Consider the following 115,343-nt stretch of genomic DNA (forward strand, 5'->3'; position numbering starts at 1 on the left):
TATTCGCCAGTGTTGTTAATTTCGAGCTTGGTTTATGACTTTTGCAAGAGGTCTACTATATTTGAATTTAAATAATTCCGATACGAGGAAGCCGAGTGCAAGCTATACATTAGTATGGTTATCGAGGCTGACGATGTAGCTGATTTATATGAACTTGACTATACTTAAACTTAAAGAATCACCATTCACTACAAGCCACTATTTTACCTAGCTTGTTAATGCAGACAGACGTACCATCACTTTTCTCTTCTATCTGCGCTGTACCATTATTAAAATTGAAATACATTGCACCAAAAGAAGTAACGCTCATCCTCTGTACTTTATCGTCCGAGAACTTGAAAGGAATGACAGTTCTATTGGCACCATCTATGAAGCCCCAACGATTACCTTTACGCACGCCAGCGAGCTGCTCACTAAAAGGTCTTATTTCATCATAAATGAAAGGGACAGCAACAGCTCCCGTCTTGGTAACAAACCCCCATTTATCATCTTTAATTACACCGAGCAGACCTTCATGAAAACCATAGTGTCCACCCAAATGACCATCCAGACCGTCGTATTGCGGGGCAACAACTTCTTTACCGTTAGTGTCTATAAGACCCCATAACTCCGTATTAAAGTCATAAACAGGAGCCCTGTCATTGCTAAAAAAATCCATCATGGCGTAGTTATTTTCAAAACTGAGAATAACTTTATTGTTAGTATCGATGACACCATATGCACCATCTTTTACAACGACAATTTTACCTTGATAAACAGGGTTTGCCCAAACCTCATTATATTTATTATTAGGATCTATTAAGTTGTCGTAAATAGTAGGTACGACCAGTTTACCTTGTTCGTTGATATAGCCGACTTGATCGTTTTTTAAAACAGGAAAAAATCCATCGCTGTACAACCACGCCTCAACTTTATCAAAATCTTTGAGACTAGCTGTTACTTTACCTTTTATATTGAGTAACGCTTGTGGACGATAATCGTCATCATAAGCAACAAATAGATGCTTATTATCAGTACATTGAATATTTCTATAGTGACTCGTCGGCGGCATACAGTCCTCAACAGCTAAAGCAGGAAAACTACTTATTGAAGCAATAATTGGGACTAATAAAGCTTTAACTATTTGCTTATACAGAACCTAATACCTCGAAATATTATTACTGTGAATTCGATAAAACACTACCACCACACTGGATCATCACTCTCTTCTCTCACTTGTTTAGAAGTTTCTACCGTCACCTCATCAGCAGACAGCTCTGCGATGAAGCGTGATGGTTTGTCAAAATACCCTGAATAACTGGCAAAGTAATCAGGCGCCGTTAGATACAGCCTGCTCTTAGCGCGACTACAAGCAACATAGAATAATTTCCGTTCCTCTTCTAGCTCCTCAAAGTCATCCAAAGAGCGATAGTGCGGCGTGATACCATCGACCAATGAGTTAACAAACACCACTGGCCACTCCAGCCCTTTGGCACTGTGAATGGTCGAAATCGTCACTTTATCTGTGTCATTATCCTCTGGTTTATCCATGGCTGCGACCGAATCATTAGGCGGATCGAGTGCCAAATTTTCTAAGAAGTTATCAAGGCTACTGTGTTCTATTGCCAAATTTTTGAGCACACGAAAGTCCTCGTTGCGCTCTCGCCAATTTTCTTCAATCGTTTTTAGGATAGGAATATAAAACGCTAAAACACACTCAATGACCGTCTCGACGGATTCAGCTTGATTTGCTTTAGTGAGCGTATTGTATAAAGGTTCAAGCTGTGTACTTTTTTTAGCAAACTTCGCCGTAAGTAATGGCTCAAAGGAGTTGTTATCGGCATTAATCGCTTGGGTCAAACGCGTCGCGGTGACTGTTCCCACGCCTTGGAATAAGGTTAAAATACGATGCCATGCAATCGTATCATTCGGGTTATAGAGGACTTTAACAAAGGCCAAAACGTCTTTGATATGTCGCCTTTCAATGAACTTGATACCGCCCACCACAATGAATGGAATATGACGCTCCATAAACTCTAATTGGACATAGTTAGACTGAAACGAGGTGCGGCACAGTACTGCAAAACCATCGTAATCATGATCCGACTTTAGCTCGATGATTTTATCGGCGATATATTTGGCTTCTTTTGTCTCATTGCTTAGGCGTCTAAACACTGGCTTATGCCCACTTATCGATGCGCCAGAGTACAATTTTTTTTGATAGCCTAGCGTGATTTGCGCTGACAGAGCATTGATATAATCCAAAACAGCAGGCGTACTGCGATAGTTTTGTTCGAGCTTAATCAGCTTGGCATCGGGATAGGTCTCACCGAATAACAGAATGTTTTCGTAATTGGCACCGCGAAAAGCATAAATACTTTGATTGTCATCACCAACCACCATCAGCGATACCGACTCAGATGCACCAATCAAATCTATCAGCTGCTTTTGCGGAATATTGGTATCTTGATATTCATCAACCATGATGTAGCGATATTGGTTTTGTAGCATTTGGCGAAAGGTATCATTCGTCTTTAAATGGCGCACGACCTGACTGATAATATCGTCAAAATCGTAGAGATGATTGGCACGCTTATACTCATGAAAATCGACTGCCAATTGCTCAATAATCGGAATATGTACGGCGATATCAGGATAACTGCTTTCGATTAAATCACGGATATGAATACGTCTATTCCGAGAGCTAGAAATGATATTTTGCAGTGTCTTTTTGCGCGGGAATGCTTGGCTCTTATTTTGCGCGGGATACTTTTTTTCTTTGTGAATTAAGTCGATGGCATCTTCGCTATCGCCCGTGTCTAAAATCGTAAATCGTGGATTTATACCGAGTAGCCCTGAATATTGGCGCAATAGCATATTGCAGAATGAGTGAAAAGTACCACTGGTGATATCGTTGAGCCGTTTATCAGTTGGCAGCTTATCCTTTACCAAGTCTTCATCAGACTGTTTATCAAATAAGGTATTCGCAAGTAAGGTTTTGGCGCGACCTTTGATTTCATTCGCTGCTTTACGCGTAAAAGTCAGTAGCAAGATGCTTTTGGGCGTGACCCCACTCTCTAATAAATAACTGGTACGGTACGTGAGCGTTTTAGTCTTGCCAGAGCCTGCACCAGCAATGACTAGCACCTTGCCGTCGATAGTTGTGGCTGCTAATAACTGGTCAGGATTTAGTTCACGGGCATAGTCTACTTTTAATCCTAATTCACTATTCAGCCTGTCACTTAACAGCTCAATATTTGCAGCATTATTAGCATCGATTAAATTTGCCTCTAGCTTTTTAATTGCCTGCTCAAGTCGTGCCAGCTTGGACTTAATTTCGATGAAGTTCTGTGGATAGTTATAGCTGTGCGTGTCAAAAATCGTGGTAGTCATTATAGGGTTTTGCCTTTCATTTTATTTTAGCGGCCTTTATCGATACGGCGCATTTATCATTTATACCTAGGGCATGTCATCAATTAGCACATTAATACAGTTAGCGTTAATAATGAGGTCTGCTCGTACAGTGTAACGAGTCGTAGGCGCTTACCTGTTATACGCCGACAAGCCAAACTATCGTTTTATAGCACAGCTTACCATAATCGATAAAACAGCAAAATTGCCAGTCATGACCGAACGCAAAATCTCAGTATACAACACAACAACCTCACCCCTATTCAGGTAAATTTGCTACAATGTGCCCAATTTTGATTTATCATTTAACCAATCTTTATACCAACTGATTTTATTATTATATTGAGAGAATGTTATGGGTTTTAATTGCGGCATCGTCGGCCTACCAAACGTGGGTAAATCCACCTTGTTTAATGCGTTGACCAAAGCGGGTATCGCCGCTGAAAACTTTCCATTTTGCACCAAAGATCCCAACACGGGTATCGTACCAGTACCTGACCCACGCCTAAAGAAATTGGCTGATATCGTTAAGCCTGAGCGTGTATTACCAACGACGATGGAGTTTGTGGATATCGCAGGTCTAGTCGCTGGTGCTTCAAAAGGCGAAGGCATGGGCAACCAGTTCCTAGCCAACATTCGTGAGACTGATGCGATTGCGCACGTCGTACGCTGTTTTGATGATGACAACGTCGTCCACGTTGATGGTCGCGTCAGCCCGATTGATGATATCGAAACCATTAATACTGAATTGGCATTGGCAGATTTAGAGGCCGTTGAGCGTGCCATTCACAACCAAACCAAGAAGGCTAAAGGTGGCGACAAAGACGCGCAAGCATTACTTGATATCTTCAAAAAAGTTGAGCCATTATTAGCAGAAGGTCAGGCAGCACGCGCCGCCAATCTGGATGCAGATGAGAAAAAACTCATCAGAAGCTATGGTTTAATCACCCTAAAACCAACCATGTATATCGCTAACGTCAGTGAAGATGGCTTTGAAAATAACCCTTACCTTGATGCGGTACGCAACTATGCGACTGGCGAAGATTCTATCGTTATCGCTCTATGCAACCAAATCGAATCTGAAATCGCTCAGCTTGATGAAGACGACAAAAAAGACTTCCTAGCTGAGATGGATATGGAAGAAGCTGGTCTTGATCAAGTCATTCGCGGTGGTTATGACTTGCTAGATATGCAGACTTACTTTACTGCTGGTGTTAAAGAAGTGCGCGCTTGGACGGTTGCAGTTGGCGCAACGGCTCCGCAAGCTGCTGGCGTGATTCATACCGATTTTGAGCGCGGCTTCATTCGTGCCGAAGTCATTGCGTATGATGATTTTATCGAATACAACGGTGAAAAAGGCGCAGCTGCCGCTGGCAAATCACGCTTAGAAGGCAAAACCTATATCGTACAAGATGGCGATATCATGCACTTTAGATTTAACGTGTAACGTTAAGCGGTACATCCTGACTGATAGTTAATAAGCCGATGTTGGAAATTCTCCATCATCGGCTTTATTTTATCTTAACATTGTTATATTATAACATATCTTTATTTTACTATTTGAGGACTTATACTGTGACTGACTATTTCTCTTTTTCTAGATTTGCCAGTGTTGCGCTTGTAGGAAGTATCATGACAGGCTCTCTATTGGGCTGTCAGCCTAATACAGAAAGTGATACGGTAGTATCTGAAGAAGTAACGCCCGTAGACGATCACGCTGAACATGCTCATGAAGAGCACGATGCTATGGAAAAAGGTCATGAAGGACACAATCATGAAAGTCATAGCCACGAAGAAAGCGCGCACGCAGGCCACGATCATGCAGAACATGCCAGCAACAGCACACCATTCTCTTGTGAGCCTACTGCTACTATCGGCGTGTCCTACCATGATGATGCTCCATTGCAGACAGTGCACCTACTCATCGATGGTATCGAATACGATTTGACCGCTACTTCTGATAGCGACGCCAGTACTGAAAAAACCATCTATACTAGTGATATCGGATTAGATAATACCCATGGCATTATATGGCAAGTAAATGGTGACAAGGCAACGTTGCGAAATAAAACATTGGGCAGCAATGTAGCTATCGAAGAGGAAGAGGTGCTTTTTAACTGCCAGAAATCTTAGTAGCTGTACCAAGGGCGCTATTTTGCTATGCTAGAGGCTCCCTTGGTTTCGGATGTTTCAATATGCTAACTACTCCAACCTCTTTGCCGTCTCCTACCACACAATGGTCTCATCTCCTCAACTCGCAGCGTCTTGGTGCTGCCAAAAAGTTTAACACCAATACGAGTACTCGCTCTCAGTTTCACAAAGACTACGACAGACTGGTATTTTCTCACTCCTTTCGGCAGTTGAATCAAAAAACCCAAGTCCATCCATTAACCAATCAGCTCGGTATCCATACACGTCTGACTCATTCGCTTGAGGTCTCCTCTATTGGACGCTCTCTAGCAATGATGGCAGCAGAAAAGCTCCATGATAAATTGGCCAGCGGTCTACCAGCAGGCGTATCGCCAGCCGATGTCGGTGTCATTGTACAAGCAGCGTGCCTCGCTCACGATATTGGCAACCCGCCTTTTGGTCATGCGGGAGAGTATGCCATTCGAGATTGGTTTAGGCAGCCTGACCCTCAAGCGATATTACAAAAGTTAAGTAGCAACGAGCGCTTGGACTTGCTGGCCTACGAAGGTAATGCACAAGGGTTTCGACTGTTGGCGCGTAATGAGCACCATCCCGATAAAGGTGGTATGCGTCTCACTTGTGCGACCTTAGGCGCTTTTATGAAGTATCCGTGGCTTGCCTCTCACAGCAACGATGACAATGATAAATACCATCAAAATGTACAAAAATTTGGCTGTTTTTATAGCGAGTCAGCACAATTAGAAGAGTTGGCAGCCTGTTTGCATTTACCGCGCTCAACACAGCACGATGGTTTTGCACGTCATCCGCTGGCTTATTTACTAGAAGCGGCAGATGATATTTGCTATGCCTTGATCGATTTAGAAGATGGTATCAATCTCAATATGCTGACCTATAGTGAGGTTGCCGCCATATTTTATGAGCTGATTGGTAAGCGCCCTAACAGTATCAATCTGCCCGTACACATGTCTGTCAGGCAGAGCTTAGCGTCATTGCGAGCCCGTGCGATGATGCGCTTGGTCAATACCGTGACCGATGCTTTTGTCGCCAACAGTGATGCATTGCTGGCTGGTACACTACAAGGCAGTTTATTTACCCATTGTGATGCAAATGTGCAAAATGGCATCTTGCAGGCCAAGCAATTGGCACGCGAAAAAATATTCAATCACCCAAGTAAAGTACGTATGGAATTGATGGCCAATCAATGCTTGCACCGATTATTAGACGCCTTTATACCACTGGCTTGGGCAAACGCAAAAGCTACCCCCACCTCCTTTGAGCAGCAGCGCCTACTAATGTTGTTACAGCCACATCTGGATGAGCATCGGCGGGTATTATCAGATAATGTCTATCATAATATCTTAAATATATTGGACTTTATCACTGGGATGAATGATCATGAGGCGTATCGATTGGCACAAGAGTTACAAGGCCATTGGGGTACAATGGTTTAAAAGACCCGTGCAGGTCTAGTAAATTAACACAAGTTGCGTATTTCAGTCGTATTTTTACGCTGAAATGAGTATGATAAACCCTTATTGGACAATTTTGAAATATTATGAGCAGTCGCGAACAAAAGAAACTTCAAACTCGGCACGCCTTTTTTAATGCCGTGCTTGATTTATGTATGACAGGGCAGTCTTTTAGCTCTATCAGCCTCCGGCAAGTAACGCGTGAGGTTGGCGTGGTGCCGACCGCATTTTATCGGCATTTCGATGACATGGAATCGCTTGGTCGAGCATTGGTGGTAGAAGAGCTAGGCGGTACGCTGGCGATCCTAAGCGATAGCTTGCAAATTGGGCGTAAACGTAGCTTTGATCGCCAAATTGCTAAGAGCATTCAGCTGTTCTTGTATATGGTTAGTGATCAGCCTTATTACTGGCAATTTTTAGTCAGTGAGCGCTACGGTGGCTCAGAAGCTGTACGCAAAGCTATTAATGAACTTGTCAAAAAACATGCTCAAAGCTTGGCTGATGATTTAGCGCTACAGCCTGCTTTTACTCATATCAATGCCTATGACCGTCGCCTACTGGCTGAAGCTGGGGTAAATATGTTCTTTTCTTGGATTATCGATTGGTTGGAGCTGACTTATACTGAAGACCATGATGATGAAATCGATCTGAACGAGATTGAAGAAAATAAACAGCTGATGCTCCATAATTGCACTCGCCAAGCACAGATGTTGTTTTATGGTGCTTATAACTGGAAATCTACGGAAGAGACGCACTTAGGAGATTAGGTGGCGTCAGATATACTACCTCGGCACTGATTGAGACTCTTTTTAGGTGACTCAACGTTAGAAACTGGGTCTAAATGCCCATAAACGCTGTGTCACCACTTTAATTTCTTTGGCTTTTTTATTATTGCCATTCTCATTATTATTGTTAGGCGTGCTGTTATTCGCATTACTCCCTACTGCCGCGCCAGTATCAGTCGCAATTTTACTAATCAATACGGTTGCAAACCGTTGTCTTTGTTGACCAAGACTTGCACTATCCGTTGCGGTAATAAGCGCCATAAAGGCTTGGCTATCGACTGCGAGCAGTGGTTTTAATGCCTTTCGCTGATCATCATTTAAGCTGCTCAACATCGGCAATTTCCACACATCATCGATAGAGGCTAACGCCTGCTTTGCCCGCATATCGACCAATCCCTGCATCTGTTGGCTGGTTGCGCCATCTATCAGTGCAGCCAGCAAAACTGGACTGGCCGTATTGACATTAATAGGCACATAATATGGAACCGCCGTAATATAAGGACGTAGTGCCGCTAATACTTCAGCATTTACCCCTCGAATCTCTTGCAATTGATCGACACTGACCAATGCTTGATTGGGCAAAGTCTTACTCGCTGAGCCACTTGATTGCTGAGAATAAACCACACTCTCATCACCACCATCTTGATAAACGTCGCTATCCGTATCTTGATAATCAAGAACAGCAATAGCAATATCAGGTTCCAGATTTAATTGTGTCAACAGTCTTTGAAATATGGCTAAGGCGGCACTATCAACCGCGCCATTCTGATATAAGTTATTAATATTAAAACGACTGGCTTCATCGCGCAATTCGATACTGATGCTATGATTGGCTAAAGAATAAGGCGGCAATGGCTGCGCCCAAATGTCTTGCTCGCTATCTGTGTCATTCAGCTTATCGTCAGCACGAATCATCGTGATGGCTAATTGCTGACCAGCATTGATATCTTGTGACAGCTGATTTTGATCAAACAATAAGCCGCTGCGCCTAATAGCAATCTTTTGACTGGCAAGCATCGCTCCCGCTACCACGGTAATACTGACCACCAATAGTAAGATAGTGAGCAGCGCTACTCCGCGCTGAGAGTGCGCTATCATTGACTTAAGCCGCCTTTATTATTGACCCAGTGGTACATTTTAAATATTACTTCCTGCATTGTTATTTACATTGCTATTCGGGTCGTCATTATTAGTCTTATCACTACTATCGTTATTGCTACCATTGCCATTATTAGCAGCATTGTTATTGCTTTTGTTGGTATTGTTAATTGGCATTGGTTGAGGAGCAAGCGCCCACTGCCAAGTGATGGGCATATCCTGATAAGTAAAATTGACAGCAATGCCTTTGGGCAATAAAACCACTGCTGGCTTGGCGCTTACAGCATTGGTCGTCTGCCCAGAGGTTTGATTTGTACTGCTATTGCCGTTATTACTGCTGTCTTTATTGGGAAATTTGGTGCTCAGTTCAGGTAAATATGCTTGCCAACGCCCTGCGGTGACGCCTTCGAGTAATACACTGTCTAGGCTGATGCTATCGCGCCCACCATCGATGCTGGTATATTGACGGCGAATTAAACGCTCATCGGCAAAAATGTATTCGATATGTTGGACACTCATGCTACTTTGATAACGTGGATCAGGGTCGGCAAAACGAACAAAGCTGACATGCTCACCATCCAAGCTCACAAAAGGCTCAGGCACTGTTTCATTGGCTTGGGCGCTATTGTTTGTGCTATCACTGGCGTTTGTACTGTTATTTGTCACACTGATATTTTGAGTATTTGGTATTTGATAAGGGATAATTTGACCCATGTCTTGCTGTAGCTGCAAATAGGCATATTGCAAAACAGCTAAGTTATCAGCATGAAATTGTGCACGTTCGCGAGCGCGGTTGACGCTATCAAACACTTGCCAGCCAGCCACCGCCAGCATCGCAAATATTGCCATGGCAACCATCAATTCAAGTAGCGTAAATCCACGCTGCGACTTCACGGATTGCCTCCAGACTGCCCTGCAATATCAGCACCCAAACTGCTTAAGTCCAAACTGCCAACGTCTTGCTCCACATTGCTCAATATTACGTTGATATCAGTCACGGCGGTACGCGTCTGTCCATCTATAATGGGTGCGACAGCGATATTCACCTCTTTTAAAGCGGGCGTAATGGCATCACTAACCGTCATCACTACTTGCCAATCACGCCCTTGAGCATGGATTGTTTGTGTGCGATTGGCCGTCAGCCATGTCTCTTGGATACGCAAATCAGCGGCCGCATTCTGTGCGACAAAATGTGCCAATGTACGTGTGCGTAAGACATCCACTGAGCTGAGATAAGCACTACTGGCACGGCTAGCAGCCACAGCAACAACTGCTAAAATCGCTAACGCCACCATTACCTCAATCAGAGTAAAGCCGCTTTCATGCTTTGATAGCATTGGCTTTTTGTTTATATCAGCAGATATAATGCCATCCTTATCTATCATCAGCTACAGTCCTTGTCCGATCGTCATACTACCATCAGGCATAATGGTAATGACCTCGCCCACCAGACGCGAATTATGCAGCACCTCAATGGTGACAGGCGTTGCTTGCCCTGTACCAAACCATAATATCTGTGGGACTGCTTGATCGGCAAACCAAGGCTGCAATGTTTGCCCCTGTTCAGGCATTGATAGATTGCCAGCCTCCAAGCTTTGCACCCTTAAACTAACCCCAGCAGGTAACTCTGGCAAACTGACTTCTGGCTCAATCTCCCAGCTAGGCACTGGCTGTTGCTTTCCCATCGCCCCCGACCTACTTGTCAGGTCAGCAGACAATTCCATCGAATTTTTAGGCGTGCTGTCCATGCTATTTGACGGGGTATCATTGGTCTGATAGGCAATATAAGGATTTGATAAAGTCACAATCACAGGAGCTACTTGACCTTGTTTATCTGCTTGTAAACTTAAACCCATCGGCTGCATACGCTCAGCAGACAACAACCGTACATAGCTCAGTGAATCCGTTAAATGCTCATAAAACGCACGGTTTTTACGCGATTCACTACTGCCCACCGACAAGCTCATCATGCCGGCAAAGATAGATAGAATAACGACCACCACTACAATTTCGACAAGGGTGAAACCCTGTTGTGCCTGAGCAAGGCTTGAGGATTTATAAGGGGAAACGTAAGCGTTGTGTACTGGAAAGGATTTATGCTGATAAACCAGAGGTAAGAGATATCTATCCGTGTTTTTATACTGCAAATATTGATGACTTAAGTGTGAATAGCAAGTGACCGCTGAGCTGGACGGAATCTTGGCAGTGACCGGCATATTGCACCTATAAACCTATGAGTAGGTTGTGGCATGAAGAATAAAACTATAATTGGGCGCTAAAGCTGGTAAGCATATATCTATTTTTAGCATGGATGCACCGTGCTGCGATAATGAATATAGCAACACGAATTTAAAAAACTTGCGTTAAAAGACCATAAGTTGAATAAAGATATTAATAACTGGTATTACGGTGCTCTTCTGACTCAGTATCGATTTGCTCGACCAACTCCTGCATATCTTCATCCATCACCTCATCGTCAGCCGCAGGATAATGGCTCGGCAACTCAAGCATTTGCTGAACGAAGGCATAACGTAGGGTATCACGGCGACCCAAATACCGCTGGTAAAAGCTTGAATTTAATAGTCCAGCACCGCCCTGACCCATCGCCCAAATCGAGGACAAATAGTCGCGCGTGCTCAAACTACTGTGCTGCTCTTGTAAATACGCGCTGATAATGTCAATCAAGCGTTTCATACGCTGACGGCGAATATCATATAGCTCACCAAACAAGCGATTGAGACCCGTCACTGATGCCGCCAAACGCTCTTCGATTTGATTGAGCAACATGGCTTTTTGTGGGTTAAACAACTGCTGAAAGATCATACGAGCAACGCCTGCTGATGGACAATCATCAATACGATTAATCTCGAACAGTTGTTCTTCATAGCGGATAATAATACGCAAATAGAGTTCATCTTTACTGGAGAAATGCTTATACAGTGTACCTTTAGCCAGATCCAGCTGGTCTGCCAAACTGTCTAAAGTAATATCACCATCGCCCGACTCAAGTAGCAATTGCTCTGCCATCGCTAAGATATTCTCTTCTCGTGCCTTGAACTGATGCTGACGACTCATAATCTCTCCTAAAACCTGACAAGATTAAGCATATGACCATCGTGTGGATGAATGCATCGGCGACAAGCGTATAACGTCATACAAAGTCTGCTCGAAAACCACCAAAGGAAATATGCTTATGTTTGCTAAATAGTCATTGATAATCATAGGCTTACGCTCCACATCATAAGTACAAATAACGTAAAGCAACAGGACTGTATCATAAATGACTGAGTGGTCATAGCATAACCATTTTAGTGATACTGTGCCAGTAAATTCTCAAAGTTTTTTGCAGTTAATACCCCAACATCATCGCTACTACAGCCATACATCTCTGCCAGACAACTGGCGACATACGGTACGTAGGCAGGCTCATTCGGTCTACCACGCTTGGGCACCGGTGCTAGATAAGGACTGTCAGTTTCGATAAGCAGTCTGTCTCTAGGCATGTTTTTTGCTGCATCTTGAATCATTTGAGCATTTTTAAAACTAACAATGCCCGAAAATGAGATATAAAACCCTAAGTCAAGTGCACGCTTGGCCGTCTCCCAATCTTCGGTAAAACAATGAATAATACCGTGTTCAGCGCCTTCTGATTTTAGGATATCAATCGTATCTTCTTTGGCATCACGCATATGAATGACGAGTGGTTTCTTCAGGCTTTGACTGGCATGAATATGGCGAGCAAGACTGGCTTGCTGCTCTTTTTTGTTTTCCGTTGACCAGTAATAATCTAATCCTGTCTCCCCAATCGCCCATACATGGTCAGCATCAGCCGTTTCGATCAAACGCTCAACTGTCGCTGATTGCAAGACACTAATATCTTCACAAGGATGAATACCGACGCTCATGCCAAGATTTAGCGCCTCATCACCGTAGGTGCTGACAATATGAGCAATCTCATCATATTCAGCAAAATCACACATAATTGCCATTGCCCGAGTGACATTAGCAGTTTTCATCGCGTCAATCGCGCCAGATAATTGACCATCATACTTGGTTAAATCTAAGCGATTAAGATGGCAATGGCTATCAGTAAACATAAATAATCTCGTTATTAAAAAATAAATAAAATTTGTTAGAACAATAACTTACAACATAAAATTAGTAGTCGTAAGAGCATTAATTGCTCTGATAAGTGCGCTTTTCAAGTCATGATTAGCAAACTTATTTTTAGTACAAAGGCAGCTTTTAATGAAGCGGCACCACTCGCATTACTTCTTCTATGGTCGTCAGCCCTTCACTAATACGCTTTGCACCCGATAAGCGCAATGGCTGCACACCTTCGCGGTACGCTTGCTGCTTAAGCACATCTAAATTGGCATCGGCGGCGACCAGTTTTTTTAGCTCATTTGACAACGGCATGATCTCGTACAGACCAACGCGACCTTGATAGCCCGTATGGCGACAATGCTCACAGCCTTGCGCCGTATAAATTTGCGCTGGAGCGGGCGCACGCCAAGGCTGAACCAGTTCCTGCCACTGAACAGCAATTTCACTGTCTGGGACTACGTCTAGGGCTTTTTTGCAATGCGGACATAACGTGCGTAGCAAACGCTGCGCCATGACGCCTAATATCGTCGCTGAGGTTAAAAACGGCTGAATGCCCAAATCATGCAAGCGAGTAAGTGAGCTTGGTGCATCATTGGTATGCAACGTCGAGAGTACCAAATGTCCAGTGAGTGATGCTTGTACTGCCATATTGGCGGTTTCGGCATCGCGAATCTCACCAACCATAATGATATCTGGGTCTTGGCGCATCAAAGAGCGAATACCATCGGCAAAGTGCAAATCAACCCCTGGATTGACCTGCATTTGGTTGAAAGCAGGCTCAATCATCTCGATGGGATCTTCAATCGTACAGACGTTAACTTGCTCGGTGGCGAGCTGCTTAAGCGTACTGTACAACGTCGTAGTCTTACCTGAACCAGTCGGACCCGTAACCAAGATAATGCCATTTGGATGCGCGGTCAGCTCATGCCAAGTATCGAGCTGCTTACCTGACAAACCAAGCTGAGCAAACGAGCGCACCAGCACTTCAGGATCAAATACCCGCATCACCAGCTTTTCGCCAAAGGCAGTCGGCATCGTCGATAGGCGCAGCTCAGTTTCCAGACCCTTTGGCGTACGGGTTTTCAACCTGCCATCTTGTGGTTTGCGTTTTTCTGCCACATTCAGTCGTCCTAATATTTTAATCCGCGCCGTCACCGCGACAATGATTGCCAAAGGCATCTCATAGACGGTATGCAACACGCCATCAATACGAAAACGGACTTTACCCGTCTCACGGCGAGGCTCTAAATGGATATCACTGGCTCGCTGCTCAAAAGCATATTGCAACAACCAATCGACAACTCTGACAATATGTTGATCGTTGGCATCGGGGTTGGTATTGTCGCCCAGTTGCAGTAATGCCTCAACATTGGTGACATCAGCCGCCGCCCGCTTATGTACACTATTTGCTCCTGCAATCGCTTGGGTGACTTGGTAAAACTCTTGACGGTAGCGATTGATTTGCTCAGGATTGATATAAACCGTACGATAGCTTTTAGACTTGATTAATTTTTCGATACTTGTCTGCCACTCAGTACAAAACGGCTGGTCTGTACCGATGACGACTTCATCATTCGTCACTTCAATGGGCAAAATATGCTGTGAGCGGGCATATTCAAAGGACATCAGTTGGGTCACGGCTGGGACATCGACTTTTAATGGATCAATACGGACAAGTGCCATGCCTGCTTTGGCAGCCAACCATTGATTCAACCATACCAAAGTCAATTTATGCTCAACATTTTTATCCAGTGCATGACCGTTTGGCAGACCAAATTCACTGATGGTCAGGAGTGGATGCTGCGCTTTATCACGGCGGCTCGTCATCACTAAATTGTAACCACGCTGATCAATCACCTTATCTGCCAATAGTTCATCTAAGCACCAACGTAAATCAATCACGATTGAGTATTTCTGAGCAGACATATTTTTTTCTTCTTTTATTATTGAGGAGTGATTTATGGATAATTCATGCGGCAGTAATGGCGTCACTGGACATTATAAGCTCACTTTGACAACAGCCATTATCTGCAATTGCCCTGATTCTATCAACTGGAAGCTCACATCGACAGACTTATAACGCATGACAAACGGCGTATTTATCTCCGCGCGACGATAAGCTGGACGCGGGTCTTGTGCAATTAACGCTTTAATAGTCTCGATATCGGAAATAAGCAATTGCTCTTGCATTTGTTGAATAAGCGTCGCTACACTATTATTTTTTGCATGAATAGCTTTCTTATTATTTTTATTCTCAGTCTCAGTCCCATTGTCATTGTCATTGTCATTTTTATCGCATCGTCCAGCATCAACCAACGTCATAAATTGCTCGTAAGCAGACTCCGTGATAATTATCTCTAATAAATCTGGCGCAGTTGGCGCAAACCCGCTTTTTGCATTGCTGAGCGCATCGCTATAAGCGACATAGGGCTTAATATCGATAATCGGCGTACCATCTATCATATCTGCACCGCTAATAATAAGTAACACGCGCCCTTCTACAACCTCGATACTTTCAAGCTTGACGACAGATAACCCAAGCGCTGAAGGTCGATACATACTGCGACTGGCAAACACCCCTATTTTTTGATTGCCACCGAGCCTTGGTGGGCGGACTTGCGCACGAAAGCCAGTGCCGCTTTTGCCAATGTGAGTGTCTTTATTGGTATAGTTATGATGAAACTGCCAACTGATCCAGATATGGCTGAACGCGTCTAAACCGGCAAATGCTGCTGGCGAGTCATAAGGCGCTATCATCTCAATGATACTGGTGAGCGCAACCAAATTCGGCTGGCGTGGCGCACCAAATTTCTGTGACAACGGGGCACGATGGTAGCCAATCATTGGCGCATGGTGGTAACCCGCCAAAGAGATATTATCATCGGACATCATGTTTCTCCAAAAAACCGTTCAATAGTAAGCATCTGCTTTTATGAGAGCGTTTAGCGCATATTATCCAGTGATACAAAATTACTCACTAACGATATTCCATTTTATCATGCCGCATCGTCGCTGCCAGACGGATTTTTATTTTAAATTTTGGTATTATGAGCCATAAATTCGATGAGAGCCTTTATTTTTCAACCCTTATAAGCCATCTACAGCAACAGCCATTGCCGTGGTTTTACAGGAGACAGATTAAATCATATCTACCCTTAGACTTTATCAGTCCCTCTCCTGATTTTAAATGCTTAATAAGGTGTTAGAATATCGCCCCATGACGTTGGTTAAAACATCGGCTATGCTACTTACTTTGCGTGACAGAGGTTTTAAACGATTAGCTGTTCCAATAGTGATTGAAAATTTACTACTCTTCTATACCTTTTTTCATTGAAAATTTTAATTTAACACTCATTTAAACTTAATAAAACCGATAGCAACTTATTAACGAGGACTTTATGTCAAAACTTCGCACCGAAACGGTCACAGAGGTTCATCACTGGAATGACGCTTTATTTAGCATCAAGACAACTCGCGACGATGGCCTGCGCTTTCGTAATGGCGAATTTGCGATGATCGGAATCGTTGTCGATGGCAGACCGCTATTGCGCGCTTATTCGATTGCTAGCCCGAACTACGAAGATCACTTGGAATTCTTTTCTATCAAGGTTCAAGATGGCCCATTAACCTCGCGCTTGCAGCATATCAAAGTCGGTGACGAGCTGTTGGTCAGCAAAAAACCAACGGGCACTTTGGTACTAGATGATTTACTGCCTGGCAAAAACCTTTATATGCTCTCTACAGGCACTGGACTGGCGCCATTTTTATCGTTGGCACGTGATCCTGAAGTCTATGAACGCTTTGAAAAAATCATCTTGGTACATGGTGTGCGCCATATCGATGATTTGGCGTATCGTGATATGTTTGAAAACGAATTACCTAACGACGAGATCTTTGGTGAATGGTACCGTGAAAAATTCATCTACTACCCAACAGTGACTCGTGAGGATTTCAAAAATCAAGGTCGCGTGACTGACTTAATGACCTCAGGAAAACTCTTTGAAGACATTGGCTTACCACCGATGAATAAAGAAGACGACCGTGTCATGATCTGCGGTAGCATGCCATTTAATGCTGAAGTTTCAGCGATTTTGGACGATTTTGGTTTGACCGTTTCACCACGTATGGGTGTCCAAGCAGATTACGCCGTTGAACGTGCTTTTGTAGGCTAAACCATTTTTTTTGATTTAATTGAAAATTATATCAAATAATTCTTGACGGATAAAAATAGGCTGCTATAATATGCAGCCTATACAGAGTTAACCCTGTAGCCCAATTCGATAATCTCTATCTAATAGACCTTATCTTCTAACATGCCAGTGTGATGGAATTGGTAGACATGACGGATTCAAAATCCGTTGCCTAATAAGCGTGTCGGTTCGAGTCCGACCACTGGTACCAATATTAATAACAAATCAGCCTCCTCATTAGGAGGTTTTTTTGTGCCGGTAATATTATTGCTATACTTACTTCTCTATTTCAGATTGCAGCACCGCAATTATCTTAATGGGCACGGCAAACTCCCACGGCATGCCAGCATTGCAATAAAAATGTCCGTCACGAAATGACACGATATAAGCCGTAAAATCATTACCACAATGATCCATCATTGCTTGCTCATCACTATCATCACAAACCGCACACCATACTTTTTTATCGCCGCGTGCTAGCATCGCCCTTGTTAAATTGCTCCCTTTTAGTTCATTATTCATCATCAGCTCCTTAGTCATTCTAAACTCTCTAACATCAAGCTCTTAAAGAGTTAATTTTACCAAAACTCCATTTTCGATCTTGGCATGAGCGATAAGCAATGTCTTTTTTAAATGGTCATAGAGGCGCACAAGGCATTACTTATTGTTTTACAGTCATCCATTAGCGCGGATACTATATTGTAAAACACCAGAATCAAAACTGTAACATCTAAATATGAGATTTATGACAAACGGTGAGGTGGATACGACAGATGGTGCAAGAGTACAAATGAGTTTGATTTACAGTAGACCTAGATCATTCAAGAGCAAAAATATGTTTGCTAAATACGATTTTTTTGAATTAACATCACTGTTTATCATTAACTAACTCTATGATATATAAGATTTATGACATATAAAATTATTCATATATCATTGCTAGCATCCTGCTAACCTAGCAAAGCTGTCTATCGATAAATCCAAATTTTGATACTCAATCAAAGCGCTTGAATCAGGTAAAATAGTGAGTATGACAACTTCTATAAATGCTAGCCCTCGTAAAATCATTCATATAGACATGGATGCTTTTTATGCCAGTGTGGAGCAGCGTGACTTTCCTGAACTGCGCGGTAAGCCATTGGTGGTTGGTGGCGATCCAAGTGGTCGCGGTGTGGTCGCGGCAGCCAGCTATGAGGTACGTAAATTTGGTGTACGCTCTGCCATGTCTTGTTATGAGGCGCGTAAACGTTGCCCAGAAGTCATTTTTGTAAGGCCACGTTTTGAGGTTTATCGCGCAGTTAGTAGCGATATTCGTCAGATTATGTACCGCTTAACGCCACACGTTGAACCATTGTCTTTAGATGAGGCGTATCTCGATGTTACAGGGCTCCAAGTCCATAAAGGCTCAGCGACCTTGATGGCGAACTGGCTAAGGGCACAAATACTAGCGCATACTGGATTAACGGCCTCAGCAGGTGTGTCGTTTAACAAGATGCTGGCTAAAATTGCTTCTGATATCAATAAGCCCAATGGTACGGCCATTATCACGCCGGCGGACGCTGATGTTTTTATCAGTACGCTACCTATCGAGCGCTTTCATGGTATTGGTAAAGCCACTGCCAAGCGCTTACATGCAATGGGTATAAGTACTGGCGCGGATCTCAAGCGAATGCAAGCGGCTGTATTGGTGCAAGAGTTCGGCAAGCGTGGGCAGTTTTATCACGATATTGCCCATGGGCGTGATGAGCGTGCTGTCAAATCTGAGCGCGCGCATAAATCTGTGGGTTCTGAGACCACATTCAAAGACAATCTAAGTAATAACCATGAATTACGTATACAAATTTACGAACAAAATGCTGATGCCTTTCATCAACTGCAACAAAAACAGCTGGTCGCCTATACCATTACTCTAAAAGTTAAATACGCAGACTTCACTCAAATCACCCGCTCACACACGCTATCGACTGCCTTTAACAGTGCTGATTCTGCCCATTATTGGTTGGACAAACTGTTTTTAGACATTCCTCGTGAGCTACCTATCCGCTTAGTCGGTGTTACTTTCTCTTCATTAGCACCTGCCGCCCAATTGTTGCCGCAGTTAAATTTGTTTGAATAACATACTGACGCTCATCGCTTTTATTAATTATTTATTCTAACAATTAATGCTTAGGCTATTTAATATACAAACCCTTTTGTGCGCATAAGTCCTTACTAAACTGCCCTTTCATGACATGGTTTCTGCTACAATTACGCCAAAATTTACATTCATTTAAAGATTAATTATGAACGATTTTCACACTATAGACTCTACTACTGCCGCCTCAATTGATGCCGAAAAAAACAACAATGATTTGAATTATTTGAGCGTTGATGATTATGATTATGAGCTGCCAGACAGCCTGATTGCACGCTATCCTCTCTCACAGCGTTCTGCCTCAAAACTTTTGTATTTGCCCGCCAATAATCAAAAAGACTCTACGCTTGTAGAAGATCGCTTATTCACTGAGTTACCTGAGTTATTAAATGAAGGTGATTTGATTGTATTTAATGATACAAAAGTGATGAAAGCACGCCTCTTCGGACAAAAGGATACTGGCGGTAAGCTTGAAGTATTGATTGAACGTTTGGTTGATATCTCAGATTTAGAGACAGCGACTTTATATGTAGAGGCTGAAAAATCTGTAGAAGCTGCAAATGACAAACCCGTGAATCAAGAACATATTGCACTTTGCCATGTTAAAGCCAGTAAAGCGCTCAAACTTGGACAACACTTGCAGCTTGCTGACGGTCATATGAAGGCGGTGATGATTGGTCGTCAAGACAACTTATTTATTTTAGCGTTTGATGCGCCGATCTTGCCGCATTTAGAGCTTTATGGCGAACTACCTATTCCCCCCTACTTTGAACGCCATGCGGATGAGACAGACAATACTCGTTATCAAACGGTTTTTCATGATCCAACCAAGCTTGCGAGTGTGGCTGCACCGACTGCAAGCTTACACTTTGATGAATCGGTACTGAGCAAACTTGCGGCAAAAGGTATTCGTACGGCTTTTGTGACTTTACACGTTGGCGCTGGTACATTTGCGCCAGTAAAAACGGACAACCTGCTCAATCACACCATGCATAGTGAGTATGCACATTTACCACAAGCAACCGCTGAGCTCATCAATCAAACCCATGCGAATGGTAAACAAGTCATCGCTATTGGCACCACGGTCACACGCGTGCTCGAAACGGCGTATCAAAAAACAGCCGTTAACGGGCAGCCTCTCTCCAGCTGGTCTGGTGATACCGATATATTCATTTACCCAGGGTTTAAGTTTGGTGTAATAGATCGACTGTTGACCAATTTCCATTTACCCAAATCAACGTTGTTAATGCTGGTGTCGGCATTTTCGGATAAAGATGCCATTGAGCATGCTTATCAACATGCGATTAAAGAACACTATCGCTTCTTTAGTTATGGTGATGCAATGCTGCTCGATAGAAAGCGAGATTAAACAATACTCAAACATTTTTTGTATTGTCCACAACAGTTGTGAAATAAACTGGTAAACTAAATGGTATTTTGTTATAACAGCACAGATAACTTATATCTTAAAGGTCTGCACATGTCTTGTCATTTATCTCATCGGTTGACTACGGTACATCGCGCGGTCTCGATGGCACTACTTTGTTCCGTAGGCTATGCGGCTCTCGTATCGAGTGCACAAGCTGCAACGATTGGTAAGACTGTTGTCACCTCTGCCCAACATGAGCCGCTAGCTGCGAGCATTGTGGTCAGTGATATTCGAGCCGCTGACTTTTCAGCAAGTTTGGCAAACTCTACTATTTATCAGCAAATGGGCTTGGCCCAAACTGATTCGATGACCGTACGTTTTAAACCTACCTCAGCGACCAGCGGTGAAGTATTTATTACTACTTCACAACCTGTATCCACACCTTTTGCTGATGTGGTTTTAAACATAAATGATAAGGGTCAACGCAACGTCATTCCCAAGACATTGTTGATGCCGCTCAATAGCCGTCTGCCCATTGACACGCCTAAAAATATCGTTACTGGCGCAAAAAAACCGAATCTACCCAGTGTGTCCTCTAATACGGCTAAACCGTTGACCGTTAGAGAAGGTGCACCGCCGCCATTAACATTATCGCCCATGCTAGCGACTACTCACTCGTCAACGAGCGAGTTGGTGGCGTCTAAATTGCCAGCACCTAATATCCAAGCACCTACAACGACTCCTACCTCGCAAGGCAACAATCTTGCTTATGCGCCTAGCCGGCTAGATAATGGTCGTTTAAACAACGTTAACAATACTCTTAACGCTAACGACAATGATCGTAATCCAACCAGTCGATTAGACAATGGTCGCTTGAGTGCAAATGGCAACGTTACCACAATAGGTAACAGCAATATCAACCTCAATTCTGCTAAGAATGTAGCGAATGATACAGCCCTAGTCAATAACAAGACCATGCCAATAGATAATAGTCTATCAGCGACAGCTGTCACTGATAAACAGCTCGATATTTTGAATATCCAAGTCACTCGCCAGATACAGCCGAGTAGCAAATCAGAAGCTGGCATGATGGCCGCTTCTCCTATTATGCCAACGCCGAGTGAAAACAAAGCGAGTACACCAAATGCCAGTCTTGATACCAGCAATACAGCTGTCGCCACTGTCCCATCTAGTGTCACCAACAACGCCTCTATCAGTACGGCAGCCAGCACTACTACTGCGTCCCAATATCAAGTACAGCGCAACGACAGTCTATGGGTTATTGCACAGCAAATTGCGCAAGAAAATGACTTAGACATTCAAACAGTAATGAAGCAGATTCAGACACAAAACCCTGATGCCTTTATTAATAAAGACGCGGGTCAACTCAAAGCGGATGCCAAGCTTAGCTTACCCAGTTACGATGTTGTACCATCACAACAAAAACTAGAAGCGGCTATTAAAGCGCAAAGACAATATAGCCGCAGAGCAAACTCACCTGTGGTAAAAAAGGCTGCAAAAGCACCCTCTAAAAAACCGTCTGAAACAAATCAAGTCGCTAAACAGCGTAAAAAACCCATGATTACTAAAACACAAACGCTGCCAAAAGCACAATTTTCAGTGCTCGCACCTGGTCGTAATGGCAACGCAGATGGCACCCAAGCAACATCAGCAGCGGCAACAGGTAATGGTCTCAGCACAGATATATTAGCTACGCTCAAGGCCTCAAGACAAAGTACGGCAGCTCAAGCTCAGCAACTGTCAAAAACCAGCAATGCACTTGATAGCTATACAAGAAAAATTCAATTACAAAACCAAAAACTGGCTGAGCTCCAAGCTCGTCTCAAAAAACTACGCAATCAATAATTGCCTAACTGATCAACGCAGTGTGCTGTGATCATAGGCGTGGGAGTAACTATGGACAATATGCTATATATCATCGCCGGATTGGTACTTATTCTAATAGTAGCCGGTTTACTATTGTACAAAAAGAAAGCGCAAAAGCCCTCAGCGCAGCCGGGAATGAGTACCACTACGCCAGCTCCGATGCCAAAAACGGATCACAAAACTCCTGCCCAAAGCCACAAAGATGATGACAATAAATTTGATCATATTACGATTGCCCAGCGCTTCATGGATCAGCAGCGTTATGACAAAGCCATTGAAACCCTCAGTCGCGGCCTAAGCGAAAAACCGAATGATGGTCAATTGTCTGTTAAATTACTCAGTATATACGCGACTATTAATCAGCCAGAGAACTTTAACAAAGTTTATGATGCCATCAAGACGCAAAGCGAACCAAAAAGTCTTGCGCTAGCTGATGAGTTAAAAACTTTATTTTCAGAAGAGCAGAATCAAGTCGCAGCAAAAGAGGCACCCGTAGAAGATAATAGCCATTTTGAAAGCATAGATTTTGACTTACCGATTAATCAAATCGATAGTAAGAACGCGCTATCTGATCAGCCAGTAACCTCTGAAGACAACCGTAGTACGCTGATAGATGACAGCATGTCTAATTCGGCAGTAACAAACACATCTTATGAGTCCAGTCTTACTAGCGACAATGTAGAAGATAACTTTGATCTTACGCTGAGTGATTTAGAGAGTAATATTAGCGCATCTGAGGCGACTGATACGGCGCCAGTCACTTCATCATTAGAGATGACAGATGATGAAAGCCTGAACACTGCCAATATCGACAGAACTGATAATGATGTCGCGGTGTCCGCAGAAGATAATGATCTTAGTGATCTTAGTGATTTTGACTTCAGCTTTGATTCATCTGAAGAAACTGATGCGCAGGCAACGGATTCTGTCATTCCAGACCGCCCTGATAGTATCAACGATGAAATGACGCTAGAAGATGACGCGTTCATTTTAGACTTTGATGATCTAGCAACTGATGTCGATAAAGGTGTTGACGAAACTGCTGAAGCATTGTCTATCAACACTGTCCAGAATGACGAAGAAAATGATTTCACTTTGTCTTTAGACAGTCTCGATGCGCCAAACAACATAGAAACATTAACAGAAAGCGAAGCGCCTGTACTTGAAGAGAATAGTGATACTGATAACTTCATTATTGAAGAAGATCGTTTCGAAACTGAGAGCTTTGAGACTGAAAGCTTTGAAAATATTAATCTCGAAGCACAAGCGCTTGATAATAATGATTCAGAATATACTCTTGCTGAAGAATCTAGTGTAACACCGACAGCCCCGTTGCTATTCGATGATAACTCTTTATTAGACAATGAATTCGATACTCACTCTTCAACAGCACTCAGCCCAGTTGCTCCAATTGAGGACGAGTCTACCCTTACCGCCGAAGATGCTGCTGAAACAGCAGAAGACTTTTCCTCGCGCTTTGCAGCCGACTTTGACTTTGTCAAATCATTAGATAGCACCCAAGTTACGCTAGATTTGGCAGGCCAATATTTACAATTGGGTGAATACGACAGTGCCAAACGCTTATTGAATGAGGTATTAATTCAGGGCACTAGTGAGCAACAGAACCAAGCAAAAGTATTACTAGATCGTACTGCGTAAAAGCCCCATCGTTCTTTGGTCAGCAAGTATTCTATAACACTAAGAATACTTGCTGATTTTTTTTGCATTTAACCTTTATACTATTTATTATTACTGAGCGCTATTAGCATCCAACCTTAAACTCTCTTTTTTATCACATACTTCTTTATTACGGCTCATACTATGCCATTTTCTGCTATGACAAATACATTATCCAATCCTGTCAAAATCATTTATGCTGGCGGTACTTTTGGTAGCTATGGACGACCCTTAGCACCGTTATCAGCAGAAGCATTCTTACCGACTTTACAAAAGCTATTGACTGACCAAGATAACGCTAACCACTTGCCTCAAATCTCATGGCTGGATAACACCTTAATTAAAGACAGTAGCCAACTTACCCCTAACGACTTTGTACATTTTTATCAGCTTTTGCTAGCAGCCTATGCACAAGGCGACAGGCGTTTTGTGCTCATCACTGGTACAGATACTTTGAGTTATTTGGGTGCGTTTTTAGCAGAAGCGTTTGCTGGCAGTGATATTTGTATAGTCGTCACTGGTAGTATGCGCCCACTGTTAGACAGCGAGGTGATACATTCCTATGATATCGATGACCATAGCGACGCATGGGATAACCTCAGCGATTCACTAAAACTGGCTGCTGCTGGTGAGTCGGGTGTGAAGATTGCTTTTGGCGGTGAGTCTTGGCCTGCGCAAACGGTACAAAAAATTCATAGCCATGATTTGATGGCATTTGCGGGTCACTCCAGAGCCTCCTATCCTGCCAATAGTTATATCAAAAAATTACCGGATACCCGTCGCCAGCATTGGCTCGATGATCAGCAAGCAATGATTAACCATATCGAATCTCGAGCTGAGCAAGCACGCATTCATGCTTTATATTGCTTGCCAAACGACACTGAGGTAATGACTAGCCAGCTACAGGCGTTATTATCACAGCCGCCATGTGGCATTATTCTATTAGGATTTGGCGCAGGTAATGTTCCTTATTCACAAGCGCTAGCAGAGGCACTAGAGCTTGCTTATAAAAATGGCCACATGGTGATATGCGCTAGCCAGTCTCCATTTGGCGGTGTCAGTGACAGCTATGCGGCTGGTAGTTGGCAATATGAGTATCATGTGATTGCTGGCGGACGCTTAACGATTCCTGCTATCTATGCACGATTATTATGGCTATTGCTGCGTTATGACAATCCCACTCGGCGCAGACAGCGTTGGTTGAACAATGTCAATCAGGCGGGCACCACTATTAAGAAACGTTAGACTATCGTTAAATATATTTACTTTATAAGCGCCAATACGAAAATATTCAATACCAATCATGTCCGAGATTAACATGTCCGAGATTAACAGCAGCAACGCTGAAACGCCCACAACCTATACATTAGCCATTGCAATTGAGTTCTTGGGCACGCGCTATCATGGCTGGCAGCGACAACGAGAAGTATTAGGCGTACAAGAAGCGTTAGAAACCGCTATCGGTAAAGTCGCAAATGAGGCGGTAGAAGTCGTCGCGGCTGGTCGTACCGATGCAAGCGTCCATGCCAGTAATATGATTGCCCACTTTACGACACGTGCCTATCGTCCTACTCATAACTGGCTGCGCGGAGTAAACAGTCTATTGCCTGATGATATCGCCCTGCGCTGGATTCAACCAATGCCTGACGACTTTCATGCGCGTTTTGGTGCCATTGCCCGTCGCTATCGCTACATCACGCTGAATCAAGCACAGCGCCCTGCTATTTTGAATCACCAAGTCACTCACATCTATGAACCGCTCGATTTAGCAGCGATGCAACTGGCGGCGGCTGAGATCGTCGGTACTCACGATTTTAGTAGCTACCGCGCCGCTGCTTGCCAGTCTAATCAACCGGTACGCTCAGTCAGTCACGCAAGACTCTTTGCCCATGGTCAGTTTATCGTTTTTGATATTCAAGCAGATGGATTTTTGCATCATATGGTTCGTAACTTAATGGGCACCTTGTATGCCATCGGTCGCCACGAGTTGCAGCCGGAAGCCTTTTTAGATATTTTAGCCAAAAAAGATCGTACTATCGCACCGCCTACTGCCTCTGGTGATGGTCTATATTTTATCAATGCTTACTATCCTGAGCATTTTCAACAACGACTGCCAAATGCTCCTTTAACCCCCATTTGGCTAAATTTACCTGACTAAATAAATAGGAGTTGGCATACATAACGATTACAGGCTGTCAAGTAAAAACCTAGTGCTGTATTGCTTTAATCCGCTAACTTACGTATAATATGGGCTTATTTTTAATTGATTGATACCAACTATGGCAAAAGACGATATTATTGAATTTGAAGGCGAAGTCATTGACACCCTTCCGAATACCCTGTTTAGAGTTCGTTTAGAAAACGGACACGAAATCATTGCTCACATCTCAGGTAAGATGCGTAAGCATTATATCCGTATCTTGACAGGTGATAAAGTTAAGGTCGAAATGACACCTTATGACCTATCAAAAGGTCGTATTACTTATCGTGGCAAAAACTAATTTCTTATAAACTAAAATGGTTATAAAAGCATTTATATAAATACAGCTGGTTGCTAAATGGCTTCTTTTCGCTGATAGCTGATATAGACGCTTGGGTGGTTTAACTGATAATAATAATGAAAATGCTAACCTGCTCATTATTGCCTATCAATATTTTAGTGATTCAGTCTTAGTTATTTGTTTTTATCATAAAAAATACCGCTAAATTTCAGCGGTATTTTTTTGTCTAAATTTTATGAGTTGACTTACTTTCAAATTTTTAAATCATGATTAATAAGTAGCATGATTAAGAAATAGTGAGGCATTATTTAAACTCGACAGTCGCACCGTTTTGGATCACCCCTAGCAAAGCAAGTGCATCCCAATTTGTCAGGCGTATACAACCCGCTGAAGCTTGACGGCTGATACGATCAGGATCTGGTGAGCCATGAATACCATAAGAAGGCTTACTAAGCCCGATCCATACCGAGCCCACTGGATTATTAGGGCCAGGTGGAAGAATAGACTTGCTACCGTCTTTAGCAGTATAAGTATAATTAGGCTCATGTACCTTCACCTCTACCGTATGCGTCCCTGTTGGTGACGGTGTTGCCGTACTACCTACTGTGGTCGGATAGCTGGCAACTAAGTTGTCTTTATCATCATAGGCATATAGCGTTTCAGTGGCTTTATCAGCAACGACTCGACTGACAGGCTTGGTATTTGGATTGCCAGGATTATAAACTGTGATGGTTTCACCCGCCGTAAAGCTAGCCTTAGGGTTTAACGCTTTGAGATAGCTTTCACTAATATGGAATTTTTCTGCTAGCCCTTCCGTGATGCTCTCGTAATACAATCCCTCAAGTTTGGATTTGGCTTCAGCACCAGCTGGTATTTCTGTCATTTTAATATTAACATCCGCATCAGTTATCTGATAGCTGACCAACACTGGCTGCACCGTGAGTTTTTCATTCTTTGTCAGCGCTTGCCATGTTTCGTTGTTTAGCGTGTCAGTGACTGCCAAACCATTTGCTTGTTGAAACGCTTGCATGGCCTTGCGAGTATTTTTGCCCCAATAACCATCAACAGGGCCTACACCATTGTGATGCCAATTTAATAAGGCTTGCAATTTAGTACCGATGACACGGTCGATACTCATCCCCTCTTTCCAAGTGGCCTTATTCACCTTTTGCGCAGCAACTGATAAATTGTCTGTCGTATACTTAATAGTAGGTAAAAATTTGTTCGAAGCATTTGCGGTTTTGCTATCACGTGCTAGCTTTTGGCTAACGCCATTGGTCACAGGGCTGACCTCTTCAGCAGCATTCGCCTTATTAGCATTATTTTTGCTAATACTGGCTTCATCGTTATTGGTCGGTGCTTGGTTGTCAGAGTTATTGGTCGTTGCTTGATTGTTAGCATTTACACTATCCAGTGGTGCTGCAACGCTTTGCCCCATGAAAACTGCCGTAGAAAAACCAATCATCGCTACTGCCGTGCTGATTTTTTTTAATTGATACACCTCATGCTCCTAATTTTTTATAAAAATAATAAGTTTTATTTTGTTATGTTGTCATCAAGGCTTGTTATTTTGAGTTTTAACGCCTTACTACCCAACTTTACTCAAACACTTTTTCATCAGCTCTCTTCTAACGTGAAAGTCTGATAACGTGAAAGTCTAAGATTCTAGTGGTTTGTAAGCTGTTAATAGTGCCATATTACCTTGTGAGCATATAACAGCTTTATGTTAATAAAGCCCTTGTCCTGCGGTGTCTCTGTTAAAACAAGTACTTTTTTACAACTATCTGGTTTAGTGTGTTACCGCTAGAAAGCGATCAATAATGAACATAAAAAAAACCCATAATTTGCTGAGCAAACTATGGGTTTAGAACGACGATAAATGATAAAGGTTAGAATTTTTCCCTATCGAAATAAAACAGGGGAAAATTTAATCTATATCACTATAGTGGGACTAGAGTAATTTAGCCAATACTGCTTGACCCATCTCTTGGCACCCTACTTGCTTCAATCCAGCTTCACTACTGTCCAAGATATCCAGCGTACGCAAACCGTCATCAAGCACATCACTCACTGCTTGCTCAATCGCTTGTGCCGCTGCTTCTTGCTTAAAGGTATAACGCAGCATCATCGCAACCGATAAAATAGTCGCCAATGGGTTGGCTTTGTCCTGCCCAGCAATATCAGGTGCTGAACCATGACACGGCTCATACATGCCTTTGCCTGCTTCATCAAGACTGGCTGATGGCAACATACCGATAGATCCAGTGAGCATAGCAGCTTCATCAGACAAGATATCACCGAACATATTGCCTGTCACCATGACATCAAACTGCTTAGGATTCTTGATCAATTGCATACAAGCATTGTCAGCATACATGTGCGATAACGCCACGTCGCTATAATCTGCTTGCTGCATTTGGGTCATCGTTTGCTTCCACAGCTCGGTGACTTCTAATACGTTTGCTTTGTCCACTGAGCAGACTTTCGCTGCTGTGCCTGCTGCTTGCGCACGCGTTTTTGCCAATTCAAAAGCAACTTTGCCGATACGCTGAATCTCGCTTGTGCTATAGACCATGGTGTTGTAGCCTTGCTGTTCACCATTCTCTAGTGTGCGGATTCCACGTGGCTCACCAAAATAGATACCACCCGTTAACTCACGAACGATAAGCAAATCCAAGCCTGAAATAATTTCAGGTTTGATACTAGACGCATTGACCAACTGCGGGTAAAGCTTTGCCACACGTAGATTAGCGAACAAACCAAGCTCACCACGTATTTTAAGTAAACCACGTTCAGGGCGCTTGCTGCGTTCAATACCATCCCATTTAGGACCACCGACCGCTCCTAACAATACCGCATCTGCTGCACGGGCACGGTCTAGCGTCTCATCTGGCAAGGGCTCGCCCGTTGCGTCAATGGCCACACCGCCAATCAATCCAGATTCAAGTGTCAAATCTAACGCAAATTTCTTATTGACCGCATTCAGTACGTCAATAGCTTGAGTCATGATTTCGGGACCGATACCATCGCCCGCTAATGTTAAAATCGTTGCCATGCTAATCCTTGTGGGTAGGTAGTTTTTTATTTATGTTAGGGCATGCCCTCATTTTAAAAATGGTGATAAAAATGAGATAAATTACCGTCAAACAAGGAAAGTAGCGCAAATAATATCGAGATATTGATAAGCTATTTAACGATGTTTGGCAAAATTTAGCCATTTTCAACTCATTTAGAGGATAATCAATTGAATTGAGGACTCGCCCTAATACTACAAATTTACGATATTTTCCTAAAAACGATTTTTAGTGCCTTCAATAGCACAAAAAACCGTGGTCTAGTTGCTATTTTCGAAAATCAAATAGGCTTTAAGCTTTGGCTTTTACTTTCGATGATGCAGGCAATGCTTTCACGATACGAGTTTCTACAAACTCTCCTTGATGCTCAGCAGACAGCTCTTTACAAAAGCGGCGCTGTACAGTGTTGCCTTGATACAGATCAACACATAGCGGCTGTGGTGAAGCGGTGTCTAATAAACTGCCAGAATTATCGTTAGACTTTTTCTGATAAGCCCGTAATTGATAAGTATCAGCGTCAATAAAATCGTGAATTAAAGTAAAACGCTCAACATAGCCCAGATTGTTTTCTGGATAGAAATTCACCTGTACTTCGCGTTTTGCAGGTTTTACTCGCGCATAATAATTGGTTAGACCCGGCATGCCTGAAGCAGACAATGGTACAATTTTAATCTCATTTTTATGAGCGAGTGGTGTCATATCTAAGTTTGCGTGCATTGATGTTTGTGCATGCTTATTGCTGGTATGACTGCTGGTATGACTTCTGCCATTTGCACTCATATCTTTCATCGCGACCAGCATGGCAGGATTGATAGGCTCATGCGTATCAGCCCCTATCACTCGTGTCTTATCTATCCGTGCAATTTCACAATGATAGGTTCCTATACAGGCAATATTGACTTCACCCGCAATCGGTTGAATCTTACCTGCCCATGCTTTAGCGTTTTCTGCCTCATCTATTTTCTGATACCCAGTCAATAGCTGACAGCCTGACAACAATAAGCTTGCGGCAACAACCGTACTTGTCCATAAAGCATAACGTTTTTTATTCATAATGGCGGCTACTATTTATGAGAGAAATAATAAAATATCGTAAAAAAACTACCCTTCATTTTAGCCAGTTCACCGCCATAACTCAACGTTACATTATTACTGTTCAGCAGTTTTATAAGTAATGGCTTGCAGATTCATTATTTATGCTCGTACATCGTTAAATATCCATGGTGTTTTTTGCATTATATTATGCTCATAATCTTTAATGGCATCGCTTTGCTGCAAGGTTAAACCAATATCATCAAGGCCATTTAACAAGCAATGTTTGCGAAAAGCATCCACGTCAAATGCATATTCTTTACCTGTTGAGGTGATGACGACTTGGCGTTCAAGATCTGCGGTTAGCTCATAGCCTTCATTAGCAAGCGTGTCTTTCATTAATGTATCTACAATTGCCTCGTCCAAGACAATTGGTAGCATGCCATTTTTAAAGCAATTGTTATAAAAAATATCGGCAAAGCTTGGTGCAATCACCGTACGAAAACCATATTCAGACAACGCCCATGGCGCATGCTCACGACTAGAACCACAACCAAAGTTGCGGCGTGCCAGCAAAATCGTCGCGCCTTGATAACGTGGCTTATTTAGCACAAATTCTGGATTGATAACGCGTGTGCTATTGTCTTGACCAGGATACCCTTCGTCAAGATAACGCCAATCATCAAACAAATTGACGCCAAAACCTGTGCGTTTAATAGACTTTAAAAACTGTTTTGCAATAATTTGATCGGTATCGACGTTTGCGCGATCTAATGGGCAAACGATACCCGTTTGAGTGTTATAAGCTTGCATGAGTTTTCCTTAAAATATCGATTACTAACGTAAATTTTTTTGACGGTCTAATGAATCTTAAAAGAGCGTGCCATTTGTTTAACAATACTTGTCATTTTAGTTTTTTCACTTTCAGGATAATTCAGATGTAATACTGCTTCCTGACCATCCTTAACTTTAATAACATGATAAAAAACTTGACCGTCTTTTCTATAGCCGCTTGCTGTATAGGTTTTATCTTTTAACAGCTCGTAAGTAACTGTCATGCCTGTTTTATATCGATGCTGCTTCTCTTTTAGATAATCACTATCTGTATAAAAGAAAACAGTTGGTGTATTACTCCCAAAGACCAAAATAGTGGCATTAGAATTGGGTAACTTAAAATGACGACCATCACCATTATCTGCCTCAGGCAACCATGCCAATTGATTTGGCACATCGACACAATAGGCAAATCTTCCATTACAGTAATCACGAGCCATTGCTAGCTGAGAGCTACCCAATAAGCAAAATAAAACAAACAGCATTTTCATTTTTATGCTCTATAGAAATGCAAAGTTAAAACGTCCGCACATCGACAAAGTGACCCGCCAATGCGGCGGCAGCGGCCATTGCTGGGCTTACCAAATGGGTACGACCACCATTGCCCTGACGACCTTCAAAGTTACGGTTAGACGTTGAAGCGCAGTGTTCTTGTGGCTCAAGCTTATCCGCATTCATGGCAAGACACATCGAACAACCCGGCTCACGCCACTCAAAACCCGCCGCAGTAAACAAGGCATCTAAGCCTTCTGCTTCAGCCTGCAACTTCACTTGCCCAGAACCTGCCACAACGATGGCTTCTTTGATATTGTCCGCGACTTTACGACCTTTAATGACTGCGGCGGCATCACGCAAATCTTCGATACGCGAATTGGTACATGAACCAATAAAAATGCGATCAAGCTGGATATCGGTAATCTTTTGCCCAGCGTCTAAACCCATATAGGTATAAGCACGTAACCAGCCTTCTTCTTGTGCTTCATCTGCCGCTTGATCAGGTGTTGGTACAGATTGAGTGATATCGACAACCATTTCAGGAGAGGTTCCCCAAGAGACTTGTGGCGCTATTTGGCTACCATCCAACTCAACCACGGTATCAAATACCGCGTCATCATCTGAATACAAGGTACGCCAGTAAGCTTCCGCTTGTGCCCATTGCTCAGAGGTTGGCGCATAAGGACGACCTTTGACATACTCGATGGTTGTGTCATCGACCGCAACCATACCCACGCGAGCACCCGCTTCGATTGCCATGTTACAGACGGTCATGCGACCTTCCAAGCTCATCTCTTCAAATACTTGCCCAGCAAATTCGATAGCATGACCTGTCCCGCCAGCCGTGCCAATTTTGGCAATGATAGCCAATACCACGTCTTTTGAGGTCACGCCAGCACCAAGCTTACCAGTGACACGAATTTGCATATTTTTTGATTTCTTTTGAATCAAGCACTGCGTTGCCAATACATGCTCAACCTCTGATGTGCCGATACCGTGCGCTAAGCAGCCCAGCGCGCCATGAGTAGCGGTATGAGAATCACCACAAACAACCGTCATACCCGGTAACACCAAACCCTGCTCAGGGCCAACGACGTGTAAAATACCTTGACGAGCATCATTAATCGTAAACTCAGCGATATCGAATTTGGCGCAATTTTCATCCAATGTCACTACCTGCAAGCGTGATACCTTGTCCTTGATACCAGACACGCCTTCTAAACGCTCTTTAGTGACTGTGGGTACGTTATGGTCAGGACTGGCGATATTAGCCGACAGGCGCCACGGTGCTCTATTGGTTAACTCCAAACCTTCAAATGCTTGCGGACTGGTCACTTCATGCAACAGATGGCGGTCGATATAAATCAGGCTCGAACCATCGTCACGCTTGGTGACTTCGTGAGCATTCCAAAGTTTGTCATATAACGTTTGACCTGCCATGTTGCTATCCTTTATTGGTTGCTAATTACTGGTTTTTTTACTTGCTTATAGTCATTCCACTATAAAATTATTACAGCGTTAACCTCGCTTGAAGTATTTAATATACATCTACACTCGGTTGCCTTGTACTACTTTTAAATTGACTCGACTATAGCCTATGGTAAAAATTTTATACGTCGCGATACTTTATCATCAGCGGCATCGTCAGCAGCGCTTGTATCAAAATCGATATTTTTATATTGGCGATTTTACATTGATGACTATTATCAGCACTTAAGACGTGCGATAAGCTGCAAATAGTCAATTTAATAGAATAAATATGTCACAATACGTCTTGATGTCTTGTGATTATAGCAGGCTAATCCTATAATAATAATTGATGATTTTTGCCCAGACGCAAACTTTTATTTCTAATACATTGTGATTGGGTCAGCCAACTTTTATTTATAGCTCGCAAAGTAGCTAAGGACATCCGTTTGAACACCACAAACTTGACGACATTCGTTACCGTTATGCACACTGGCAGCATCTCAGGTGCCGCAGAAAAACTGTTTATCACACAGCCTGCCGTCAGTAAACGTATCAAAAATTTGGAAGATGAATTCAACATTACTTTGTTTGATACGGTGGGACGCGGCATTGTACCAACCCAAGCAGCCAATGAAATGCTGCCGCACGCCAAGCGTTGGCTAGAAGATTATGAGAATTTTAAGATTAATCTGCAACACTCCCAGCATATCGTATCTGGCAAATTAGTGATCGGTACCAGTCATCATATTGGCTTGCACCATTTAGCGCCTGTACTTAAGCATTTTATCCAAGCTTATCCTGCCGTACAACTAGAAGTACATTTCGTCGATTCAGAAAAAGCGCACAAAGCCGTACTCGATGGCGATTTATCATTAGCATTTTTAACACTGCCGCCCGTTTATGATAAGCGTTTGACCTATCATACGCTATGGTCAGACCCTCTTTACTTTATGACAGGTACGCTATCGCCTTTAGCGACCAAATCTAATGTGACACTAGAGCAATTGGCACGCTATCCTGCTATTTTACCGTCTGCCAACACCTTTACCAGTCAAATTACCTTGGCTGAATTTGCTAAGCACAATCTGAAACCCTATGCCACGATGAGCACCAATCCTCTTGAGTCTATTCGCATGCTGGTTTCTGTTGGTCTGGGATGGTCTGTATTACCGCAAACCATGATTAGTCAAGATTTAGAACGTATCGATATGGCAGACAATATAGAGTTACAACGCTATTTGGGTGTGGTTATCAATCCGAAATTGACGCAATCTAGCAGCGTTACAGCTTTGTTAGACTTGTTAGCGCCTATTGAATAAGACTCCCGCTAAACGATGATTAGAGCGTGCTATGGAATCTAAAAAGCACGCTATTCGCATTTATGACCCTCATGCGTTATAATACGCTTGACGTTGTTTTTATAACAAAAATTTACTATAAGAACACTGATAGTCATATATTGAACACTTCGAGTAATATATGATGGTTGATAGTAGGTTTAATGGTTTTAAATGATTGGTTATATAGGTGGCCGATACTGATAACTGAGTCGCAAATACGAGCAATCGATATGATGTAATATGACATTCTTATTGATCTCTAAGCACTGCGAATTCGTATTAGCCCTAGAACAGCATCAATCATATAAAACTAACAGCAGATATTGAATAAAAGCCATTATGTCCTACTTAATGGCTTTTTTCGTCTTTAGATATTGTTTGGGACATCGTCTTATAACACTTAATCTTTATAGTTAAAATAATTACCGCCAACCATGTTGGTTAAGGACAATTTATATGAACGGAGTTTCTAGTGGCGTGCTGGTATCACTTGGCGCCTATTTTTTAGTGATGATTGGTATTGGCATTTACGCTTACTTTAAGCAAGCCAATGATACTGAAGGCTATATGTTAGGAGGACGCAGTTTAGGTCCAGCAGTCACTGCACTATCGGCAGGTGCATCAGATATGTCAGGTTGGTTACTACTTGGCTTGCCCGGCTATATGTATGCTGACGGTGTCGTGAGTATATGGATCGCACTTGGTTTGACACTTGGTGCATTTTTAAACTACCTTATCGTGGCACCGCGCCTTCGCGTTTATACCGAAGTGGCTGACAATGCCATCACTCTACCCGATTATTTCGCCAACCGCTTTGAAGATAAGTCGCATATGCTGCGTGTTATCTCAGCCGTGGTTATCATTTTATTCTTCACGGTTTATACTGCTGCAAGCCTAGTAGGCGGTGGTAAACTCTTCGAAAGCTCGCTCAATCTTTCTTATAGCACTGGTCTATGGGTCACCGCTGGCGTTGTCGTTGCTTATACGTTATTCGGTGGTTTCTTAGCTGTTTCGATGACTGACTTTGTACAGGGTATCATCATGCTGTTTGCGATGGTCATTGTTCCTGTCGTCGCTTTCACTGATCTGGGTGGTATTTCAGCCACTACTCAAGCGGTTAGAAATATCGATCCAAGCTTGCTTAACATTACTAATGGTATGAGTATCCTTGGTATTGTGTCATTAATGGCATGGGGTTTAGGCTATTTTGGTCAGCCACACATCATTGTACGTTTTATGGCCATTCGCTCAGTCAAAGATGTCCCTACTGCCCGTAATATCGGTATGAGCTGGATGATTGTCAGCCTTATCGGGGCACTGATGACAGGTTTTGCTGGTCGTGCGTATGTGCAAAAGACAGCGATGACTTTAGATGATCCTGAAACCATCTTTTTAGTATTTACGCAGTTTTTATTCCATCCATTGGTTTCAGGCTTCTTATTAGCTGCAATTTTAGCTGCGATTATGAGTACCATCTCATCACAGCTATTGGTGGTATCAAGCTCATTGACTAAAGATGTCTATAAGTTGTTTTTTGATCAAGATGCACCTGAGGCGCGTCAAGTATTGGTCGGCCGCATTTCCGTAATCATTGTCGCCGTTGTTGCCATTTTACTGGCTTCTAATCCAGAAAGCTCAGTATTGAATTTGGTTTCTAACGCTTGGGCAGGGTTTGGTGCCGCATTTGGACCGTTGGTTATTTTCAGCCTAATCTGGCGCGGTATGAACCGTAACGGTGCAGTTGCTGGTATGGTCGTCGGTGCATTGACGGTTATCCTATGGATTTACGGTCCTTTCCAGATGAATGGCATGGCACTCAATAGCTGGTTATATGCTATCGTTCCGGGCTTTATCTTAAGTACAATCGCCATTTTTGCGGTAAGTATCATGACAGGCGGTCCAAAAGCCTCTGTTACTGCGAAATTTAAAGAAATGGAACTTAATTTAAATAAATAAGCTTATCGATATAATTATCACTATAAAAAAACCTCGCCATTATTGGCGAGGTTTTTTATTGATGACTATTAAATATAATACCTAGGACATTGGTACATAAGTAAGCTATGGTTATTTCTATTAGAGATCTCATACTTAGCTAATAGCGCTATAACATTTCATAATTCAGGTGTTAACTTTTCACTCAATCATCACGCTTGTAGCCACTTATGCTATGTCATTAATCATCTAACTTGTTAGTGTAAGATATACTACTGAATAAATTTATAATGCACCTCAAATATCAAAGATAAATGGATAAGCAGAACTACCTCAGCGAGGCTAAAAAGTTAGAGATATGGCAGTTATGATATCTATTAGCGCTGAGAGGTCAATGAGTCTTGGATTTAAGTGTGTTTCAAGAAGCGTATATTTCAGCTGAAATATACTTATGATCGTCATAACTCAATGATGTTGTGGCTTATGTTTGAGGCAAATATCGTTTCATTGCAGGCAAGAAACCAATCACCGCCTTCTTAGACATCGCCTAAAAAAGGCTGTCAAATAAATTTATTATTTTGCTAAAAACCTTTATGCACACTTTAAAGTCGTTGATTTAATGTTCTTTTATATCAATTTCTATTTCGAACACCGATAAAAAAGCGACCCATCACGGATCGCTTTTTTTATGTATTGATACTGCTAAATATACGTATTATTTAGTGTCTTGGTAAGACAATTTTACACCGAATATGTATCCATCATTGTCTTGAAAATCACCAACAATTTTGTCACTTGGCAACACACCTTGGGCATCGCCAAACCATAGGTATTTGCCACCTGCTGATACTGCCCAGTTTTCTGTCACGTTATACTTTGCACCCAAACCAGCGCTGTAATAGCCTTCGATAGGACCTAACGACGTGACAGGGTTACCAGCACCACTATCCCAACCAACGGTACCACTAATTGCAAGTGCTGGCGCAACACGCTTGGCTAGACCAAGCTCTACTTGCCATTGATCCTCTTCGTACTCAACCAAGTTCAAACCATCAGGTCCATAAGATCTTTTACTAACCTCATTATATAGTGGCGGCGTAATCTTAAAGTCACCCCAAGGTACCCAGCGCACTTTTGCAGTTGCTAACGTCGTTGGGTTAATACCGGTTTGAAAATCAAAGTTTACGGATTTAGGAGTAGTAATTTCCATATTACTGGTGCGATTGGCTGCAGCTGGATCACCAGCTAAAGCACCTGCAATCGGGTAATTTTCAGCAATCTTCATGTTGTGGTCGATTTCAGAGCGATAGGTCAGCGCTGCTTTTAAGGCAATTTCAGGTTTGCTATAGGCAATACCAGCTATATAACCATAATCCATATCAGGGCTGTTACGTGAGGTATAGCCAGTAGCAGGACCATAAGCCAAACCTCGTAATTTCACTTCAGACTCAATACGCTGAGCGACTGGACCACCGTATACTTGAAACTCTTTATTGGCACCAAATTTTGCCCCAAGAATAGCTGTCAGGCTGTTACTACGTACTTCAACATTAGTACCTTCCCCTGCATTAGCTGCTTCAGCATTTGCGATACCTACTGCTCCACGCAAACCATCTAACTGCGCTTGCTGTTCATCTGTCAAGACTCCAGCCGTTTCTCCTGGCGTGAGCGCACCTATTCCAGCCAAAGCTGCGGCATAAGTGGGAGCTTGATTGTTAGTAATGGCAGCGACAGAAGCATCAAGATCGCCTTTCGACACAAAATTGTTGTCGCCAGTGTATTGCGCTGCTGCGCCAAAGGGCTCATCATATAAGATACCAACACTAAAGGTTTCATTGATATCTGTTTTTACACCATAACGAAAAAAGTCATAATACTCAGCGATATCGCCAGTCTTATCACCTCTAACATAGGTATTGTTGCTAGGAACGTTATTGGCACTATCATAACCACTAACGTCAGCATCGATATAGGTGTAAACAGCTTCAGCATAGGTGCCATCTTGGAGGAAGGCTGTGACATCCTGACCTGAACGGTCAAGACCAGCAGCATTGGTTACGCTAGCTACAGAAAAAGCGGCAATCGCTACTGCAAGAGTTTTTAAATGAAAAGTATTGCGCATTGTGTATCTCCAAACGTCCTTGTTGTTTTACTACTTAAATAATCAATATGTAGCATTGCTGCGCATAACTTTATGATTATAAAAGTCGTGTCCTGAGATGAATACTAATGCCTTTTTGACACTAAAACAACAATTAAAGTGCTTTATTTCCCGAATATGACTGGACAGTACAAATAAGATACACGTACAAAACTAATATCTAGTTTTTCATTCTGATATTTTTTAAATTGCTCTCAGTATTTTTTAGAGATAGCAGGCAGATACTTATCTGTTATAATTTAATAATTCTAAAACACTCTAATCCTTTATTAAACTTAAACACGCTGGCATAAAAAAGCGACCCAATCAGGATCGCTTTTTATTATCTAGGCTATAGATTTATAATTTAGCAAATTACATTAGTTTGCTTGGTAAGAAAGCTTCATGCCGAGTGCAAAACCATCGTTGTCTTCAAAATCACTCACAATATTTTTGTTCGGTATTTGTCCTTCAGCATCACCGAACCATAAGTATTTACCACCAGCTGATACTGCCCAGTTTTCTGTCACATTATACTTGGCACCCAAACCAGCGCTGTAATAGCCTTCAATAGGACCTAGTGAGGTTACAGGATTACCAGCACCACTATCCCAACCAACAGTACCTGTCACTGCTAATGCTGGCGTCATGCGCTTAGCGAGACCTAGTTCAACTTGCCATTGATCTTCATCATAGCTTACTAGTGATAGGTTACTCGCTTCATTATAAAGAGGCGGAACAATAGCAAAATCACTCCATGGTACCCAACGGACTTTAGCAGTCGCAAGCATCGTCGGATTGATACCCGTTTGGAAATCAAAGTTTACAGATTCAGGTGTAGTAATATCAATTTTACCAGCTCTATTTGGATTTTTTTGTTGGAAAGCCAGTGCTGGGAAGCTTTCTGAAATAGGTAAAGTATGGTCAATTTCTGAACGATACGTCAGCGCAGCTTGTAAAGCAATTTCAGGCTTGCTGTAAGCAACACCGGCTAACCAACCATAATCTTGGTCAGCACTAATATGCGTAGTGTAACCGTCTGCTAAACCGTAAGCTTTGCCACGCAACTTTACATCTGCTTTTACACGTTGGGCTACTGGACCACCGTACACTTGAAACTCTTTATTCATACCAAGCTTTGCACCCAGGATACCAGTAATGCTCTCAGTACGTACTTCTACGTTAGTTTCTTCACCGTTTGGTTGTATGAGCCCACCAAAATTAGGATTCGGTTCATGAGATACAAAGTCATTTTTACCGCTATAATCCGCAGCCGCGCCAAATGGCTCGTCATATAAGATACCAATACTAAAGGTTTCATTGATATCTGCTTTTACACCATAACGGAAAAAGTCATAGTCTTCTGCGATGTCATCAATTTTGTTGCCTGATTCGTCTTCACCAGTCACATCAGCATCGATATACGTATAGACAGCTTCAGCATAAGTACCATCTTGTAAGAATGCAGTGATATCTTGACCTGAACGATCAAGACCAGCAGCACTAGCAACGCTAGCAATAGAAAGAGCAGCGACAGCTACTGTGAGAGTTTTCAAATGAAAATTTGCGCGCATTATGTATCTCCAAACGTCCGCATTGTTTTACTACTTTACTTAATTTTAATAAGCAAGCAGCATCCGAGGTGGAGGATAGTAATGATTTTCGAACATTAAAACAACTGCAAAAACACATTATTTCCTGATTATGACTGAACAGTATCCGTATTTCACAATGCGAATATAATAGTCATAAATTTTCAACCATTCAGTTTTTGCAGATATTAATTTTGCAGATATTAATAATGAGGGGGTCTTTCTGCCATTACATCAAAAGGTGCAATGCCGCCTTCAGGATCCTGACTTTCCACTTGTTTATAAATCAGCTGCAACTGTCGTTGTAATGTCTGAATATCTTTATCTTGCCGCGCAACTACCTCATCGAGTCGCTCTACTGTCATTTCTAGATGCGCCATACTCATCTGTAAATCAATGACTTGTTGCGTTTGTAGGTCCGTGTGCACAGATAAAGCCTCGTTCTGAGCTTTATCTTTAGGATTAAATTGATTCATATTTTTCTCTGAATTATCATAAACATAAGACTGGTAGAATTCATTAATAAAATGGCTCAATGACCGATAAAAAGTAGCAATTAGACGACGATGCTCTTTATAAAATAGCAGCCTTGAACAAAAGTCATAAATAGTGCGGATAAAATCATTTACGCTCACTACAGTCACGTGATGGCATGTTATACTGCTCGCAATTTTGCAGCAACCCCTACCTCACTATTATATAAGCTTAAGATATTCTATGGCTCTGATACATTTAAAAGATATCCACCTTGCTTTTGGCGTCGCTCCTGTTCTTGATGGCATTGATTTTGCTATTGAAGCAGGTGAACGTGTCTGTTTAATTGGCCGTAATGGCGAAGGCAAATCCACCTTATTTAAGCTAATTAACGGTACCTTACAACCTGATAGCGGCGAAGTCATTATCAATAGCAGCGTGCGCGTTGCGATGCTAGAACAAGACGTTCCCGAGACAAGCGGACGTATCCTAGACATCGTTATGGGTGGTAGCAGCCGCACGGCTGAGCTGCTTATCAACTACAATGCCCAAACTGACTTATGTGCCAACGGCGACATGGATGCTTGTGAGCGTATGGCCGATTTACAGCATGATATCGATGCGGTACACGGTTGGGATTTAGAACGAGAAGCCACCCGCCTGATCAAAACCATGGGGCTGGATCCAGATGATGATTTATCTTCATTATCAGGTGGTCGTAAGCGCCGTGTACTCCTAGCACGCTCATTGGTCACCAAACCTGATGTACTGCTGCTCGATGAACCAACCAACCATTTAGACGTTGATAGTATTGAGTGGCTAGAGCGCTTCTTATTGGATTGGCAAGGTCTAACATTGTTGTTTGTCACCCATGATAGAGCATTTGTCAATAAACTATCGACGCGCATCATTGAGCTAGATCGTGGTCAATTGACCAGCTATGACGTCACTCAAGGCGAAGGTGGCTATGCACGCTATCAAGAGCTAAAAGAGCTACAGTTACTCGCTGAAGAAAAAAATAACGCCAACTTTGATAAAAAACTGGCGCAAGAAGAAGTTTGGATTCGCCAAGGTATCAAAGCCCGCCGTACTCGTAATGAAGGCCGTGTCCGTGAGCTAAAAGCACTGCGTGAAGAGCGTAGCGATCGCCGTGAGCAAGTCGGTAACGTTAATATCACCATGGGTCAAGGCGAGAAAAGCGGTAAGCTGGTCTGTAAAGTCAAAAACTTACATCTTGAGTATGATGGCAACGTATTGGTTGATAACTTTACGACCACTATCATGCGCGGCGATAAAATCGGTATTGTCGGACCCAACGGTGCGGGCAAAACCACACTGATTAAAGCCTTACTCGATATGTCTGATGATGAAGTCACCAAAACTGGTAGTGTTGAATTAGGCACTAACTTAAAAATTGCCTTCTTTGACCAGTTGCGCGATCAGTTAGACCTTGAAGCCAGTGTGGCGCAAAACGTCTCTGAAGGTTCAGATTTCGTCGAAGTGGGTGGTCGCAAGACACACATCATGAGCTATCTACAAGACTTCTTATTTGCCCCAGAACGTGCGCGTACCCCTGTCAAAGCACTATCAGGTGGTGAGCGTAACCGCGTACTACTTGCCAAGCAGCTATTGAAGCCTGCCAACATTTTGGTACTCGATGAGCCAACCAATGACTTGGATATGGCGACACTTGAGCTACTAGAAGAGTCCGTCGCCAGCTTTGGCGGTACGATTTTACTCATCAGCCATGACCGCTCATTTATGGACAATGTCGTTACCTCTACTTGGGTATTTGACCAAGATGAAGACGGCAAAGGTATCGTCAAAGAGTATGTCGGTGGTTATCAAGAATACTTGGTACAGAAAAACCGTGAGCAAGCCGCACACGCGGCTAGAACACCAGCCAATAATACAAATACTGCCAGTAAAGTTACCAATAAGACAACCGCAGCAAAACCTAACAAAGCTGCCAAAAAGCTCAATTTCAATGAACAGCGTGAACTGGACAATTTACCAAAAGAAATCGCTGCATTAGAAGCTGAACAAGCGCAATTGCAAGAGAAACTAGCAGATGGCTCATGGTTCACCACTGATGTTAATGCAGCGACTGCCGCCAGTGAGCGCCTACTGACGATTGAAGATGAGATGATGAGTAAGCTTGAGCGTTGGAGTGAGCTTGAGAGCTAACGTTAGCGACTGAAGCGATGTTTTATAAAACTTGAAGTTTGATAAGACATAAAAAGTAATGAAATAATCACCGTTTTGTTCTTATAAAGCGGTGATTATTGGTTTACGACTACTTACATAGTGGTTAGGTACTGAAAGTTAGTGAACATTACCTTAATTTCGAGTATCATTCGCTATTGCAAAATATCCTTATTAATTATAAGGTCATCACGCTTATAATCCTTGCCAAAAAATCTATGTGAGACATTGATAATGCAGCTATTTTGCATCAATTCTCCTATTCAACCTTAGAGTATGTCCTATCAAGGTTGCTTTATTTTTAACGCAATAATTTATTTTATCACCGAAATAGCTTAGAATAGCAACAATTAGCAAAATTAGGCACAGCCAAAGTGGCTTGATATTGTACATTTTCTAAGCCACAAACCCAGTGTGGGATAATCCCATTTCATTCACCTGGAGGAAGTATTAATGAGCCAAGCCGAAGGCGTTAACGTACAACGCCGTAGAGTTCTTATTGCCTCGACTGCCGCGATTGGTGCAGCTGGGGTAGCTGCTGTGGCAACACCTTTTGTCCGTTCTTGGTACCCAAGCGCTAAAGCTGAGGCTGCAGGGGCTGCAGTGACCCAAGATATTGGTTCTATCGAAGCAGGACAGATGATCGTTGTCAAATATCGCGGTAAACCCATTTTTGTGGTCAAACGCACAGAAGACATGCTAGCGACTTTAGCGTCAGTAAAACCTTTACTGTCTGACCCTGAATCTGATGCATCATTACAACCTGAATACTGTAAAAATCCAGAACGCTCTATCTCACCAGAAGTATTGGTAGTAGAAGGCGTCTGTACGCATTTAGGTTGTGCACCAAACTACCGTCCTGATGTTGGCGCGGCTGACTTGGGTGGTAATGATTGGTATGGCGGATTTTTCTGCCCATGCCACGGGTCTAAATATGACTTGGCGGGTCGCGTTTATAGTGGCGTTCCTGCACCGCTTAACTTACCTGTCCCAGATTACAACATGGATGGTACCATCTTGACGATTGGGGAGGCTTAATATGAGCATGGGTAAAAAGTTAATGCATTGGGTGGACGCACGCTTTCCAGCGACCGAAACCTATGAATACCATATGTCAAAGTACTATGCACCAAAAAACTTTAACTTTTGGTACTTTTTTGGCGTGTTATCAATGGTGGTATTGGTTAACCAATTGGTAACAGGTATTTGGCTGACCATGATGTATAACCCAAGTGCCGAAGGGGCATTTGCGTCTGTTGAATACATCATGCGCGATGTCAAAGGTGGTTGGCTCATCCGTTATATGCACTCAACTGGCGCATCTGCGTTCTTTGTGGTCGTATATCTGCATATGTTCAGAGCACTGCTATATGGTTCATACCAGAAACCACGTGAGCTTATTTGGCTCATCGGTATGGGTATTTACTTAGCATTGATGGCAGAAGGTTTCTTCGGTTACCTACTTCCTTGGGGCAATATGTCATTTTGGGGTGCACAGGTTATCTTGAACCTTCCTGCTGCTCTACCTGTGATTGGTGATGGGCTTGCAGAATGGGTACGTGGTGATTATATTATCTCAGGTATCACTCTAAACCGCTTCTTTGCTCTACATGTGGTTGCTATCCCGCTCGTACTTGTGGGCTTAGTATTCATGCATATTGTAGCGCTACACCATGTGGGTTCGAACAACCCTGATGGTATTGATATCAAGAAGCTAAAAGATAAAAATGGCGTGCCGTTAGATGGTATTGAATTCCATCCGTACTATACAGTGCATGATATGATTGGTATCGTGGTCTTCTTTATCTTGTTCTTTGCAGTGGTATTCTTCTTCCCAGAAGGCGGCGGATTCTTCCTTGAGCCACCAAACTTTGAGACAGCGAATTCATTGAAGACACCAGCACACATTGCACCAGTATGGTATTACACGCCATTCTATGCCATTTTACGTGCGGTTCCTGACAAGTTAGGTGGTGTGATTGCGATGGGTGGTGCGATTGCCGTACTATTCTTGATACCATGGCTAGACAGATCGCCTGTACGCTCTATACGTTATAAAGGCATTTTATCTAAAATTGCTTTAACCGTGTTTGCGATTAGTTTCTTAGTTTTAGGTTACTTAGGCGCGACGCCAACGACACCAACAGCAACATTGATGGCTCGTATCTTCACTGTCTTGTATTTCTTGTTTTTCTTACTGATGCCAATTTATACCTCTATTGAGAAGTGTAAACAGCCACCAGAACGCGTTACCGGAGGTCACTGATGAACACGCTAATTAAATCCCTAGCGGGTCTAGGCTTAGGCGCGGCATTAACCTTGACGGCTGGTACTGCACTGGCAGCTGGTGGCGGTGGATGTGGCACATTCACCAATGCTGAGGGTGTTGAAGAACACTTAGCTTGTAGTACTGCTCCTATTGATTTTACCAATAAGGGCTCGCTACAAAACGGTGCGAAAATCTTTATGAACTACTGTGCTGGTTGTCACTCTGCACAGTATGTTCGTCACTCGCGCATTGCTAAAGATTTAGAGATACCACCTGAGTTGGTTGAAAAGTATTTGATGGTCACTACCGATCAAATCGGTGATCATATTAATGCTGAAATTGATCCTGAAGTACAAGCATCATGGTTTGGCGCAGCGCCTCCTGATCTATCACTTGAGACCAGACTACGTGGCGATGACTGGGTATATACTTACCTGTTATCCTTCTATGAAGACCCAAGCCGTCCTTGGGGTGCCAATAACTTAGTACTTGCCAATGCGGCGATGCCTCATGTCTTGCATAATATGCAAGAAGAGCTGAGTGCTGAAGAGTTTGAATCTGAAGTGGGTGATTTGGTTAACTTTATGGCGTGGATGGCAGAGCCTAACCGTCATGACCGTCAAGTGATTGGCTTCTTTGTGATTTTATTCTTATTAGTATTACTCATTCCAGTTTACTTATTGAACAAAGAATTCTGGAAAGATGTAAAATAATTAAGTATTAAAAAATATATTTTTATCGAAAAAAAAGGCACTACTCTGGTAGTGCCTTTTTTTGTCTCTTAAAAGACCATAAAACACTGAACCATTATTTAAAACAAGGCTCACCCGCAATGTTTACGTACCTTGCCTTGATAATCAGGGCAACTTTGTTTACGATGATAGGCTTTACTATTAACATTAGGCTTTCATGATTGATGCGAACGACATTCCAAGTAGTCAGCTGATTTTATACGCTGATGACGGCTACGACAGTCATGTAGTGCGCCTATTACTTGAGGAAAAAAAGCTTGCCTATTATCTATCACGCTTGCACTCTGAACGGCCTGAAGATTTAACTGAGCTGAATCCCTATCACACCTTACCTGTTCTGCAACAACGTGAAATCGCACTGTATGAGATCAACGTTATCTTTGAGTATCTTGAAGAACGTTACCATACAAACAAGCTACTGCCAGATACCCCGCAAGAGCGTGCCCAATTTCGCCAATTGGCTTGGCGTATTCAGCATGATTGGCTGGTACTCGGTAAGCGTCTACTCATGCACCCTAATAGCTTTAATAAAGCACAAGCTGCTATTGCGAAAAAACAGTTAAGCGATTCTTTGATTACGTTGTCACCACTGTTTGCTCATAAACCTTACTTTATGGCAGACGATTTTGGCTGGTGTGATGTATTGTTAGCACCTTTGTTATGGCGACTTGAAGAAATGGGAATTGAGCTGCCACGCGCAATTAGTCGCCCCTTATTTGATTATCAACAGCGGGTCTTTGAGCGTACTAGCTTTCAAAAAAGTGTGCGTTAATTAGGGTGTATCCTAAATCTTATCATTAAACCTTAAATGGGCCAAGAATGACTAAATCTTTGTCAAACTGTGTCAAATAGCTTGCTTATATTTCGATATTATCAGTACTATTTTTCTTGTTTGGCTGCAATTTTTATTACCATTTGCAAGAGCAGGACACACCCTAGACAATGCTTAACCGCTGTCTTAAAATAGAAAACAACAAAACATCTTTAGATTATTATCTTCAAATTATCAGTATAGGAAACCCTTAGATGAGCGAAACCACCTCTATTACCCCAACACGTCCTTATATGGTGCGCGCGCTTTATCAGTGGATAGAAGACAATCAACTAACGCCTTACCTGATGGTTGATGCCACTGCCGAAAATGTACAGATTCCAAGGGAACACGTGCAAGATGGTCGTATCGTATTGAATATCGCCAGCCGTGCGACTGGTAATATGAGTATGGAAAATGATTATATTCATTTTAGTGCGCGTTTTGGCGGCGTGTCACAAGATATTTGGGTACCAATGACGTCGGTATTAGGTATTTATGCGAAAGAAAACTCGCAAGGGATGTTTTTTGACCCCAATGAATATGACAACTATCAACCTGAAGATGATGCGATAGTAAGCTCACAGAAGAGCCCTACTGCGACACCTAAAGCCAAACGTGATAATAAAGCTGGTTTAAAAGTGTTGAAATAGTCAATTTTTCGGTATAAAAAAGGCTGGTCGTATTATATACGGTCAGCCTTTTTGTGATTAATCTAAAAGATTTATCGTTGTGCACTTTCAGTTAGCATATAAAATTACTAGGTTCTTGGCAATGTCACGCCGCGTTGACCTTGATACTTACCGCCGCGATCTTTATAGCTGGTTTCACATACGTCATCAGCATCGCTTTGGAAAAATAGCATTTGTGCCACTCCTTCGCCTGCATAAATACGCGCTGGTAGATTGGTGGTGTTGCTAAATTCCAAAGTGACATGCCCTTCCCATTCAGGCTCCAGCGGCGTCACATTGACGATAATTCCGCAACGGGCATACGTTGATTTACCAAGACAGATCGTCAACACATCACGTGGAATACGGAAATATTCCATGGTGCGTGCTAGCGCAAACGAGTTTGGCGGAATAATGCACTCGTCACCGATAACATCAATAAAGCTTTTTTCATCAAAGTTTTTTGGATCTACAATCACTGAATGAACATTGGTAAAAACTTTAAATTCAGGCGCGCAGCGTACATCATAACCATAGCTTGACGTACCGTAGCTAACCAAACGCTCGCCTGCATCATTAAAACGTACTTGGCCCGCTTCAAACGGCTCAATCATGCCGTGTTCTTCAGCCATTTTACGAATCCAGCGGTCAGACTTGATAGACATTGTTGTTCCTTAGCAGCTATAAAATAAAATTTACGATATGAACGGTATTTTGATAGCGACGATTATACGGAATTGAGCGCTTAATTTATAGGCTTGCCTGCGTTTAATATAAATCTACAATCAACCGCCTACCATTTTGCGAAATGATCTTCAGCTAAGCCCATTATCTTATCAACTTTAATCACGTCATCTTTTAGACGAATCTCACCACTATAAAAGCCAAGCCATTGCTCAAATATACTGGCAAGCACACCAAAGTTATCCGTCTTTTTATAAACGGTTATCGGCGTGAAGGTTAAGTCAATATCAACATTGCTCCAGCCTAGGTTTTGATGATAGATGCGCCAAGGCTGTCGCGTATAATCTATAGTTTTAGCAGTATCATCCTGCTCATTAGCTGGTAAATTTAAACCATCACGGACAAACATCACAGGCGGTAAATAATAAATCTGCCCATCCAGCCAGCACGCATTTTCGCTAACCCCCGTTTCATTGACGCCCATCGCTAGATTTAGGGCAAAATGACGACCGTCTGGCAAATAGCTATTGATACAACTCCAAAACCAATTGGTCTCGTGGCGCATATAACCAAGCGTCCAATCGAAATTGGCGATAGTTGTTTCGGAAAAGTGGATTTGTTTGGCTTGAGCATCAGTGTTAAATTTTGAATAGGCTTTAATAAGTAAATGACCAGATATACCCGTCAACGGTTCTTTTTGAGTAAAGGTCCAGCCACGCCTGCCCGTTGGTGTGCAGACTGCTAATGGCGCTGCTTGCCGCTGTAGCGTCGCATCAAGCGTAATGTGTTTACTATCCAATGCTACTTCGATTTGTGAAGGCGTAAAATCCAATGTTAATGTGAGACTACTATGGGTAAATGCCATTTGCCCTTGATAGCAATCGCCTTCTAACTGTGTTTGATGCGTCAAAGGTTGCAATGCTTCACAAACCTCTAACTGCTCAGCCTCATCGTTATAAAGATAAACAAAGGCACTGGTTGCCAACTTAATCGTTGCCAATGCCAGACAAATCCGATAAGGCGGCTGGATAATTTGAATAAAGCAGAATTGATTGGCTTTTAACTCTTTGCGCCAGTTTGGCAGCGCCTTTTGCGAAATAAGATGACTGTGATAGTCCAAATAATTGATATTTTTAACGTGAGCAAAGATGCCAAAAGTAGGCTGACCATTTTTAATCAGCTCATCGAGCACAACTGGCTTAATGCTGGTAGATAATTGTTGCTGATTTTGGTTATTAAAGTTTTTATTCATAGTCATGGCATCCTAGCCAAATATCATTGTGAGATTAGCTGTCCTTGGTAGCTGACGGTGGTACTTACGACTCTTCTTTTTGTCTTTGCGGACGCCACCCAATTTGCTTCTCTAATCACTTTTATTTCTATCATCTCCAATCCATCTGCCAATTCTTCAGAGACATTGACTACTGCAAAAGCACTTATTCCAAACGGATGCTTAGGAAATTTAAGTAGTAAATTGGCTAGCGCTTGTACCGCTTTAAAAAAATCAGCAATCACCATGCGGCGATTACTAAAGTCATCATTAACTTGATGCCGTTTGCTACTCCCATCTTTATAGTAGCAAACGGCAATGACTTGATTGTTTGAGAGATCAATCACATATAACGGCGGGCGGAATAATCTTAGGAGATTATACTGTTTGGGAATATTATCTAAATGTCGTTGATAAATCGATAAGCTCACAATATTCCCTTTTTAAAACCCAAATCCTTGCAATTTTTTATACTTAGGCTATTTAGCTATCGCTAAAAATCATCGAGAACCGTTATAAAACTATTAAAAAATACGCTTATCATTGACAGGCTTGGCGAATTTATTAATATTGGCTTCGATATTTTTGGCAATGCTAAGATAGTACGGCGCAAACTCATCATCGGCTAATACGCTCGGCTCACCTTTATCCACTTGTGCACGAATACCGCTCGCCAATGGCAACTGACCTAACAGCGGCACCTGATATTGCTCAGCGATTTTTTCACCGCCGCCTGTACCAAAGATAGCTTCAGTATGATTACAGTTACTACAGGTATGCAGTGCCATGTTTTCGACCACACCGAGTACTGGGATATTGGTTTTGTTAAACATCTCAATGCCTTTTTGCGCATCAAGTAAGGCAATATGCTGCGGCGTCGTGACAATCACGGCACCCGTTACGGGAATACGCTGCGCTAGTGTCAACTGAATATCGCCCGTACCCGGTGGCATATCAATCACTAAGTAATCTAGCTGCGGCCAGTTGGTTTGATTATACAGCTGCATCAGCGCACCAGTGGCTTTTGGTCCGCGCCATGCGACAGGAGTATTGTCACCATCGAGCAAGCTACCAATCGATAGCATTGCCATGCCGTGCGCATTGATAGGAACAAACTGCTCGTTTTCCAGCTCAGGTTTGACATTATCGACGCCCAGCATCGTTGGCATACTAGGACCATAAATATCGGCATCCAGTACGCCAACACGGTTGCCTAGCTTTTGTAATGCCAAAGCAATGTTGACCGTAGTAGTGGATTTACCAACACCGCCTTTACCCGACGCCACGACGATAATATGACGAATACGCGGATGCGCGGCGAGTGACGCTTGTGTCGGCGCGGCTTTGGTAATTGGTGGTTCAACAGTAGTATTGCTATCAGCATTTGCCGCTGGTTTATGTTGATTGTCCATGGCATTAGTGGTTTTTGGCATTGCTTTTGGCAGACTTGACCCCGAGCCTTTCGTCGGTGCGGGCAGACGAACATTCATATGAATAGTCTTGATCCCGTGCGGATGTAACAGTTGCCCAAGTTCTTGTTGGATAATTTCAGGATTACTATTTACGGGTAGACGCAAGTCTAAGGTGAGCTGGTCACCATCACGCTCAAGCCCCGTTACCATGGTGGCAATACTGACAGTACCTACCTCATAACCAAGCAGCACCTTGTCCACGGCACTATCGCGCTCTGCTCGCTGCTCTGGTGTTTCTGATTTTTTGGTGGAGGTTTTCTTCATAAAGTTAAACATAGCGACTATTACTGCCTATACAAGTGAGTGGGCATGGCAAAAACTCAGTGAATACTGTCGTGAACAATACCGCTCGTGAGCGTGTTAGCCAGACCTTTTATAGTGACAGTGTAGCTGAATTAACACTATAAAAAAACCACAACGCTAGTGGGACTAGGCTTTATAGCAGCGTTAACCGATAGACAAAAACTGTGAAGCAATAAACAAATAAATAAGTACCCCCGAGGCATCACAGACAGAGGTAATCAAAGGCGCGCTGGCAGTGGCAGGGTCAAAACCTAATTTATTAAGCACAAAAGGTAAGCTCATACCAATCACACAACCAATCATCACCACCGACATCATACTCAGTGCCAGCACTAACGACACCACTGCATCACCACGTACATAACCGATGATTGAGATAGCCACCGCCATCGTCGCCCCAAGCATCAACGCAACCACCGCCTCTCGACCCAATAACGAAAACCAGTCACGCATGACCACATCGCCAGTCGCCAAAGCTCGCACCATCAAGGTCGCTGACTGCGAGCCAGCGTTACCGCCACTGTCGACCAATAAAGGTAAAAAGAACACCAATACCAAATTGGCGGCAATCACATCTTCAAATTTTGCAATACTAAAGCCTGAGAGCAAGTTACCAAATACTAAGAACACTAACCAAAAGACCCGCTTACGGTATAACACCCGAACGCTGACGTCTTTTAATTTGCCAACCATGGTCGAGACACCTCCCGACTTATGGAAATCATCGGTTGCCTCATCACTCACCACATCCATCGCATCATCGTGGGTAACAATACCGACCAAAGCACCACTATCATCGGTAATAGGCAGCGCAATTAAATCATAGCGAGCCACGACTTTCGCAACGTCTTCTTGATCATCATTGACATTACAAGACACTACTGTACTCATCATAATGTCATTAATCAGCTGTTCAGGAGCCGCTAAAATAAGTACTCGTAAAGAGACAACGCCTAATAATTTACGCTCATCATCAATCACATAAGCATGATAAATAGTTTCGGCATCAGGTGCTTCTAGGCGCAGTGCTGCCAATGCTTCAGAGACAGTCATATGAGCAGCTAAAGTCGCATAATCAGACGTCATCAACGCACCAGCAGTGCGCTCCTCATAGGCAGATAACTTACGAATATCTTCACGTTGTGCCTGTGCCAATGCGGGCAACAAGGCATCACGTTGATCTTGACTGAGGCGCTTATATAAATCTGCGCGCTCATCCGCAGGCATCTCGCCTATTATCTTTGCTAATATAGCCCGAGGAAATACATAGGCAAGTGCAACCTGAATATCCGTTTCTAAATAGGAGAACACGGTAGAACGATTGGGCAGATGCTCAAGTAGCTGCCACGCAAGATTTGGCTCCATGAGTGCCAGAACATCGGCAATATCAATCGGGCGCAAATTTTGAAGTTGATTGATTGATTGCTCAAACTGCTGTTGCTCGATAGCACGGCTTAATTTTGCTGCAAGCGTTTTTGCAAAATCCTTATCATTCATTATACTTACTCCGTGCGACCCGAAACGGTATTCAAGCGCTCATAAAAAAGAGCCAATCTAATTGGCTCAAATTAATATAAAACTAGATGCTAATGGATTGGTCTTTTATTAGCAAGCCAATGATTCTTAAACCAATCAAACAACCCGCGAACCCATTAATTCACCACGCTGTTAATTCATAAACCAACCGTGACTGGCAACGATAGACTGACCTGTAAATACATTGCTTGGGAAGGCTGCTAAAAACAATGCCAATTGGGCAATATCGTCAACCGTCGTGAATTCTTTATCTACCGTATTAACCAGCATAATATCATTGACTACAGATTCTTCACTGATGCCTTTTTCAGCCGCTTGTTGCGGAATTTGCTTTTCGACCAATGGTGTTTTGACAAACCCTGGGCAAATCACATGCGCGCGTACATTATGCTCAGCGCCTTCTTTGGCCAATACACGGCACAGCCCAAGTAACCCATGTTTCGCTGTGACGTAAGGCGCCTTAAACATGGATGCTTCATGCGAATGGACTGACCCCATATAAATGACCGTACCGCCTTTGTCATCTTTATACATATGCTGTATCGCCGCTTTGGTGGTCAAAAATGCCCCATCTAAATGGATAGCAAGCATTTTTTTCCAATCCTCAAACGCCATTTTATGGATTGGATCGATAATCTGAATACCAGCATTGGAGACAAGAATATCAATACCACCAAAGGTATCGACAAGCTGCTGCACACCAGCGTTTACCGCCTCCTCTGAAGTCACATCCATGGCAATGGCAAATGCGCGTCCGCCTGCCGCTTCAATAGCATCAACGGTTTTCTGAGCGGCTTCAAGATTAATATCAGCAATACCAACCGCTGCGCCTGCTTTGGCATAAGTTTCAGCGATATCACGTCCGATACCGCTGGCAGCGCCTGTCACCAATGCCACTTTGCCCGACAAATCCTGTTGTAATTGGGTCGCCATATTTTATAGTCCATTATCAAATAGGTTTTTTAGAGGTCTGTGCCAAATATATCTAACAAGCTTATTGAGCAATGCTCACTGGCGTCTTTTCTTGTAGCTCATCAAAGCTAACACCTTCTGCCAGCTCAACTAGCTTTAGACCGTTGTCAGTGACGTCTAGTACAGCAAGTTCGGTAATAATTCGATCAACCACCCCTTTGCCTGTCAATGGTAGCTCGCAATTGGCAAGAATTTTTGGCTCGCCGTGTTTATTGACTTGTTCCATCAAGACAATCACGCGCTGCACGCCAGCGACTAGATCCATCGCACCGCCCATGCCTTTGACCATCTTTTTGGGAATCATCCAGTTGGCCAAATCACCTTTTTCTGATACTTCCATCGCACCCAATATCGCAAGATTGACATGACCACCGCGAATCATCGCAAACGACTCTGAGCTACTAAAATAACTGGCACCCGCTTCGGCAGTGACGGTTTGTTTACCCGCATTAATCAAATCTGCATCGACATTTTCTGCCGTCGGAAACTCGCCAATACCTAATAGACCATTTTCAGACTGTAGCCAAACATCGACATCTTTGGGGATATAATTGGCGACTAGGGTTGGTAGTCCAATGCCTAAGTTGACATAATAGCCGTCTTGTAGCTCTTGTGCGGCACGCTGTGCCATCTGCTCTCTTGTCCATGCCATGATAACTTCCTTATTTTTATAACGACCCCAAAAAATATGATGAGCGGTGTGAAACTCGCTTAGTCTACTAAATGTAGCACTTTCACTCGTTTTCCTTGCCACTCAAATTTTTAGGAATAGTCTTACAATATTCTATTATTAATTTAACACTTTAAAAAAATCTATAAAGCCTTTAACTAAGCGCCTTCAACGGCCTTAATCGTGGTTTTTTCAATACGCTTTTCAGGATTGCTATTCAAGACGATACGCTGCACAAAGATACCCGGCAGATGCACATAATCAGGATCAAAGGTGCCCGTCTCTACGATTTCTTCGACTTCGACAATAGTAATTTTGCCTGCCATGGCGCAATCTGGATTGAAGTTACGCGCCGTCTTGTTAAAAATTAAATTGCCCGCTTTGTCCGCTTTTTGCGCTTTGATTAATGACACATCAGCGCGCAATGAGTGCTCAAGTATATAAGTACGACCGTCAAAATCACGGGTTTCTTTGCCTTCAGCGACCAGTGTGCCGACGCCAGTGGCGGTGTAAAACGCAGGAATACCAGCACCGCCCGAACGTAGTTTTTCCGCTAAAGTCCCTTGCGGCGTTAATTCAACTTCTAACTCGCCTGCCAAGTATTGACGCTCAAATTCTTTATTTTCACCGACATAGGATGAAATCATTTTTTTAATCTGGCGCGTTTGCAATAGCAATCCTAAGCCAAAATCATCGACCCCAGCGTTATTACTGATGCAAGTTAACCCTTTAACACCACTATCACGCAATGCGGCGATTAACGCTTCAGGAATACCGCACAGACCAAAACCACCGATAGCGAGCGTTTGTCCATCGCTGACGATACCTTTTAGCGCTTCTTCGGCACTGCTATATACTTTTGATTGACTCATGCTTATCTCCTTGCAAGTCTATTTTTTGTTATTAACTTCTATCATCAATGATTATGAGTGACTGACATCACTCAATATTTCCATATTTATACTAATACAATTTCTATCGATATATCATAATTAAAAATCTTGTGCTAACTTACCATATTATTCTCGTAGCGAGAAGAGAATAACCATAGGAATATACAAGCCAGCGCAGTAGCGGTATAGATGATGGGTCAATATCTCATTAAGACAGGATTTATTTTTAATAAAATATCAAATATTGGCTATTTTAAGTAATTTTATTGACCAATATCACTATGCTCTGCATACTCGCTGATTGAACTTTGCCAAGGAGGGCGATCATGTTTAGTACCTTTGCTATTGTCATTACTTTATTATTACTGATGTTTTTTGCTTATCGCGGTTATTCCGTGCTGATATTAGCACCGATTATGGCGACATTAGCCGTACTATTATCAGGTGATTTTTTAAGCACAATTCCTGCCTATACCGATGTGTTTATGGGCGCATTGAGTGGATTTTTACTTAAGTTTTTCCCTATATTCTTGCTGGGTGCACTATTTGGGCGTTTGATGGCAGACTCTGGTGCGGCGACCGCGATTGCCAAAACCGTGGTCGAAAAGCTTGGTGCCAGCAAAGCCATCTTAGCAGTTATCTTAGTTTGTGCCATTTTAACCTATGGTGGCGTCTCGTTATTTGTGGTGGCATTTGCTATTTATCCCATCGCCAAAGACTTGTTTAAAGCCGCTGATATTCCTAAGCGCTTGATTCCGGCAGCGATTGCCTTAGGCTCATTCACCTTTACGATGACGGCATTGCCAGGTACGCCTGCCATTCAAAACGCCATTCCGATTCCTTACTATAATACCAACGTTTTTGCCGCGCCTATCTTGGGTATTATCGGCGGTACCATCATGTTTGTTTGTGGTTGGTTATGGCTACAATCACGCGCTAGAAAAGCCAATGCAGCAGGCGAAGGCTATGGTCAGCATGACGAAGAGGATGTGGGCGGCGTTGGCGCAGCCAAAAAAGACACTGAGGTATTAAATACGCATCACACCTCATTTACTATTGCTATGATTCCACTGGTGTTAGTCATTGGCTTAAATGCTCTATTAACTTACGCTATCTTTCCATCAGTGGATTTTAGCGGCTTACAAGCTCAGTTTCCTGATCTAAATATCGCAGGCTCACTGGGTTTATGGTCAATTATCATCTCGTTAGTCGTGGCTTGTGCGGTGTTAATTTTGTTACGTATCGGTCATTGGAATAATCTGCAAAAAACCATCAACCGTGGTACTTATGATTCGATGTTGCCTATTTTTAATACCGCCTCAGAAGTTGGTTACGGCGCGGTTATTGCTTCATTAGCAGGCTTTCTCATCATTCGTGATAGTATCTTAAATCTGACACCTGACAATCCTTTAATCTCAGAAGCGGTGGCGATGACCACGCTGGCTGGTATTACTGGCTCGTCGTCTGGCGGTTTAAGCATTGCCCTCTCGACGTTGGGTGAGGACTATTTAAGAATGGCGGTCGCAGCGGGTATTGACCCAGAATTGATGCACCGTGTTGCTGTGATGGCAGCGGGTGGTTTGGATACGCTACCGCATAGTGGCGCGGTCATCACCTTACTTGCGATTTGTGGTTTGACCCATAAGCAGTCTTATCTAAACGTCGCCATGGTAACGATGGTGATTCCACTTATTGCTGTGGTCGCCGTTATCATTTTAGGGACGATGTTTGGCTCGTTCTAACGTCCTGAAATGAGGCATTTATTAAACCTTAAAGATAATTAAATTTAATGATTATTGCTTGATATCGAAGAGCCCACTAAGCGATTGCTTGGTGGGTTTTTTATGCACGCTTTCTCATTACTACCTCTAAATACAACCGACTATTTATCTCTCATAATTGATTGACACTCTATATCCCGTATAGAGTTAATCGCTTTATTAGCGACTATATTAATTACTCAGGTAATGTCACAAATTTGGCTGAATTACGGTATCATAGGCACACTTTTTTAAATTTTTATTTGCTTAATACGTTTTAGCATTGATAGTTTGATATTAATAGTATCGCGTCTAATAGCTCAAAACCGCTTAAGACGTTTGATAACCAACCCGTTTATATAAAAATATAGGTGATAAAAGTGCGTGAGATTCTAGTAACCAGTGCGCTGCCCTACGCCAATGGCTATATCCATTTGGGGCATCTTGTAGAATATATTCAGACCGACATTTGGGCGCGTGCCATGAAAGCGCAAGGCCATCAGGTCACTTATGTCTGCGCAGACGATGCACACGGTACGGCAATCATGCTCAAAGCAGAAGCCAATGGCGTCACGCCAGAGGAGCAAATTGCCGCGGTGAAAGCATCGCATGAAGCAGATTTTGCCAAATTTTTGATTAACTTTGACAATTATCACAGCACCCACTCAGAAGAAAACAAGCATTTTTCTGAGCTGATTTATCGTCGCTTGAATGATGCTGGGCATATCAGTACCAAAGATGTCGAACAACTATTTGACCCTGAAAAACAGTTGTTTTTAGCCGATCGTTTTGTCAAGGGTACTTGCCCTGAATGCGCAGCGGCAGACCAATACGGCGATAACTGTGAAGTGTGCGGTACGACCTATGATGCAACGGATCTTAAAGACCCACACTCAACGCTATCAGATGCCACGCCTATTCTGAAAACCTCCAAGCATTACTTCTTTAATTTGCCTGAATTTGAGCAATTCTTAAAAGATTGGACGCGTAGTGACAATCGATTGCAAACATCGGTCGCCAATAAGCTACAAGAATGGTTTGAAGCAGGTCTGGCAACGTGGGACATTTCCCGTGATGCGCCCTACTTTGGTTTTCAGATTCCAGATACCCCAAGCGATGAGCCAGACAAATATTTTTATGTTTGGCTAGATGCGCCAGTGGGTTACATGGCGAGCTTCAAAAACCTATGCGATAAGCGCGCAGGTACAGACGAGGCGCTTGATTTCGACCGTTATTGGATGCAAGAAAACGAGCATAAAACCGAGGTGTATCACTTCATCGGTAAGGACATCGTTTATTTCCATGCGCTATTTTGGCCTGCTATGCTTGCTGGTAGTGAGTTCCGTACACCAACGGGTGTTTTTGCTCATGGCTTCTTGATGGTCAATGGCGAAAAAATGAGTAAGTCACGCGGTACTTTTATTAAAGCCGAAACGTATGCTGATCACTTACATCCTGAATACTTGCGTTATTATTTTGCTAGTAAATTGTCTGATAAAGTCGAAGATATCAACCTTGATTTAGAAGATTTCATGCAAAAGGTTAACTCTGACTTGGTTGGTAAAGTGGTCAATATCGCTAGCCGCAGTGCTGGATTCTTGGTCAAAAAGTACGACGGCATGCTCACAGAAGTCTGCGCTGAGCCAAGTTTATTAGAAGATATTACCAAAACGGGCGATGAGATTGCTGCCGCTTACGAGAACCGTGAGTTTTCGCGTGCCATGCGTTTGATTATGCAATGTGCTGATAAAGCCAATGAATATATCGATGAGAAAAAACCATGGGCACTTGCTAAGGTTGAAGGCGCAGAGCAAGAAGTTCAAGATGTTTGCTCGGTCGCGATTAATATCTTCCGTCAATTGATGGTCTACCTTGCGCCAGTATTGCCTGAGCTAACCGCCAATGCCAAAGAGTTTTTGAACATTGACGACTTAAGCTTTGCCAGCCGTAATGAGTGGCTACTGGGTCATAAAATCAATAAGTTCAAGCCTTTGATGCAGCGTATAGAAGAAAAAGACGTTGCCGCGATGGTTGAGGCGTCAAAAGAATCTTTGGCTCAAGCTGCTGCTCCTGTGGCTAGCAAAGCCGTTGCTAAAAAAGATAATAAGCCAGCAAAAGAAGCTGCTACTGATATAGATGCTGAGACAAATACTGAGCAAACTGACTATATCGGCATCGAAGACTTTGCCAAAATTGAGATGAAAGTCGCTCACGTTCTAGCCTGCAATCATGTCGAAGGCGCAGATAAGCTTTTACAATTTACCTTGGACGTTGGCGAAGACAAACCGCGCAATGTGTTTAGCGGCATCCGTAAGTTCTATGAGCCTGAGCAATTGCTAGATAAAAAGGTCATTTGCGTGACCAATCTTGCCCCGCGTAAGATGAAGTTTGGTGTCTCAGAAGGTATGGTGCTATCTACTGGCAATCCCAAAACTCAGCTGACAGTGGTTACTTTACCTGACAACTGCGTGATTGGCGATGTGCTTGCTTAATAGTTAGGCTTACTCAACAAACAAAAAAGATGTCCAGCTGGGCATCTTTTTTATTGTCCCAAAACTATCGCTGGTCAATCGCAAAAATCAGTGCTTATATAGAAGATAATATCGATGAATATTGACTCAGCACGTTCTTTATAGAAGTAATGACAAACGCGTTTTAATTTCTTATTGCCATAAGTTACATTACTGTCATAATATGGACGTAATGATCAATGGATTGATTACTTTGATGTTAGCCCGTTATCTCAGCATGCACATAACATTGACTCGGGTAACCTGCACTCTCTAACCTATGAGCCCCAATAAAATGACCTTTGCTACTACTTTACGCTTCAGCCTATTCGGTGCTGCTATGAGCGCCGCGCTTGGATTAATTGGCTGCTCAAACACGACCGACACTGCTGCAACGACAGATACAAGTGCCGCCGCAGATTCTGACAAGCCTGCCAAGACATTAGCTATCACTCAAATCGTCGAACATCCTTCATTAGATGCGATGCGCCGCGGCATTATTGATGAGTTGGCAGATAATGGCTATGTTGAAGGCCAAAATCTAACCATTAATTTTCAAAGTGCTCAAGGCAATACAGCGACAGCAGGTCAGATTGCTAAGCAGTTTGCAGGAGACAATCCAGATGCCATCGTAGCAATCTCGACGCCATCAGCTCAGTCTATCGTTGCGTCAACTAAGACGGTTCCAGTTATTTATACGGCTATCTCAGACCCTGTCGCGGCAAAGCTCATTAACGAGAACAATACGCCTATCCAATCTAATGTGACAGGACTTTCTAGTGAGCTACCTATCGAGCCGCAACTAGACAATATTCAAAAAATTGCGCCCAATGCAAAAACCATTGGCTATGTTTATAGTCCAGGTGAAGTCAATTCGGTGGTGGTACTCAATCAACTTAAAAAAGCTGCGCCTGCGCGTGGGCTTAAGATATTAGACGTCACCGCCAATCGCCCAACGGATGTGGCGATGGCGACTCGTAGCCTTGCTGGTCGTGTTGATGTGATTTATACCTCACTAGATAACAATGTGGTATCCGCCTTTGAAGCGATGGCAGGTGCTGCCAATGAGCTTGATATTCCTGTCATTGCCTCAGACGAGTTCAGTGTGCGACGTGGTGCGACTGCGGCGCTTGGTGTCAATGATTATGATTTCGGTCGTACCACAGGCAAAATGGTGTATCGTGTGTTAAATGGCGAAGCAGTTAGCAGCGTCAAGCCTGAAGTGATGAATACCTTAACCTTATATGCAAGCCCGAAACATGCTGCTGAGCAAGGCGTCAGCCTGACTGATGAGCTGCTAAAAAATGCCATTAATGTCGACAAACAAGCGCAGAGTGCGGATAAATAATACGGATAAATAGTTTTGACAAGTAGCACTGAAAAATAACATTTAGCCTTCTATACAGATAACTGCTTTACCCTTTATCCATCTATACCTTTTATCTATAAATTAAATAATGTACGGACACATTATTATTTTCAGGAGTGAGACCCATGTTGTATCAAAATCGTTTTGGTCATTTTAACTTTAGTAAAGCACTATTATTAGGTGGCGTTTGTACTGCCATCTTGACTGGCTGTAATCAATCAGCACAAGATACCAGCACTACTGATACAGCTGCTACTGGCGATGCAGCCACAGCGATGAAGACCGTCGCTATTACGGCTATCGTCGAACATCCAGCGCTTGATGACGTTCGTAAGGGCGTTATCGACGAGCTCAATGAAGCAGGCTTTAAAGATGGTGAAAACTTAACGGTTAATTTCCAAAGCGCACAGGGTAACACTGCCACTGCTGGACAGATTGCTAAGCAATTCGTCGCAGACAATTCAGACGTTATCGTTGCGATTGGTACTCCATCAGCGCAGTCAGTAGCTGCTGCTACTAGCAGTATCCCTTTAGTATTCTCAGCAGTCACTGACCCAGTTGCCGCCAAACTAGTGACAAAACTAGATGGCTCTGGCACCAATGTCACTGGCGGCTCTGATGCCCTGCCTTATGAGCCACAAATTGAGCTGATGCGTCAAATCATTCCTAGTCTGAAAAATGTCGGCTATGTTTATAGCCCAGGCGAAGTCAACTCAACGATTATCTTGAAAAACTTAAAAGAAAAATTGACACCACTAGGTATCAATGTACTCGAAGCGCCTGCCCAGCGTAGTACTGATATTGCGATGGCAGCACGCAGCCTCGAAGGTAAGGTCGATATGATCTATACCTCAACTGATAATAACGTCGTATCGGCTTACGAATCGCTATATCAAGTCGCCAAAGAGAGCAAAATTCCACTGATTGCGTCTGACACTAGCTCCGTTGAGCGTGGTGCGATTGCCGCATTGGGCGTGAATTACTACGAGCTTGGTCGCGAAACAGGCAAAATCGTGGTACGTATTTTAAATGGTGAAAAAGCAGGCGCTATTCCTGTCTACACCCCGCAAATGTTGGATCTATACGTTAGTCCAAAGCATGCCAAAGAAGAAGGCATTACTTTGTCACAAGCGGTTATCGATAAAGCAAAAGAAGTGGTAGAATAACGCACTTTTATAGCTAGCTCATTACAGCTATCATAAGGTAGATACCGAGTTTGATGGATTTGGTGTCAGCCGTCATCTACCTTTATGCGATGAGGCTAAATGTTTAACATCAGAAACCCAGCTATGAAGCAGTAGGCTGGGCTTCTTATTTAAACCACATTGATTAAATATAAAGTATTTGCGTCATTTCTAAATTTGCCCTTTTTTTAATCAAAGCTTTGAACCTAGGTAGCTTATGATAGCTGTTGATCGTGACATGTTTTGGTTTACCCTAACCGCAGATTGTTTAATCTGTTAAATTCACCGCTTAGTCGTTTAGCTAAAATTGACGTATAGATGAGACAGCGCTGATCTATCTCACGCACTCATTCTATGAATCGATATTAGAACGTTAGTGGCTAAACGCTTGGTTATGACTTACTGATCTCTTATGTCTTTAATTGCTTTTTTTGGTGCACTTGAAAGCGGTCTGATTTATGGCCTAGTAGCACTTGGTGTGCTGATCTCATTTCGCACCCTCGACTTCCCCGACTTGACCGCTGACGGTAGTTTTCCACTAGGTGGCGCTGTCGCTGGTATTTCTATCATCGCTGGTGTCAACCCATGGCTTGCCTGTGCTTTCGGTATGTTGGCAGGTTCCGTTGCTGGTATTGTTACGGCATGGCTACACGTCAAACTTGGCATCCTGCAACTACTTGCCAGTATCTTGGTAATGGTCGCACTATACTCTATCAATTTACGGATTATGGGTGCGCCGAACTTGCCATTATTGGGTGAAACCACGGTCTTTAGCACCTTGGTCATGGATGGCAACGGTTATTGGATGCGCTGTCTAATTATTGGTGTCGTGGTGATAGCTGCCATGTTATTTTTAAACTGGTTCTATAGTACCGAAACGGGTCTTTCGATGCGGGCGACGGGTTCCAACCTCCGAATGGCACAGGCGCAAGGCATTAACACCTCATGGATGACCATCATTGGTATGGCGATTTCTAACGGTTTGATTGCTTTAGCAGGTGCATTATTTGTGCAGACTCAAGGTGGCGCAGATATCTCGATTGGTATTGGTACCATTGTCATCGGTTTAGCAGCGGTCATCATTGGTGAAACCATCATTCCTGCCAAGCGTATTTGGCTGATTACCTTTGCCGTGGTCGTCGGTGCGGTGCTATATAAGCTATTTATTCAGGTGGCGCTATCGAGCGATACGCTACGTAGTATTGGTTTTGGCCCGCAAGATTTAAACTTGATTACAGCGCTACTCGTCGTATTTGCCTTGGTATTGCCAAAAGCTAAAAATAAATTTTTAAGTCGTAAAGTTCGGGCTTAATGTCAATGTGCAACCATAAGGAATAATTATTATGATGCAAGCTACAGATTTGCGGTTGACCTTTAATCCTGGAACGCCCATTGAAAACCCTGCCCTACGCGGTATCAATCTCAACATCGCTGATGGTGAATTTGTCACTGTCATCGGTACCAATGGTGCGGGTAAATCAACTTTTTTAAATGCGGTCAGTGGTACCACGCGCGTCGATAGCGGTTCAATCTTATTAAATGGCATCGATGTCACCAAAAAAACCGCGCACCAACGCGCCCATTGGGTGGCTCGTGTCTTCCAAGACCCGATGGCGGGGACTTGTGAAGCATTGACCATTGAAGAAAACATGGCGCTGGCTTATAAGCGCGGCGGCAAACGTGGTTTGAGCTTTGCACTCAACCAAAATAACCGTGATTTATTTCGCGAAAAATTATCAGTATTAAAATTGGGGCTAGAAAATCGTTTGACCGACCGTATGGGTCTGTTATCCGGTGGTCAACGTCAAGCCGTCAGCCTATTGATGGCTTCACTGCAACCTTCCAAAATTTTATTGCTTGATGAGCACACTGCGGCCCTCGACCCTAAGACTGCTGCTTTCGTTTTAGAATTGACCGATAAGATTGTAACGGACAATCAGCTTACAACGATGATGGTTACCCACTCAATGCAGCAGGCATTGGCGCATGGCACCAGAACAGTGATGTTACATCAAGGACAAGTGGTATTAGATGTGGCTGGCGATAAACGTCAAGGCATGACTGTACATGACTTACTTGATATGTTTGAGCAAACTCGCGGCGAAAAAGTCGAAGATGATAGCTTGATATTGAGTTAAATAACTTAGCAAAATTCTTCAAATCTTGAAAAAATAGAACGTCTGTTTAATATCAGGCGTTTTTTTATGACTGCTTTAATTGATACGACTGTCTTAATTTTTAAGCATCAAGCAATACTAACTTTTGAATCAACTCACTGACATGTTGTGACTGCATTTTTTTCATCACTTGTGAACGATGCACCTCTACCGTACGGACGGAAACGTCTAAATGATCAGCGATATTTTTATTCAGATTACCTTCTAACAATTCATTGGCAACCTGCTTTTCTTTATCGGTCAGCTGCGCATAGAGCTTTTTAATATCATAAAGCGTGGCGCGTTTTAGAGTGAGGTCTTGCGCACATGCAAGCGCTTCTTGTAGCCGGCGGCTATTAATTGGTTTTTCTAGATAATCAGCCGCACCTTGCTTCATCATATTGACAGCATCAGCAATCTCGCCATTTCCCGTTAGCGCTATCAATGCCATAGGGCTGTCCTGTTGACTAAGATGCACTTGTAGCGCTTGACCACTCATCTCTGGCATCATCAAATCACTCACAATCACTGCTGGGCGATAGATATTGACTTGCTGCAAAAAAGTCAACGCACTTGCCCACACTTGGGTCGATAGCCCTAAGCTGCTAATCAAAAAATCACAGGACATGCGCACACTTTCTTCGTCATCAATGATATGAATAATAAGCGATTCTGGCGTAATGCCTGATAAATCGTCAGACAGATGACTGTTTTCATCTTGCCAGCACGTAGGCTCATTTGAGAGTTGATTAGACGTCATATGTGACCTTATGGCTAAATACATTATTGATATTCATTAGAGTTTTTCGTCGTTATTCGCTAAAGATAATGGCAGATAAAAAGATATTTGTGCGCCCACCGTGTTTGACAGCTGATAGTTAGCATTGGTTTGTAGCAGTTGGATTTTACCGTTTAAGGTACGTTTAAAGCGATGCTGCTCGCTGCTCATTACTTGGTAAAATTGCTCAATTTCATGCTCGGTGTCAATATTGTTTAGCTGCATCATACCGCCCAGCGACTTGCATAAGCGCTGACATATCATCAGTCCTAATCCTAGACCGCCTGCTTTCGTTGATTGAGTAGCATACTGACTGGGTAGGTTCTCTGGTAAATACTGCCCCTGCAACTGAGCTTGATCAAAGCCGCCAGCATCATCGCTTAGATGCAGTACCAACCATTGCTTGCCATCGTGTTCCTCTGCCTGACAGCGTAGCATGATATTGGTCGCCCCTTGCTGCGTAGCATTGGTCATGCTATTTATCAGTAACTGATCTAATAGCAAATTTGGCAAGGTTAAATGCTGATAATCACTTGCCAGCCAAAAATTGACAACTACTGCTTGCTCACCCAATAATAAGATGCACTGTTGATAGATAGCTGCGATATTGACACGAGTTTCATTCGCTTGCGACCGTCCAGCCCAGCGGCGAATATTAGTCACTACAGCAGCGACGCGTTCTGTTTCATTGACAATCTGCTGTAGAGCATTCTCTGTTGCCGCATTATCAAGTGGCGCTATGTCGATAGCATTTTTAGACAACCTTGCGTGTTGACTGCGTATCAATAACCCTTGCGCATAATTTTGAATGGTTGCTAGCGGCTGATTGATTTCATGAGCGATAGCACCGCTCATCTCACCGATGACCGCAAAGCGCTCTGATTGGTGTAACTGCTGATCATAATCACGGATTAGTCTATTTTGCCGCACTATCTTTTTTTGCCGCCGCCATGCCAGCCAGCTCATCCAAGCATAATTTACTGTCGATATCAGGATAACCAAAATAATCACAGCCATCCATAATCGATGCGCCTTTATCCAGTCGACCATATACGCGCTCAGCTGCTTTTGGGCGGGATGGCGATTCATCTCATAAAGAATGCGCTCAGCATCGCTACTCGATTCTGCTGGCAGCCAACGCTGCTCTGCTTGATTCTTGCCAAATAAATGTTGATTGATCTGGCGCACCAAAGCATCTGGCGCTTGCTCGGTCGCTGCCAATGTCCAATTTGGGTATATTTTCGTTGAAGAGTGGCAGCTGGATACAGTGGCGACTGGATGAATGAGACGGTATTGCTTGTCATTGATTTGACCGCGCCTTGCCATCTCCTCCATCAAACAAAGCGGCGTAATGGCAGCGTCTACCTTGCCGCTAGCCAAGGCATGCAAAGTGCGCTCTATCGGATAACCGACAAACTGTGTTTGATAGTGGCTTGGCATAATGCCATTTTGCTGTAATAAATGCGCGCCCAATAAATAACCGCCAAATGCGTCAGTGTCGACGGCAGCAATATGACGTTGCTCCAAATCCTGCAAACGATAAATATCACTGTCGGCAGCGACCCATAGAGCACTGGCGACCTCTTCCATCGCACTCGGCTGTTTTAATGGCGTATATTCATTTAGCTTATTAAATTCATTGGCGAGGGTGACTGTCGTCGATAGCTGATTTTGGGATTGTTGCCCATTAACACCCTCAGCATCAAATCCTTGATTGCTAAAAATTTTATCACGAGAACTTTTATCACGAGCGTTTTGCGCATTGCTATTTAATTGAGCCGTCTCTGTTTGTAAGGTAGCCAGCCAGCGCCACCTGATGGTATTCATTTTTATAAACTGTACTTGCGGGCCAAGCACTAGCGCAAACTGCTGTGCCTCTATTTGCTGTTGCCAATTCTCCAGCGCCAAAGGTACCAATATCACGGTGTCATCTGACAACTGATCATTAAGCTCGTCAAGCCACGGCTGCCAGCGATTTTGTGCGGCTGCCTCGCCTTGCGGTGCCAGCACACCCAAATAGTAAGTCTGGGCGGTTGCCTTGGAGAGCGATAACCAAGCAGCCCATGCTACCACGGTAATAAAACAAGCCTTTAAGATAGTCCAAATTTTAGACTTTTTATGCATACACCTAGCCTTATATTTGACCTACCAAACGTACATTATAAGTAAAAACCTTAATTATAATGTGGTTTTCCACAATATCACAATATTACCCGCTACCCTATACTATATGACAGTCGTGTAACTTTTAATTCGCTGAGCTTAAATCACAAATATTCGATTTCAATTGTGATTTCAATAAGAATGATTAATACACCTCATTAAATATGGGTGATAAATTATAAGCTTGGTAAAAATATCTTATGGAGGGCGGGCTTATGAAAAAATGGCCACTGATTATAATAATAGCAGCCATCATCGGGCTGGTGGTTGCCTTTATTATTGGGCAATTACTGCCAAATATGCGCACCAGCAGTAGCGATATCGAGGTCAATATCACTGATCCTGCTCTCATCAAGCAGGGCGAATATATCGCGCGCACTGCTGACTGTGTCGCGTGTCATACCACGCTCGATGGCGAGACTTATGCGGGCGGTCTGCCTATGCTAACGCCACTTGGGGCAATTTATTCGACCAATATCACACCCGATCAAGAAACTGGCATCGGCCACTATAGTTTCGACGACTTTAAAAATGCCGTTAAGCATGGTGTACGCAGTGATAATAAAGCCTTATACCCTGCTATGCCGTACCCCTCTTACCAGCTCATGCCAGACGAAGACTTAGCCGCGATGTACGCTTTCTTTATGTCCGATGTCAAAGCCGTCAAACAAGCCAATCTAAAAAGCGAGCTACCTCCGATAGCAAACTGGCGCTGGCCCTTGGCATACTGGCAGGTCTTATTTGATCGCAAACGTGACTTTGTGCCTGAGACAGACGATGCCCTATTGACTCGTGGTCAATACTTAATCGAAGGTCCTGGGCACTGCGGCTCTTGTCATACTGGACGCGGTATCGGCTTTCAAGAAATCGCTCTAAGTAATGCAGATTCTAACAAGTATTTGAGCGGTGCAATCATCGATGGTTGGCGCGCCAAAAGCATCCGCGGTGAACATCGCGGACTTGGCACTTGGACGGTCGCAGAATTAAATGACTTCTTCAAAACTGGTCGTACTGATACCACTGCGGCTTTTGGTGCCATGGCCGAAGTGGTTGAGCATAGCACCCAGTATATGACCGACTACGACATCAACGCCATGTCATCCTATCTTAAAACGTTAACGCCAGCACCAAACAAAGAAGCCACACTGCCTGCGAAAAAAGACATCACTACGCAAAAATTACTAGATGGTGACTATGATTCACGCGGTTCGATTTTGTACGCCGAATATTGCCAAATTTGTCACCGTGTCGATGGTAAAGGAGTCGCGCGTATTTTCCCAGCGCTTGATGGCAATAGTGCGGTTTATTCTAACAATGCCGATTCGGTACTACAGATTACCTTAAGCGGTGGTCGTATGCCTGAAACCCCACATGACCGTATGGCATTTACCATGCCTGAATTCAGCAATCTTAGCGATGCAGATGTGGCAGAGGTGGTCAATTATGTCCGTAATAGCTGGACCAACCAAGCGCCTGAAATTACGGTTAATGATGTGGTGAAAATGCGCGCCTTCCTTGCCAAAAAACCAAAAAGTGGTACAGACGTTGCCCCAGACCTTAGTCTTGATAATGTAAATAGTCTAGATGCTGCTGTAAAAGGAGCTAAATAATGAACAATCTACCTAAAAATTTATCGACAATTACAGTATTGACTGCCGCTATGGTTGCCATTGGAATCAGTGGCTGCTCACAACCAGAGCCTACCGATCGTAACCCAGTTGAGTACAAACTGGTCACCACTGACGATGCCAATAAAGATATCGGCTCTTATGTGCTACCACAAGATACCTCTATTGCCGATGAACCGAACGCTGACCAAATCATCTATGGCAAACGCTTATTGAACGAAACCAAGCGTCTACTACCAGACAATGTTGGCGCTCAGATGAACTGTAATAGCTGCCATATCGCGCAAGGTAAAATCCCACTTGGCGACCCGTATATTAACAGTCATAACTTCTACCCTCGCGTCATGCCTAGAGCTGGTAAAGAAGTGGATTTGACCATGCGTATCAATGGCTGCTTCCAGCGCTCGATGAATGGCAAGCCCTTGAAACCCGAATCAGAAGAAATGCTCTCGATATTGGCTTACATGGAATGGTTGGCACAAAACACACCCAAAAATCAAAAAGTAAATATTGATAATGCCGGTAAAGTAGACGAATCACTGATACCTGATCCTGTTCACGGTGAAAAGATTTATCAAGCTCAATGTGCGACCTGTCACGGAGACAATGGTGAAGGCATCAAAGACAGTCGTGGCGATATCGTCTTTCCGCCGCTATGGGGTGATGAATCTTTTAATATCGGTGCTGGTATGGCACGTACTTACAAAGCAGCGGCCTTTGTAAAATACAACATGCCGATGGGTATTCAGACCAAAGGATTATGGGGTCACGGAAATGTGCTGAGCGATCAAGATGCCGTCGATGTGGCGCACTTCTTTACTCATCAGCCGCGCCCTGACTTTGCTGGCAAGGTCAATGATTGGCCAAATGGTAAAAAACCTAAAGACGCGCGTTACTGATATCTTAAGAAGATGGTATTTATGAAGACTTCAGTTAAGAGGACTTTACTTAAGCAAACATCATTCTATGCTCGCTTGTGAGTGAGCATAGACACGATAAACCTTTAAGAAAATACATTTTTCTTAAAGGTTTTTTTGTTATCTATAGTTAATGCTTCTACAAACTTCTCGCTCGTCACTATATAGTTGCTGTATATCAAAGTCCGCTACCGCCATTTACTATGAGGTCTGTCATGCGCAAAATCCCTGTCTACTCCCACCCTGCTGCCGGTTGGCCTGCGCTGATTTCCTCTACTCGTAAACTGATGGACTATCAAACTTTTTTACGGGGTAGCGTAAGTGTGCTAAAAAGCAACCAACCTAAAGGCGGATTCGACTGTCCGGGCTGCGCTTGGCCAGATCATAAGTCACATAAAGCTATTGATGTCTGTGAAAACGGCATCAAAGTCATAGCCAGTGAGACCATGACAAAAAAAGCCGATGCGCAGTTTTTTGCGCGACATAGCGTCACCGAATTACAAGGCTGGTCGGGCTATGAGCTTGAGCATAGTGGTCGTTTATCAGAGCCTGTATATTATGATGCCGCGCAAGAGCGCTACTTACCAATCTCTTGGGAAGCGGCTTATCAGTGTATCGCTGAACAGTTAGGACAGCTTGACTCACCAGATGAGGCGCTATTTTATACCTCAGGGCGTGTCACTAACGAGCCCGCCTTTATGTATCAGCTGTTTGTGCGCTGTTTTGGCACCAATAATTTACCAGATTGCTCCAATATGTGTCACGAACCAACGTCGGTAATGCTCGGTAGACAGTTGGGTATTGGCAAAGCGACTGTGAAACTGGAAGACTTTGAGCAAGCAAAGCTGATATTGATGTTTGGACAAAATCCTGCGACCAATCATCCACGCATGCTTGAAATGCTTGCCCATGCTCACGAGCAAGGCTGTCGAATCCTCTCAATCAACCCTATGCGCGAACAAGGCTTACGTAAATTTAGAAATCCGCAAAAGCCCACGCATATGGCGGCAGGTCAAAGTGATGAGATGGTCGATGAGGTCATTCAAATTCAGATCGGCGGCGATGCAGCACTCTTAACTGGTATCGCTAAGTGGCTGACTAAAAATAATAAAATCGATCAGAGCTTTATCGATGAGCATACCTCAGGATATGAGGTACTCGACGCGTGGCTTCGCCAACAATCATGGCCTGATGTGGAACGCGGGTCTGGTATCAGTAAAGAGGAAATCATTAATATTGCAAAATTGGTAGCGGCGAGTCCTGCGACCATTTGCACCTGGGGCATGGGCATCACTCAGCACGTCCAAGGCGACGACAACGTAGCGATGATTACCAACCTATTATTATTGATGGGGATGATTGGTATTGATGGCGCAGGCGCGTCTCCCGTTCGTGGTCACTCTAACGTACAGGGCGACCGTACCATGGGCATCCATGAGCGCCCTGCACAAAAGCTACTAGACAGCCTTGAGCGTGTGTTTGAACGTCCGATGCCGCAAGAAAATGGCTTTGATGTGGTCTCTGGTGCGAAAGCATTGATTGCTGGTAAGCTTAAGGTCTTTATGAGTATGGGCGGTAATTATGCCGTGGCAGCACCTGATACCAGTGCAATTCAGCAAGCTTTAACCACCACTCAGCTCAATATTTTTGTCGGTACTAAACTTAATGAAACTATGCTGTATCCGGGCGCGAATAATCTTATTTTACCTTGCTTAGGTCGTACCGAACGTATTATCACTGCCAAAGGTGAGCAATTTGCCACTATCGAAGATTCCATGTGTCAGATTGTACCCACTCGAGGCAACCTGAAACCCGTCAGCGATACGTTGAAGTCTGAAGCACAAATTGTGGCAGATATCGCCACTCATGTGCTTGGTGCTGATTCGTCCATTCCTTGGCAAGCAATGAGTGAAGACTTTGACATCGTTCGTGACTATATCGCCCAAGCGATTGACGGTTTTGAAGACTTTAATCAGCGTATTCGCGAAACCGAGCGTGGCTTTCATTTATACCATTCTGCGCGTCATCGTGTATGGAATACTGATAGTGGCAAAGCGCAATTTGAAGTACCACAATACCCTATCACCTACGTCGCAGCACAAATGGCAGAGACCTCCTTAGCCTTTCACCATGACAAAAAATCCAATGATAAGACTAATAATGCGCCAAACAATGAACAAAAAATTTGGCAATTGACCAGTGTCCGTAGCCATGACCAATTTAATACCATGATTTTCGGATTTGAAGATCGCTATCGCCAAACCAATCGCCGTGATGTGTTATTTATGCACCCAGATGAAATGACTCGTTTGGGTTGGCAAGCAGGTGACCGAGTAATGGTATCCCGTCATGCCACCTCAAATGATTCAAACAATACAGACGGTACCGTTCAGCCACGCACGCTAGGGCCGTTAATATTGACTGAGATGGATATCGCTGCTAACGCTGTCGCAACTTATTACCCTGAATGTAATGATTTATTTGATTTAGACACGCATGCACCAGACTCTCACATACCAGCGTATAAATCGACGACCGTTGTTTTGCAACGCGTTGAGGCAAATGCTGGTACGACCAATCATGCATAGCCAGCAACGGGCGGATCATTGAATAATGCATATATTTAAAAGGAACGATAACTTTGGTAATGAGCATACGATATAAAGAGGTATTATGATTGCCCAAAGTGATACTGAAACTGACGCAAAATATAGCGATAATTTTTTGGTAAATACCCTAACAAATAAAACATCAGAAACTCTAAAGTCATCTGCAACGCCGCTTGCACGTAATCATTGGGCGCAAAAGCATCATTATCCGACAGATAAGTATAACCCTAACAACATTATTGAGACCCGTGTTGCTAAGACTAATATTGCACAGACCCATATGCAGCAAATCAGTATCGATTGCCAATCAGCGAGCTTAGCAGTGGAAGCGGCGGTTGCTATCGTTATCAACGGTATTCACTATGCGGTATTAATGGCAAGCCCTCATCAGCTAGAGTATTTAGCCGTCGGATTTTTGTTTAGCGAAGGCTTAATTCAACATAGTCATGAGCTGCTTGATTGGGAAGTTACCCAACTGAATGATATTGCAGATTATCAACAATTCACGCAAGATTCATTTATAAAGGAACGATTTATAAGAGATGCTACGGATGAAAGTTTTGAATCTGCAGCATTTGAACAAAGCTTATCGTCACTGCAAGATTATGACATTTATGTGGTGGAGCTATTACTAAACCAGCGTTGTCATCAGCGTATCCAAGCGCAAAAACGTCAGCTAGCAGGGCGTACAGGTTGTGGTATGTGCGGCATCACAGGGCTAACACAAGCACTGCCTGACTTGAGCATCTATCGTCAAAACAGACAAAAGGCAGATGCACCAAATCTTGACTGTCTATTAGCAATACGCCAGCAAGTCGATGCAATGCAGCATACGCACCAATTGACCGGTGCCGTACACGCCGCTGCGACGATGTATAATCAGCAGCTATACTTATTCGAAGATGTAGGGCGCCATAATGCGCTTGATAAGCTGATCGGTTGGCAACTGCGCAATAAAGTAGAGATTAGCTGCGTCCTTATGACCTCACGCCTATCGATTGAGCTGGTACAAAAATCCATTCGTGGACGCATCCCTTGGCTAGTCGGCATGTCTGCACCTACCAGTACGGCAGTGCGTGTCGCTGAGCGTTATGGCTTAGGATTAGCAGGTTTTTTGCGTGATAACAGAGTCACTTACTATTCGAATTATTCAGACCTATAAAGTTTTATGCTCGACTCTCTCATTGAGCGCACTTATTCATAAACTCTCATTTGCAGCGCCTTAATGACAGACATATAACCCTATTTTTTCGATCATACATTATCTCCTTTTATCACAATCAAAGCTTTTCTAAAACACTATCTATTCCCTATCTCGTTTTATCAAACACACAACGAAATAATAAAGATATTATTTCGTACATTATATTCGATGGTTATGATGTTTTTTGACGAACCATCTCTGACTTTTAAGCTTGATAATGGCTTAATTTGACCTCTTCATACTTTGAATAGTCATTAATTTATGGTCAAATAAGAAGAATTAAGTAGATAATTCGCATTTAGCTAAAAAATAACTTGTAATTTAAATTATATTTGCTAATATAGGCGTCCTTGATTGGCTGGGTGGCAGAGTGGTCATGCAGCGGACTGCAACTCCGTTAACGCCGGTTCGATTCCGACCTCAGCCTCCAATTATTTAGGTTAAAATTTTATTCATATTATATTAATTTTAGCTTGCTTTATTAATATAAATGCTTATAATAGCGACCACTATCTAACAAGTAGAAAGCTTACTTTTAGATTATACAAGTTTTGCCCGGGTGGTGAAATTGGTAGACACAAGGGATTTAAAATCCCTCGCTAGTAATAGCGTGCCGGTTCAAGTCCGGCTCCGGGTACCATTACATAGTCCTATACTATCTTATAGAACATCTAAAGCCTCTGATATCAGAGGCTTTGTTGTATCTGGTGTTCTATACTGTCCAGCTCTATCTATCCCAATCTATGTATCTGATGTACACTGTGATGTACACCTGTTTTTAAATGTACATTGGGGTATTAGTCATGAAACAGCGTAAGCCAATCAGCTCCGACCGCAGCATCAGCAGCCATAAGCCTGAAGATAAGAAGTACTTCGTTGCTGTCAAAAATCATCCTAAACTATTCTTAATGGTACGTCCTACTGAGACTAAGTCATGGATGTATCGATACTACCCGCCTTCAAATCCTAAACAAAGTATTATCTCCAGTCCTGCGGCGCTTATTAAGAGTCAATTAGCTAAGTCTAGCTATGGTCATCGTCCTGCCATCACTAAGCCTAAAGATTTGGCTAAGCTACTGCGAGCTATTGAAGCCTTAGAATGTGATTTGAATACCATAAACTCCCTTAGGCTATTGGCAATGCTCTTCGTGCGTAATGGTGATTTGCGACGTATGAGATGGGACGAGCTTAATCTAGAGGCTGGCAGATGGCTGCTGAAGCCTTTAAAAGGCCAAGGTAAGGTAAGATAAATATGGTTAAGGATATGGTTGTTCCCCTACCTCGTCAAGCTGTGGCTATATTGCGTGAACAGCAAAAGATTAATGGCCATACTGACTACGTATTTTTTAGCCAGACGGCAAAAAAGCATCAGATCATATCTGACGCTACCGCTAATAAGCGTTTGAAGGATTTAGGCTATAAAGATATACATTGTGCTCATGGCTTTAGAGCGACAGCTAAGACCATACTGCAAGAGCAGCTAAAATACTCTCTTGTACTTGTTGAGATGGCTCTAGGTCATACTACTAAAGACCCTAATGGAACTGCTTACGGTCGGTTTGAGTACATCGACGATCGTAGCGACATGATGCAGAAATGGGCAAACTACTTAGATGCGCTCAGGGAAGGTCATGACACAGCTGAATTTAGAACGGATGCTCAGTCACAAGCTGACTCTACTGCCCAGCTACAAGCGTTGATTGCTGAGCTAGGAGAGGATAAAGTGCTTGAGATGCTTAAAGGGTAAGGGCGAAGCTTGCCTAAAGTTTGAATACTAATAAACATTGAAAGCTATATTATTAACTAAAAAGCCTTTTTCTCTTTAAAATAAAAAGTCATAAAAATTTAGGTGATTAACTCATAAAAATCATTAAGTAATGCTTGTACTATCTCAAGTACCAATAAGGCAGGCTTTTAGGGTCTCTACCATATTTATTAGCGCCGTCAGTTCCAGGAAATAGGAACATAAACATTAATATAATAAGGAATGGAGGGAAAACCATACCCGCTATCAAAAGCCATGCTGGTTTATTTATATCATGTAGTCGTCTAACCAAAATACTAAAACTTGATACGATACATAAGCAAAATATAACTAGCTTAATTAATGTAATAGGCGAGGTATCAGACTCGAATGCAAACTCAAGTGCACCTTCACCAGTCTTAAGTATTATAAATATATTTATAACACTAAATATATACAACCATGCATTAGTTGTTCTTGTTTTAAAATCGATAAATTGAGTGAATAGCGTTCTAAGATAAGATTGTACAATCTTAATAGCAATATCTTTTTTTCCTAGCAAAATTAGGACGATGAATGTCCCTATGAGGAGAATATTAATCATATACTTATCTTTACCTTATAAGTTATAGCTGTTATTGACGACTTAGATATTCAGAAAATAGACAGCTCAATGAGCTTATCAAGTGATCTATCGATACTGCTAAATTTTTAGAGATATTAACAATATAGCAATATTAGTTAACAAAATTATAATAAGCAACATTAAATTCGAAAATAATTTAGCTAATGTTTATTTTCATACAATGCGACAGATTCATACAATGCGATAGAGAAAGGTGTTTTTGACAACCTTGAGTAACATCAGGCATAAAAAAAAGAGAGCATCAGCTCTCTTTCTTTGATACATCATTACTAATGTCCGCTTCGAGGTCTAACTGTTCTCATTCAACCTATTGTCCACCACCTGCTTCTGTAGTGGTCAACTAATTTAGGACAACTGATAAGAGGTTTTGGTTAAAGTATCGCTTCTCTTTTTCTAGCGGTGACAAATAATTATTAAAACGATGCGGTCTCACGATCTGATAATAGCCCCAGATATAATCAGCAATGGCGGTTGATGCCTCAGCGATATTCTCATAACCACCTTTTGGCATCCATTCTGTTTTAAAGCTTCTAAAGAATCGTTCGGTTGGCGCATTATCCCAACAATTTCCGCGACGGCTCATACTTTGTATCATGCCATTACAACTGACCACGGATTCAGCGAATGTCTTACTGGTGTAATGGGTTCCCTGATCAGACTGAAACAGCACTCTAATTGGCTGTAAGCGCGTCTGATATGCCATCTGTAGTGCTTTGGTTGTCAGTATACTGTCAGGCGAATCTGACACGGCAAAGCCCACCACACGCCGAGCATATAAATCTAACACCACTGCTAAATAGCACCAGCCTCCTTTAATACGAATATAGGTGACATCGCCCGTCCAGACTTGATTGGGCGCTGATGGGCTAAAGTTTCTATTTAAGATATTGTTATGATTTTTATGCGCCTCGTCACAGTGCTTATATTTGTGCGTCTTCAATTGACAGCTTTTAAGGCTCATACTCTTCATAAGTTTACCTATCATATAACGGGTCAGCTTGATGTTATGATCATTCATGAGTATGGCGGCAATACTGCGAGCGCCTGCTGAGTGCTTCGAGTTGTTAAATATTTGGCGTATTAAGGCTTTGGTTTTGATAGTGTCAAGGCTAATTAACTTGGGCTTTACTCCGTAGTAGTAACTGCTTTTCATCACCCCAAACAGCTTGCACAGAATGCTTTTATTGACCTGTTTGTCCTGCTCTGCAAGCTTGCTTATTAGCGATAGCCGTTCAGGCTGTCCAAGGCCAGCAGAGCAGAAGCCTTTTTTAATATGTCACGCTCCATGGTCAGTCGCTTAACTTGTTTGCGTAATTCTTGTAGCTCCCGCTGTTCATCCGTTAAAGCGTTGCCGACTTTAGGCGCTTCGCCATTTATTTCTTGGCGATACTGACTTAGCCATTTCTGTAAGGTGGATTTGCCAATGCCCAGTGAGCTTGCCACATCAGGTATGGTGCGGTTGTGTTCAACGACTAAGCTGATTGCTTCAAGTTTGAATTCTCGGGCATATTGATTGCGTTTGTTGGTCATACTATTTTCCTTCTTTGGGTTAGTATAAACCTCCTATACGCTGTCCAAGTTTATTATGCCACTACAATGTTAAGTGGTCTTTAAGTAACAAAATGCTCATAGATATCTGCTCATTCTTGGATGAGTACAAAAGATTTAACCATTATGCAAAGGACGATCCATATATTCGAGATACGATGAAAATAACAGCCCCAGCAATTAAAAGACTTAAAAGCTGGCCTGGGATTCAGGGTTTAAGAAACACTGTGTTAGCTCATGGCTTCCGCGACGATAGCGATCAAGGAAAACCAACGTGTTTAGATAAGAGATACTTTGATGCAGATGTTCCAAAGAATTACGCAGAAATTATGCTTCTATCTGAATACTGTGTTTATGTGATATCTGCATTTATGTGGCGACACAAAAAAGACCATCAACTGGCAATCAGCAAGCAACCTTCCGGAGATTCCAATGTATCTAGAGGTATAGAAACCCTAGAAGATTTCAACAAAGATGTTGAAGAGCTTCAAAGACATATGTTTGATCTTGACCCTACACTGAAAAATGGACTTGGCATTGATTAAGATCAAAAAAATGAGATGGCAAACCCATCTCATTGAATATCAATAAAAAAGCGTAATATCTTGCTGCTACAGTGATTTTTTGTTATTCAGTTAATACAAAGCTTGCCTTGATAATAAAGTTGCAAACAATGACGCTCTCTTACCAGCCAATCATGTCAAAATCATGTCATAAAAAAAGCCAGCCACCTAAGTGACTGACTTTATTTAAAATATTTGGTGGAGATGGCGGGAGTTGAACCCGCGTCCGCCAGCATTACGCTCATGAATCTACATGTTTAGTTTCTGTCTTTAGTTTTAATCCGCACCGATCCGACAGTCAGGATGGATTGGACGATTCTCTACTTTTGAACCCAAGCGATTGAGACAATCACTTGTGGCGAGCCTACATGCGGACGCTTCAACTTAGTTGACCAACTGTAGGTGATCAGCAACTAAGTAAACAGGTTTAAACCATGTAAACAGGGTTTAAGCTGCTAGAGCGTAATTTTCGTCGTTTGCGACTATAACAATATATGTTTGATTAACGAGAGGACATATACTCTCGACATGCATCATTGAGTTTCATTACCAGCGTCGAAGCCAGAACATCCCCAATAAGGTCATCTATTATATAGGACTTATAGGTCGACTTTCAACATATATAATATCTATATTACATTACGTTACAGCTGCACTCTCTAAGCCAGTACTTTATCGAGCCATTTACCGATATTTTCAATCTGCGGCATGCAAACTTGATGTGCCATCGGATAAGTATGATAAACAACATTATAGCCTTTAGCGGATAATAACTGCTGCGCCTGCTCGCCCAAAATTACAGGAACAACTGGATCATGCCTACCATGCTCAATCAATATTGGCATGTCTTTATTAGCAGCGCTATAGCTAATATTATCATTAGTCGCTAGATAAGTAGAGAGTGTCATCAAACCAGCTAAACGATGCGGGTAGCCAAGTGCCACATGATATGCCACTGCACCGCCTTGCGAAAATCCTGCGATTACAATGTGTTCAGGCTTAACACCACGCTCTATCTCACGGCTGATCAAATCAAGGATTTGCTGCGCAGACTCTTCAATCTGAGCGACATCGACTTTACGCTCTAGGCTCATCTCTAAGATGTCGTACCATGCTGGCATGACCATACCACCATTCACCGTCACTGGGCGCTTTGGTGCATGCGGGAAAATAAAACGCACTGCCATATTATCCGCTAAACCGAGCTGTGGTACCACTGGCTCAAAATCATGACCACTCGCGCCCAAACCATGTAGCCAAATAACGGCTCTATCTATCTTTTTTTGCGTTGGATTATGCTCAACGATGACCGCATCTAAATAGTCACTCATATTTTTAAATTCCTTTAAATAAAAATGGTAGGTACATCAAACTTATTTTTAGTAAAACTGACATTCGCACTATATTTCAATATTTTTTATAATAATACTGATTATTTTACAGCCTTTCATCAAAACCGCTAGTCAAAAAAGTCTTCGCTAATAATGCCTATTTCCATCAACTTTTCACATCTTTTAAGGCCTGATAATAAAAGCGAGTGCTACTTTTATGCTACGATAAATTTATTAACATAGCTACTGACTCTATCTACTGTATGATGCCCTACACTCATTTTTCAATGTTCGTATCTCATTAGATATTAATAACCCCTTCATCTTAAATAGTTTTTCTTTATATAGCGATATAGAGCTTATGACCCATATTTTACTGGTAGAAGACGATCCTGCTATCGCGATGTCACTGAAAGTCACTTGCAAGCGTGAAGGCTGGCAAATCACTTGGCTCGATAATGCCAGCAGTGTATTACCAATGCTGCGCAATTTACATAAAAGTGCTGAAGCGCAAGATCTATCGGCGATTATTTTGGATGTTGGGCTGCCAGATGGCGATGGTCTCAGTCTCTGTCAACAAATACGCCACACCCCTGATATTGCTGGCTTAAAAGACATTCCTATCATCTTCTTGACGGCTCGTAGCGATGAGGTCGATCGTATTTTGGGTTTAGAGATGGGCGGCGATGACTATTGTGCCAAGCCATTTAGCCCGCGCGAGTTGGTCGCCCGTCTAAAAGCCATTTGGCGACGTGAGCAATTATTGTCTCAGTCCTCCACCTCCCATACAACAGAAGCCAGCGATACAGTCAACCCTGCCTATCCAAATAATATGTCAGGGCAAGCGTTAACCTTTGAATGTCAATCTGGCATCTGGCATTACCAACTACTCAATTACTCCTTGATATGGCAAGAGAAAAAGCTTGAGCTGAGTAACACAGAACGCAAAATCTTATTAACTCTGTTAAAAGCGCCCAATCAAGTCTTTAGCCGTGAGCAACTGCTCGGCGCTGTGAGCGACTATCCCGATCATCGCTTGGCGAGAACCATAGACAGTCATATCAAGTCCATTCGTAAGCAGCTGGCGACTGTCGATGCCAGCATCGATGTTATCCATACCCATCGCGGCTTGGGTTACGCCTTGTGTCCCGCCTAGCTGCACTGCCTATAGCCATATTTTGATTAAAACCGATATTCTATAACGTCAAATAATATACCTGAAAATATGAATCATAAAACCAACGATAGTGCTAATAGCCATCCTAATACTCATATTAATAAGGCTGATAACAGCACACATGCCAGCCAAAGTAATTGGTATGCAAAACTGCATCCTATCGGCACCGCGCAGCAAACGACTAAACCAAAACGACTGCTGAATTTAAGTATATTTTTTAGGATTTGGCTCGCGTTGGCGTTAGTGCTGATTATCTGCGGTGTGGTCGTATTTACTCAGCTGTTTGGTTATGTCAAACCGACGGCGCAGCAAGTCATCGAAGATACGTTGTTAGATACCAGCAAATTGCTAGCGGCAAGTTTGCAGATGCCGTTATCTTCAGGACAATTATACGATGAGCAGTATCAAACGAAACTCGATGCGGCATTTATCGGCACGCCCACGATAAGTAAAACAACAGATCCAGAATATAAAAATAAAAGCCCTAGCAGCTTTCGGATATATGTCACCGATGATAAAGGGATTGTCATATACGACTCACTACCCGAACCTGACAATGATGAAGGACAAGATTACAGCCGCTGGAATGATGTCTATCTAACGTTAAATGGTCAGTATGGCGCGAGAAGTACAACGCTAGATCATAATCAGCGCGACGGTACGGTCATGTATGTGGCACAGCCGATAAAGGATGAAACTGGCAACTTGATTGGTATCATCAGCGTTGGCAAACCTGTCGCTAGCGTGTTGCCTTATTTGGACGATACGCGCAATCGCATGCTTATCACAGCACTGCTCATGAGTATTGCTGCCCTTATATTAGCAGGACTGGTCGCATGGTGGCTCAAGCAAAGTATCAGCCTTGTGACCCAATATACCAGTGCACTGGCAGAAGACACCAAAAAACCCTATTTTTACTTAGGTCATGAACTTAATAGCCTAACAGATACCATTGAGTCTATGAAACATCGATTGGAAAATCGCGCCTATGTCACCGACTATGTTCATACCCTGACCCATGAGCTCAAAAGTCCGTTAACCGCCATTCGTGCCAGTAGTGAGTTGCTAGAAGACGACGGGCTCGATAAAGAAGATCAACAGATGCTCATCCAGTCCATTGGTGAACAAAGCATCAAAATGCAACAATTGATTGATCGGCTGCTATTACTTGCTAAGGTTGAGCAACCGAGCTTTAAGCTGAATCGCCAGCTGACCCCTCTACTACCGTTGTTGCAAACCCTTGCAAAAGACAATAGCGCTAAATTGCAACAGCAGCACCTAGCGCCTATCGACATCTATCTTAATAATAAACGGGTGACTGAAACAGCGACTTTATCGCCAGATGCCTTGGCAAATACTAGCGTTTTCGCTGATCAGTTTTGGTTGGTACAAGTGCTGCAAAATGTATTGGACAATGCCATTCATTTTGCCGATAGCACAGTCGTTATTTATCTGCACAGCATCGCGCGACATGGTTCAGCGCAAACTGTGACTATTGATATCTTTAATAATGGTAAATTGCTCCCTGAGTATGCCGTTGATAAAGCGTTTGACCGTTATTTTAGCTTATCGCATCAGAGTCAAGCTGCTGAAAAAACCTCAGAGCATCTATCAGACTTTTCAGCAGAGAGTCACTCAACATCCGATACTACGCAAACACCGCCTAGCATGGCTAGCAATACCTTAAAAAAAGGCACTGGCCTTGGTCTAACCCTTGTGAAACAAGTTATTGAGCATCATGGCGGTCATGTGGCCATTACTAATATTCAAGCAAATAGCGATGACAGTAGTCACAATAGTAATGAAAAAAACGCTGCTATTAAGCGATATTCAGGCGTGATGGTTAGTATTACCTTGCCTTTGACTAAAGAATAGAGGCTTAGATAAAATAGACAGTTACTCAAATTCATTAAATTATTTTCGATTAGCAATAATGCCAGTTCATGGATTTTCCATCATTCCTACACAGGTTTTCTATCTGCTTGTTTTACGATAGCGTTATTCAAATTCGTAATCCATATTAAGGATAGAAAGACCATGAAAGAAGCTATTGAACAAAACCAAATTATAAAAAACTGTTTAGGTGGTAGTCGCCATTTTTGCCTACAAGCGCTGTCAGGTGAAGGGATTGATAGTATCGCTTTTGGGCATTGGTTAGCCATTCCCAGTCAACAACTGCTATTGGTATTTCGCCACCAGCAATGTGTGGCTATTGACCACTATCAAATAGCGGCTTAAAAATTCATTCAATTTAATGATTAAATCTTATTAACTGAATTGCTGGCTTGTTAATTATTTATAAAAAATCAGTCAAAAAAAACCCTCTATTATTTCTAACAAGAAATGATAGAGGGTTTATAATTTTACGGTAAACAATCTAAGTAATAGATGCTACTGGCAGCTTAACATCCGCATTTTGACCGCGATGGCGCAAATAATGATCGAGCAAAACGATAGCCAGCATGGCTTCTGCGATAGGTGTGGCACGTACCCCTACACAAGGATCATGACGACCTTTAGTTAGCATATCAACCGACTCGCCTTGTGTATTGATACTCTTGCCAGCCGTCGTAATACTAGAGGTTGGCTTAAGCGCGATACTGACACGGATGTCTTGCCCTGAAGAGATACCGCCCAAAATACCACCAGCATGATTTGCAGTAAAACCGTCTGGCGTCAGCTCATCACGAGAGCTATGACCGAACTGTCCTGCCACGGCCATGCCGTCGCCGACCTCAACGCCTTTTACGGCATTGATGCTCATCATCGCATGGGCAATATCTGCATCCAAACGATCAAATACTGGCTCGCCAAGTCCGACTGGCACACCGCTAGCGATAATCTCAAGACGGGCACCGCAGCTAGTGCCTTCACGGCGTAAACTGTCTATCAAGGTCTCAAAACGACTGACAGCATCGGCATCGGCGCAAAAAAACGGATTGCTGTTCACAAAGTCCCAATCAATTTGGCTTGGGTTTAGGACATTACTGTACTCATTGCCAATTTGGGTGACGTGACCACGGACTTGCACACCTAAGCGCTCTTGTAGATATTTCTTAGCGATAGCACCTGCCGCCACGCGCATCGCAGTCTCGCGCGCTGAGGAACGCCCGCCGCCACGATAATCACGAAAGCCATATTTCATGCTATAGGTATAGTCGGCATGACCGGGGCGAAACGTGTCTTTAATCTCGCCATAGTCTTTGGATTTTTGATTGGTATTACGAATCAGCAGGCCAATAGACGTACCAGTCGTCTTACCCTCAAACACACCAGAGATAATCTCAACTTCATCGGACTCGCGGCGCTGGGTAGAGTATTTAGACGTGCCCGGTTTGCGGCGATCTAAATCGATTTGCAAATCATCTGCAGATAAGGCCAAACCCGGTGGCACGCCATCGACGATTGCCATAAGACCTGCACCATGCGACTCGCCGCACGTGGTGACTGTAAAAACCTGTCCAACGCTATTGCCTGCCATATTTATCCTTAAACAAATGAAGTAGATTTTTAAGTATCACGTAAATCTCGATGGTTTTATTACTCAACAGTTCTAGTACTCGATAGCTCTATTAAATGCTATCTAACAGTTGTACATAAGCAGCAAACAGCTCACGATGTGCCATGAGCTCATCATAGGTAATCGCAAAGACACCGTGACCACCGTGGGCAAATTTCAACCAATCAAACTGGATTTCAGGATAGGCTTGCTTTAATGCCCATTCGCTATCGCCCACTTCGCAGACAAGCAAGCCTTCAGGGCTCAGATAATCTGGCGCTTCAAACAAAATACGATGCACCAAATCCAGCCCATCTTGACCCGCGGCTAGCGCATGCTCTGGCTCATATAAAAATTCAGGTGGCAGCTCTGCCATGATAGCCGCATCAACATACGGCGGATTGGTGACGATCAACTCATACTGGTGTTCAGCAGGAATCTTAGCAAACAGATCGGACTCAATCACATTAACCTGATGCCCAAGATCATGATGATCGACGTTAACCATGGCTACTTCAAGCGCACTTTTATCGATATCAACAGCATCAACCAGCGCATCAACAAAACGCGTCGCAAGTGAAATAGCAATACAACCAGAGCCAGTGCATAAATCTAAAATACGCTCAGGCTGCGACAGCTGCTTGACCTCTAAACCGTGATCATAAAATGCAGCAGCCTGCTCGTTGACGCTCTTACCAAGTGGTTTGGCAAGCTCATTGACATCAAAATATGGATGGAACTGCTGACGAATCAATTCTGCGATAGGCGATCTTGGAATTAGCACCCGCTCATCGACATAAAAAGGCAAATCACAGAAGTAGGATAAATTAATCAAATAACTTAATGGTTTACGCTCAGCGATACGCTCTTCTAATAAACTCAGTACCAACTGCTTCTCTGAGGTAGTCAAGCGACAATCGAGAATCTGCTCATTGGCTGACCAGTCTAAAGCCAGAGAATGCAAAACAATGGCGGATGCTTCAGCAAACTCATCGGTGGTGCCTTGTGCAACGACCACATCATAATTACGAAGCTGGGTAACCGAAAAGCGAATAAAATCACGAATACTGACCAATTGCTCGCGGGCCTCTTCTAATTCTGCAGGCAAATTGGCAAATTGATCGTCTTCACCCAGAATCCCACTCTCTAAATCAAACACCATTTCACTCTCTAGACCATCGTCATTGAAGTATTGATTTTGAAACTCTTCTGCGCTCATTGTTTGGTCTTCTGACATATCGCACCTTGCTGATTACATGTTCACTGACTACATGCGGATGGGTTAAAACGCCTTTTATTAAAAGCCGATCTATTAAATAAAAATTTATTCACCATTATAGACATAAACGCTAAGTTGCGCCAATTTTTGCAGTTTTATATTCATAAAAATGGCTCTAAAAACAATGTGAATAATGAGGATTGTAAGTAAGAATAGCGCATCATCTTATGCATACCCTCGCTCAGTTATTGCCCAACTGTAGTGAATACGTCAACGGTTGACGTTTGGCAAGACTTTAATGAAAAAAGATGTGTCAAAAGTTTGCGAAGCATTCAAATTATGCGCATAATAGCCCCATTAGTTATAACCATAAGTATCCCAATATGATGAAAATGAAGCCTCTTATTACCGCTATATCAATTGCTATCGTTACTGCCAGTGTCAGCGCTGTTGCCGCACCTGCTGATAATACGCGCACCCTACCAGTACGAACCGCTGACTCAATGCCTAGCATTGCCAAAAAAGTTAGCCTTGATGTACAAGAGAATCGCAGTAGCTCAATCGATGGTCGTGCTCCTGTCGTAGCCACGCCTGCTTTAAAGCCTAATACGCCTGACCGTATGACTCAGCTGATTGACGAAAAGCAGGAAGTCGATGTAGAGACAGCGCAACAAGCAGTCAGTGCTGATAATATGACGGTAGAAGAGCTGGCTCGTAAAGATGTGCAGTCTGATAGCACTGACGATATTAGTGAAGGTCAAGCCGTCGCTGCCCCTACCGCAGCCATATCTGATGCTAGCCCAGCAGATACTTCTATCAAAAGCATCGAAGATGTTAATGGTAAAAAACATACTACGCTGAATTTGTCGAATTACGCCAAACAGGTAAACGGTGCCACATGGACACCGAATATGAAAGTTAACTCGGCAATGACAATCAAAATGCAGGCACTGCTTGATTGGAACCATGCTTCTCCTGGCGCCATCGATGGCGGCTGGGGCATGAACAGTAAAAAAGCGCTGATCAACTTTCAAACCATGAAAGGTCTGCCAGCGACGGGCAAAATGGATCAAAAAACGTGGGATGCGTTAAATAAAAATATCCCTGCCAACAAGCCTGTGCTCGTGACTTACACCATCACTGAAGATGATATCAAGACCAACTTTGCCAGCACACCTGCAGGTTCAGAAGCCAAGTCCAAAATGAAAGGCTTATACTATCAAGACATTAAAGAGATGTTTGGTGAGCGCTTCCATATGGATGTGCGTTATTTAGATAAGCTGAACAAAAATAAGCAATATAAAGCGGGCGAAACCATCACTGTTTTAAATACCCGTGCACCACTTAAGCAGCGTATTAACCGTGTGGTTGCCAATAAAGCCGATAAGACATTATATGCTTATAACGGCGATAAGCTGGTGGCTACTTACCCAACGACAATCGGTAGCGATGCCACACCATCGCCACAAGGTTCGTTTAAAATCATTAACAAGGTGAAAATGCCTTGGTATAAAGCAACCGTTGGTAAAGGCGCAGACAAACAAATACATATGCTACCACCAGGACCAAATAGCCCTGTTGGCGTCGTATGGATGGGCTTGTCTAAACCTTCATATGGTATTCATGGTTCACCAAAGCCTGAAGGCATCAGTCGCCAAGCCTCTGCAGGTTGTGTGCGTTTGACCAACTGGGATGTGTTAGAGGTTTACGCCAATATCGAAAATGGCGCGACCGTTGAGCTTAAATAATAAGTTATAAATGATGAATAAAAAAAAGACCTTGATAGCAAGGTCTTTTTTTATGGCTGATAATCGGACTTATTCATTTAAATTGACAACATTATTCGCTTTTATGCTTTATAGCCTTCTTCATTACCAGTGATGCTACCAACTTTTTTGGTAAAAAACATACCTGCAGGGATAGACACCAAAACGCCTAGTGCTACTGCTATTTGGATATGAGGTATTTCATTAAAACCTGTGACTAAAGCGCCAATCATAAAAACGCCAATGGTAACGGTTGCTGCGATTGAATAGATAACAGAGAATAATGGCCAGTTCATAACTTATTCCTCATTTTTATTGTGGATATAGTACCTTTATACACTAAACCCACAAAGAAAGTAAGTGTTTCCTATAAACCTGCGAGCCAGCTATAGTAGGTGACTAAGCATAAAAACCCTGTTAGAGTTAAGGTTTTTATTGTTATTAGTTAATGATGCATAATTTTACTATTTTAAGTATTACTACTTAATGACACTGCGCTCTATTTAGTCGTAAAAAACCCATACGTTGTCCTCTTTTTATCATTACAATAATGTCTTTCTTTTACTTTTTAAGAAAGCCATCTGCCATGACCTCACCTGAAAACAAACCCTCTAATGATTCTTCAGTTATAAAAGATGCCTCAAGCACGGCCAATTATCCAGACAAAAAAGCGGCGCTAACTGACGCAGATGGTAGCTCTGTACTAGATAGCACTGTCGAACATACTGAGTCTTCAAAAAGCTCAGAGATTCGTGATGACAATGACTGTGGCGAGGATATGGCTTGTGCGCAGCCTCCTGAAACAACGATAGCGATAAAGTCCCTTGATGCTGACGAGGTAGTGGCAACGTTAGAAACTGCCAAGCCTAACAATGAGTCTGAAATAACTAAACGTGAAATCACTGAGCCTGAGACACCACTATCCAATGAATCGTTAAAATTGACAACAGCGCCCAATCATCAAAATCTAGAAAATGTATCAGCAGAACATGCTCAAGCAAAAGAAGATAACGCTTCCGAGCAAACGTCTCAAGAAGATGCTGACGCTGAGGTAACGGTAGAGGGTATTGCCCCCGCTGATGCACAGGGCACTTATCCTATCTCTGATAGCCCTCAGCAAGAAAGCAAAGCAAATAGTGACAACACAAAACCGTCCTCAATTGATAAACAGCCAGACACGCCGAAAAATAATGACACTATCGTAAAAAATACTGTGAAAGATAAAGTCGATAATCAGGAAGAACTAGAAGACGAGATTAAAGAAGAAAAAGAAGCTAAATTGGAGTCTTATAAGCAATTTGTTGCCGAGCAATTTAGCAATCAAAAGGTAGACTATCCAGAAGTACGGGTCAGAATCGAGGCCAACGCTCTGCCTAGCAAAATGTATTTCATTATGAATATACTTTCTGCCATCATCGCCAGTTATGGACTGGTGACCAATTCAGCTGCCGTCGTCATTGGCGCCATGTTGGTTGCCATGATGTTAGGTCCCATTACTGGCATAGCGTTAGCGATTATTGATCATCGTATGCCATTGCTACGTAAATCACTGATTACGGTTATCGTTGGTGTGTCATTGGTGGTATTGGTTGGTTTTATCGTCGGCTGGTTACACAAAGATCAGCCACTGACCGCAGAGATATTATCGCGCACTCAGCCAACCTCGATGGATTTAATGATTGCTCTAGCGGGTGGTACTGCTGGTGCTTATGCGATGGTTTCACCGCACCTATCAGTGGCAGTGGTCGGCGTGGCGGTAGCCACTGCATTGGTGCCACCTCTTGCCGCGAGTGGGATATTATTTGCCAATGGCGAGACGCAGCTTGGACTTGGGGCACTGCTACTGGCGCTAACCAATATTATTGCTATCCAGTTTACCAATGCTTTAGTACTTTGGTTATTAGGCTTTCGCCGTTTGGTCGATGATGATTATAAATCCAGCAACTATTTGACCTTTTTACGCCGTAATGCGGTGACGTTATTATTGTTAGGTGGATTGGGGACGTATTTGACCATCAACCTACAGACCAACGCCAAGCAGCAGGTTTTTGAGAGTAGCGTCAAAGAAGCCATCAATAGCTACTTTATCGATAAAGGTAACGTACTGACCAATACTCAGTTTGATACTTCAGAAGAAAATAAGATCGTACGTGCGGTCATTCGTGGAGAGACGACGCCTACCTCATACGATGTACGGCAAATCGAAACCGTTATTACTCAAGATATGGCAGAGAATTTCCCTGAATATCTACCCATTAAGCTACAGCTACGCTACTTGCCAGTACAAGTCATTGAGTCCAATCCATTGATACAAGATAAACTGGACGAGACTGATGCGGCGATTTTGACCAATTAGCTTTTTTGACCAACTGGCTTTGATGCGCTACAAATCCATCGAGCATCTACATGCGCAGAATAACCTAGCCGTTGTAACTCTTGTACCAAGAGCTTGGGCGTTTGTGCTAAAATCGTTTGCAAAATTATTTTACTCAATTCTATTCGCCAGTAAGGAGCCGCTGTGAGCCAGCCATTTCGCTCAGCCGATATTCGTCAAGCTTTTATCGATTTTTTCATAAGCAAGCAGCACACCCCCGTCGCCTCATCGAGTTTGATTCCACACAATGACCCGACATTGCTATTTACCAATGCTGGTATGAATCAATTTAAAGAAACGTTTTTGGGTATGGAGCCACGTGATTATACCCGTGCGGTGACGTCGCAAAAGTGCGTACGTGCTGGCGGCAAGCATAATGATTTGGATAATGTCGGTTATACGGCGCGCCATCATACGTTCTTTGAAATGCTAGGCAACTTCTCGTTTGGCGATTATTTTAAGCAAGCCGGTATTGGCTATATTTGGGAGTTTTTGACCTCAGATGAATGGCTAGCAATCGATAAAAACCGCTTGTATGTGACCATTTATGAGACTGACGACGAAGCCTTTGATATTTGGCATAAAGACATCGGTATTCCTAGCGAGCGCATTATCCGTATTGGCGATAATAAAGGTGCGCCTTACGCCTCAGACAACTTTTGGACGATGGGCGATACCGGTCCTTGTGGTCCTTGTACCGAAGTCTTTTATGACCATGGTGCTGATATCGAAGGCGGTCTACCGGGCACACCTGAAGAAGATGGCGACCGTTATATCGAGATTTGGAACTGCGTCTTTATGCAGTTTAATCGTCAAAAAGACGGCTCTATGCTACCGCTACCAGCGCCAAGCGTAGATACTGGCATGGGACTTGAGCGTATCAGCGCCATCATGCAAGGCGTCCATGGCAACTACGAGATAGATTTATTTGTACATTTGATGGATGCGGCGGCTGAGATTTTAGAGATTGAAAACCAGCAACAATCGTCATTAAAAGTCATCGCTGACCATATTCGCGCTGTTTCATTTTTGATTGCTGATGGCGTTACGCCAAGCAACGAAGGTCGTGGTTATGTACTGCGCCGTATCATTCGTCGTGCGGTACGTCATGGCAATAAACTTGGTGCTGACAGTGAGTTTTTCTATAACATGGTCGAGCCCTTGGTTGCTGAAATGGGTACGGCGTATCCTGAGCTAAAAGATAAGCAAAGCGTCATTGAAAATGCCATCCAAAAAGAAGAAGCACAGTTTGCCAAAACTTTGGCTCAAGGCTTACGTCTACTTGCCAGCGAGCTGGAAGGTCTAAAAGATGGCGACACGTTATCTGGGGAAGCCGCATTTAAACTGTACGATACTTATGGTTTCCCGATCGATTTGACTGCGGATATCACTCGTGAGCGTGGTATTGTTATTGATGAAGCTGAGTTCGACGAGCATATGCAAGCGCAACGCGAGCGTGCGCGTGATGCTGGCAAATTTGACGTCGATTATAGCAGCGTCATTCAAGTAGAAAACCCAACGACCTTTATCGGTTATGAGCAGCTTGCAGAAGAAGGCGTCACGATTGATGCGCTGTATCAAGATGGCAATCCAGCCGATAGCTTAGCTGAGGGCATGGAAGGCGTTATAGTTCTTGACCGTACACCTTTCTATGCCGAAGGTGGTGGTCAAGTTGGTGAGCTTGGCGAAATTCGCACTGCAACGGGCGTTTTTGAAGTGCAAGATACCAAAAAATCTGGTCAAGCCATCATCCATTATGGTGTTGTGACCATGGGCGACATTAACACCAAACAAACCGCCGATGCGCAAGTCTTGTCGAGTATTCGCGCAGCCAGTGCCAAAAACCACTCTGCCACGCATCTATTGCATGCCGCATTAAGAGAAGTATTGGGCGACGCGGTCACGCAAAAAGGCTCGCTAGTATCAAGCGAAGTCTTACGTTTTGATTTCTCGTATGACAAGCCTGTCAGCACTGCTGAAATTATGCGTATCGAACGCTTAGTCAATGAGCAAATTCAAGCCAACACCCTTGCTCGCATCGAGAATATGTCTATCGACGAAGCGATGAAACAAGGTGCGATGGCATTGTTTGGCGAAAAATATGGCAGTGACGTTCGCGTCTTAACCATGGGCACTGACAGTATCGTCGATGGTCAGCGCAAGCCCTTCTCTATTGAGCTTTGTGGTGGTTTGCACGTTAAACGTACTGGTGATATTGGTGTGCTAAAAATTACCAGCGAATCAGGTATTGCTGCTGGCATCCGCCGTATTGAAGCTGTCACTGGCATGAATGCGATTAAAAACATTCAGCAAAGTGAGCAGCAGCTGAGCGAGCTTGCCAGTCAGCTAAAAGTGAAACGTCCTGAAGTGGCACAGCGCGTACGTACCATGGCGGATAAGCAGCGCGAACTTGAGAAACAACTGGAGCGCTTAGAGCAAAAAATTGCCAGCGCCCAAGCAGCCAATTTACTCGATGAAGTACAGACCATCGCAGGCACGCCGGTGCTTATCAGTACCTTAAGCGGTATCGACGGTAAATCTATCCGCACCCTGATGGACGATATTAAATCTAAACTTCCTGATAGCGTGATTGTATTAATTGGTGATAAAGACGAACAGTTAGCCTTAGCTGCAAGCGTGGCAAAGTCTGTGACTGCGAAAGTAAAAGCTGGTGATATCATTCGTCATTTGGCAAGTGAGCTGGGCGGTAAAGGTGGTGGTAAGCCAGATTACGCACAAGGCGGCGCGCCAAAGTCTGGCAACAGTACCGCGGTTATCAACGCCCTACCTGCTTGGATTGAAACTCAGCTTAGCTAGTCCTGAAAAATACATGAATACATAGCATCACTTGGATCTACTACGCATAAAATACGCGATTAGTTATAACGGTTATAACCAATCGCCATGTATCTAAGCGCTACGGGCACTTAACGTTGTGACGTAGATATGATATAAAGGTCAACGTTTATATGCATCGTGCGTGCATTACCTAGTCAGCACTACTGAATACATAAACAAAAAGCATGGGCGCAATTCTTATAATACGGCTTTATCTATACAAGCATTGATTGAGCGTCACATCCGCATATTGGCTCTCATTGATGATAATAAAAGGCCATTAATGAATAATAGGTAGATTTTTATGGCGTTAATAGTACAGAAATACGGCGGCACCTCGATGGGCAGTATCGACCGCATCAAAAACGTCGCCAAACGAGTCAAACGCTGGCATGACAACGGTCATCAAATAGTTGTTGTCGTCTCTGCTATGAGCGGCGAAACCAATCGTTTGATTGATCTAGCACGCCAAATTAGCACTCAGCCTGACCCCCGTGAATACGACCAAATGGTCTCAACCGGTGAGCAAGTATCGATTTCATTGCTTGCCATGGCGATTAAAGAGCTTGGTGTAGGCGCTCGTTCATTTACTGGTCGTCAAGTCGCGATTAGAACCGATAATGCGCACAATAAAGCCCGTATCGAAAGTATCGATGACAAAAATATCCGTGAGCAACTCGATGCAGGCAATGTCGTCATCGTCGCAGGCTTTCAAGGTATTGACGACGAAGGCAACGCGACCACATTAGGGCGCGGCGGCTCTGATACCACAGGTGTCGCTATTGCTGCTGCCTTGGGTGCTGATGAATGTCAGATTTATACCGATGTTGATGGCGTTTATACCACTGACCCTCGTGTGACCTCAAAAGCCAAAAAACTTGAAAAAATTACCTTTGAAGAAATGCTAGAGATGGCAAGTCTTGGCTCTAAGATTTTACAGATTCGTTCGGTAGAATTCGCCGGTAAATATGGTGTGCCACTGCGCGTATTATCTAGCTTTGATGAAAACAACGATGGTAGCTTCGACCAAGAATTTCAAGACAATGTCGGCACCCTAATTACGATAGACGAAGGAGACAATATGGAACAGGCAATCATCTCAGGTATCGCTTTTAATCGAGACGAAGCAAAAATAGTCGTGCGCGGTGTACCTGATCATCCTGGTATTGCCTCCGCTATCCTAAGCCCGATTGGTCGTGCCAATATCGAAATTGATATGATAGTGCAAAACCTCTCTACCAACGGCACCACCGACTTTACTTTTACTGTCAACCGTACTGACATGGACAAAACCATGAAAGTACTGGAAAATGAAGTCAAAGATGAGATCGGTGCTAAAGAGATATTGGCTAATGATGAAGTCGTTAAAGTCTCTTTAGTCGGCGTCGGTATGCGCTCTCATGCTGGTGTTGCGAGTCTCATGTTCCAAACGCTTGCTGAAAACAATATCAATATTCAAATGATATCAACCAGCGAAATCAAAGTGTCTGTCCTTATCCAAGAACAGTATTTAGAAAAAGCCGTTAAATCACTACATACCGCATTTGGTCTGGATCGTGAAGATGGCGAAAGTAAAATCGCTGGGCTATAACTTATTTTAAAACGCTTAAAATAATCGATTTAGCATCAACAGTTATGCATTAAGTCATTATCACTTACTTTCAACAATGTATTAAATCAAATAGGGTCTTTTTAGATCCTATTTTTATTTTTTATTATTGCTAGGGTAACTATTTACCCAATAGTTTTGTGAAAACCCGTGACAGTCTCTGTTATGCCCCCTATAATGGGGCTTTCATTTGGGCTAAATGAATCTACCTATCATTACCGCTATTGGCACAACAGTAAGCATTGTGGTTATCATTGATACATTGTCTTTCTAGTGCTGCGGTAATGTCCTGCAATTGAGAAGTAATCTGATGAGTAATAATTTGTTGATGCGACATAAGGAGTGTGACGCATGTTAATTTTGACACGCCGCGTGGGCGAAACGCTAATGATTGGTGATGAGGTCAGTGTGACTGTCCTAGGTGTCAAAGGCAATCAAGTACGTATCGGTGTAAATGCACCGAAAGATATTGCCGTACACCGCGAAGAGATTTACCAACGTATTCAGCATGAGCGTTCTGTACAGTCGCAAATGCAACATCTTGAGCAAGGCAATTTTGCGCCTTCATTTGATGACGAAGACTATTTCAATCGCTAAGTTACATACTTTCACTTTTTTAATCTGCTCTGAGGTCATTTATTTATGAGTATCCGCCAATCAGATGTATCGGCTCTACTTAATGGTTTGGATAAAAAAGCCATTGGATTCAATGATGTCATCAGTTTTATTGATGATTTTTATCGCTACGCACCTGCCCCGTTTGTGAACGGTATGGTACACAATGCAGCTGGTGAAAATGAAGGTAGTGCGAAAATTTTTGGCTTTGCCAAGCACCATGGTTTAAATCAATTGGACACGCTAAAACTTTTTGGCGAGCATTATGCCAAAGTTCAAGCAACTCCTAACGGTACTGATCATGCCAATATCCGCAACTTTTTACATTGGGGCTGGCAAGGGTTTTTGATGCAAAAAAACCCATTAACGGTTCGTCCTAGTGTTGATACGACGGCGCTTTAAAAAGTTATTAAATAAGAAAAGGCCACGCTGATTAGCGTGGCCTTTTTTATGTGCTTCATTTTTTATTAGAAAATTTAGCCATCAGTCTATTTATCACGAAACTTAACCGGTTGTACCGCACCTTTAGGGTTAGGCATGTTTGGATAATGATGCTCATGCTCGACATCACATTCTGCCCCGACGATAGAACCATCGTCTTTGACTGGCTTATGAATATAGCCTGTGCGCTCAGCAGGTGGTAGATGCTCGTGTTCCCACACCATCACCGCTTGCATACAGGTTTCGCGCTGCTCAGCCGTCAGCTTGCGACCATCAGGCCACTTACCCAACTCAATCGCCATGCGGAATTTATCCACCACTTCTGGCGTTAAACTTGCTAATATCGTTTGCTTATCCATCCTACCTATTCTCCACCACTATTTTTTATAACATATTTTCTATAACGTTTTTATATAAAAGAGACACTTATTCGTCGTCCATAATATCATCATCCACGTCAAGACTGAATTCCTCAGCATGGACGTTCCAGTGCAATTTGGTGCGACAAGCTTCATAAAAATCAAACCCTGGCGGGTGCAATAAAGTAAGCTTATCTGGATGCTTACGAATATAGAGCCGTTGCTCTTGCTCAAGTGGCACGCTTGGCTTGCCGTCGGCACTGACCATCGGCTGAGTGCGATTGTCTTCGTGAATGCGAATGCACACTTCGCTATTACCGCTCACCACAATCGGTCTGCTAGACAGCGTATGGGGATGCATGGGCACCAAACAGATAGCATCCATACTCGGATGGATGATGGGGCCGCCGCCAGAGAGTGCATAGGCCGTTGAACCGGTAGGCGTTGCTGCAATCAAACCATCACTATGCTGACGGTAGACATCTTGACCATCGATTTTCATCTGAAAATCAATCATATGAACCGATTTTCCCGCATGCAATACGATATCATTGAGCGCCATATCTTCATGAATAATAGTGCGCCCTTCCCGTATCTCCATCGTCAATAGAAAACGATGATCCAACTGATAATCACCCATCAATACTTGGCGCAATTTAAACGCCGCTTCATCAGGTTTTACATCCGCTAAGAAACCAAGCCGACCACGGTTGACGCCGAGCACGGGTACACGGTAGCGTGCCAACGCTTCAGCCGCGTGCAATATCGAGCCATCACCGCCAACAACGATAACCAAATCACAAATCTCGCCGATTAGACTACGCTTAACGATTTTGACCTTTTCAATCTCAGTAAGGTTCAAAGTAGGCAAGTTCGCCGTCTGCACATCCATAATCAATGTGAGATTCATCTCATTGATAGTCTGGGCAATTTGCACCAAGCTTTGAGTGACACTGCGTTTACCAGCGCGGCCCATGAGCCCAATACGCCTAAAAGCAGGGTTTTTGATAGCGTGGAACAGCTCTGATTCATGTAAGTGCGGCAATCTTGCGGATTGCGCTGAGTTTTCCATAAAACGACTCGGCATAACGGTAAAGTACTCGCCAATGATAGCGATAAACGAGCGTTTAGACTAGCATGTTTATGAATTATCGTTGTTAACTGTCGTAATCAACCCCATATAAAAGCCATCGCACGTTACTCTTAAACGTGTTTGTTTAGCTAGGCAATACGCCAAAATACATCAACTAATAATAGCTCCATAAGGTCGTGAGGCCTTGATGGCTGTCACGTAAACACAGTTGACAATAATGGCGGTTTTGCTAAAGTAGCTAGCATCACTATTATTTATATTTTATTAAGGACAACTTTATGGCCAATCCTATTGTCAGTCGCGCAGAACTTGCGATCGGCGGTAAGCCAATGACGGTCAAGGGCGTGATTCAAAAGACCAGTCTATTACTTGGATTATCTGCGATCACTGGTGTGGGCTTTTTCTTTTATGCCCTTATGGCAGGCTTGTCGCAAGGCTTTATTACGATGGCTGCTTTCGGTAGTATGTTTGCCGCTTTTGGTCTCGCGCTTTTTATCACTTTTAAACCACATAAGGCCAAAACCTTTGCGGTGCCTTATGCACTGTTAGAAGGCATATTTTTAGGTGGCATCTCGCTGTTCTTTATGCGGATGTATCCAAGCGTGCCAGTGACCGCTATGTGTGCCACTTTTGTGACGGCAGCCGTTATGTTAGGGCTATATCGCTCAGGTCTGGTCAAGGTGACTGAAAAGTTCCGCTCAATTGTGACTTCAGCATTGATTGCGATTATGCTAGTTTATGTGGCGCAATGGGTACTTTCTTTAGCGTTTGGTTCAAGCTTACCCTTCTTATTTGAAGGTGGTGCTATCGCTATCGGCTTTAGCCTATTTGTGATTGTTATCGCTTCTTTCACGCTGTTATTAGACTTCGATAATATCGATCGCGGTGTGGCAATGGGCGTATCAGAAGATTACGAATGGTTATTTAGTATTGGTATTCTTGCCACGCTCGTGTGGATGTACATTGAATTTATGCGTTTGCTTAGCTACTTACAAGACTAGTCTAAAAACCAGTTAATCATTATTTAAATCAGATCGTTATTTAAATAAAAAACCGCCTTAGCTATGTATATAGTTAAAGGCGGTTTTTTTATGGGTAAAGTTAAATACTTATGATAGACATACTGTTTGCAAAAACTTGATTAGCAAGGAAGATTAATCTCAGTACTATAGTCAAAGTATTTTTAAATCGCTACAGTGCTGCTGGGATAAAATTTTCGCAGCCTCTGTGAATACAGCAAGCAAGTAAAATTTTATCCCAGCAGCACCATAATACAATCGTATCGGTTTTATGTTTCTTTGACTATACATTAGTAGGCTAAGTAAGTTTGACGCAGCTAATCGTTTTTTGAATGGGTATTAAGCACGCTTTAAGCGCAGCGCATTTAAAACCACAAACAATGAACTTAATGACATACCAATAGCAGCCAGCCAAGGTGGCACATAGCCTAACGCTGCTGGTATTAGCACACTGCCATTATAAATGAGTGCCCAGCGGAAGTTTTGTTTGATAATACGTTCCGTTTTATCAGAGATACGCTTAGCCGCAGTAATAGCGTCGATTTGACCATTTAAGATAATACTGTCACTCGATACTTGTGCCAAATCTGCCGCCCCCGCAATAGAAGTTGAGACATCTGCTGCTGCTAGCACTGGCGCATCGTTGATACCGTCTCCCACCATCAACACTACGCCACCTTGCGCCTGTAGCTTTTGAATGTGAGTGACCTTGTCTGTTGGCGACAGACCGTTGTAAGCAGAATGCATTCCTAAACTTTCAGCCAATACCAGCGCTTGCGGGCTTGGGTCACCAGTCAACATAACTGTTTCAATACCCAACTCTTTAAGCGTATCGAGCATGGCTTTGGCACTATCACGCACCTTATCATTGAAATAGAAGCATGCCAGCGCTTGCCAAGTGAACGAATCATTTTGTTGACAAGATAAAACCACCGCTGAGCTGGCGCGCTGTGATAATAAATCGATAACCATATCATTATCAGCATCGTTCAACGCAAAATCCACATGACCAATTCGATATAATACGCCATCAATCATTGCCTCGACACCGCCTGCTGGATAATGCTGTAAGGCCTGCGTCGATGGCAAATGCAACTGATAGGCAGCGGTAAGCAGCGCGTATGCAATAGGATGGCGACTGCCCACTTCTAAGGCAGCGGCGATTGCTAATAGCGTATCTTTTTGCTCATCTGTAGCCGTTGCAATATCATTGTCTTTAAGCAGCTCAATATTTAATAAATTTGGCTTACCATAAGTGAGTGTGCCTGTTTTATCAAAAGCGACATGAGTGATTTCAGCGAGCGTTTGTAGCGTATGTCCACGCGTCGTCAAAAAGCCATAGCTTGCCAATCGATTGGTCGCGACCGTCAGCGCAATTGGCGTCGCTAAAGACAGTGCACAAGGGCAAGTCGCGACCAATACCGCGACCGTAGCCCAAATCGCTTGACTTGGGTCAACGATATACCAGCCAATGAATACCAAGACAGACAATACTAAAATACGCGCCACAAACCAGCGTGCCAGCTTATCAGCCTGCTGTGCCAGTTTGGGCTTTTCACTCATGGCACGGTTCATCAGACGATCAATCAAGCCAATTTGGCTGTCTGCTGGCAATGCTGTGACCAGCATCTCAAACGGTTGGCTATCGTTTTGTGCACCGCCAACGATATAGTCACCTTGGCTCTTGATAATCAAGTCGCCCTCACCCGTCAACAGGCTTTGCGACACGGTAGCGATCTGACTCAGCAAAATACCATCGCTGATGATTTCAGAGCCAGCCTCAACTAAAATGATATCACCTACTTGCAAACTATGGGCGGTGACCATTTTCTTTTCTTTTGCCTCATCTGCTGTTGTTGATATGGCTGATTTTTGAGTACGCGTGCGTTGCCAGTCTTGTGCAATTTTTGATGTGAGCTGATGAACATTGGCATCCATGCTTTGCATAAAATTAGGCGTTGGATTGGCTGATGTGCTCGCCTCCCTTGTATCCAAATTACTGACTTGATTACTCACGTCTTCATTTACAGCTGTTTTTTCGAGCTCATTTTTCTTTAACTGCTGTAATATAAGCGCGGCGGCTTCTTTATCTTCCGCAATTTTTTGTACCAGTACTGGCTCAACCACGACCAAGTCATTGGCCATGGTGGCGGCTTTTAGGCGGGCATTATGCTCAATGTAACGCCCTGCCAGTAAAAAGAAAATAAACATACTAACCGAATCGTAATAGGTTTCCCCTTGCCCAGTGATGGTCGCATATAGGCTCGCGAAAAAAGTCACAATCAGCGCGATACTGACGGGTACATCCATATTAACTTGACGGGCACGAATTGCCGACCACGCTGAGGTAAAGAACGGGATACCCGCATAGAAGAAGACGGGCGTACTGACAAATAAAGATACCCAGCGCAAAAAATCACGCTGAAATATTAGCATATCACTGTATTCACCAAAATAGATGGCAACGGCATACATCATCGCTTGCATCGAGCCCAACGCGGCAATGCCCAATCTTATCAGCATTTGGTTGTTATGACGCGCCAGCATCGCCTCATGCGTATCTTGACGATAAGGCTTGGCTTCATAGCCGATTTCATTAATGGTGGCAAGAATACGGCTGATCGGCAGCTTATCCTCGTTCCAAATCACACGCATACGCTGATTGGTCAAATTCACCTGACATTTACTGATGCCCTCTAGCTCATCGAGACGCGACTCAATTAGCCAAGTACATGCCGCGCAGCGTAGGTTATTGACGGACAGCTCTGCAACCGACAGTCCGTCTTGAGCATAGACGAATTGTGATTTGATCTCGTCATGGTCATACGCCTCAAGGCGAGTCAACTGCGTCGGTAGACTCGCCGTACGATTAATCTCTGAGCGATCCAGATAATACTGCTCAAGTCCTGCCTCTACGATGCTTTGAGAGGCTAACTGACAGCCCATACAGCACATCTCACGCAGCTTACCCAATATCTTGGCATGGAACGGCGGCTGCGGTACAGGATCACCGCAATGGAAACAGTGACCTGCGAGTGGCAGTACTAAACCTTCGATGATAGAGTTATCTTCATAATGCTGGCTGGTGGTCGATGCCATTGATGATGGGACATTGGACATAATCGCGCTTACTTCCTTTAGACAGGTTTGCTCGAACCTTATTCGCTTTAAGTAAACTTACTATCACTAACGAGACTAAACGCCTATGCAGAAGACTTATCTAAAACAGCTATTTTAAATAACTCTCAGCACGGCTCACAAAAAATAAAACAATAACAGTAGCGGTTAATTCATAAAAAACACATCGTTGGCGCATCTCTAAACTGCTATCGTGCATGGCTATGTGACATGGTGACATGAAGCTAATATGACACTTATATGCCAATGATACTGTCAATCTAAAGCTTTTAATGCTTTTTTAGCAATGACCGTGTTTTAACAGAGATTATACTATAAGCAAGTGCTGTGAAGAGCATAACCACTCACAGCTTAAAATCAATGAATGCCTGCGTTGACGATGATAGATTGAAAAATTTGTCAATTTGCGTCATTATGAGGCAGTTTTTTATACCAAAATGGTGCGACATCAGTGCAAACATCCAATTCCAAGTTACCAAATACCAAGTTAACACAGTCCTCTAAATCTGTTAACCACACGCTCCCTTCACAGCAGCGTGGGTTGGTATTTAGTAGTCTTATCTTAATTGTCATTATTGCTGGCATGGTGCTCTTGGCGCTATATTTAATCAAACTTGATCGCACCATTACTCATAAGTTTGAGGGTAAGCGCTGGGATATTCCTGCTAAAGTGTATTCGCAGCCGCTTGAATTGTATCAAGGCGCGAGTGTCGACAAAGATACGATGAAGACATGGCTGGAGTTGCTGAACTATCAGAGCAACAAAGCTTATGATCGCACGGGAACCTATCATAGATCAGGTAATACCTACTTTATTCATACTCGCGGTTTTACTTATAGCGCCAACGATGTGGATAAAGAGCAAGTCATAAAAATGACCATTGCTGGTAACAAGATTGAGTCCGTACAAAGCACTTTGCCTGCCAAAAGCGGCATCATTCGCTTAGAGCCGGTGAGTATCGGTGGCATTTATCCTGACAGTAATGAAGATCGTTTAGTCGTCTCGTTAGATGAAGTACCACAACCACTCATTGATGCGTTAATAGCCACGGAAGACCGTGCGTTTTATGAGCACAAAGGCGTCTCTATACGAGGCATTGCACGCGCCGTACTGAACAACTTCTCTGGTGGCTCTAGACAAGGCGGCTCGACCATCACTCAGCAGCTGATTAAAAACTTCTATCTCAATTCAGACCGTACGCTGAAGCGCAAAGCCAACGAAGCGTTAATGGCAGTATTGCTCGAGCTACATTATAGCAAAGATGAAATTCTACAAACGTACCTCAATGAGATTTATTTGGGTCAAAACGGCAACCGCTCTATTAATGGTTTTGGCTTGGCATCACAGTTTTACTTTGATAAACCACTGAATGAGCTGCGCTTGGATCAGCAAGCCCTGCTAGTCGGTATGGCAAAAGGCCCGAGTATCTACAACCCACGTCGCCATCCAAACGATTCAAAAGCGCGCCGTGACGTCGTGCTGGGCAACATGCTGGCCGTTGGCTCACTCAGTCAAGAAGACTATGAGAAAGCGCTAAAGCAGCCTCTTGGTGTCGTGGACAAACCTGTCGAAGGCAAAAGTCAATTCCCGGACTTTTTGGATATCGTCAAGCGCGAGCTGAATACCGTGTACTATTCTGATGATCTCAAGAATGAAGGTCTTATCATTATCAGTACTTTAGACCCTATTGCACAATTAGCCGCAGACAAAGCAGTTGATAGAAAATTGGGTGAGCTGCGTCGTAACAGTAGCAAAACCAAAGACTTGCAAGGTGCTCTAGTGAGTGCCAATCCTGAGACTGGTGAGCTGGTCTCTGTGGTGGGCAGTGGCAGTGAATTTACCGGCTTTAACCGTGCGGTCGATGCCAAGCGCCAAGTGGGTTCGTTATTGAAGCCTATTATTTATATGACAGCACTTGAAAGTGGACGCTATAATCTTGCAAGCTCAGTCGATGACTCACCGATTACTGTGAATCTAAGCGATGGTACTAAATGGAACCCCAAGAACTATGACAATCGTGACCATGGTTATGTGCCATTTACCACCGCTTTATCAAAGTCTTATAACCAAGCAACGGTACGCTTAGGTATGGAGTTTGGGGTCGATACCTTTGCCAAGCAGTTACAGCGCATGGGTATTAAAGAAAAAATACCACCCTACCCGTCAGCACTGTTAGGTTCTGTTAATCTTAGTCCAATGGACATGCTTGGTGTCTATCAAGTCTTTGCAACTGGTGGCTTCCGTACGCCTATCCATAGTATTCGCACCGTCATTGATGACCGTGGTCGTATTTTACAACGTACTGGACTCAACACTCAGCGTAGTATTCCGCCTGAGACCAATTTCTTAATTAACTATGCTTTACAAGATGTGGTCAAAAACGGTACTGCCAAACGCGTGCAATCACTTGGTAGCAATCTAAATCTTGCTGGCAAAACAGGAACCACAAATGATTACCGCGACGCTTGGTTTGCAGGCTACAGTGGCAACTATGTCAGTGTGGTTTGGGTTGGCCGTGATGATAACAAGCCAATTGGTTTAAGCGGCGGTACTGGCGCATTGCCAGTTTGGGTTGACTATATGAATCGCTTGAAGCTGACGCCTGTGGCACTACCAGAGCCTGAAGGTATTGAATGGTTGTGGTTAGAGAACAACTCAGGCAAGCTGTCTAATGAGCGCTGTGCTGATGCACGCTATCTGCCTGTCCTGTCGGCATATTTACCAGAAGAAGCCAGCAGTTGCGCTGTCGGCTTATATCAACAAGATCGTGCTCGTGAACAAAACCAGCAGCGCCGTAGTGAAGGTTTAGAGATTCCAAATGGCGAAGCTGTTGATAGCGACAACCAAGAAAACAGTGATGGCTCAAATGGTAATGATGCAGAAAGTCGTGCCGATACTTGGTATGATCGTGCCGTTGAATGGTTCTAAAGTTATTTGTGAAACTTAAAAAAGGTCTCAATCTAATGTTATTTCTCAAGCAAACTGTGTCAGCTAGGTCAGCCGTCATAACGCGGTCTATCAAAATCAAGCCAGCCAATACGATGCTGGCAGTCAGTGCTCTAGCTGGCATGTTGAGTTTGAGCGCTTGTCAGACTGCGCCTACCGTGATGAAAACCGTACCGACTCAAACGCTGCCATCATCGCAAACAGCTAAAGCCCCCATAGCGACTGTGACGCAAGCGCCCATTGTCAGAACAGAGGACGACTACCCCATTGAGCCTTATAATTCCTCCGAACCAGCCGAATCAACCAATCCGTTGACTCAAGAGACACCTGTATTTACACCATCTAATCCTGTGTTGACCCAACCTGATCCAGTTATTATCATCCCTTCGCGTGATGACTACATCATCTCTGAGCCGTCAGCACCGTCACACAACGAATTGCTAGAACAGGCAAGAAAAAACTCGCAGCAACGGACACAGCAAGCTACCACTAACAATAGTAACTTGCCAGCATTTCGCAATTTGATGCAAGCAGGTATCAGTCAACTAAAAGCTGGCAAACTGACCAATGCTGAAAACAGCTTTACCCGTGCTCAGCGCCTAGCACCTAAATCTTCTGCGGTGTATTTCTATTTGGCACAAGTGGCATTGAAAAAGAACCAGCCGCGCAAGGCAGAAGCCATGGCACGCCGTGGTCTGAGTGTTTCTCAAGATACCAGTCGTCGCCGCGCGCTGTGGCAAATTATTTTGCAATCAGGACAAGCCCAAGGCAACGCTCGCGTCATCAGTGAAGCGAAGCAAGCCTTACGCTAATATCAAGACATAGCGAAGTGAATAGATACCAAGTTTATCACTTGATATCTATTCACTTTTTATATTGTGCATACGCATCATTTATCCAAAATAGACATTTATTTTTAATTAAGGTTATCGTTATGGCATGGCAACAACTGCATTTACAATGTGAAAAAGCAAACGTCGATTTGGCTGAGGCACTGCTCCTAGAAGCAGGTGCATTATCCATCGCCTTAGACGACGCAGGTGACCAGCCTTTATTTGAGCCATTACCTGGTGAATCACCGCTATGGGATGAGGTTATCTTGACAGGGCTATTTGATGCGACCACCGATGCTGGCAGTTGTCAGGCAGTCGAGCAGCTCAGTCATGAAATCGCAGCACAAGTGCAAGCCACCCGTATCTGGCTCACGGCTGTCGATGATAAAGACTGGGAGCGCGAATGGATGAGCAATTACCATCCTATCGAATGTGCCAATAATTTATGGATTGTACCCAACTGGCTGACGCCGCCCAATCCTGAGGCGACTAACATTATTATGGATCCTGGTCTAGCTTTTGGTACAGGCTATCATGCCACTACCCGCTTATGTCTTGACTGGTTAACAGAACAAGATCTAAAAGACAAAGTGGTGATTGATTATGGTTGCGGTTCAGGTATTTTAGGCATTGCTGCTTTGTTATTAGGTGCACGCCACGTGTATGCCGTCGATATCGACCCACAAGCAGTGCTGGCAACCAATCAAAATGCCGCACGCAATCACGTTGGGGATCGTCTGCAAGCGTTTTTGCCAGAAGACTTCACTGACTACTGCGCACAAAACGATGTGTTACCTGTAGACGTAATCGTTGCAAACATTCTAGCCAAGCCGCTTATTGGCTTAGCGCCTTACTTCGCCACTTTAATCGCACCAAAAGGTCGCATTGTATTGGCCGGTCTAATAGAGTCACAAACCGAACAGGTAACGGCGGCTTATCAACCTTATTTTGCGCTTGATGCAAAGCATGCTTTTACAGCGCAAGAAGACCAACATTGGCAGCGTTTATCTGGTACATTTACAGGCTAGCAACATTTAATTACATCTGTTACGATAGAGGGCAGTCAAATGTCATGCATTTGACGCCACTCTGTCCTTATTCATGATTTATGGACATTTACAGCTAATATTTAAAGCTGATACAAACGGCAGTATTAGCACTATAGGCAACTATTAGCGAGTGGCTAAGCGGTATTGATAACCATAATTTTTTGGATTCGACCCTATGACCACGCCCATAAAAACTCAGTGCCCTCATTGCCAAGCTTGCTTTAAAATACAGCAAACACAGTTGAATAAAGTAAACGCCACTGTTAGCTGTGATCAATGCCAACAGAGTTTTTTGGTCAATAAACATCTTATCCTCACTGCCGATGCTGTCAGTACTTCCGCTATTCAAAAAAATACAACGACTGACACCAAGACGCTATCCGATTCAAATGGACATTCTGCACAAACCGCTGACAATCATAATAAAAATCAACATGCAGCAGGCGCTGCTAAGTCACCACTCACTCCTCCATACTCAAAAAATGCTTCATCTGATACTTTAATTGAGGATGATTTGATTCATGACGGCTTAATCTATGATGATATGGATAGCGATGAACCAGAAGAAAGTGTTTTAGAGTATGATTCTCTAGATAGTATGGATGCTTGGCTGACTCAAGCAAGCAATATGAACAATAGCAGTTATACTTCTACAGCAGACAACCAACCAACAAGCAACCTCTCTAAAAAAACAGATAAAAACAACGGGTCATCAGCGAAAGTATCATCTGATGCGACAACAGAAAATTCCTCATCAGCACAAATGGCGCTCAGTTCAGCAGCCGCTAATGATATTCATGCCAATGTGGATGATACTGCGGATAATTCTTGGCTCGAAAAGCTCCTAAAAGAACAAAATAAAAGCGAAGAGGTTCGACAAGACGATACCGATTTATCACAACTGTTGCTCGATATGGGTGTACCACTGAAAGATGAAGCGTCAACCTCCGAAGAGCGTGTGAGAAAAGCACAAGCAAAGTTCACACCTACGCCGCAGAGACGTTCTATCGCATCCTTACTATGGACACTAGGATGCTTAGTATTAGCACTGCTACTTTTTGCTCAATACGTCATTTTCAATCTAGAAACTTTGATGAAAAACCCAGTGCATGCAGAGCGCTTACAATCAGTATGTGCAGTGGCTGCCTGTAGTTTACCTAGTGCCGATCTAACAGCATTCACGATTACCAACCTTAATCATAAATCGAGTAAGATTAAGATGGATGGAAAGTCGAGCGATGTCAGTGCCACATTAAACAATCAAAGTGCCAAAGCACAGCTGTATCCGAATGTTAAAGTCAGCGTATACGGCGCAAATGATATGATTGGAGAATTCATCGCCACGCCAGCTGATTATCTATTAAGCAAGCAAAGCCAATTAGCGGCGGACAGTAGTCGAAACATATTATTTACCATCCCTGTAGCTAATAGACAAATTCGAGAAGTGACTATAAGCCCTCTGTATTGAATAGATAATTACCAACAAAATACTGTCTATCTATAAACAACCTCGTCTTTTAAAACTTCAGCCGTCAGAAAAACATAGGCAGGTCGCAAGTTTAGTAGTGATGCAAGTGCGACCCAGCCAGTTATATTTTGTGGCAATGTTATAATAGTAAGCATATACCCTAGTCATACTGCTGCCAATATAAGGTTAATCTGTCAGCGCTAAACGATATTAATTTGATATAATACCCTGATATCTTATGGTTTGACTCTTTCCAATCCCAAGGACATTATCTTATGGCACCTCATGCACAGCATAATGCCAATCATTTTGCCACAAGCTCTGAGCATCCTGCCGATTATAGTACAGCTAACCATCATTCAACTCGTCATGTTGACTCCTCATTAGACAGCTATGCGAGCCAGCGTCATGAACCACTGCGCGTACATGTGGAGCGTGTGGTACGACAGTACTTTGCAATGCTAGGTGATGAGATGCCGACCGACTTGTATGAGCTTATTTTAAAACAAGTTGAAGAGCCACTGTTATCGGTTGTCCTTGAAAAAACGCGAGGCAATCAAACCAAGTGTGCACAAATCTTAGGTCTGAATCGTGGCACTTTACGCAAAAAACTCAAAACTTATGACTTAATGTAGCATCTGCTATATGCATTTCTCTGTCTTTATTACCAATCATTATGTATGGCAATTTAACGTTATTGACGCTATCCACCATGATATTGTCTGCAACAATTGTCATTGTCACCTTGCCAGACGTTTACGTCAGGCTTTTTTTATGGAAATTTTCTTATGAGTACAATCCCACTTGCTCTATTGTCAGTCTCTGATAAATCCAATATCGTTGAATTTGCGCAAGGCCTTATTAAGTCAGGCTTTGGCTTACTATCTACTGGCGGTACTTATCGTTTACTCACAGAAAACAATGTCGCTGTGACCGAAGTATCCGATTACACAGGTTTTCCTGAAATGATGGATGGCCGTGTCAAAACGCTACATCCTAAAATTCATGGTGGCATCTTAGGACGCCGTGGTACAGACGATGCCGTCATGAGTGAGCACGCGATTGAGCGTATTGATTTGGTTGTCGTGAATTTATATCCGTTTGCTGAAACCATTGCTCGTGCGGATGTCACCATGAACGATGCTATCGAAAACATCGACATCGGTGGTCCTACGATGGTGCGTTCTGCGGCGAAAAACCACGCTCATGTGGGTATCGTGACTGATCCAGCAGATTATGAGCGCATACTTGCCGCTTTAGGTGATGGCACCGAGCTGACACCTGCTTTGCGCTATGACTTGGCAGTGAAGGCTTTTGAGCATACTGCACAGTACGACGGAATGATTGCCAATTTCTTAGGTAGCCGTGTCAATGAAAGCCAGCAACCTGAGAATTTTTCACGTACCTTTAATGTGCAGCTCGAAAAAGCACAGGATCTACGATACGGCGAAAACCCACATCAAAACGCCGCTTTTTATACGGAAAACCATCCGCTAAAAAGCCAACAAGCCTCTATAGCGACTGCTAAGCAACTACAAGGTAAGGCACTGTCTTATAACAATATCGCCGATACTGACGCTGCCCTTGAGTGCGTCAAAGCCTTTAGTGCACCTGCTTGCGTGATCGTTAAGCATGCCAACCCTTGCGGTGTCGCTGTGGATAACGATCAAGTAACCGCGTATAACACTGCCTTTAGTACTGACCCTGAGTCTTCTTTTGGCGGCATCATTGCTTTTAACCGCCCATTGACGTTGGCAGCTGCTAAAGCCATTATCGACAACCAGTTTGTAGAGGTTATTATTGCACCAAGCATCGAAGATGGTGTACTTGAAGCGACAGCTGCTAAGAAAAATGTCCGTGTATTGGTGTGCGGCGAACTGCCAGCGCCAGATCAACGCGATAGTCAGCTTGACTACAAGCGCGTCAACGGTGGCCTGCTAGTACAAGAGCAAGATCTCGGTTTGATTACAGCCAATGACTTAAAGATTGTCACTGATGTACAACCAACAGAAGCGCAAATCGCCGATCTATTATTCAGCTGGAATGTGGCAAAATACGTCAAATCTAATGCGATTGTTTATGCCAAAGGTCAGCGTACTATCGGTGTTGGTGCTGGTCAGATGAGCCGTGTCAACTCAGCGCGTATCGCTGCTATCAAAGCTGAGCACGCTGGATTGGCTACTGAAGGTGCTGTTATGGCATCAGATGCCTTCTTCCCTTTCCGTGATGGCATCGATAACGCTGCCCAAGTCGGTATTACTGCTATTATCCAGCCAGGTGGGTCTATGCGTGATGATGAAACCATTGCTGCGGCAAATGAGCATGGCATCGCGATGGTATTCACTGGTATGCGTCATTTCCGCCATTAAATTGTTCCGTATCACTTTGAATAGTAGCATTAATAGCAGTATTGAATTTTATATCGCCATTAATGCTAAATCTTTATGATAAAAGTAATACTCATTAAAAAAGCCACTGTAGACAGTGGCTTTTTTATGCTTCAAACTTGAGAAGATTATTTAGAAAGAATGACTAAGTAAGTATCTCAAGTTTTCCTTAATAGCTTTATTTCTAACGCCCTTGCGCGTTTGCTATATTGACGTCATTAACTTCAACTTTATATACCAAGCGGAGATAATCCAAGTAATCTTGTAGCTGATCTTGCCCCAAGTTATCACGAATGATGGCAGCTGTTTGTGCTCTTTGCACATCAGATAATGGCGACTGCTCCTCTGTTTTAATACGATCACCGACCAACAAAGTCGCGCCCATCTCAGTCTCACTGGCAATAGCAACGACGCCATTATTAGCTGCTTGCTGACTAAAGGCCAATCCGCGCTCTTTCTCTGTCAATAGAGTGGTTTGGCGATTCACTTCACCTAATGATTGAAAACGTACTGGCTGTTTATTGATATCAGCAGGCGTTTTAATACCAGCGGCTAGTTTCTTCGCCTCTTTTAGAGCCAATGCCGTGGCCTTTTCTTGACGTAATATCTGAGTGATTTTTGGCGTAGCAGCAGCTAAGCTAAGCGTTTTCGTAGGACGATAGTTGCTTGGTTGCACCCATACCGTCCCGTTACCAACTTCGATACCTGCGGTTACTGCCTGATCTTGAATGGTAAACTCATCAAAAGCCTGCTTAATCACTGCTGGTTGTGATAACTCCGATTTGTTGTTTTCTTTACGATAATCCTTGATACGTTTTAGCGTTACGTTCTCTTGCTGAGCGATGTCTTCAATACTGAAGCCATCTGCTGCCAAGTCATTAATCGCTGTCACTTTATCTGCATAGATTTCTTGACGCTTATATTCTTTGGCTTTTGCTGTCAGCTCTGCACGCATGCTTTCTAGGCTTGGGATTTTACTACCGTTATCTTCGGTTACGGTAAATATCTGGTAGCCAAAGCTAGTCTTAATAGGTGCTGTTACATCACCCACACTTAAGCCTTCTAAAGCCTGCTCAACCGCTGCGGCATCATTACCAAACACAGAGGGATTAAAGGTACCAATATCGCCACCTGTTGCTCCCGATGGATCATCTGACTCGGTTTTAGCCAATGCCGCAAAAGACTCACCTTTATCCAAGCGAGCTTTGATTTTGGCCGCTCTGGTCTTCGCGTCTTTACCCGTTAATAGGATTTGACTGATCTTACGTTCATCGACGACCGCTAGCCCTTGCTTATAAGCTTCATATTGCTGCTGCAAATCCTCTTCCGTAACTTCATTCACTTGAATGGTTTTAGGACTTAATTGCAAATATGCCAAATCTACCATCGCCGCACTTTTTAGCGTGTCTTTATTGGCATCATAATAGGCTTGTATATCGCCTTTGCTTAACTTGACCTGATCTGCATAATCTTGCCAATTAAATCGATGCAGCCAGATATTGCGCGACTCAAGTTGTAAGTCAATCAATTGACTGACCGCTTGCATAGGATATACTGCCGTGCCAACAATACTGGCATTGAGTTGGTCGAGGCTTAACTGGTTACGAAACTCAGCAAATAGCTGATCTTTAGTCATGCCGCGCTGGCGCAAGAAGTTTGAGAATTGGTCGTTAGAAAAATTGCCTTCTGCGTCCTTAAAAATTTCTTCTTCACGCAACAAACGATTAATCGTGTCATCAGAGACTGTCATACCAAGCTTGCCCGCTTGCTGCTCCAATAGCGTACGATCAATGAGACCTTTGAGCACCTGCTCGTGCAACACATCTTCATTTAATAGACTGGCATCATCAACTTGTTCTAGTATTTCAGTACGACGGTTATTTACGGCAGTCTGATACTCGGACAACCCTACGCTTGCTTCACCCACCTGAGCGACTTGGTTGGGATCGACCCCGCCTCCAAAATAGCTTTCGACACCCAATAGAGCGAGCGGCGATAGGCATAAAATCAATAAAATGCGACCTGGCCAGCTTTTTAAGAAATCGCGCAATTTATCCATAGTTATCTCTGCTTTATAAACCTATATTGATGAAAAACCATTGTAATATTACTATTAATATCAATGCTATCTAAGCAGGCAATGGTAAGAATAAGAACGTGTGAATTTGATATAGAACAACAAGACTGAGTAAAACGGCCTTATTTAAACAACGCATCTATCGCGCGCCCTATGATACGTGATTTTTGATGCAGACTCAAAATATTCACGTGGTATGATACAAACTATAGCGATAAAAAAAGCACCTAATATCTAGGTGCTTTTTTATGATTCATATTATGACTTTTCAGCCATGCTATAAACCATATAGTGCTTTACTAAGTAAATGCTGTGTTGATTCGTATATCACGTCGTTATACAGCATCCATTTTTAATAAAACGGCTTAGTTTAAACGCTCTTTTAAGTTTTTACCCGCTTTAAAGCTTGGTACTTTACTTGCTGGAATGCTAAGCTCTTCACCCGTCTTAGGGTTACGGCCAGTACGTGCTTTACGGTCTTTTACGCTGAAAGTACCAAAACCAACCAATGAGATGCTATCGCCAGCTTCTAGCGCTTCACCAACACTTTCCATAACAGCATTCAATGCATCGCCAGCTTGGGTTTTGTTTAGGCCACTTTTGTCTGCGATGCTATCAATTAATTCTGACTTATTCATAAAATTTCCTTCAAGTTTAAGGGGGATAATAAACGCTCACGCCAAGCATTGTAACGCTCTCATAGCATTTAAGCAATAAAAACTGCCTGACTGGCGTATCAACAGGTTTCGCTTTGTTATCGTCTTTATATCAAGGCAGCATAAGGAGCGCAAGCGATTTTACATATTTTTGCCTACTGTACTACGTATTTGACACTCAATGTTACGCAAAACTTCTGCAACTGTCATAACTGCTAGTAACCTTGGCTTTTCGTAACTTCGACTTAGCGAGTCAACCTCTATACTGCCTTATCGTTCAAAGAGATGTCATCTCATACTGAGGCATCGCCAGTCATAAATATCTGTGTCCTTGTTGATTACCAAATTGTAAAGTAATAATTTCCCAACTGACAGAAACTAGCGTTACTTTTTATTATAAAGGCGTTACTATAAGCAAAATATCACTGCACCTTTTGGGTCAATTTTGACTCTTGTTTGTCTTTTGCCTCTAATTTGCCAAATATAAAACGGATTATTTACATGAAGCGTTCTACGTTGTCTCACTCTTTTCTTAATATCATTCTGGTGTTCATCGAGTCGGCGCTGACACTATTGTTACGTTTAGATCCCGAACTACGTAAAGCTGCTTACCCACTTGCCAAGCAAGGTACTGTCGTGGCGCTACGCTTGTATCTACCGCATGTTGAGGTGTTTGCCACGTTTAGCACCAAAGGCGTATTATTAGACGCAGAGTTACCTATTGACCGCAGCGAACCTGACGTCATCATTAATGCTTATAGCATCCAAGTGATCAATGCGATCACCACCCATGACAGCGAAACCACCGAAAAACTACAAATGCGCGGCGAGTCTGTTCAAGTACAGTTGGTCAAGCAGTTTATTATGCAACTCGGTCTTGGCAGCTTAATTCAAGGTCTTATTAAAAAGATAAAAGGTGGCAAAGGTAAGACCAAGCCTACTGAAGCTGAAATGGCTGACAAAAAAGACAGCTATAAATTACGCATCAAAGAGCAACAAACCCAAATAAACACTTTAACTATTAAAAACCGTGAGCTTGAAATCACGGTTAAAGAGTTACAGAGCAAACAGAAAACCCTGATAATCGTCACCGTGGCTGCTCTCGTCATTATGATCGCAGCTATTATCGCGCTATTAATGAATTAATGTCGCCAACGACGACTTACCAATGACAGCTTACCAATAACAAGCTACTTACTTTACCAAACGCGTTTGATGCCGATTAAGGCATATTAAGCGCTTAATATACTAAGCGCTTAGATGACTGGGGCGTATTGAACATTCAGCACGCCCTAATATAATTGATAGAAGTTAAAAAAACGTAAGACGCAAACCTTAAGACTGTATTTTAGTATTTCAAAAATGCTAGGAATCAGTGTTCTCAATCTTATAGCCCCTCCTTTTAATACCATTGTTTTTATCAATCATAGTGATAAGCTCGATTAACCATTCAACCACACTTTAATCTTGACTAAATTACTCAGGATTAAGTATAATTGGCTTAATCGTTGCACACATCGGGTTCATCATCTGCTGTTTAATAACGATAAGACACAACTTAGCGGTTATGTGATTTCATCAGTAGCTTTCATATTGCGCTACAAGCTGCCACCACTATCATTTTGCTAAGGTCGTTGTTAAATAAAAATGACTTAAAAGTTTGGAGATAACACATGCGTTTGACTACTCGAGGCAGATATGCCGTTACTGCGTTGCTAGATTTGGCACTACAAACCAGCCAACAAGACACTGCAGTCTCCTTATCTGATATCGCCAAGCGGCAATCGATTTCTATCTCTTACCTTGAACAACTGTTTTCCAAACTTCGTAAACGTGGTCTGGTCACTAGCATCCGAGGTGCAGCAGGCGGCTATCATCTAGCCAAACCATTGCATGAAATAGATGTCATGAGCATCATATCTGCCGTTGACGAGTCGGTTAATGCGATGCAGTGTGAAGGACGTGGCGACTGTCAAGGTGGTACAATGTGCTTAACCCATGATTTATGGTGTGCACTGTCCAATCATATCGAACAGTACTTGAAAAATATAACATTAGCGCAATTATTAGACATGGAAAATGTGCAGTCAGTGTCAGAGCGCCAGCACAGCTCTACCAAAGAGATTTCCATAAAAGATATCAACACTATTACCCTATCGAACAGCGAGGCAAACCCAGCATGAGCCAACATAACAACCTTATATACTTAGATTATGCCGCCACCACACCAGTTGCAAAATCAGTAGCTGCTAAGATGAGTGAGTATCTGACAGTAGATGGCATCTTTGGTAACCCAGCCTCGCGCTCGCATGGCTATGGCTGGCAAGCAGAAGAAGCGGTAGAAACAGCGCGTCAACAAGTAGCTGAAGTCATTAATGCTGATCCACGCGAAATCGTCTTTACCTCTGGTGCAACAGAATCAGACAACCTAGCGATTAAAGGTGCAGCGCATTTTTATCAGTCTCGTGGTAAGCACATCATTACCAGCAAAATCGAACATAAAGCGGTCTTAGATACGTGCCGTGAGCTTGAGCAAGAAGGTTTTGAGATTACTTATCTTGAGCCACAGCCAAGCACTGGGCTAATCTTACCAGAGCAAGTTAAAGAAGCATTACGTGACGATACTATCTTAGTATCACTCATGATGGTAAATAATGAGCTTGGTACGATTACTGATGTCGCTGCCATTGGTGAAATCACTCGTGAAGCGGGTGTGGTCTTCCACGTCGATGGCGCACAATCTGTTGGTAAAGTATTGATTGACCTTGAAACCACGAAGATCGATTTGATGAGCTTCTCAGGTCACAAAGCCTACGGTCCTAAAGGTATTGGCGCATTATTTGTTCGCCGTAAGCCACGTATCCGCTTGAAAGCAGAGCAGCATGGCGGTGGTCATGAGCGCGGTATGCGTTCAGGTACATTACCGACGCATCAAATCGTTGGTCTTGGAGCAGCATTTGCTTTAGCCAATGAGCGTTATGAAGAAGACCATGCACATGCAGCCAAGCTACGCCAAA

Annotated in this window: 93 protein-coding genes, 3 tRNA genes, 1 other RNA gene and 1 pseudogene (1 of these 98 running past the window's edge); 55 read left to right on the forward strand and 43 right to left on the reverse strand. The window is 43.2% G+C overall.

What is annotated here, in order from left to right; genetic code table 11:
* Positions 1-178: 178 nt before the first annotated feature.
* Both JFC08_RS03305 and JFC08_RS03310 read right to left on the reverse strand, forming a co-directional pair.
* The gene (locus JFC08_RS03305; RefSeq protein WP_198329707.1) at positions 179-1,051 is read right to left on the reverse strand and encodes a WG repeat-containing protein; all 873 of its coding nucleotides are present in this window, start codon (positions 1,049-1,051) and stop codon (positions 179-181) included.
* A 128-nt stretch (positions 1,052-1,179) separates the two neighbouring features.
* Positions 1,180-3,372, reverse strand: a complete 2,193-nt coding sequence (locus JFC08_RS03310; RefSeq protein ID WP_198329708.1) for an ATP-dependent helicase — start codon at positions 3,370-3,372, stop codon at positions 1,180-1,182.
* Between the two features lie 373 nt (positions 3,373-3,745).
* Between JFC08_RS03310 and ychF the strand changes: the two genes are divergently transcribed.
* The 4 genes from ychF (at position 3,746) to JFC08_RS03330 (ending at position 7,777) form a co-directional block, all read left to right on the forward strand.
* Entirely contained in the window at positions 3,746-4,837 is a 1,092-nt protein-coding gene (ychF, locus tag JFC08_RS03315) for a redox-regulated ATPase YchF (RefSeq protein ID WP_193009364.1), read from the forward strand.
* Positions 4,838-5,022: 185 nt separating this feature from the next.
* Entirely contained in the window at positions 5,023-5,523 is a 501-nt protein-coding gene (locus JFC08_RS03320) for a hypothetical protein (protein WP_087815014.1), read from the forward strand.
* A 62-nt stretch (positions 5,524-5,585) separates the two neighbouring features.
* A complete protein-coding gene (locus tag JFC08_RS03325; protein WP_198329709.1) occupies positions 5,586-6,992 on the forward strand; it encodes a deoxyguanosinetriphosphate triphosphohydrolase in 1,407 nt (468 codons plus the stop codon).
* A gap of 104 nt (positions 6,993-7,096) precedes the next feature.
* Positions 7,097-7,777, forward strand: coding sequence for a TetR family transcriptional regulator (locus JFC08_RS03330; protein ID WP_045446867.1), 681 nt, complete (start codon positions 7,097-7,099; stop codon positions 7,775-7,777).
* 57 nt (positions 7,778-7,834) lie between these two features.
* Here the strand turns inward: JFC08_RS03330 and gspK are convergent, their stop codons facing one another.
* From gspK to tsaA, 8 genes are all read right to left on the reverse strand, one after another.
* Positions 7,835-8,893, reverse strand: a complete 1,059-nt coding sequence (gspK, locus tag JFC08_RS03335; protein WP_198329710.1) for a type II secretion system minor pseudopilin GspK — start codon at positions 8,891-8,893, stop codon at positions 7,835-7,837.
* A gap of 39 nt (positions 8,894-8,932) precedes the next feature.
* The gene (gene gspJ, locus JFC08_RS03340; protein WP_198329711.1) at positions 8,933-9,787 is read right to left on the reverse strand and encodes a type II secretion system minor pseudopilin GspJ; all 855 of its coding nucleotides are present in this window, start codon (positions 9,785-9,787) and stop codon (positions 8,933-8,935) included.
* Entirely contained in the window at positions 9,784-10,278 is a 495-nt protein-coding gene (gspI, locus tag JFC08_RS03345; RefSeq protein ID WP_198329712.1) for a type II secretion system minor pseudopilin GspI, read from the reverse strand. The genes gspJ and gspI overlap by 4 nt, the downstream gene beginning before the upstream one ends.
* Positions 10,279-10,281: 3 nt before the next feature.
* Entirely contained in the window at positions 10,282-11,109 is an 828-nt protein-coding gene (locus tag JFC08_RS03350; protein WP_227675913.1) for a prepilin-type N-terminal cleavage/methylation domain-containing protein, read from the reverse strand.
* A gap of 175 nt (positions 11,110-11,284) precedes the next feature.
* Entirely contained in the window at positions 11,285-11,968 is a 684-nt protein-coding gene (locus tag JFC08_RS03355; RefSeq protein WP_045446854.1) for a TetR/AcrR family transcriptional regulator, read from the reverse strand.
* 233 nt (positions 11,969-12,201) lie between these two features.
* Positions 12,202-12,990 (reverse strand): TatD family hydrolase, encoded by a 789-nt coding sequence (locus JFC08_RS03360; protein ID WP_198329713.1) that lies wholly within the window; start codon positions 12,988-12,990, stop codon positions 12,202-12,204.
* A gap of 148 nt (positions 12,991-13,138) precedes the next feature.
* A complete protein-coding gene (gene tfpB / locus JFC08_RS03365) occupies positions 13,139-14,926 on the reverse strand; it encodes a type IV pilus assembly ATPase TfpB (RefSeq protein ID WP_198329714.1) in 1,788 nt (595 codons plus the stop codon).
* Positions 14,927-14,998: 72 nt separating this feature from the next.
* Positions 14,999-15,889, reverse strand: coding sequence for a tRNA (N6-threonylcarbamoyladenosine(37)-N6)-methyltransferase TrmO (gene tsaA, locus JFC08_RS03370; RefSeq protein ID WP_413786804.1), 891 nt, complete (start codon positions 15,887-15,889; stop codon positions 14,999-15,001).
* Positions 15,890-16,398: 509 nt separating this feature from the next.
* On the opposite strand from tsaA, the gene JFC08_RS03375 reads away from it, so the two are divergent.
* Both JFC08_RS03375 and JFC08_RS03380 read left to right on the forward strand, forming a co-directional pair.
* Positions 16,399-17,172, forward strand: coding sequence for a ferredoxin--NADP reductase (locus JFC08_RS03375; protein ID WP_055124273.1), 774 nt, complete (start codon positions 16,399-16,401; stop codon positions 17,170-17,172).
* Positions 17,173-17,315: 143 nt separating this feature from the next.
* A tRNA-Leu gene (locus tag JFC08_RS03380) sits at positions 17,316-17,401 on the forward strand.
* Between the two features lie 65 nt (positions 17,402-17,466).
* Here the strand turns inward: JFC08_RS03380 and JFC08_RS03385 are convergent.
* A complete protein-coding gene (locus JFC08_RS03385; RefSeq protein ID WP_193836968.1) occupies positions 17,467-17,712 on the reverse strand; it encodes a hypothetical protein in 246 nt (81 codons plus the stop codon).
* A 508-nt stretch (positions 17,713-18,220) separates the two neighbouring features.
* Here JFC08_RS03385 and dinB point away from each other — a divergent pair.
* The 7 genes from dinB to infA all read left to right on the forward strand — a co-directional run bounded on the left by dinB (position 18,221) and on the right by infA (position 26,758).
* Positions 18,221-19,306, forward strand: coding sequence for a DNA polymerase IV (dinB, locus tag JFC08_RS03390; RefSeq protein WP_193836969.1), 1,086 nt, complete (start codon positions 18,221-18,223; stop codon positions 19,304-19,306).
* 166 nt (positions 19,307-19,472) lie between these two features.
* Positions 19,473-20,693, forward strand: a complete 1,221-nt coding sequence (gene queA / locus JFC08_RS03395) for a tRNA preQ1(34) S-adenosylmethionine ribosyltransferase-isomerase QueA (protein WP_198329716.1) — start codon at positions 19,473-19,475, stop codon at positions 20,691-20,693.
* 111 nt (positions 20,694-20,804) lie between these two features.
* On the forward strand, positions 20,805-22,559 hold the full coding sequence (locus tag JFC08_RS03400) for a type IV pilus assembly protein FimV (protein WP_198329717.1): 1,755 nt from the start codon (positions 20,805-20,807) through the stop codon (positions 22,557-22,559).
* Positions 22,560-22,610: 51 nt separating this feature from the next.
* Positions 22,611-24,239: a FimV/HubP family polar landmark protein gene (locus JFC08_RS03405; protein WP_198329718.1), complete on the forward strand. Its 1,629-nt coding sequence runs from the start codon at positions 22,611-22,613 to the stop codon at positions 24,237-24,239.
* 177 nt (positions 24,240-24,416) lie between these two features.
* The gene (locus JFC08_RS03410; RefSeq protein ID WP_198329822.1) at positions 24,417-25,502 is read left to right on the forward strand and encodes an asparaginase; all 1,086 of its coding nucleotides are present in this window, start codon (positions 24,417-24,419) and stop codon (positions 25,500-25,502) included.
* A gap of 73 nt (positions 25,503-25,575) precedes the next feature.
* Complete coding sequence (truA, locus tag JFC08_RS03415) at positions 25,576-26,415, forward strand: tRNA pseudouridine(38-40) synthase TruA (protein WP_198329719.1); 840 nt, start codon at positions 25,576-25,578, stop codon at positions 26,413-26,415.
* Positions 26,416-26,536: 121 nt separating this feature from the next.
* Entirely contained in the window at positions 26,537-26,758 is a 222-nt protein-coding gene (infA, locus tag JFC08_RS03420; protein WP_045446828.1) for a translation initiation factor IF-1, read from the forward strand.
* A gap of 304 nt (positions 26,759-27,062) precedes the next feature.
* Here infA and JFC08_RS03425 read toward each other — a convergent pair whose 3' ends face one another.
* From JFC08_RS03425 to leuC, 6 genes are all read right to left on the reverse strand, one after another.
* Positions 27,063-28,259: a L,D-transpeptidase family protein gene (locus tag JFC08_RS03425; protein WP_198329720.1), complete on the reverse strand. Its 1,197-nt coding sequence runs from the start codon at positions 28,257-28,259 to the stop codon at positions 27,063-27,065.
* Positions 28,260-28,709: 450 nt separating this feature from the next.
* Positions 28,710-29,813: a 3-isopropylmalate dehydrogenase gene (gene leuB / locus JFC08_RS03430; protein WP_055124339.1), complete on the reverse strand. Its 1,104-nt coding sequence runs from the start codon at positions 29,811-29,813 to the stop codon at positions 28,710-28,712.
* A gap of 310 nt (positions 29,814-30,123) precedes the next feature.
* Positions 30,124-30,885: a hypothetical protein gene (locus tag JFC08_RS03435; protein ID WP_198329721.1), complete on the reverse strand. Its 762-nt coding sequence runs from the start codon at positions 30,883-30,885 to the stop codon at positions 30,124-30,126.
* A 141-nt stretch (positions 30,886-31,026) separates the two neighbouring features.
* Positions 31,027-31,677 carry a 3-isopropylmalate dehydratase small subunit gene (leuD, locus tag JFC08_RS03440; RefSeq protein WP_193009381.1) on the reverse strand — a complete coding sequence of 217 codons (651 nt, stop codon included), beginning with the start codon at positions 31,675-31,677 and terminating at the stop codon, positions 31,027-31,029.
* A gap of 47 nt (positions 31,678-31,724) precedes the next feature.
* The gene (locus JFC08_RS03445) at positions 31,725-32,189 is read right to left on the reverse strand and encodes a hypothetical protein (protein WP_060490801.1); all 465 of its coding nucleotides are present in this window, start codon (positions 32,187-32,189) and stop codon (positions 31,725-31,727) included.
* Positions 32,190-32,214: 25 nt separating this feature from the next.
* Complete coding sequence (gene leuC / locus JFC08_RS03450; RefSeq protein ID WP_198329722.1) at positions 32,215-33,633, reverse strand: 3-isopropylmalate dehydratase large subunit; 1,419 nt, start codon at positions 33,631-33,633, stop codon at positions 32,215-32,217.
* 476 nt (positions 33,634-34,109) lie between these two features.
* On the opposite strand from leuC, the gene JFC08_RS03455 reads away from it, so the two are divergent.
* Both JFC08_RS03455 and putP read left to right on the forward strand, forming a co-directional pair.
* Positions 34,110-34,982, forward strand: coding sequence for a LysR family transcriptional regulator (locus JFC08_RS03455; RefSeq protein WP_045446822.1), 873 nt, complete (start codon positions 34,110-34,112; stop codon positions 34,980-34,982).
* Between the two features lie 477 nt (positions 34,983-35,459).
* Complete coding sequence (putP, locus tag JFC08_RS03460) at positions 35,460-36,959, forward strand: sodium/proline symporter PutP (protein ID WP_045446819.1); 1,500 nt, start codon at positions 35,460-35,462, stop codon at positions 36,957-36,959.
* Between the two features lie 694 nt (positions 36,960-37,653).
* Here the strand turns inward: putP and JFC08_RS03465 are convergent.
* The 3 genes from JFC08_RS03465 to JFC08_RS03475 form a co-directional block, all read right to left on the reverse strand.
* A complete protein-coding gene (locus tag JFC08_RS03465; protein ID WP_193009383.1) occupies positions 37,654-39,060 on the reverse strand; it encodes a hypothetical protein in 1,407 nt (468 codons plus the stop codon).
* A gap of 398 nt (positions 39,061-39,458) precedes the next feature.
* A complete protein-coding gene (locus JFC08_RS03470; protein WP_198329723.1) occupies positions 39,459-40,652 on the reverse strand; it encodes an OmpP1/FadL family transporter in 1,194 nt (397 codons plus the stop codon).
* A 221-nt stretch (positions 40,653-40,873) separates the two neighbouring features.
* Complete coding sequence (locus JFC08_RS03475) at positions 40,874-41,098, reverse strand: SlyX family protein (protein WP_413786803.1); 225 nt, start codon at positions 41,096-41,098, stop codon at positions 40,874-40,876.
* Between the two features lie 289 nt (positions 41,099-41,387).
* On the opposite strand from JFC08_RS03475, the gene JFC08_RS03480 reads away from it, so the two are divergent.
* From JFC08_RS03480 to JFC08_RS03505, 6 genes are all read left to right on the forward strand, one after another.
* The gene (locus JFC08_RS03480; RefSeq protein WP_198329724.1) at positions 41,388-43,331 is read left to right on the forward strand and encodes an ATP-binding cassette domain-containing protein; all 1,944 of its coding nucleotides are present in this window, start codon (positions 41,388-41,390) and stop codon (positions 43,329-43,331) included.
* A gap of 471 nt (positions 43,332-43,802) precedes the next feature.
* The gene (gene petA / locus JFC08_RS03485) at positions 43,803-44,387 is read left to right on the forward strand and encodes a ubiquinol-cytochrome c reductase iron-sulfur subunit (RefSeq protein ID WP_045446807.1); all 585 of its coding nucleotides are present in this window, start codon (positions 43,803-43,805) and stop codon (positions 44,385-44,387) included.
* 22 nt (positions 44,388-44,409) lie between these two features.
* Positions 44,410-45,615, forward strand: a complete 1,206-nt coding sequence (locus tag JFC08_RS03490; RefSeq protein WP_173936707.1) for a cytochrome b — start codon at positions 44,410-44,412, stop codon at positions 45,613-45,615.
* The gene (locus JFC08_RS03495) at positions 45,615-46,331 is read left to right on the forward strand and encodes a cytochrome c1 (protein WP_045446804.1); all 717 of its coding nucleotides are present in this window, start codon (positions 45,615-45,617) and stop codon (positions 46,329-46,331) included. The genes JFC08_RS03490 and JFC08_RS03495 overlap by 1 nt, the downstream gene beginning before the upstream one ends.
* Positions 46,332-46,527: 196 nt before the next feature.
* Complete coding sequence (locus tag JFC08_RS03500; RefSeq protein ID WP_198329725.1) at positions 46,528-47,142, forward strand: glutathione S-transferase N-terminal domain-containing protein; 615 nt, start codon at positions 46,528-46,530, stop codon at positions 47,140-47,142.
* A gap of 254 nt (positions 47,143-47,396) precedes the next feature.
* Positions 47,397-47,834, forward strand: coding sequence for a ClpXP protease specificity-enhancing factor (locus JFC08_RS03505; protein WP_198329726.1), 438 nt, complete (start codon positions 47,397-47,399; stop codon positions 47,832-47,834).
* A gap of 107 nt (positions 47,835-47,941) precedes the next feature.
* Here JFC08_RS03505 and dcd read toward each other — a convergent pair whose 3' ends face one another.
* From dcd to JFC08_RS03545, 8 genes are all read right to left on the reverse strand, one after another.
* Positions 47,942-48,517, reverse strand: coding sequence for a dCTP deaminase (gene dcd, locus JFC08_RS03510; protein WP_011513914.1), 576 nt, complete (start codon positions 48,515-48,517; stop codon positions 47,942-47,944).
* Positions 48,518-48,645: 128 nt separating this feature from the next.
* Positions 48,646-49,788, reverse strand: a complete 1,143-nt coding sequence (locus JFC08_RS03515; RefSeq protein ID WP_198329824.1) for a DUF2804 domain-containing protein — start codon at positions 49,786-49,788, stop codon at positions 48,646-48,648.
* Positions 49,789-49,811: 23 nt separating this feature from the next.
* Entirely contained in the window at positions 49,812-50,237 is a 426-nt protein-coding gene (locus JFC08_RS03520) for a hypothetical protein (protein ID WP_198329727.1), read from the reverse strand.
* 93 nt (positions 50,238-50,330) lie between these two features.
* Complete coding sequence (gene apbC, locus JFC08_RS03525; protein ID WP_198329728.1) at positions 50,331-51,554, reverse strand: iron-sulfur cluster carrier protein ApbC; 1,224 nt, start codon at positions 51,552-51,554, stop codon at positions 50,331-50,333.
* 171 nt (positions 51,555-51,725) lie between these two features.
* Entirely contained in the window at positions 51,726-53,078 is a 1,353-nt protein-coding gene (gene mgtE / locus JFC08_RS03530; RefSeq protein ID WP_198329729.1) for a magnesium transporter, read from the reverse strand.
* A gap of 171 nt (positions 53,079-53,249) precedes the next feature.
* Positions 53,250-54,050: a 3-hydroxybutyrate dehydrogenase gene (locus tag JFC08_RS03535; protein ID WP_087815038.1), complete on the reverse strand. Its 801-nt coding sequence runs from the start codon at positions 54,048-54,050 to the stop codon at positions 53,250-53,252.
* Positions 54,051-54,111: 61 nt separating this feature from the next.
* Complete coding sequence (locus tag JFC08_RS03540; RefSeq protein WP_045455208.1) at positions 54,112-54,741, reverse strand: CoA transferase subunit B; 630 nt, start codon at positions 54,739-54,741, stop codon at positions 54,112-54,114.
* 176 nt (positions 54,742-54,917) lie between these two features.
* Positions 54,918-55,631 (reverse strand): CoA transferase subunit A, encoded by a 714-nt coding sequence (locus JFC08_RS03545; protein WP_198329730.1) that lies wholly within the window; start codon positions 55,629-55,631, stop codon positions 54,918-54,920.
* Positions 55,632-55,978: 347 nt separating this feature from the next.
* On the opposite strand from JFC08_RS03545, the gene JFC08_RS03550 reads away from it, so the two are divergent.
* The 6 genes from JFC08_RS03550 to JFC08_RS03575 all read left to right on the forward strand — a co-directional run bounded on the left by JFC08_RS03550 (position 55,979) and on the right by JFC08_RS03575 (position 64,613).
* Positions 55,979-57,394 (forward strand): GntP family permease, encoded by a 1,416-nt coding sequence (locus JFC08_RS03550; RefSeq protein WP_198329731.1) that lies wholly within the window; start codon positions 55,979-55,981, stop codon positions 57,392-57,394.
* Between the two features lie 398 nt (positions 57,395-57,792).
* Positions 57,793-59,904, forward strand: a complete 2,112-nt coding sequence (gene metG / locus JFC08_RS03555; protein ID WP_198329732.1) for a methionine--tRNA ligase — start codon at positions 57,793-57,795, stop codon at positions 59,902-59,904.
* Between the two features lie 313 nt (positions 59,905-60,217).
* Positions 60,218-61,270 (forward strand): ABC transporter substrate-binding protein, encoded by a 1,053-nt coding sequence (locus JFC08_RS03560; RefSeq protein ID WP_198329733.1) that lies wholly within the window; start codon positions 60,218-60,220, stop codon positions 61,268-61,270.
* 146 nt (positions 61,271-61,416) lie between these two features.
* The gene (locus JFC08_RS03565) at positions 61,417-62,457 is read left to right on the forward strand and encodes an ABC transporter substrate-binding protein (protein ID WP_198329734.1); all 1,041 of its coding nucleotides are present in this window, start codon (positions 61,417-61,419) and stop codon (positions 62,455-62,457) included.
* Positions 62,458-62,887: 430 nt separating this feature from the next.
* Positions 62,888-63,787 (forward strand): ABC transporter permease, encoded by a 900-nt coding sequence (locus tag JFC08_RS03570; RefSeq protein WP_198329735.1) that lies wholly within the window; start codon positions 62,888-62,890, stop codon positions 63,785-63,787.
* 31 nt (positions 63,788-63,818) lie between these two features.
* The gene (locus tag JFC08_RS03575; protein ID WP_045446787.1) at positions 63,819-64,613 is read left to right on the forward strand and encodes an ABC transporter ATP-binding protein; all 795 of its coding nucleotides are present in this window, start codon (positions 63,819-63,821) and stop codon (positions 64,611-64,613) included.
* 100 nt (positions 64,614-64,713) lie between these two features.
* Here JFC08_RS03575 and JFC08_RS03580 read toward each other — a convergent pair whose 3' ends face one another.
* Together JFC08_RS03580 and JFC08_RS03585 are read right to left on the reverse strand one after the other, a co-directional pair.
* Positions 64,714-65,391 (reverse strand): response regulator transcription factor, encoded by a 678-nt coding sequence (locus JFC08_RS03580; RefSeq protein WP_170108267.1) that lies wholly within the window; start codon positions 65,389-65,391, stop codon positions 64,714-64,716.
* Positions 65,392-65,427: 36 nt separating this feature from the next.
* The gene (locus JFC08_RS03585; protein WP_198329736.1) at positions 65,428-67,533 is read right to left on the reverse strand and encodes a PhnD/SsuA/transferrin family substrate-binding protein; all 2,106 of its coding nucleotides are present in this window, start codon (positions 67,531-67,533) and stop codon (positions 65,428-65,430) included.
* Positions 67,534-67,787: 254 nt separating this feature from the next.
* Between JFC08_RS03585 and JFC08_RS03590 the strand changes: the two genes are divergently transcribed.
* The 8 genes from JFC08_RS03590 to JFC08_RS13740 all read left to right on the forward strand — a co-directional run bounded on the left by JFC08_RS03590 (position 67,788) and on the right by JFC08_RS13740 (position 75,677).
* Complete coding sequence (locus JFC08_RS03590) at positions 67,788-69,182, forward strand: cytochrome c (protein WP_227697631.1); 1,395 nt, start codon at positions 67,788-67,790, stop codon at positions 69,180-69,182.
* A complete protein-coding gene (locus tag JFC08_RS03595) occupies positions 69,182-70,099 on the forward strand; it encodes a c-type cytochrome (RefSeq protein WP_198329738.1) in 918 nt (305 codons plus the stop codon). The genes JFC08_RS03590 and JFC08_RS03595 overlap by 1 nt, the downstream gene beginning before the upstream one ends.
* 233 nt (positions 70,100-70,332) lie before the next feature.
* Positions 70,333-72,705 carry an FdhF/YdeP family oxidoreductase gene (locus JFC08_RS03600; protein ID WP_198329739.1) on the forward strand — a complete coding sequence of 791 codons (2,373 nt, stop codon included), beginning with the start codon at positions 70,333-70,335 and terminating at the stop codon, positions 72,703-72,705.
* A gap of 85 nt (positions 72,706-72,790) precedes the next feature.
* A complete protein-coding gene (locus JFC08_RS03605; RefSeq protein ID WP_198329740.1) occupies positions 72,791-73,888 on the forward strand; it encodes a formate dehydrogenase accessory sulfurtransferase FdhD in 1,098 nt (365 codons plus the stop codon).
* A gap of 398 nt (positions 73,889-74,286) precedes the next feature.
* Positions 74,287-74,360: transfer RNA gene (locus tag JFC08_RS03610), tRNA-Cys, on the forward strand.
* Between the two features lie 123 nt (positions 74,361-74,483).
* Positions 74,484-74,570: transfer RNA gene (locus JFC08_RS03615), tRNA-Leu, on the forward strand.
* Positions 74,571-74,733: 163 nt separating this feature from the next.
* Complete coding sequence (locus JFC08_RS13735) at positions 74,734-75,180, forward strand: hypothetical protein (RefSeq protein WP_227697632.1); 447 nt, start codon at positions 74,734-74,736, stop codon at positions 75,178-75,180.
* A 2-nt stretch (positions 75,181-75,182) separates the two neighbouring features.
* Positions 75,183-75,677, forward strand: coding sequence for a tyrosine-type recombinase/integrase (locus JFC08_RS13740; protein ID WP_227697633.1), 495 nt, complete (start codon positions 75,183-75,185; stop codon positions 75,675-75,677).
* A 139-nt stretch (positions 75,678-75,816) separates the two neighbouring features.
* Here JFC08_RS13740 and JFC08_RS03625 read toward each other — a convergent pair whose 3' ends face one another.
* From JFC08_RS03625 to JFC08_RS03635, 3 genes are all read right to left on the reverse strand, one after another.
* On the reverse strand, positions 75,817-76,278 hold the full coding sequence (locus JFC08_RS03625; protein ID WP_109590331.1) for a DUF805 domain-containing protein: 462 nt from the start codon (positions 76,276-76,278) through the stop codon (positions 75,817-75,819).
* A gap of 382 nt (positions 76,279-76,660) precedes the next feature.
* Complete coding sequence (locus tag JFC08_RS03630; RefSeq protein WP_198329825.1) at positions 76,661-77,593, reverse strand: IS3 family transposase; 933 nt, start codon at positions 77,591-77,593, stop codon at positions 76,661-76,663.
* The gene (locus JFC08_RS03635) at positions 77,539-77,850 is read right to left on the reverse strand and encodes a transposase (protein ID WP_109590335.1); all 312 of its coding nucleotides are present in this window, start codon (positions 77,848-77,850) and stop codon (positions 77,539-77,541) included. Before JFC08_RS03635 ends, JFC08_RS03630 begins: the two co-directional genes overlap by 55 nt.
* A gap of 176 nt (positions 77,851-78,026) precedes the next feature.
* Here JFC08_RS03635 and JFC08_RS03640 point away from each other — a divergent pair, with 176 nt between their 5' ends.
* On the forward strand, positions 78,027-78,413 hold the full coding sequence (locus JFC08_RS03640; RefSeq protein ID WP_146192882.1) for a hypothetical protein: 387 nt from the start codon (positions 78,027-78,029) through the stop codon (positions 78,411-78,413).
* A gap of 214 nt (positions 78,414-78,627) precedes the next feature.
* Here JFC08_RS03640 and ssrA read toward each other — a convergent pair.
* Positions 78,628-79,005, reverse strand: a transfer-messenger RNA (tmRNA) gene (gene ssrA / locus JFC08_RS03645).
* 85 nt (positions 79,006-79,090) lie between these two features.
* On the reverse strand, positions 79,091-79,762 hold the full coding sequence (locus JFC08_RS03650) for an alpha/beta hydrolase (RefSeq protein ID WP_198329741.1): 672 nt from the start codon (positions 79,760-79,762) through the stop codon (positions 79,091-79,093).
* A gap of 361 nt (positions 79,763-80,123) precedes the next feature.
* Between JFC08_RS03650 and JFC08_RS03655 the strand changes: the two genes are divergently transcribed.
* The 3 genes from JFC08_RS03655 to JFC08_RS03665 all read left to right on the forward strand — a co-directional run bounded on the left by JFC08_RS03655 (position 80,124) and on the right by JFC08_RS03665 (position 83,177).
* Positions 80,124-80,918 carry a response regulator gene (locus tag JFC08_RS03655; protein ID WP_198329742.1) on the forward strand — a complete coding sequence of 265 codons (795 nt, stop codon included), beginning with the start codon at positions 80,124-80,126 and terminating at the stop codon, positions 80,916-80,918.
* A gap of 69 nt (positions 80,919-80,987) precedes the next feature.
* Positions 80,988-82,814 carry a two-component system sensor histidine kinase CreC gene (gene creC / locus JFC08_RS03660; protein ID WP_198329743.1) on the forward strand — a complete coding sequence of 609 codons (1,827 nt, stop codon included), beginning with the start codon at positions 80,988-80,990 and terminating at the stop codon, positions 82,812-82,814.
* Positions 82,815-82,976: 162 nt separating this feature from the next.
* Positions 82,977-83,177 (forward strand): hypothetical protein, encoded by a 201-nt coding sequence (locus JFC08_RS03665; RefSeq protein ID WP_045445106.1) that lies wholly within the window; start codon positions 82,977-82,979, stop codon positions 83,175-83,177.
* Positions 83,178-83,316: 139 nt separating this feature from the next.
* Here the strand turns inward: JFC08_RS03665 and aroC are convergent, their stop codons facing one another.
* Both aroC and prmB read right to left on the reverse strand, forming a co-directional pair.
* Positions 83,317-84,420 (reverse strand): chorismate synthase, encoded by a 1,104-nt coding sequence (aroC, locus tag JFC08_RS03670; protein ID WP_198329744.1) that lies wholly within the window; start codon positions 84,418-84,420, stop codon positions 83,317-83,319.
* A gap of 91 nt (positions 84,421-84,511) precedes the next feature.
* Entirely contained in the window at positions 84,512-85,675 is a 1,164-nt protein-coding gene (gene prmB / locus JFC08_RS03675; protein ID WP_198329745.1) for a 50S ribosomal protein L3 N(5)-glutamine methyltransferase, read from the reverse strand.
* A 290-nt stretch (positions 85,676-85,965) separates the two neighbouring features.
* Here prmB and JFC08_RS03680 point away from each other — a divergent pair, with 290 nt between their 5' ends.
* Positions 85,966-87,405, forward strand: a complete 1,440-nt coding sequence (locus JFC08_RS03680; RefSeq protein ID WP_060490730.1) for a L,D-transpeptidase family protein — start codon at positions 85,966-85,968, stop codon at positions 87,403-87,405.
* A gap of 101 nt (positions 87,406-87,506) precedes the next feature.
* Here the strand turns inward: JFC08_RS03680 and JFC08_RS03685 are convergent, their stop codons facing one another.
* Entirely contained in the window at positions 87,507-87,719 is a 213-nt protein-coding gene (locus JFC08_RS03685; protein ID WP_087814154.1) for a hypothetical protein, read from the reverse strand.
* A 290-nt stretch (positions 87,720-88,009) separates the two neighbouring features.
* Between JFC08_RS03685 and JFC08_RS03690 the strand changes: the two genes are divergently transcribed.
* From JFC08_RS03690 to JFC08_RS03710, 5 genes and pseudogenes are all read left to right on the forward strand, one after another.
* Entirely contained in the window at positions 88,010-89,779 is a 1,770-nt protein-coding gene (locus JFC08_RS03690) for a DUF389 domain-containing protein (RefSeq protein WP_198329746.1), read from the forward strand.
* Positions 89,780-89,941: 162 nt separating this feature from the next.
* Complete coding sequence (alaS, locus tag JFC08_RS03695) at positions 89,942-92,614, forward strand: alanine--tRNA ligase (protein WP_198329747.1); 2,673 nt, start codon at positions 89,942-89,944, stop codon at positions 92,612-92,614.
* Between the two features lie 325 nt (positions 92,615-92,939).
* A complete protein-coding gene (locus tag JFC08_RS03700) occupies positions 92,940-94,226 on the forward strand; it encodes an aspartate kinase (protein ID WP_198329748.1) in 1,287 nt (428 codons plus the stop codon).
* Between the two features lie 369 nt (positions 94,227-94,595).
* Positions 94,596-94,763: pseudogene (gene csrA / locus JFC08_RS03705) on the forward strand (carbon storage regulator CsrA); the annotation flags it as partial.
* 123 nt (positions 94,764-94,886) lie between these two features.
* Complete coding sequence (locus JFC08_RS03710; RefSeq protein ID WP_045445094.1) at positions 94,887-95,261, forward strand: HopJ type III effector protein; 375 nt, start codon at positions 94,887-94,889, stop codon at positions 95,259-95,261.
* Positions 95,262-95,347: 86 nt separating this feature from the next.
* Here the strand turns inward: JFC08_RS03710 and JFC08_RS03715 are convergent, their stop codons facing one another.
* On the reverse strand, positions 95,348-95,659 hold the full coding sequence (locus JFC08_RS03715; protein ID WP_045451872.1) for a YeaC family protein: 312 nt from the start codon (positions 95,657-95,659) through the stop codon (positions 95,348-95,350).
* Between the two features lie 67 nt (positions 95,660-95,726).
* Entirely contained in the window at positions 95,727-96,731 is a 1,005-nt protein-coding gene (locus JFC08_RS03720; protein ID WP_227675922.1) for an NAD(+) kinase, read from the reverse strand.
* A 299-nt stretch (positions 96,732-97,030) separates the two neighbouring features.
* Between JFC08_RS03720 and JFC08_RS03725 the strand changes: the two genes are divergently transcribed.
* Entirely contained in the window at positions 97,031-97,753 is a 723-nt protein-coding gene (locus tag JFC08_RS03725) for a Bax inhibitor-1/YccA family protein (RefSeq protein ID WP_193012950.1), read from the forward strand.
* 357 nt (positions 97,754-98,110) lie between these two features.
* Here the strand turns inward: JFC08_RS03725 and JFC08_RS03730 are convergent, their stop codons facing one another.
* Entirely contained in the window at positions 98,111-100,891 is a 2,781-nt protein-coding gene (locus tag JFC08_RS03730) for a heavy metal translocating P-type ATPase (protein WP_198329749.1), read from the reverse strand.
* Between the two features lie 469 nt (positions 100,892-101,360).
* Here JFC08_RS03730 and mrcB point away from each other — a divergent pair, with 469 nt between their 5' ends.
* The 6 genes from mrcB to purH all read left to right on the forward strand — a co-directional run bounded on the left by mrcB (position 101,361) and on the right by purH (position 109,575).
* Positions 101,361-103,838, forward strand: a complete 2,478-nt coding sequence (gene mrcB, locus JFC08_RS03735; protein ID WP_060490725.1) for a penicillin-binding protein 1B — start codon at positions 101,361-101,363, stop codon at positions 103,836-103,838.
* Positions 103,839-103,873: 35 nt separating this feature from the next.
* On the forward strand, positions 103,874-104,668 hold the full coding sequence (locus tag JFC08_RS03740) for a tetratricopeptide repeat protein (RefSeq protein ID WP_198329750.1): 795 nt from the start codon (positions 103,874-103,876) through the stop codon (positions 104,666-104,668).
* A 122-nt stretch (positions 104,669-104,790) separates the two neighbouring features.
* Entirely contained in the window at positions 104,791-105,717 is a 927-nt protein-coding gene (prmA, locus tag JFC08_RS03745) for a 50S ribosomal protein L11 methyltransferase (protein WP_198329751.1), read from the forward strand.
* 196 nt (positions 105,718-105,913) lie between these two features.
* A complete protein-coding gene (locus tag JFC08_RS03750) occupies positions 105,914-107,206 on the forward strand; it encodes a DUF3426 domain-containing protein (RefSeq protein WP_198329752.1) in 1,293 nt (430 codons plus the stop codon).
* Between the two features lie 275 nt (positions 107,207-107,481).
* Entirely contained in the window at positions 107,482-107,841 is a 360-nt protein-coding gene (fis, locus tag JFC08_RS13860; RefSeq protein WP_198329753.1) for a DNA-binding transcriptional regulator Fis, read from the forward strand.
* Between the two features lie 153 nt (positions 107,842-107,994).
* Positions 107,995-109,575, forward strand: a complete 1,581-nt coding sequence (gene purH / locus JFC08_RS03760; protein WP_198329754.1) for a bifunctional phosphoribosylaminoimidazolecarboxamide formyltransferase/IMP cyclohydrolase — start codon at positions 107,995-107,997, stop codon at positions 109,573-109,575.
* Positions 109,576-109,777: 202 nt separating this feature from the next.
* Here the strand turns inward: purH and JFC08_RS03765 are convergent, their stop codons facing one another.
* The gene (locus JFC08_RS03765) at positions 109,778-111,652 is read right to left on the reverse strand and encodes a SurA N-terminal domain-containing protein (RefSeq protein WP_198329755.1); all 1,875 of its coding nucleotides are present in this window, start codon (positions 111,650-111,652) and stop codon (positions 109,778-109,780) included.
* Positions 111,653-112,035: 383 nt separating this feature from the next.
* Positions 112,036-112,308: an HU family DNA-binding protein gene (locus tag JFC08_RS03770; protein WP_045445077.1), complete on the reverse strand. Its 273-nt coding sequence runs from the start codon at positions 112,306-112,308 to the stop codon at positions 112,036-112,038.
* 519 nt (positions 112,309-112,827) lie between these two features.
* Here JFC08_RS03770 and JFC08_RS03775 point away from each other — a divergent pair.
* The 3 genes from JFC08_RS03775 to JFC08_RS03785 all read left to right on the forward strand — a co-directional run.
* A complete protein-coding gene (locus JFC08_RS03775) occupies positions 112,828-113,472 on the forward strand; it encodes a hypothetical protein (protein WP_045451866.1) in 645 nt (214 codons plus the stop codon).
* A gap of 527 nt (positions 113,473-113,999) precedes the next feature.
* The gene (locus tag JFC08_RS03780; protein WP_045451863.1) at positions 114,000-114,509 is read left to right on the forward strand and encodes an Rrf2 family transcriptional regulator; all 510 of its coding nucleotides are present in this window, start codon (positions 114,000-114,002) and stop codon (positions 114,507-114,509) included.
* A protein-coding gene (locus tag JFC08_RS03785; RefSeq protein ID WP_198329756.1) for an IscS subfamily cysteine desulfurase crosses the window boundary here: on the forward strand, positions 114,506-115,343 show its 5' portion. The gene runs 389 nt beyond the window's last position; the window shows 838 of its 1,227 coding nt (coding positions 1-838); it begins with the start codon at positions 114,506-114,508; its stop codon lies off the right edge, out of view. The genes JFC08_RS03780 and JFC08_RS03785 overlap by 4 nt, the downstream gene beginning before the upstream one ends.

This window comes from Psychrobacter cibarius (assembly GCF_016107535.1).
Classification (GTDB): Bacteria; Pseudomonadota; Gammaproteobacteria; order Pseudomonadales; family Moraxellaceae; genus Psychrobacter; species Psychrobacter cibarius.

What these genes read in the sequence shown, in the direction of transcription:
- prmA (WP_198329751.1), top strand. Translation starts at nt 104,791, where the DNA reads ATGGCATGGCAACAACTGCATTTACAATGTGAAAAAGCAAACGTCGAT.
- gspK (WP_198329710.1), bottom strand. Translation starts at nt 8,893, where the DNA reads ATGATAGCGCACTCTCAGCGCGGAGTAGCGCTGCTCACTATCTTACTA.
- JFC08_RS03570 (WP_198329735.1), top strand. Translation starts at nt 62,888, where the DNA reads ATGTCTTTAATTGCTTTTTTTGGTGCACTTGAAAGCGGTCTGATTTAT.
- leuD (WP_193009381.1), bottom strand. Translation starts at nt 31,677, where the DNA reads ATGCAAGCTTATAACACTCAAACGGGTATCGTTTGCCCATTAGATCGC.
- creC (WP_198329743.1), top strand. Translation starts at nt 80,988, where the DNA reads ATGAATCATAAAACCAACGATAGTGCTAATAGCCATCCTAATACTCAT.
- JFC08_RS03385 (WP_193836968.1), bottom strand. Translation starts at nt 17,712, where the DNA reads ATGAATAATGAACTAAAAGGGAGCAATTTAACAAGGGCGATGCTAGCA.
- apbC (WP_198329728.1), bottom strand. Translation starts at nt 51,554, where the DNA reads ATGTTTAACTTTATGAAGAAAACCTCCACCAAAAAATCAGAAACACCA.
- JFC08_RS03720 (WP_227675922.1), bottom strand. Translation starts at nt 96,731, where the DNA reads ATGGAAAACTCAGCGCAATCCGCAAGATTGCCGCACTTACATGAATCA.
- JFC08_RS03330 (WP_045446867.1), top strand. Translation starts at nt 7,097, where the DNA reads ATGAGCAGTCGCGAACAAAAGAAACTTCAAACTCGGCACGCCTTTTTT.
- JFC08_RS03535 (WP_087815038.1), bottom strand. Translation starts at nt 54,050, where the DNA reads ATGGCGACCCAATTACAACAGGATTTGTCGGGCAAAGTGGCATTGGTG.
- JFC08_RS03700 (WP_198329748.1), top strand. Translation starts at nt 92,940, where the DNA reads ATGGCGTTAATAGTACAGAAATACGGCGGCACCTCGATGGGCAGTATC.
- JFC08_RS03310 (WP_198329708.1), bottom strand. Translation starts at nt 3,372, where the DNA reads ATGACTACCACGATTTTTGACACGCACAGCTATAACTATCCACAGAAC.
- JFC08_RS03765 (WP_198329755.1), bottom strand. Translation starts at nt 111,652, where the DNA reads ATGGATAAATTGCGCGATTTCTTAAAAAGCTGGCCAGGTCGCATTTTA.
- JFC08_RS03590 (WP_227697631.1), top strand. Translation starts at nt 67,788, where the DNA reads ATGAAAAAATGGCCACTGATTATAATAATAGCAGCCATCATCGGGCTG.
- JFC08_RS03500 (WP_198329725.1), top strand. Translation starts at nt 46,528, where the DNA reads ATGATTGATGCGAACGACATTCCAAGTAGTCAGCTGATTTTATACGCT.
- queA (WP_198329716.1), top strand. Translation starts at nt 19,473, where the DNA reads ATGAACGATTTTCACACTATAGACTCTACTACTGCCGCCTCAATTGAT.
- JFC08_RS03780 (WP_045451863.1), top strand. Translation starts at nt 114,000, where the DNA reads ATGCGTTTGACTACTCGAGGCAGATATGCCGTTACTGCGTTGCTAGAT.
- JFC08_RS03405 (WP_198329718.1), top strand. Translation starts at nt 22,611, where the DNA reads ATGGACAATATGCTATATATCATCGCCGGATTGGTACTTATTCTAATA.
- JFC08_RS03400 (WP_198329717.1), top strand. Translation starts at nt 20,805, where the DNA reads ATGTCTTGTCATTTATCTCATCGGTTGACTACGGTACATCGCGCGGTC.
- fis (WP_198329753.1), top strand. Translation starts at nt 107,482, where the DNA reads ATGGCACCTCATGCACAGCATAATGCCAATCATTTTGCCACAAGCTCT.
- tfpB (WP_198329714.1), bottom strand. Translation starts at nt 14,926, where the DNA reads ATGTCTGCTCAGAAATACTCAATCGTGATTGATTTACGTTGGTGCTTA.
- JFC08_RS03320 (WP_087815014.1), top strand. Translation starts at nt 5,023, where the DNA reads ATGACAGGCTCTCTATTGGGCTGTCAGCCTAATACAGAAAGTGATACG.
- JFC08_RS03560 (WP_198329733.1), top strand. Translation starts at nt 60,218, where the DNA reads ATGACCTTTGCTACTACTTTACGCTTCAGCCTATTCGGTGCTGCTATG.
- tsaA (WP_413786804.1), bottom strand. Translation starts at nt 15,889, where the DNA reads ATGTCCGATGATAATATCTCTTTGGCGGGTTACCACCATGCGCCAATG.
- JFC08_RS03445 (WP_060490801.1), bottom strand. Translation starts at nt 32,189, where the DNA reads ATGAAAATGCTGTTTGTTTTATTTTGCTTATTGGGTAGCTCTCAGCTA.
- JFC08_RS03355 (WP_045446854.1), bottom strand. Translation starts at nt 11,968, where the DNA reads ATGAGTCGTCAGCATCAGTTCAAGGCACGAGAAGAGAATATCTTAGCG.
- JFC08_RS03750 (WP_198329752.1), top strand. Translation starts at nt 105,914, where the DNA reads ATGACCACGCCCATAAAAACTCAGTGCCCTCATTGCCAAGCTTGCTTT.
- JFC08_RS03725 (WP_193012950.1), top strand. Translation starts at nt 97,031, where the DNA reads ATGGCCAATCCTATTGTCAGTCGCGCAGAACTTGCGATCGGCGGTAAG.
- dcd (WP_011513914.1), bottom strand. Translation starts at nt 48,517, where the DNA reads ATGTCTATCAAGTCTGACCGCTGGATTCGTAAAATGGCTGAAGAACAC.
- dinB (WP_193836969.1), top strand. Translation starts at nt 18,221, where the DNA reads ATGACAACTTCTATAAATGCTAGCCCTCGTAAAATCATTCATATAGAC.
- JFC08_RS13735 (WP_227697632.1), top strand. Translation starts at nt 74,734, where the DNA reads ATGAAACAGCGTAAGCCAATCAGCTCCGACCGCAGCATCAGCAGCCAT.
- JFC08_RS03600 (WP_198329739.1), top strand. Translation starts at nt 70,333, where the DNA reads ATGCGCAAAATCCCTGTCTACTCCCACCCTGCTGCCGGTTGGCCTGCG.
- JFC08_RS03565 (WP_198329734.1), top strand. Translation starts at nt 61,417, where the DNA reads ATGTTGTATCAAAATCGTTTTGGTCATTTTAACTTTAGTAAAGCACTA.
- JFC08_RS03635 (WP_109590335.1), bottom strand. Translation starts at nt 77,850, where the DNA reads ATGACCAACAAACGCAATCAATATGCCCGAGAATTCAAACTTGAAGCA.
- JFC08_RS03360 (WP_198329713.1), bottom strand. Translation starts at nt 12,990, where the DNA reads ATGTTTACTGATAGCCATTGCCATCTTAATCGCTTAGATTTAACCAAG.
- JFC08_RS03665 (WP_045445106.1), top strand. Translation starts at nt 82,977, where the DNA reads ATGAAAGAAGCTATTGAACAAAACCAAATTATAAAAAACTGTTTAGGT.
- JFC08_RS13740 (WP_227697633.1), top strand. Translation starts at nt 75,183, where the DNA reads ATGGTTAAGGATATGGTTGTTCCCCTACCTCGTCAAGCTGTGGCTATA.
- JFC08_RS03625 (WP_109590331.1), bottom strand. Translation starts at nt 76,278, where the DNA reads ATGATTAATATTCTCCTCATAGGGACATTCATCGTCCTAATTTTGCTA.
- JFC08_RS03410 (WP_198329822.1), top strand. Translation starts at nt 24,417, where the DNA reads ATGACAAATACATTATCCAATCCTGTCAAAATCATTTATGCTGGCGGT.
- JFC08_RS03650 (WP_198329741.1), bottom strand. Translation starts at nt 79,762, where the DNA reads ATGAGTGACTATTTAGATGCGGTCATCGTTGAGCATAATCCAACGCAA.
- JFC08_RS03375 (WP_055124273.1), top strand. Translation starts at nt 16,399, where the DNA reads ATGTCAAAACTTCGCACCGAAACGGTCACAGAGGTTCATCACTGGAAT.
- JFC08_RS03690 (WP_198329746.1), top strand. Translation starts at nt 88,010, where the DNA reads ATGACCTCACCTGAAAACAAACCCTCTAATGATTCTTCAGTTATAAAA.
- JFC08_RS03550 (WP_198329731.1), top strand. Translation starts at nt 55,979, where the DNA reads ATGTTTAGTACCTTTGCTATTGTCATTACTTTATTATTACTGATGTTT.
- JFC08_RS03495 (WP_045446804.1), top strand. Translation starts at nt 45,615, where the DNA reads ATGAACACGCTAATTAAATCCCTAGCGGGTCTAGGCTTAGGCGCGGCA.
- JFC08_RS03775 (WP_045451866.1), top strand. Translation starts at nt 112,828, where the DNA reads ATGAAGCGTTCTACGTTGTCTCACTCTTTTCTTAATATCATTCTGGTG.
- JFC08_RS03640 (WP_146192882.1), top strand. Translation starts at nt 78,027, where the DNA reads ATGAAAATAACAGCCCCAGCAATTAAAAGACTTAAAAGCTGGCCTGGG.
- JFC08_RS03575 (WP_045446787.1), top strand. Translation starts at nt 63,819, where the DNA reads ATGATGCAAGCTACAGATTTGCGGTTGACCTTTAATCCTGGAACGCCC.
- JFC08_RS03515 (WP_198329824.1), bottom strand. Translation starts at nt 49,788, where the DNA reads ATGAATAAAAACTTTAATAACCAAAATCAGCAACAATTATCTACCAGC.
- gspI (WP_198329712.1), bottom strand. Translation starts at nt 10,278, where the DNA reads ATGATAGATAAGGATGGCATTATATCTGCTGATATAAACAAAAAGCCA.
- prmB (WP_198329745.1), bottom strand. Translation starts at nt 85,675, where the DNA reads ATGTCAGAAGACCAAACAATGAGCGCAGAAGAGTTTCAAAATCAATAC.
- leuB (WP_055124339.1), bottom strand. Translation starts at nt 29,813, where the DNA reads ATGGCAACGATTTTAACATTAGCGGGCGATGGTATCGGTCCCGAAATC.
- JFC08_RS03505 (WP_198329726.1), top strand. Translation starts at nt 47,397, where the DNA reads ATGAGCGAAACCACCTCTATTACCCCAACACGTCCTTATATGGTGCGC.
- purH (WP_198329754.1), top strand. Translation starts at nt 107,995, where the DNA reads ATGAGTACAATCCCACTTGCTCTATTGTCAGTCTCTGATAAATCCAAT.
- JFC08_RS03490 (WP_173936707.1), top strand. Translation starts at nt 44,410, where the DNA reads ATGCATTGGGTGGACGCACGCTTTCCAGCGACCGAAACCTATGAATAC.
- JFC08_RS03715 (WP_045451872.1), bottom strand. Translation starts at nt 95,659, where the DNA reads ATGGATAAGCAAACGATATTAGCAAGTTTAACGCCAGAAGTGGTGGAT.
- JFC08_RS03655 (WP_198329742.1), top strand. Translation starts at nt 80,124, where the DNA reads ATGACCCATATTTTACTGGTAGAAGACGATCCTGCTATCGCGATGTCA.
- truA (WP_198329719.1), top strand. Translation starts at nt 25,576, where the DNA reads ATGTCCGAGATTAACAGCAGCAACGCTGAAACGCCCACAACCTATACA.
- JFC08_RS03595 (WP_198329738.1), top strand. Translation starts at nt 69,182, where the DNA reads ATGAACAATCTACCTAAAAATTTATCGACAATTACAGTATTGACTGCC.
- leuC (WP_198329722.1), bottom strand. Translation starts at nt 33,633, where the DNA reads ATGGCAGGTCAAACGTTATATGACAAACTTTGGAATGCTCACGAAGTC.
- JFC08_RS03680 (WP_060490730.1), top strand. Translation starts at nt 85,966, where the DNA reads ATGTGTCAAAAGTTTGCGAAGCATTCAAATTATGCGCATAATAGCCCC.
- JFC08_RS03350 (WP_227675913.1), bottom strand. Translation starts at nt 11,109, where the DNA reads ATGCCGGTCACTGCCAAGATTCCGTCCAGCTCAGCGGTCACTTGCTAT.
- petA (WP_045446807.1), top strand. Translation starts at nt 43,803, where the DNA reads ATGAGCCAAGCCGAAGGCGTTAACGTACAACGCCGTAGAGTTCTTATT.
- JFC08_RS03685 (WP_087814154.1), bottom strand. Translation starts at nt 87,719, where the DNA reads ATGAACTGGCCATTATTCTCTGTTATCTATTCAATCGCAGCAACCGTT.
- JFC08_RS03710 (WP_045445094.1), top strand. Translation starts at nt 94,887, where the DNA reads ATGAGTATCCGCCAATCAGATGTATCGGCTCTACTTAATGGTTTGGAT.
- JFC08_RS03545 (WP_198329730.1), bottom strand. Translation starts at nt 55,631, where the DNA reads ATGAGTCAATCAAAAGTATATAGCAGTGCCGAAGAAGCGCTAAAAGGT.
- ychF (WP_193009364.1), top strand. Translation starts at nt 3,746, where the DNA reads ATGGGTTTTAATTGCGGCATCGTCGGCCTACCAAACGTGGGTAAATCC.
- JFC08_RS03730 (WP_198329749.1), bottom strand. Translation starts at nt 100,891, where the DNA reads ATGTCCAATGTCCCATCATCAATGGCATCGACCACCAGCCAGCATTAT.
- JFC08_RS03480 (WP_198329724.1), top strand. Translation starts at nt 41,388, where the DNA reads ATGGCTCTGATACATTTAAAAGATATCCACCTTGCTTTTGGCGTCGCT.
- putP (WP_045446819.1), top strand. Translation starts at nt 35,460, where the DNA reads ATGAACGGAGTTTCTAGTGGCGTGCTGGTATCACTTGGCGCCTATTTT.
- JFC08_RS03465 (WP_193009383.1), bottom strand. Translation starts at nt 39,060, where the DNA reads ATGCGCAATACTTTTCATTTAAAAACTCTTGCAGTAGCGATTGCCGCT.
- JFC08_RS03435 (WP_198329721.1), bottom strand. Translation starts at nt 30,885, where the DNA reads ATGAATAAAAAACGTTATGCTTTATGGACAAGTACGGTTGTTGCCGCA.
- JFC08_RS03580 (WP_170108267.1), bottom strand. Translation starts at nt 65,391, where the DNA reads ATGACGTCTAATCAACTCTCAAATGAGCCTACGTGCTGGCAAGATGAA.
- JFC08_RS03305 (WP_198329707.1), bottom strand. Translation starts at nt 1,051, where the DNA reads ATGCCGCCGACGAGTCACTATAGAAATATTCAATGTACTGATAATAAG.
- JFC08_RS03770 (WP_045445077.1), bottom strand. Translation starts at nt 112,308, where the DNA reads ATGAATAAGTCAGAATTAATTGATAGCATCGCAGACAAAAGTGGCCTA.
- JFC08_RS03540 (WP_045455208.1), bottom strand. Translation starts at nt 54,741, where the DNA reads ATGGCATGGACAAGAGAGCAGATGGCACAGCGTGCCGCACAAGAGCTA.
- aroC (WP_198329744.1), bottom strand. Translation starts at nt 84,420, where the DNA reads ATGGCAGGCAATAGCGTTGGACAGGTTTTTACAGTCACCACGTGCGGC.
- JFC08_RS03740 (WP_198329750.1), top strand. Translation starts at nt 103,874, where the DNA reads ATGTTATTTCTCAAGCAAACTGTGTCAGCTAGGTCAGCCGTCATAACG.
- mgtE (WP_198329729.1), bottom strand. Translation starts at nt 53,078, where the DNA reads ATGAATGATAAGGATTTTGCAAAAACGCTTGCAGCAAAATTAAGCCGT.
- JFC08_RS03605 (WP_198329740.1), top strand. Translation starts at nt 72,791, where the DNA reads ATGATTGCCCAAAGTGATACTGAAACTGACGCAAAATATAGCGATAAT.
- JFC08_RS03470 (WP_198329723.1), bottom strand. Translation starts at nt 40,652, where the DNA reads ATGCGCGCAAATTTTCATTTGAAAACTCTCACAGTAGCTGTCGCTGCT.
- JFC08_RS03585 (WP_198329736.1), bottom strand. Translation starts at nt 67,533, where the DNA reads ATGCATAAAAAGTCTAAAATTTGGACTATCTTAAAGGCTTGTTTTATT.
- infA (WP_045446828.1), top strand. Translation starts at nt 26,537, where the DNA reads ATGGCAAAAGACGATATTATTGAATTTGAAGGCGAAGTCATTGACACC.
- JFC08_RS03325 (WP_198329709.1), top strand. Translation starts at nt 5,586, where the DNA reads ATGCTAACTACTCCAACCTCTTTGCCGTCTCCTACCACACAATGGTCT.